General features: G+C 62.5%; 105 protein-coding genes and 3 tRNA genes (2 of these 108 running past the window's edge). 40 read left to right on the forward strand and 68 right to left on the reverse strand.

The features are described 5' to 3' along the window. Positions 1-1,235, reverse strand: the 5' portion of a protein-coding gene (nosZ, locus tag ACN9MW_RS26750; RefSeq protein WP_426164608.1) for a TAT-dependent nitrous-oxide reductase. 694 nt of this gene lie to the left of the window's left edge; 1,235 of the gene's 1,929 nt are visible here — the first part of the coding sequence; it begins with the start codon at positions 1,233-1,235; its stop codon lies beyond the left edge, outside the window. A gap of 106 nt (positions 1,236-1,341) precedes the next feature. On the opposite strand from nosZ, the gene ACN9MW_RS26755 reads away from it, so the two are divergent. Beyond that, positions 1,342-3,492, forward strand: a complete 2,151-nt coding sequence (locus ACN9MW_RS26755) for a hypothetical protein (RefSeq protein ID WP_426164610.1) — start codon at positions 1,342-1,344, stop codon at positions 3,490-3,492. 8 nt (positions 3,493-3,500) lie between these two features. On the opposite strand, the gene ACN9MW_RS26760 is transcribed toward ACN9MW_RS26755, so the two are convergent. Further along, positions 3,501-4,148 (reverse strand): glutathione S-transferase family protein, encoded by a 648-nt coding sequence (locus ACN9MW_RS26760; RefSeq protein ID WP_426164612.1) that lies wholly within the window; start codon positions 4,146-4,148, stop codon positions 3,501-3,503. Between the two features lie 114 nt (positions 4,149-4,262). Here ACN9MW_RS26760 and ACN9MW_RS26765 point away from each other — a divergent pair, with 114 nt between their 5' ends. Continuing rightward, positions 4,263-4,853 (forward strand): TetR/AcrR family transcriptional regulator, encoded by a 591-nt coding sequence (locus ACN9MW_RS26765; protein ID WP_426164614.1) that lies wholly within the window; start codon positions 4,263-4,265, stop codon positions 4,851-4,853. On the opposite strand, the gene ACN9MW_RS26770 is transcribed toward ACN9MW_RS26765, so the two are convergent. Continuing rightward, the gene (locus tag ACN9MW_RS26770) at positions 4,850-5,431 is read right to left on the reverse strand and encodes a DJ-1/PfpI family protein (protein ID WP_426164616.1); all 582 of its coding nucleotides are present in this window, start codon (positions 5,429-5,431) and stop codon (positions 4,850-4,852) included. The genes ACN9MW_RS26765 and ACN9MW_RS26770 overlap by 4 nt on opposite strands. A gap of 142 nt (positions 5,432-5,573) precedes the next feature. On the opposite strand from ACN9MW_RS26770, the gene ACN9MW_RS26775 reads away from it, so the two are divergent. Both ACN9MW_RS26775 and ACN9MW_RS26780 read left to right on the forward strand, forming a co-directional pair. Next, positions 5,574-6,509, forward strand: a complete 936-nt coding sequence (locus ACN9MW_RS26775; RefSeq protein ID WP_426164618.1) for a GlxA family transcriptional regulator — start codon at positions 5,574-5,576, stop codon at positions 6,507-6,509. Positions 6,510-6,592: 83 nt separating this feature from the next. After that, a complete protein-coding gene (locus ACN9MW_RS26780; RefSeq protein WP_426164620.1) occupies positions 6,593-7,519 on the forward strand; it encodes an alpha/beta fold hydrolase in 927 nt (308 codons plus the stop codon). A 69-nt stretch (positions 7,520-7,588) separates the two neighbouring features. On the opposite strand, the gene ACN9MW_RS26785 is transcribed toward ACN9MW_RS26780, so the two are convergent. Beyond that, positions 7,589-8,860, reverse strand: coding sequence for a hypothetical protein (locus ACN9MW_RS26785; RefSeq protein ID WP_426164622.1), 1,272 nt, complete (start codon positions 8,858-8,860; stop codon positions 7,589-7,591). Between ACN9MW_RS26785 and ACN9MW_RS26790 the strand changes: the two genes are divergently transcribed. Then, the gene (locus ACN9MW_RS26790) at positions 8,843-9,103 is read left to right on the forward strand and encodes a hypothetical protein (protein ID WP_426164624.1); all 261 of its coding nucleotides are present in this window, start codon (positions 8,843-8,845) and stop codon (positions 9,101-9,103) included. The genes ACN9MW_RS26785 and ACN9MW_RS26790 overlap by 18 nt on opposite strands. Here the strand turns inward: ACN9MW_RS26790 and ACN9MW_RS26795 are convergent. The 8 genes from ACN9MW_RS26795 to ybiB all read right to left on the reverse strand — a co-directional run bounded on the left by ACN9MW_RS26795 (position 9,085) and on the right by ybiB (position 18,225). Beyond that, entirely contained in the window at positions 9,085-10,536 is a 1,452-nt protein-coding gene (locus ACN9MW_RS26795) for a hypothetical protein (RefSeq protein ID WP_426164626.1), read from the reverse strand. The genes ACN9MW_RS26790 and ACN9MW_RS26795 overlap by 19 nt on opposite strands. Positions 10,537-10,550: 14 nt before the next feature. Then, positions 10,551-10,629 (reverse strand) — tRNA-Ile (locus ACN9MW_RS26800). 44 nt (positions 10,630-10,673) lie between these two features. Beyond that, a complete protein-coding gene (gene rpoD / locus ACN9MW_RS26805; RefSeq protein WP_426164628.1) occupies positions 10,674-12,920 on the reverse strand; it encodes an RNA polymerase sigma factor RpoD in 2,247 nt (748 codons plus the stop codon). Between the two features lie 169 nt (positions 12,921-13,089). Beyond that, positions 13,090-14,886, reverse strand: a complete 1,797-nt coding sequence (gene dnaG / locus ACN9MW_RS26810) for a DNA primase (RefSeq protein WP_426164630.1) — start codon at positions 14,884-14,886, stop codon at positions 13,090-13,092. Positions 14,887-15,035: 149 nt separating this feature from the next. Further along, the gene (locus tag ACN9MW_RS26815; RefSeq protein ID WP_426164632.1) at positions 15,036-15,485 is read right to left on the reverse strand and encodes a GatB/YqeY domain-containing protein; all 450 of its coding nucleotides are present in this window, start codon (positions 15,483-15,485) and stop codon (positions 15,036-15,038) included. 125 nt (positions 15,486-15,610) lie between these two features. Then, complete coding sequence (gene rpsU, locus ACN9MW_RS26820) at positions 15,611-15,823, reverse strand: 30S ribosomal protein S21 (RefSeq protein ID WP_005665410.1); 213 nt, start codon at positions 15,821-15,823, stop codon at positions 15,611-15,613. Positions 15,824-16,020: 197 nt separating this feature from the next. Further along, the gene (locus ACN9MW_RS26825; protein WP_426164636.1) at positions 16,021-17,229 is read right to left on the reverse strand and encodes an NAD(P)/FAD-dependent oxidoreductase; all 1,209 of its coding nucleotides are present in this window, start codon (positions 17,227-17,229) and stop codon (positions 16,021-16,023) included. Positions 17,230-17,265: 36 nt separating this feature from the next. Further along, positions 17,266-18,225 carry a DNA-binding protein YbiB gene (gene ybiB / locus ACN9MW_RS26830; RefSeq protein ID WP_426164638.1) on the reverse strand — a complete coding sequence of 320 codons (960 nt, stop codon included), beginning with the start codon at positions 18,223-18,225 and terminating at the stop codon, positions 17,266-17,268. 73 nt (positions 18,226-18,298) lie between these two features. On the opposite strand from ybiB, the gene ACN9MW_RS26835 reads away from it, so the two are divergent. Continuing rightward, positions 18,299-19,357, forward strand: a complete 1,059-nt coding sequence (locus ACN9MW_RS26835) for a 3-deoxy-7-phosphoheptulonate synthase (RefSeq protein ID WP_426164640.1) — start codon at positions 18,299-18,301, stop codon at positions 19,355-19,357. Positions 19,358-19,457: 100 nt separating this feature from the next. Here the strand turns inward: ACN9MW_RS26835 and ACN9MW_RS26840 are convergent, their stop codons facing one another. Together ACN9MW_RS26840 and ACN9MW_RS26845 are read right to left on the reverse strand one after the other, a co-directional pair. Next, the gene (locus ACN9MW_RS26840) at positions 19,458-19,913 is read right to left on the reverse strand and encodes an OsmC family protein (RefSeq protein ID WP_426164642.1); all 456 of its coding nucleotides are present in this window, start codon (positions 19,911-19,913) and stop codon (positions 19,458-19,460) included. Next, positions 19,910-20,560: a GntR family transcriptional regulator gene (locus ACN9MW_RS26845; protein ID WP_426164644.1), complete on the reverse strand. Its 651-nt coding sequence runs from the start codon at positions 20,558-20,560 to the stop codon at positions 19,910-19,912. Before ACN9MW_RS26845 ends, ACN9MW_RS26840 begins: the two co-directional genes overlap by 4 nt. An 88-nt stretch (positions 20,561-20,648) precedes the next feature. Here ACN9MW_RS26845 and tsaD point away from each other — a divergent pair, with 88 nt between their 5' ends. Further along, entirely contained in the window at positions 20,649-21,683 is a 1,035-nt protein-coding gene (gene tsaD / locus ACN9MW_RS26850) for a tRNA (adenosine(37)-N6)-threonylcarbamoyltransferase complex transferase subunit TsaD (RefSeq protein ID WP_426164646.1), read from the forward strand. On the opposite strand, the gene ACN9MW_RS26855 is transcribed toward tsaD, so the two are convergent. The 6 genes from ACN9MW_RS26855 to ACN9MW_RS26880 all read right to left on the reverse strand — a co-directional run bounded on the left by ACN9MW_RS26855 (position 21,684) and on the right by ACN9MW_RS26880 (position 26,907). Further along, the gene (locus ACN9MW_RS26855) at positions 21,684-21,851 is read right to left on the reverse strand and encodes a hypothetical protein (RefSeq protein WP_426164648.1); all 168 of its coding nucleotides are present in this window, start codon (positions 21,849-21,851) and stop codon (positions 21,684-21,686) included. It lies immediately after the preceding gene. Between the two features lie 71 nt (positions 21,852-21,922). Further along, complete coding sequence (locus tag ACN9MW_RS26860; protein WP_426164650.1) at positions 21,923-22,717, reverse strand: ABC transporter ATP-binding protein; 795 nt, start codon at positions 22,715-22,717, stop codon at positions 21,923-21,925. Position 22,718: 1 nt separating this feature from the next. Continuing rightward, entirely contained in the window at positions 22,719-23,537 is an 819-nt protein-coding gene (gene ntrB / locus ACN9MW_RS26865; protein WP_426172309.1) for a nitrate ABC transporter permease, read from the reverse strand. Positions 23,538-23,779: 242 nt separating this feature from the next. After that, complete coding sequence (locus tag ACN9MW_RS26870) at positions 23,780-25,000, reverse strand: CmpA/NrtA family ABC transporter substrate-binding protein (RefSeq protein WP_426164652.1); 1,221 nt, start codon at positions 24,998-25,000, stop codon at positions 23,780-23,782. 117 nt (positions 25,001-25,117) lie between these two features. Continuing rightward, positions 25,118-26,026, reverse strand: coding sequence for a LysR family transcriptional regulator (locus ACN9MW_RS26875; RefSeq protein ID WP_426164654.1), 909 nt, complete (start codon positions 26,024-26,026; stop codon positions 25,118-25,120). Next, on the reverse strand, positions 26,008-26,907 hold the full coding sequence (locus ACN9MW_RS26880; protein ID WP_426164656.1) for a LysR family transcriptional regulator: 900 nt from the start codon (positions 26,905-26,907) through the stop codon (positions 26,008-26,010). The genes ACN9MW_RS26875 and ACN9MW_RS26880 overlap by 19 nt, the downstream gene beginning before the upstream one ends. Positions 26,908-27,018: 111 nt before the next feature. Between ACN9MW_RS26880 and ACN9MW_RS26885 the strand changes: the two genes are divergently transcribed. Beyond that, the gene (locus tag ACN9MW_RS26885) at positions 27,019-27,873 is read left to right on the forward strand and encodes an oxidoreductase (protein ID WP_426164658.1); all 855 of its coding nucleotides are present in this window, start codon (positions 27,019-27,021) and stop codon (positions 27,871-27,873) included. Here the strand turns inward: ACN9MW_RS26885 and ACN9MW_RS26890 are convergent. From ACN9MW_RS26890 to ybaK, 7 genes are all read right to left on the reverse strand, one after another. Beyond that, complete coding sequence (locus ACN9MW_RS26890) at positions 27,870-28,709, reverse strand: ion transporter (protein ID WP_426164660.1); 840 nt, start codon at positions 28,707-28,709, stop codon at positions 27,870-27,872. The genes ACN9MW_RS26885 and ACN9MW_RS26890 overlap by 4 nt on opposite strands. Continuing rightward, complete coding sequence (locus tag ACN9MW_RS26895) at positions 28,706-29,932, reverse strand: metal-dependent hydrolase (protein WP_426164662.1); 1,227 nt, start codon at positions 29,930-29,932, stop codon at positions 28,706-28,708. Before ACN9MW_RS26895 ends, ACN9MW_RS26890 begins: the two co-directional genes overlap by 4 nt. A gap of 102 nt (positions 29,933-30,034) precedes the next feature. Beyond that, a complete protein-coding gene (locus tag ACN9MW_RS26900) occupies positions 30,035-30,325 on the reverse strand; it encodes a DUF427 domain-containing protein (RefSeq protein ID WP_057260755.1) in 291 nt (96 codons plus the stop codon). 17 nt (positions 30,326-30,342) lie between these two features. Further along, on the reverse strand, positions 30,343-31,386 hold the full coding sequence (locus ACN9MW_RS26905) for a GGDEF domain-containing protein (RefSeq protein WP_426164664.1): 1,044 nt from the start codon (positions 31,384-31,386) through the stop codon (positions 30,343-30,345). Positions 31,387-31,442: 56 nt separating this feature from the next. Further along, positions 31,443-32,093, reverse strand: a complete 651-nt coding sequence (locus tag ACN9MW_RS26910; protein WP_426164666.1) for a DsbA family oxidoreductase — start codon at positions 32,091-32,093, stop codon at positions 31,443-31,445. A gap of 6 nt (positions 32,094-32,099) precedes the next feature. Next, positions 32,100-32,723, reverse strand: coding sequence for a glycerol-3-phosphate 1-O-acyltransferase PlsY (plsY, locus tag ACN9MW_RS26915; RefSeq protein WP_426164668.1), 624 nt, complete (start codon positions 32,721-32,723; stop codon positions 32,100-32,102). An 87-nt stretch (positions 32,724-32,810) separates the two neighbouring features. Beyond that, positions 32,811-33,302: a Cys-tRNA(Pro) deacylase gene (gene ybaK / locus ACN9MW_RS26920; protein WP_426164670.1), complete on the reverse strand. Its 492-nt coding sequence runs from the start codon at positions 33,300-33,302 to the stop codon at positions 32,811-32,813. 38 nt (positions 33,303-33,340) lie between these two features. On the opposite strand from ybaK, the gene ACN9MW_RS26925 reads away from it, so the two are divergent. Then, the gene (locus ACN9MW_RS26925) at positions 33,341-34,300 is read left to right on the forward strand and encodes an endonuclease/exonuclease/phosphatase family protein (protein WP_426164672.1); all 960 of its coding nucleotides are present in this window, start codon (positions 33,341-33,343) and stop codon (positions 34,298-34,300) included. Here the strand turns inward: ACN9MW_RS26925 and ACN9MW_RS26930 are convergent. Both ACN9MW_RS26930 and ACN9MW_RS26935 read right to left on the reverse strand, forming a co-directional pair. Beyond that, positions 34,224-34,829 carry an ORF6N domain-containing protein gene (locus ACN9MW_RS26930; RefSeq protein WP_426164674.1) on the reverse strand — a complete coding sequence of 202 codons (606 nt, stop codon included), beginning with the start codon at positions 34,827-34,829 and terminating at the stop codon, positions 34,224-34,226. The genes ACN9MW_RS26925 and ACN9MW_RS26930 overlap by 77 nt on opposite strands. Continuing rightward, complete coding sequence (locus ACN9MW_RS26935) at positions 34,826-37,258, reverse strand: sensor domain-containing protein (RefSeq protein ID WP_426164676.1); 2,433 nt, start codon at positions 37,256-37,258, stop codon at positions 34,826-34,828. The genes ACN9MW_RS26930 and ACN9MW_RS26935 overlap by 4 nt, the downstream gene beginning before the upstream one ends. A gap of 201 nt (positions 37,259-37,459) precedes the next feature. On the opposite strand from ACN9MW_RS26935, the gene ACN9MW_RS26940 reads away from it, so the two are divergent. Continuing rightward, the gene (locus tag ACN9MW_RS26940; protein WP_426164678.1) at positions 37,460-38,662 is read left to right on the forward strand and encodes an efflux RND transporter periplasmic adaptor subunit; all 1,203 of its coding nucleotides are present in this window, start codon (positions 37,460-37,462) and stop codon (positions 38,660-38,662) included. An 11-nt stretch (positions 38,663-38,673) separates the two neighbouring features. Beyond that, complete coding sequence (locus ACN9MW_RS26945) at positions 38,674-41,799, forward strand: efflux RND transporter permease subunit (RefSeq protein WP_426164680.1); 3,126 nt, start codon at positions 38,674-38,676, stop codon at positions 41,797-41,799. 81 nt (positions 41,800-41,880) lie between these two features. Here ACN9MW_RS26945 and ACN9MW_RS26950 read toward each other — a convergent pair whose 3' ends face one another. The 4 genes from ACN9MW_RS26950 to ACN9MW_RS26965 all read right to left on the reverse strand — a co-directional run bounded on the left by ACN9MW_RS26950 (position 41,881) and on the right by ACN9MW_RS26965 (position 44,832). Further along, positions 41,881-42,054, reverse strand: coding sequence for a hypothetical protein (locus tag ACN9MW_RS26950; RefSeq protein ID WP_426164682.1), 174 nt, complete (start codon positions 42,052-42,054; stop codon positions 41,881-41,883). 56 nt (positions 42,055-42,110) lie between these two features. Continuing rightward, positions 42,111-43,013, reverse strand: a complete 903-nt coding sequence (gene xerD, locus ACN9MW_RS26955) for a site-specific tyrosine recombinase XerD (RefSeq protein ID WP_426164684.1) — start codon at positions 43,011-43,013, stop codon at positions 42,111-42,113. Beyond that, on the reverse strand, positions 42,989-43,513 hold the full coding sequence (locus ACN9MW_RS26960) for a methylated-DNA--[protein]-cysteine S-methyltransferase (protein ID WP_426164686.1): 525 nt from the start codon (positions 43,511-43,513) through the stop codon (positions 42,989-42,991). The genes xerD and ACN9MW_RS26960 overlap by 25 nt, the downstream gene beginning before the upstream one ends. A gap of 326 nt (positions 43,514-43,839) precedes the next feature. Continuing rightward, positions 43,840-44,832, reverse strand: coding sequence for a TRAP transporter substrate-binding protein (locus tag ACN9MW_RS26965; RefSeq protein WP_426164688.1), 993 nt, complete (start codon positions 44,830-44,832; stop codon positions 43,840-43,842). A 122-nt stretch (positions 44,833-44,954) separates the two neighbouring features. Here ACN9MW_RS26965 and ACN9MW_RS26970 point away from each other — a divergent pair, with 122 nt between their 5' ends. Further along, complete coding sequence (locus ACN9MW_RS26970) at positions 44,955-46,931, forward strand: PAS domain S-box protein (RefSeq protein ID WP_426164690.1); 1,977 nt, start codon at positions 44,955-44,957, stop codon at positions 46,929-46,931. A gap of 21 nt (positions 46,932-46,952) precedes the next feature. After that, positions 46,953-47,540 (forward strand): response regulator transcription factor, encoded by a 588-nt coding sequence (locus ACN9MW_RS26975; protein WP_426164692.1) that lies wholly within the window; start codon positions 46,953-46,955, stop codon positions 47,538-47,540. Between the two features lie 20 nt (positions 47,541-47,560). On the opposite strand, the gene queG is transcribed toward ACN9MW_RS26975, so the two are convergent. Beyond that, entirely contained in the window at positions 47,561-48,676 is a 1,116-nt protein-coding gene (gene queG / locus ACN9MW_RS26980; RefSeq protein ID WP_426172311.1) for a tRNA epoxyqueuosine(34) reductase QueG, read from the reverse strand. Positions 48,677-48,687: 11 nt separating this feature from the next. Between queG and tsaE the strand changes: the two genes are divergently transcribed. The 3 genes from tsaE to ACN9MW_RS26995 are packed head-to-tail and all read left to right on the forward strand — an operon-like array spanning position 48,688 to position 51,458. Continuing rightward, positions 48,688-49,173 carry a tRNA (adenosine(37)-N6)-threonylcarbamoyltransferase complex ATPase subunit type 1 TsaE gene (gene tsaE, locus ACN9MW_RS26985; protein ID WP_426164694.1) on the forward strand — a complete coding sequence of 162 codons (486 nt, stop codon included), beginning with the start codon at positions 48,688-48,690 and terminating at the stop codon, positions 49,171-49,173. Further along, on the forward strand, positions 49,137-50,708 hold the full coding sequence (locus ACN9MW_RS26990; RefSeq protein ID WP_426164696.1) for an N-acetylmuramoyl-L-alanine amidase: 1,572 nt from the start codon (positions 49,137-49,139) through the stop codon (positions 50,706-50,708). Before tsaE ends, ACN9MW_RS26990 begins: the two co-directional genes overlap by 37 nt. Positions 50,709-50,717: 9 nt before the next feature. Continuing rightward, positions 50,718-51,458, forward strand: coding sequence for a D-hexose-6-phosphate mutarotase (locus tag ACN9MW_RS26995; RefSeq protein WP_426164698.1), 741 nt, complete (start codon positions 50,718-50,720; stop codon positions 51,456-51,458). Here ACN9MW_RS26995 and ACN9MW_RS27000 read toward each other — a convergent pair. Together ACN9MW_RS27000 and ACN9MW_RS27005 are read right to left on the reverse strand one after the other, a co-directional pair. Next, a complete protein-coding gene (locus ACN9MW_RS27000) occupies positions 51,442-52,524 on the reverse strand; it encodes a carbonic anhydrase (RefSeq protein WP_426164700.1) in 1,083 nt (360 codons plus the stop codon). The two genes, ACN9MW_RS26995 and ACN9MW_RS27000, sit on opposite strands and share 17 nt — an antisense overlap. Positions 52,525-52,588: 64 nt before the next feature. Next, complete coding sequence (locus ACN9MW_RS27005; protein ID WP_426164702.1) at positions 52,589-53,233, reverse strand: VTT domain-containing protein; 645 nt, start codon at positions 53,231-53,233, stop codon at positions 52,589-52,591. A gap of 123 nt (positions 53,234-53,356) precedes the next feature. Here ACN9MW_RS27005 and ACN9MW_RS27010 point away from each other — a divergent pair, with 123 nt between their 5' ends. The 3 genes from ACN9MW_RS27010 to miaA all read left to right on the forward strand — a co-directional run bounded on the left by ACN9MW_RS27010 (position 53,357) and on the right by miaA (position 57,236). Next, positions 53,357-54,250 (forward strand): peptidylprolyl isomerase, encoded by an 894-nt coding sequence (locus ACN9MW_RS27010; protein WP_426172313.1) that lies wholly within the window; start codon positions 53,357-53,359, stop codon positions 54,248-54,250. Between the two features lie 88 nt (positions 54,251-54,338). Next, complete coding sequence (gene mutL / locus ACN9MW_RS27015) at positions 54,339-56,279, forward strand: DNA mismatch repair endonuclease MutL (RefSeq protein WP_426164704.1); 1,941 nt, start codon at positions 54,339-54,341, stop codon at positions 56,277-56,279. Positions 56,280-56,282: 3 nt separating this feature from the next. Continuing rightward, on the forward strand, positions 56,283-57,236 hold the full coding sequence (miaA, locus tag ACN9MW_RS27020; protein ID WP_426164706.1) for a tRNA (adenosine(37)-N6)-dimethylallyltransferase MiaA: 954 nt from the start codon (positions 56,283-56,285) through the stop codon (positions 57,234-57,236). A 10-nt stretch (positions 57,237-57,246) separates the two neighbouring features. Here miaA and ACN9MW_RS27025 read toward each other — a convergent pair whose 3' ends face one another. Genes ACN9MW_RS27025 through ACN9MW_RS27035 form a run of 3 tightly spaced genes read right to left on the reverse strand, consistent with a single transcriptional unit; the run spans position 57,247 to position 66,660 of the window. Beyond that, positions 57,247-58,584, reverse strand: a complete 1,338-nt coding sequence (locus tag ACN9MW_RS27025; RefSeq protein WP_426164708.1) for an HlyD family type I secretion periplasmic adaptor subunit — start codon at positions 58,582-58,584, stop codon at positions 57,247-57,249. Then, the gene (locus ACN9MW_RS27030; RefSeq protein WP_426164709.1) at positions 58,581-60,290 is read right to left on the reverse strand and encodes a type I secretion system permease/ATPase; all 1,710 of its coding nucleotides are present in this window, start codon (positions 60,288-60,290) and stop codon (positions 58,581-58,583) included. Before ACN9MW_RS27030 ends, ACN9MW_RS27025 begins: the two co-directional genes overlap by 4 nt. A 25-nt stretch (positions 60,291-60,315) precedes the next feature. Further along, complete coding sequence (locus ACN9MW_RS27035) at positions 60,316-66,660, reverse strand: VCBS domain-containing protein (protein WP_426164711.1); 6,345 nt, start codon at positions 66,658-66,660, stop codon at positions 60,316-60,318. A 298-nt stretch (positions 66,661-66,958) separates the two neighbouring features. Here ACN9MW_RS27035 and ACN9MW_RS27040 point away from each other — a divergent pair. Both ACN9MW_RS27040 and ACN9MW_RS27045 read left to right on the forward strand, forming a co-directional pair. Further along, positions 66,959-67,035 (forward strand) — tRNA-Met (locus tag ACN9MW_RS27040). Between the two features lie 26 nt (positions 67,036-67,061). Continuing rightward, a tRNA-Met gene (locus ACN9MW_RS27045) sits at positions 67,062-67,138 on the forward strand. A gap of 136 nt (positions 67,139-67,274) precedes the next feature. Here the strand turns inward: ACN9MW_RS27045 and ACN9MW_RS27050 are convergent. From ACN9MW_RS27050 to ACN9MW_RS27065, 4 genes are read right to left on the reverse strand one after another with little or no spacing between them, the layout of a single operon-like run. After that, positions 67,275-67,598, reverse strand: coding sequence for a thioredoxin family protein (locus ACN9MW_RS27050; RefSeq protein WP_426172315.1), 324 nt, complete (start codon positions 67,596-67,598; stop codon positions 67,275-67,277). 32 nt (positions 67,599-67,630) lie between these two features. Then, positions 67,631-69,208, reverse strand: coding sequence for an aldehyde dehydrogenase (NADP(+)) (locus ACN9MW_RS27055; RefSeq protein WP_426164713.1), 1,578 nt, complete (start codon positions 69,206-69,208; stop codon positions 67,631-67,633). 41 nt (positions 69,209-69,249) lie between these two features. Then, positions 69,250-70,068, reverse strand: a complete 819-nt coding sequence (locus tag ACN9MW_RS27060) for a ChaN family lipoprotein (RefSeq protein WP_426164715.1) — start codon at positions 70,066-70,068, stop codon at positions 69,250-69,252. 31 nt (positions 70,069-70,099) lie between these two features. Then, entirely contained in the window at positions 70,100-70,939 is an 840-nt protein-coding gene (locus ACN9MW_RS27065; RefSeq protein WP_426164717.1) for an alpha/beta fold hydrolase, read from the reverse strand. Positions 70,940-71,043: 104 nt separating this feature from the next. On the opposite strand from ACN9MW_RS27065, the gene ACN9MW_RS27070 reads away from it, so the two are divergent. Next, positions 71,044-71,592 carry a CGNR zinc finger domain-containing protein gene (locus tag ACN9MW_RS27070; RefSeq protein WP_426164719.1) on the forward strand — a complete coding sequence of 183 codons (549 nt, stop codon included), beginning with the start codon at positions 71,044-71,046 and terminating at the stop codon, positions 71,590-71,592. Here ACN9MW_RS27070 and ACN9MW_RS27075 read toward each other — a convergent pair. Further along, on the reverse strand, positions 71,589-72,488 hold the full coding sequence (locus tag ACN9MW_RS27075) for a LysR family transcriptional regulator (RefSeq protein ID WP_426164721.1): 900 nt from the start codon (positions 72,486-72,488) through the stop codon (positions 71,589-71,591). The two genes, ACN9MW_RS27070 and ACN9MW_RS27075, sit on opposite strands and share 4 nt — an antisense overlap. A gap of 101 nt (positions 72,489-72,589) precedes the next feature. Here ACN9MW_RS27075 and ACN9MW_RS27080 point away from each other — a divergent pair, with 101 nt between their 5' ends. Then, positions 72,590-73,321, forward strand: coding sequence for an SDR family NAD(P)-dependent oxidoreductase (locus ACN9MW_RS27080; RefSeq protein ID WP_426164723.1), 732 nt, complete (start codon positions 72,590-72,592; stop codon positions 73,319-73,321). 14 nt (positions 73,322-73,335) lie between these two features. Then, positions 73,336-73,545, forward strand: coding sequence for a tautomerase family protein (locus ACN9MW_RS27085; protein WP_426164725.1), 210 nt, complete (start codon positions 73,336-73,338; stop codon positions 73,543-73,545). On the opposite strand, the gene ACN9MW_RS27090 is transcribed toward ACN9MW_RS27085, so the two are convergent. The 3 genes from ACN9MW_RS27090 to ACN9MW_RS27100 form a co-directional block, all read right to left on the reverse strand. Then, positions 73,540-73,683 (reverse strand): hypothetical protein, encoded by a 144-nt coding sequence (locus ACN9MW_RS27090; RefSeq protein WP_426164727.1) that lies wholly within the window; start codon positions 73,681-73,683, stop codon positions 73,540-73,542. The genes ACN9MW_RS27085 and ACN9MW_RS27090 overlap by 6 nt on opposite strands. An 89-nt stretch (positions 73,684-73,772) precedes the next feature. After that, positions 73,773-74,318 carry a DUF1697 domain-containing protein gene (locus ACN9MW_RS27095; RefSeq protein WP_426164729.1) on the reverse strand — a complete coding sequence of 182 codons (546 nt, stop codon included), beginning with the start codon at positions 74,316-74,318 and terminating at the stop codon, positions 73,773-73,775. Between the two features lie 53 nt (positions 74,319-74,371). Next, positions 74,372-75,967, reverse strand: coding sequence for a sensor histidine kinase (locus ACN9MW_RS27100; RefSeq protein ID WP_426164731.1), 1,596 nt, complete (start codon positions 75,965-75,967; stop codon positions 74,372-74,374). Between the two features lie 120 nt (positions 75,968-76,087). On the opposite strand from ACN9MW_RS27100, the gene ACN9MW_RS27105 reads away from it, so the two are divergent. Further along, positions 76,088-76,426 (forward strand): hypothetical protein, encoded by a 339-nt coding sequence (locus ACN9MW_RS27105; RefSeq protein WP_426164733.1) that lies wholly within the window; start codon positions 76,088-76,090, stop codon positions 76,424-76,426. Continuing rightward, the gene (locus ACN9MW_RS27110; RefSeq protein WP_426164735.1) at positions 76,423-77,268 is read left to right on the forward strand and encodes an HDOD domain-containing protein; all 846 of its coding nucleotides are present in this window, start codon (positions 76,423-76,425) and stop codon (positions 77,266-77,268) included. Before ACN9MW_RS27105 ends, ACN9MW_RS27110 begins: the two co-directional genes overlap by 4 nt. A 12-nt stretch (positions 77,269-77,280) precedes the next feature. Here the strand turns inward: ACN9MW_RS27110 and ACN9MW_RS27115 are convergent, their stop codons facing one another. Together ACN9MW_RS27115 and ACN9MW_RS27120 are read right to left on the reverse strand one after the other, a co-directional pair. Beyond that, the gene (locus ACN9MW_RS27115; protein ID WP_055929479.1) at positions 77,281-77,625 is read right to left on the reverse strand and encodes a hypothetical protein; all 345 of its coding nucleotides are present in this window, start codon (positions 77,623-77,625) and stop codon (positions 77,281-77,283) included. Between the two features lie 205 nt (positions 77,626-77,830). After that, entirely contained in the window at positions 77,831-78,136 is a 306-nt protein-coding gene (locus ACN9MW_RS27120; protein WP_426164737.1) for a hypothetical protein, read from the reverse strand. Between the two features lie 94 nt (positions 78,137-78,230). On the opposite strand from ACN9MW_RS27120, the gene miaB reads away from it, so the two are divergent. From miaB to ybeY, 3 genes are read left to right on the forward strand one after another with little or no spacing between them, the layout of a single operon-like run. Beyond that, the gene (miaB, locus tag ACN9MW_RS27125; protein ID WP_426164739.1) at positions 78,231-79,565 is read left to right on the forward strand and encodes a tRNA (N6-isopentenyl adenosine(37)-C2)-methylthiotransferase MiaB; all 1,335 of its coding nucleotides are present in this window, start codon (positions 78,231-78,233) and stop codon (positions 79,563-79,565) included. Then, positions 79,562-80,629 (forward strand): PhoH family protein, encoded by a 1,068-nt coding sequence (locus ACN9MW_RS27130; protein ID WP_426164741.1) that lies wholly within the window; start codon positions 79,562-79,564, stop codon positions 80,627-80,629. Before miaB ends, ACN9MW_RS27130 begins: the two co-directional genes overlap by 4 nt. After that, entirely contained in the window at positions 80,613-81,071 is a 459-nt protein-coding gene (ybeY, locus tag ACN9MW_RS27135; RefSeq protein WP_426164743.1) for an rRNA maturation RNase YbeY, read from the forward strand. The genes ACN9MW_RS27130 and ybeY overlap by 17 nt, the downstream gene beginning before the upstream one ends. Here the strand turns inward: ybeY and ACN9MW_RS27140 are convergent. Continuing rightward, positions 81,068-81,703, reverse strand: a complete 636-nt coding sequence (locus ACN9MW_RS27140) for a LysE family translocator (RefSeq protein WP_426164745.1) — start codon at positions 81,701-81,703, stop codon at positions 81,068-81,070. The two genes, ybeY and ACN9MW_RS27140, sit on opposite strands and share 4 nt — an antisense overlap. Before the next feature lie 56 nt (positions 81,704-81,759). Between ACN9MW_RS27140 and ACN9MW_RS27145 the strand changes: the two genes are divergently transcribed. Next, positions 81,760-82,683, forward strand: a complete 924-nt coding sequence (locus tag ACN9MW_RS27145) for a LysR family transcriptional regulator (protein ID WP_426164747.1) — start codon at positions 81,760-81,762, stop codon at positions 82,681-82,683. Here the strand turns inward: ACN9MW_RS27145 and ACN9MW_RS27150 are convergent. Continuing rightward, a complete protein-coding gene (locus ACN9MW_RS27150) occupies positions 82,680-83,696 on the reverse strand; it encodes a transporter (RefSeq protein ID WP_426164749.1) in 1,017 nt (338 codons plus the stop codon). The genes ACN9MW_RS27145 and ACN9MW_RS27150 overlap by 4 nt on opposite strands. An 85-nt stretch (positions 83,697-83,781) precedes the next feature. On the opposite strand from ACN9MW_RS27150, the gene ACN9MW_RS27155 reads away from it, so the two are divergent. Together ACN9MW_RS27155 and lnt are read left to right on the forward strand one after the other, a co-directional pair. Next, the gene (locus ACN9MW_RS27155; RefSeq protein ID WP_426172317.1) at positions 83,782-84,660 is read left to right on the forward strand and encodes an HlyC/CorC family transporter; all 879 of its coding nucleotides are present in this window, start codon (positions 83,782-83,784) and stop codon (positions 84,658-84,660) included. Next, positions 84,660-86,198, forward strand: a complete 1,539-nt coding sequence (lnt, locus tag ACN9MW_RS27160; RefSeq protein WP_426164751.1) for an apolipoprotein N-acyltransferase — start codon at positions 84,660-84,662, stop codon at positions 86,196-86,198. Before ACN9MW_RS27155 ends, lnt begins: the two co-directional genes overlap by 1 nt. 21 nt (positions 86,199-86,219) lie before the next feature. Here the strand turns inward: lnt and ACN9MW_RS27165 are convergent, their stop codons facing one another. After that, positions 86,220-87,320 carry a hypothetical protein gene (locus ACN9MW_RS27165; RefSeq protein ID WP_426164753.1) on the reverse strand — a complete coding sequence of 367 codons (1,101 nt, stop codon included), beginning with the start codon at positions 87,318-87,320 and terminating at the stop codon, positions 86,220-86,222. A 173-nt stretch (positions 87,321-87,493) separates the two neighbouring features. Here ACN9MW_RS27165 and glyQ point away from each other — a divergent pair, with 173 nt between their 5' ends. Genes glyQ through ACN9MW_RS27195 form a run of 6 tightly spaced genes read left to right on the forward strand, consistent with a single transcriptional unit; the run spans position 87,494 to position 93,410 of the window. Then, on the forward strand, positions 87,494-88,390 hold the full coding sequence (glyQ, locus tag ACN9MW_RS27170; RefSeq protein ID WP_426164755.1) for a glycine--tRNA ligase subunit alpha: 897 nt from the start codon (positions 87,494-87,496) through the stop codon (positions 88,388-88,390). Between the two features lie 13 nt (positions 88,391-88,403). Beyond that, complete coding sequence (gene glyS / locus ACN9MW_RS27175) at positions 88,404-90,506, forward strand: glycine--tRNA ligase subunit beta (RefSeq protein WP_426164757.1); 2,103 nt, start codon at positions 88,404-88,406, stop codon at positions 90,504-90,506. 1 nt (position 90,507) lies between these two features. After that, positions 90,508-91,065 carry a D-glycero-beta-D-manno-heptose 1,7-bisphosphate 7-phosphatase gene (gene gmhB, locus ACN9MW_RS27180; protein WP_426164759.1) on the forward strand — a complete coding sequence of 186 codons (558 nt, stop codon included), beginning with the start codon at positions 90,508-90,510 and terminating at the stop codon, positions 91,063-91,065. 13 nt (positions 91,066-91,078) lie between these two features. Next, positions 91,079-91,819 carry a lysophospholipid acyltransferase family protein gene (locus ACN9MW_RS27185; RefSeq protein ID WP_426164761.1) on the forward strand — a complete coding sequence of 247 codons (741 nt, stop codon included), beginning with the start codon at positions 91,079-91,081 and terminating at the stop codon, positions 91,817-91,819. Continuing rightward, the gene (locus ACN9MW_RS27190) at positions 91,765-92,703 is read left to right on the forward strand and encodes a M48 family metallopeptidase (protein WP_426164763.1); all 939 of its coding nucleotides are present in this window, start codon (positions 91,765-91,767) and stop codon (positions 92,701-92,703) included. The genes ACN9MW_RS27185 and ACN9MW_RS27190 overlap by 55 nt, the downstream gene beginning before the upstream one ends. After that, on the forward strand, positions 92,703-93,410 hold the full coding sequence (locus ACN9MW_RS27195) for a phosphodiester glycosidase family protein (RefSeq protein ID WP_426164765.1): 708 nt from the start codon (positions 92,703-92,705) through the stop codon (positions 93,408-93,410). The genes ACN9MW_RS27190 and ACN9MW_RS27195 overlap by 1 nt, the downstream gene beginning before the upstream one ends. Here the strand turns inward: ACN9MW_RS27195 and ACN9MW_RS27200 are convergent. From ACN9MW_RS27200 to ACN9MW_RS27235, 8 genes are all read right to left on the reverse strand, one after another. Further along, positions 93,407-94,012, reverse strand: coding sequence for a response regulator (locus ACN9MW_RS27200; protein ID WP_426164767.1), 606 nt, complete (start codon positions 94,010-94,012; stop codon positions 93,407-93,409). The genes ACN9MW_RS27195 and ACN9MW_RS27200 overlap by 4 nt on opposite strands. Next, positions 94,009-95,124, reverse strand: a complete 1,116-nt coding sequence (locus ACN9MW_RS27205) for a sensor histidine kinase (RefSeq protein WP_426164769.1) — start codon at positions 95,122-95,124, stop codon at positions 94,009-94,011. The genes ACN9MW_RS27200 and ACN9MW_RS27205 overlap by 4 nt, the downstream gene beginning before the upstream one ends. An 11-nt stretch (positions 95,125-95,135) precedes the next feature. Beyond that, positions 95,136-96,923 carry a CIA30 family protein gene (locus ACN9MW_RS27210; RefSeq protein ID WP_426164771.1) on the reverse strand — a complete coding sequence of 596 codons (1,788 nt, stop codon included), beginning with the start codon at positions 96,921-96,923 and terminating at the stop codon, positions 95,136-95,138. A gap of 91 nt (positions 96,924-97,014) precedes the next feature. After that, positions 97,015-98,298: a lipid IV(A) 3-deoxy-D-manno-octulosonic acid transferase gene (gene waaA / locus ACN9MW_RS27215; RefSeq protein WP_426164773.1), complete on the reverse strand. Its 1,284-nt coding sequence runs from the start codon at positions 98,296-98,298 to the stop codon at positions 97,015-97,017. A 2-nt stretch (positions 98,299-98,300) separates the two neighbouring features. Beyond that, positions 98,301-99,266: a lipopolysaccharide heptosyltransferase I gene (waaC, locus tag ACN9MW_RS27220; RefSeq protein ID WP_426164775.1), complete on the reverse strand. Its 966-nt coding sequence runs from the start codon at positions 99,264-99,266 to the stop codon at positions 98,301-98,303. Next, a complete protein-coding gene (locus ACN9MW_RS27225) occupies positions 99,267-100,646 on the reverse strand; it encodes a phosphomannomutase/phosphoglucomutase (RefSeq protein WP_426164777.1) in 1,380 nt (459 codons plus the stop codon). 36 nt (positions 100,647-100,682) lie between these two features. Then, the gene (locus tag ACN9MW_RS27230; RefSeq protein ID WP_426164779.1) at positions 100,683-100,997 is read right to left on the reverse strand and encodes an H-NS family nucleoid-associated regulatory protein; all 315 of its coding nucleotides are present in this window, start codon (positions 100,995-100,997) and stop codon (positions 100,683-100,685) included. Positions 100,998-101,048: 51 nt separating this feature from the next. Further along, the gene (locus ACN9MW_RS27235) at positions 101,049-102,146 is read right to left on the reverse strand and encodes an MraY family glycosyltransferase (RefSeq protein ID WP_426164781.1); all 1,098 of its coding nucleotides are present in this window, start codon (positions 102,144-102,146) and stop codon (positions 101,049-101,051) included. 220 nt (positions 102,147-102,366) lie between these two features. Here ACN9MW_RS27235 and ACN9MW_RS27240 point away from each other — a divergent pair, with 220 nt between their 5' ends. After that, positions 102,367-103,212 carry a symmetrical bis(5'-nucleosyl)-tetraphosphatase gene (locus ACN9MW_RS27240; protein ID WP_426172318.1) on the forward strand — a complete coding sequence of 282 codons (846 nt, stop codon included), beginning with the start codon at positions 102,367-102,369 and terminating at the stop codon, positions 103,210-103,212. Here ACN9MW_RS27240 and ACN9MW_RS27245 read toward each other — a convergent pair. From ACN9MW_RS27245 to ACN9MW_RS27275, 7 genes are read right to left on the reverse strand one after another with little or no spacing between them, the layout of a single operon-like run. Beyond that, positions 103,209-103,691 (reverse strand): hypothetical protein, encoded by a 483-nt coding sequence (locus ACN9MW_RS27245; RefSeq protein ID WP_426164783.1) that lies wholly within the window; start codon positions 103,689-103,691, stop codon positions 103,209-103,211. The genes ACN9MW_RS27240 and ACN9MW_RS27245 overlap by 4 nt on opposite strands. Next, positions 103,688-104,485 carry a lysophospholipid acyltransferase family protein gene (locus ACN9MW_RS27250; protein WP_426164785.1) on the reverse strand — a complete coding sequence of 266 codons (798 nt, stop codon included), beginning with the start codon at positions 104,483-104,485 and terminating at the stop codon, positions 103,688-103,690. Before ACN9MW_RS27250 ends, ACN9MW_RS27245 begins: the two co-directional genes overlap by 4 nt. Next, complete coding sequence (locus ACN9MW_RS27255; RefSeq protein WP_426164787.1) at positions 104,466-105,770, reverse strand: dihydroorotase; 1,305 nt, start codon at positions 105,768-105,770, stop codon at positions 104,466-104,468. Before ACN9MW_RS27255 ends, ACN9MW_RS27250 begins: the two co-directional genes overlap by 20 nt. Before the next feature lie 2 nt (positions 105,771-105,772). Next, on the reverse strand, positions 105,773-106,738 hold the full coding sequence (locus ACN9MW_RS27260) for an aspartate carbamoyltransferase catalytic subunit (RefSeq protein WP_426164789.1): 966 nt from the start codon (positions 106,736-106,738) through the stop codon (positions 105,773-105,775). After that, positions 106,731-107,252, reverse strand: a complete 522-nt coding sequence (gene pyrR, locus ACN9MW_RS27265; protein WP_426164791.1) for a bifunctional pyr operon transcriptional regulator/uracil phosphoribosyltransferase PyrR — start codon at positions 107,250-107,252, stop codon at positions 106,731-106,733. The genes ACN9MW_RS27260 and pyrR overlap by 8 nt, the downstream gene beginning before the upstream one ends. Then, positions 107,239-107,577: a Holliday junction resolvase RuvX gene (ruvX, locus tag ACN9MW_RS27270; RefSeq protein ID WP_426164793.1), complete on the reverse strand. Its 339-nt coding sequence runs from the start codon at positions 107,575-107,577 to the stop codon at positions 107,239-107,241. The genes pyrR and ruvX overlap by 14 nt, the downstream gene beginning before the upstream one ends. A 52-nt stretch (positions 107,578-107,629) precedes the next feature. Continuing rightward, the gene (locus tag ACN9MW_RS27275) at positions 107,630-108,205 is read right to left on the reverse strand and encodes a YqgE/AlgH family protein (protein WP_426164795.1); all 576 of its coding nucleotides are present in this window, start codon (positions 108,203-108,205) and stop codon (positions 107,630-107,632) included. A gap of 184 nt (positions 108,206-108,389) precedes the next feature. Here ACN9MW_RS27275 and ACN9MW_RS27280 point away from each other — a divergent pair, with 184 nt between their 5' ends. Beyond that, positions 108,390-109,754 carry a cryptochrome/photolyase family protein gene (locus ACN9MW_RS27280; protein WP_426164797.1) on the forward strand — a complete coding sequence of 455 codons (1,365 nt, stop codon included), beginning with the start codon at positions 108,390-108,392 and terminating at the stop codon, positions 109,752-109,754. Between the two features lie 46 nt (positions 109,755-109,800). On the opposite strand, the gene ACN9MW_RS27285 is transcribed toward ACN9MW_RS27280, so the two are convergent. Further along, positions 109,801-112,232 carry the 3' portion of an Hpt domain-containing protein gene (locus ACN9MW_RS27285; RefSeq protein WP_426164799.1) on the reverse strand. It continues 3,703 nt past the right edge of the window, so the window shows 2,432 of its 6,135 coding nt (coding positions 3,704-6,135); its start codon lies off the right edge, out of view; the stop codon is at positions 109,801-109,803.

A 112,232-nucleotide genomic window follows, 5' to 3' on the forward strand; every position in this document is an offset into this window, starting at 1 on the left:
AGGAACAGGGTGGTGAAGGCGTTGCCCTTGCCGTCGAAGGCGGTATGCAACGGGCCCAGGCCGATTTCCGGCTCCGCCACGACTGCATCGCGTTCGGTTTTCAGTTCACCATCGAACCACTTGGCGACCAGCGCCACCTCGATCACGGTCGCAGTCGGCGACAGCTTGCCGGAGCAGACCATGTACTTGCCGTCCGGCGAAGCGTTGACGCCGTGCGGGTTTTTGCCGACCGGGACATAGCAGGTCACCGCAGTCTTCGGATCGGCATTGGCAGCCTTGCGGCCGTCAACCACAGGCACTTTCGACGAGCCGATGGTGGTGAACTTGCCGGCCTTGACCAGCGCCTCCACACGCGCCACGTCGAAGAACACGCAGGCGTCGCGTTCGGCGGCCATCATGCCCGCCTGGTCAGGTGCGTTCTCGGTGTTGTACTGGTTGGAGCAGGCGAAGCGGCCGTCGTAGGACGTCGCGGTCAGGTCCATATTGCCGTCCACGCGCACCTGCCAGCGCACCTCCATGGATTCCGCATCCACGCAGGTGAAGAGCGAACCCCACTTCGATGGATCATCCAGGTCGCGGCCATCGTTCGGGAACGGAATCGCGAATTCCGCGCCGCAGAACACGCGGGTGGTGTGGTTGATCGACTTGTCGACCGGGTCGCACTTGTCCGGGAAGATACCGTGGAAGCCTTGTACGTTAGGCAGTTCGGTGATCTTGTCGCATTCCATGGTGTCCATGCGGATGCGGGCCAGGCGCGAGTGGATCTTGTCGTTCACCCACAGGAAACGGCCATCGTAGGTGCCGTCCTTGTAGCTGCCGTGCACGTGGTGGGTATCACCGGTGGTGTATTTCAGGCTGCCGTCAGGCTTGGTGCCGATAATGGCCTTGGACTCGTTGGTGATACCCCAGCCAACCATAGGATCGATATTGAAAACAGGGATGCGGCGCAGCGTGCGCCCGGACGGAACGCCCATGATGCGCGCCTCGCCGGAATGCCCGCCGCTGGAGAACAGGTAATAGTCATCCAGCTGGCCAGGTTCCACATGCGCCTTGCTGGCGCCATGCGACTTGCCCGCTGCTGCTGCAGATGCTGTAGCAGAACCGGGCGCCCCCGCACCGTTCTCCTTGCAACCTGCCAGCACGCCAGCGCCGGCCAGGCCTAACGCAGCACTCTTACCCAGGAATCGACGACGGCTGTTCGTTTGCACGTCGTTTACCTCATTGTCGCTACCCATGTTTCAATACTCCTACTCTGTGTTATTCCAGTGCAGGACTGTACGGAGTTTGCGAATTAATTAAATTGATTCAGGTCAAGCGCTTTCAATTTGAGAGGATCTGCCCATGAAATCATTCCTGTCTTTTCTCGCAGCTTCGCTGCTTGCAGGCGCCGCAGCCGCGGCACCGCTACCCTCACTGCAAGTCAGCGACACGTCCGCGCAGGCGCAAGCCGGCGTGCCTGTCACCGTCGGCCACGTCTTCGCAAAGGGAGATGTGAAAGTGGGCGACTATTTCGCTGCAGCGTACAAGGGGGTCTCAATACCCGTGCAGGCCGACGTCAAGGCCAGGCACGCAGATGGCTCGGTACGCCACGCATTGATCAGCACCGTGCTGCCGCAACTCGCTGGCGGAGAAACCGCCAGCGTGCAGCTCTCGACGGTGCCATGGGCGGGCCCTGGCGGTGGTGCGCGCCCCGATGCCCTGCTGGCCAGCGGATTCAGCGCCTTGGTCCGGTTGAATATCGGCGGCGTGACTTACAGTGCGGATGCTGCACAGCTATTGGCCAGCAAGCCCTATACAAGCTGGTTGTCCGGCCCCCTGGTCAATGAATGGCAGGTAGCCGGACCGGTGACGGCAAACGGCGTCGCCCACCCGCATCTGGCGGTGCGCTTTGCGATCCGACACTATCCCCTGGCGGGCGCCGGCCAGTTCGGCGCAACGCGCGTCGACGTTACCGTCGAAAACAACTGGGCCTACGAACCCGATCCGAAGAATGTCACGTACGATGCAGAAATCCTGGTCAACAACCAGGCGGTGTACCAGAAGGCCGCGCTGACGCATTACCACCACGCCCGCTGGCGCAAGCTGTTCTGGGCCGGCGCCGAGCCGAAAGTGCATGTGAAGCACGACATCGCCTACCTGCTAGGCACGCGCGCCCTGCCCAATTACGACCGCACGGTGATGCCGTCGCAAACGGCGCTGGCGAAAATGAAGACCGACTGGGAGGCGGCCGACAGCGGCCCGATGGCAATGCCCTTGGTGAACAAATACATGCCATCGACCGGCGGCCGCCCTGATATCGGCTTGCAGCACGCCTGGGCCGCACTGTATATCCTCAGCATGGATGCGCGGGCCAGGCAGGTGACAAACGGGCTGGGCGACCTGGCCGGCAGTTGGCCGGTGCATTACCGCGACAGGAACACGGACCAGGTGGTGTCCATCGTCGACTATCCCTACGTACGCGACCAGCGGATCGGCTCCGACAGCTACAACCCGGTTACAAAGAAACATGAGGACATGCCGCGCTGCACCTCGACCGAGGCCGGCGCCTGCGCCACGCCCTACACGCCGGACACGGCGCACCAGCCCTCGTTTGCCTACTTGCCCTACCTGCTGACCGGCGACACTTACTATCTCGACGAGCTGCATTTCTGGGCAAACTGGAACCTGGTCACCATGAATCCGTATTACCGCTCACTGTCCAAGGGCCTGGTGAAGGGCAACCAGGTGCGCGGCCAGGCCTGGTCGCTGCGCACCCTCGGCCATGCGGCCTACATCACGCCCGACGCGCACCCGATGAAGCCCTACTTCAACCAGGTACTGCAACACAACCTGGACTTCTACAATACGACCTTCGCCGGCGGTGCGACCAACCAGCTTGGCTTCATCGACAATACCGCCACCAGTTATGCCGTGGCCTACGGCGGTCCCACAGGCCCGAACACCGGCGTGGCACCGTGGATGGACGACTTCTTCACATCGGCGGTCGGGCACCTGCACGAAATGGGATTTGCCGGTGCCGAGCCGATCCTGACGTGGAAGGCGCGCTTCCCGATCGGCCGCATGATGGCCGGCGGCTATTGCTGGGTCGACGGCGCCGTCTATGCGCTCATGGTTCGGCCAAGCGCCACCTCGGCATATTTCAGCAGTTTCGCCGAAGCCTACCAGGCCACCATGCGCAACAACGACGGTTCACCAATGGTCAACAGCACGGGTGCACGCTACCTGGACCAGCCCTGCGGCAGCCAGGCGCAGGCCGACTGGCGCACCCAGGCAGACAAGGACGCCAAGGTGTGGCGTACGCCATGGCTGGCTGGCGAGATGACCGGCTACTCGGCTTCGTCCGAAGGCTACCCGTCGAATATGCAGCCGGCGCTGGCGATGGCCGCCGCCACAGGCATTCCCGATGCACGGGAGGCGTGGAACCGCTTCGCCAGCCGCAGCGTCAAACCGAACTACAGCGAGCGGCCGCAGTTCGCCATCGTGCCGCGTTGAGCGGAAGCTCAAGCCGCTTCCTGGGCCCGGGTGTACAGCGCCACTTGGGCCGCCATCGCCTTCGCGTAGGCGGGACGCGCCATGCAACGCGCCTGGTAGGCGGCAACCGCCGGGAATTCGTCCAGCAGGCCACTGGAATCCAGCAGGCGCAATACGGTCGACATCATGATGTCGGCAACGCTGAACGTACCGGCCAGGTATTCGCAACCGGACAGCCATGCCTCCAGGTCGCCGAGGCGGCGCTTCGCCATCGCTTCCAACCCGGGCCGGCGCGCCTCGACCCACGATTCTCCCGCATGGAAGACGTCCAGTTCTGCGTACGCGCCAAAATACGGCTCGACCGAATTGAGCGCGGCATACAGCCACATTTCGGCCAGTTGCCGCTCGCGGGCGCCGGAAGGCATCAATCCCAGCTTGTCGCCCAGGTGGCGCAGGATCGCTCCGGACTCGAAGATCGACTGTTCACCATCCAGCAGCACCGGCACCTGGCCGAAAGGTTGCTGCTGGCGGTAGGTTGAAGACTTTTGCTCGTCGGGCCCGATGGTCTGCACGGAATACGGCTGGCCTGCCTCTTCCATAGCCCAGCGCACGCGCAAGTCGCGCACGTAACCCACAGCAAAATCGGGAACGGAACGCAAAGTAACCAGGGTGTACATGTTGATCTCCTTTGGGGTGGGGTTTGAACATGTGGCCAGATTACGGAGATACATAATATGTTCAAGAACATAATTTGATTCGGACGCATAATGCGAACCGAGGAGGAGAAACCCATGCCTTACACCGCTGAGCACAAGGAACGCACCCGCAGCAAGATTGTCGAATCGGCCCGCAAGCTGTTCAACCGGCACGGCTTCGAGCAGGTATCGATCGAGACCATCATGTCCGGAGCGGGCCTGACACGCGGAGGTTTCTACAACCACTTTGACAGCAAGGATGAACTGTACGCGGCAGCTGTGGCCAGCTTCGCCACCTGCAATCCCTTCCGCAAGGACGTCGCCAGGTCGCCCGCTGCCGGCCAGCTCGACATGGCGCGGCGCCTGATCAACCTTTACCTGAGCGACGAGGTACTGGAAGATATCGAAAACCACTGTCCCCTGTACGCCCTGCCGGGCGACGTGGCGCGCGCCGGGCTGTTGCCGCAGCGCGCCTACACAGACCTGATCCGCAACCTGACGCGCATTTACGAACACGCGCTGAAGGATGCCAGCGACGGAGCACAGCGCGCGCAGGCGATTGTTGCGCTTTGCGTCGGCGGCATGGTGCTGGCCCGCACCACCGACGATGCCTCGCTGCGCGCAACCCTGCGCGCGTCGGCACGCCAGCAAGCCCTGGCACTGCTGTATCCAACTCGCGCAGATTAAGGCTTGATTTCCGTCCCAAGCAATTTCAGGAACTGCGCCATCCACTGCGGATGCGCAGGCCACGCCGGCGCCGTGACGAAATTGCCGTCGGTGACCGCCTGGTCCATCTCGACCGAAACATATTCACCGCCGGCCGAACGCACTTCCGGCGCGCACGCAGGATAAGCCGAGATGCGCTTGCCCTTGATGACGTCGGCCGCAGTCAGGATCTGCGCACCGTGGCAGATCGCGGCAATCGGCTTGCCCGCCCTGGCGAATTCCTGCACTGTTTCCAGCACCCGTGGATTGAGGCGCAAGTATTCCGGCGCCCGCCCGCCAGCAATCACCAGCGCATCGTATGCCGACGCACTGGCCTCATCAAAACTCGCATTCAGCGCGAACTGGTGGCCAGGTTTTTCCGTGTAGGTCTGGTCGCCTTCGAAATCGTGGATCGCGGTCTTGATCTTCTCTCCCGCCTTCTTGCCGGGGCAGACCGCATGCACGGTATGCCCAACCATCTGCAGCGCCTGGAACGGCACCATGGTTTCATAGTCTTCCGCAAAATCGCCCGTCAAAAACAGGATCTTCTTGATTGCCATTCCGATCTCCTAGTTAAAAACTTGCATGACGAAATACGCTCACGAGGTGTAGCGCGACTGACGAGGATAACATTGCTGGCCAGCACCCGCCGCTCGTGGCGCGTATGATGGGAATACCTCCTTTCATGCCACAGGCGCTATTGTGTTGAAAATCGGCTTCCTGTTGCCGCCTGCTTTCCAGATCATGGGCCTGGCGGCGTCCTCCGCCTTCGAACTTGCCAACACCACAGCGCGCGAGCGCCTGTACGACATTGGTTTCTTCTCGGCGCTCGGCGGCCCTGTCGTCAACTCCTTTGGCGTGAGCGTGGAAACCCTGCCGCTTGCCAGGCGCCGGCTGGACACCCTGATCGTTTGCGGCCTCGTCGCCCCCTCCCCCACCGACACGCAAACGCTTGAGCGCCTGCGCTCCGCCTCCCGGATAGCCCGCCGTACCGCATCCGTCTGCACCGGCACCTTCCTGCTTGGCGAAGCGGGACTGATCGACGGCCGGCACGTGACAACGCATTGGCTGTTCGCCCGTGCACTGCAGCAGCAATTCCCCGCCGCGAAGGTCGACGCGGACCGCATCTTCATCAACGATGGTCCGATCTGGACTTCCGCCGGCATGAGCACCGGCATCGACCTTGCGCTCGGCCTGATCGAAGCCGATTACGGCGCCGAACTCTCGGCATCCGTGGCGAAAAAGCTGGTGGTCCACCATCGCCGCGCCGGTGGTCAATCCCAGCATTCGGTACTGCTGGACCTGGGCGCCAAGTCCGACCGCATCCAGCACGTGCTCGAATATGCGCGCAACAACCTCGAATCCGGGCTATCGGTACCTGAGTTGGCCGGCGTCGCCCACCTTAGCCCACGCCAATTCAGCCGCGCCTTCACGACTGAAACCGGCCAGTCCCCAGCCAAGGCGGTCGAGCAGCTACGGCTGGAAGCCGCGCGCCTGATGATCGAGCAAAGCCGCCACACCATCGAGGAAATCGCCGCAAAAACCGGCTTCATTGATACGGAACGCATGCGGCGGGCCTTCCTGCGCGTCTTCGGCCAGCCGCCGCAAACATTGCGCCGCATCGCACGCATGTCCTAAAAGGAGGGAAATACGACATTTACGTCATAAGCAGCGGAACCTATATTGGAGACATCTCGAACTCTCCACCAAGGATCACCAATATGTCCGCGCTCAAGAAATCAATCGCCGCAGCCGCAGCCGCGAGTACCCTGGCATTGACCGGTGCCGCCGCACAGGAAATCGGCTACGTAAAGATCAGCTCCGATATCACCTTGCGCCGCATGGTCGTCAAGAATCCCGCCGCCAAGGGCACTGTCCTGTTCCTGCACGGCTTCCCGGAAACGATGTTGACCTGGCGCGAGCTCGCGCAGGATCTCGGCCGCGACTATGAGGTCCACGCCTTCGACTGGCCGGGCTACGGTCATTCTTCCCGCCCCTCCGCCGACAAGTTCGGCTATGCGCCGCGCGACTATGCCCAGGTCGTAAAGTCCTATATCGACAAGGCAGGTATCGACAAATCGAAGCTCGTCATCTACGCCACCGACGTCGGCGCCCTGCCTCCGTTGCTGCTCGCGCTGGAGCAACCGGAAATCGCGAAGAAAATCATCGTCGGCGACTTTGCACCGTTCGACCGGCCGGAATACATGTCCGACCGCTTGCGCAGCCTGAAAGCGCCGCAAACCGCCGAAGCAACCCGCAACGCGATCAACCAGAACCGCGACGACATCGTCGAAAACGCCTTCCGTCGCGGCCTGGAAGCCAATGAGCAATTCAACCTGGCCGAGGACTTCAACCAAGACATGCTGGCCGGCTGGACGCAAGGCAGCATGAGCACCGGCGACGCCTTCTACCATTACTACTTGCACTTCACCCGCGACCAGCAATATTTCGAAGCCAACCTGGGACGCCTGAAGACGCCGCTCCAGGTGGTATGGGGCGAGAAAGACATCTACATCGACAAGAAGATGGGCGAGGAATTCGCCGCCAAATCAGGCAAGCCCTTCACCGTCCTGCCCAGACTTGGGCACTACCCCCACCTGCAAGCGCCACAACAAGCCGGGCGCGAAATCCGCGCAGCGTTTGATTGAGCGTCAAACTTGAGCGTCAAACTTGAGCGTAAAACTTGAGCGTGAATCGGCTGCGTCAACACTTTGCGATTACCGGCGAGCTCCCGCTGCGTTAAAGATCAACGACAGCTTGCCGCCGTTCTTTCCGCAACTACGCTTGGCCTGCTCGGGCGTCAATGTGCCGTCGACGGAAATATTTCGCGGCGAACCATCGAGCGGCAGCGTAAGGGAGACGCCATCGCTTTCGTACATGACGATCTGCGGCAGCTCCTTGCCATTCTCGTCTTCTGGATTGAAAACATCCACCTGGACCGCGTGCCCGTTCATGTTGAAGCGGCACTCGCCTGCACGCTGCTCATAAACGTAATCGAAAGCGCGCGCCCCTTTCTTGTCGATGTTGATCCGGCCCAGGCTCAAGGAATGCTCTACGCCCGCCACGGTCTGGGTGAAGCGCGTATCACCACCTATCGATCCCGAATACCAGGCCAGCTTACCGGCGGCATCCTTGGAGATAACGAACCATTGGCCCGAATTGGTATCCGCGAAGACCGGCTCACCTGGCGCCAGCTGCAATGGACTTTCTTTGCCGTTGGCAGGCGAAATGAGCGTCAATTCCGCCGCCTTGCGCTTTTCATCGCAAGGTTTGCGCAACGCCAGCACGTCCGCGCCATAGTCGCTAAGCGAACTCGTTTCGCAGAATTTGCTTGGATAGCTGCTCAGGAAAAGCTGCTTGCCCTCTGCGCTGGTCACGGCCAGCGTGGACTCGGTTTCACTGTACGCCAGCGAATAAATCGCGCCTTGCTGCGAAATGCCGGCCTCCACATGGCGTGGAGCCTTTTTGAACGGACGCATGCTCCAGGCATAACCGCCATTCGCCATCACACGCGAATTTGCATAGTCGCTGGCCAAACCGTCCTTCGCCAGTTTCGCAGGAAAAAACGAACCGGCAACCTGCAGGTTGTCGCCTACGAAGCGCGCTTTGGCACCACTCACGAAGGCCCCGGTTTTCCGGACATTCAGCTTCCCCTCGTTCAGGCGCCGGTCCAGCGCGAGCGTAAAGAAGGAGTAAAACTCGGAGGTATCATCCTCGTCCATGATATAACCAGCGACCTGCACGCCATTTGCGGACACGCCCAAGGCATGGCCATAACTATTGCGCCCCTCGATAACGAGCCGCTTCTTGCCAAGCTGCTTGCCTTGCATGTTGAACTGATACAGGTAGACGATACCCTGGTTCAGCGAGCGCGGGAGTTGCGTATTCACGTTCGCCAGCAGGTAGACAGTGTCGCCAACGATCGCGCATTGCACTGGATACAGCGAGGCGTAATCGTCCGGCACAGGAATATGCGCCTGCGCGACCAAGATATCGCGCTTCAGGTCAAGCAGCAGCAAATCGCCAGTGCTTTGCATCGACTCCGGATCAAAGCGGCCGCCTGCCAGGCAAGCGCGCGTATTGTCGGCAGCAAAGCCTACGTGATAGGGCGTGAACTTCTTGGCGTTGAATGGAAGGGATGCGGCCATGGCATTGGTGAATACAAGACCAGCCAGGGCGGCTCCAAAGAATCTGATGATATGCATGATAAGTCTTATTGGTTTGCTGGATAGCGCGCGATAGTGCGAATCAGGGTTCCCTGTTCAAACGCTTCGACGCGCACGGTTACGGTTGGCGTTACAAATCGGTTGGCTTCGACGCTCTCGTGTGAATTCTCTCCGGTGTCAGCAATTTCCAGTCGGCGGGCCTTGAGCCGCTTGCGAAGTTCGCCCGCGACCTGTTCTGGCGGCGCATCGAGAATCAAATGGTAGGCGGAACCATTACCGGTAATTCCGTACCAGAGCCTGTTTACGTTTGCACCAAATGCCCGTACCGGCTGCAAAGGCAGATAGACGTAAGCCTTGGCGCATTGGCAGATTTCATGCTCTTCAATACGCCAGGACCGGCGCCATCCGCCAAGGCAGGCAACGCTAGCGCTGCCGAAGCAGTTCAGGTAACCCTTGCTGGCGTCGAGAAACAACTCTTCGAGAGCATCCGTGGCACTGAGAATATGTTCCGAGGTAGCGATCCTTGTCAGGTCCCATTTGCCGGCAGTTGTCTTATGCCATTTGAACCGGGCATCGAACCACGGAAGGATCTGTACGATTCGGCTGCTCGTCCGCGGGCCTTGGGGAAAAGCAGGGATGGCCGGCACAGGAATCGGTTCGCCAAAATTGCCCTCAGCGTCAACCACCAACACCACCGAAGGCTCCGCTAACGAGTCCACATAGGCAAAAGCCTTGCGATCTGGAGCAATACCAGCCGGCTCCTTGATCGAAGGCCAGTCAGGCCCTTTGGGCAGAAGCGTCTTCTCAATCGGAAAGGCCTTGAGAAGGGCTCCCCCGTACTGCGAGTCTTCGTTCTCGAAAAAGCGCAAGCCAGGACCGATGGGTTCGCCGATTTCCTTGATGTAAGTACCCATATCGATATGTTCGACGACAGCCTTCTTATTGCGTTCGTAAACGAGGAAAAGCGGGCTTTGGTCATCCGAAATATTGGCATATTGATGCACTATGACTGCCGGCTGCCCAAGGCCTTGCCACAAGCGGGCCGGATCGCCCTTTTTGATGACAATCTTGCGTTTGTACAGCACGCGATCGTAACGTTCCTGATTCGAGAATATTCGCAGCCAATCCGTAGGCTCCCGATTGATATGCAAGATCGTCAGAGGCAGTTCCTGGCTCACGGACTCCACCGTTTCATCGTTTTCAAGCCACTCGGCATAGGGTCCTTCGGGCGTGCGGCCGCAGGCAGAAAGCAGGAGGCAATACGTTAGCAGGATGAGTTTGGACGGCATCGATAAGTGCATGAAAGAAAGATTACCATAATAGCAATCATTCCTGTGCACGATAGGCGACACAACAGTGTGCGATTGCCAAACCAGCTTGGCCGCTGGCCGGCCATGTCTGGCGATGACAACTTCACGCATCTCGCCTTGTTCGTCTGGCCAAGGCGATAATTCCAATAGAAAAAAGCCCCGGCGATTTCTCGTCAGGGCTTGTTTCACAGCATGAAGCGAATTGGTAGGCCCTCGCGGAGTCGAACCGCGCACCAAAGGATTATGAGTCCTCTGCTCTAACCAAGCATGAGCTAAGGGCCCTGGGAACCCGGCAGGATAGGGCCGGTGGCCCTATCCGTCAAGTCTTAGTTACCTTCCAGGAAGCTCTTCAGCTTATCGGAGCGCGATGGGTGGCGCAGCTTGCGCAGTGCCTTGGCTTCGATCTGGCGGATACGCTCGCGGGTCACGTCGAACTGTTTGCCGACCTCTTCCAGCGTGTGGTCGGTGGACATTTCGATACCGAAACGCATGCGCAGCACCTTGGCTTCGCGCGGGGTCAGCGAATCCAGCACGTCCTTCACGACACCGCGCATCGAGGCATGCAGCGCTGCGTCCGAAGGCGCCAGCGTGTTGTTGTCCTCGATGAAGTCGCCCAGGTGAGAATCGTCGTCGTCACCGATCGGCGTTTCCATCGAGATCGGCTCTTTTGCGATCTTCATGATCTTGCGGATCTTATCCTCCGGCATTTCCATCTTGATCGCCAGGGTCGCCGGATCCGGCTCGGCGCCGGTTTCCTGCAGGATCTGGCGCGAGATCCGGTTCATCTTGTTGATCGTTTCGATCATGTGCACCGGAATACGGATGGTACGCGCCTGGTCGGCGATGGAACGCGTGATCGCCTGGCGGATCCACCACGTAGCGTACGTGGAGAACTTGTAGCCGCGGCGGTATTCGAACTTGTCGACCGCCTTCATCAGGCCGATATTGCCCTCCTGGATCAGGTCCAGGAATTGCAGTCCGCGGTTGGTGTACTTCTTCGCGATCGAGATCACCAGGCGCAGGTTGGCCTCGGTCATTTCACGCTTGGCCTTGCGCGCCTTCATTTCACCGGCCGCCATCTGGCGGTTGATGTTGCGCAGGTCCGGCAGCGGCAGGACGACGCGCGCTTGCAGGTCGATCAGGCGCTGCTGCAGTTCCTTGATGGTCGGGATGTTGCGGCCCAGGATCGCGCTGTAAGCGTGGCCTGCAGCGACTTCGCCATCCACCCATTCCAGGTTGGTTTCATTGCCCGGGAAGACCTTGATGAAGTGGGCGCGCGGCATGCCGCACTTGTTCACTGCCACGTCGAGGATCTGCTTCTCGATATGGCGCACTTCATCGACCTGGCCGCGCAGGGTGTCGCACAGCTTCTCCACCACTTTGGCGGTGAAGCGGATGCCCAGCAGCTCGGCGGAAATCGACTCCTGCGCCTTCAGGTAGGCTTTCGAGTTGTAGCCATCCTTCTCGAAGGCCTTGCGCATGCGCTCGAACTGGTTGGCGATATTGTCGAATTTCTCGAGGGAGGCCTGCTTCATGGCTTCCAGCTGCTCGGCGGTGTAGCCGGCTGCCGCGCCGCCTGGGCTGGCTGCTTCTTCCTCTTCTTCTTCGTCCTCTTCTTCCTCGTCCTCTTCCTCGTCTTCCTCGTCGGAAGCGGCTGGTGCCGCGGCGGCGGCTTCGCCTTCCTCATCCACCAGGCCATCGACGATTTCGTCGATCTTGATCTCATCGATGCGGATGCGTTCGGACGTGGCGAGGATTTCGGCGATCGTCACCGGGCAGGCGGAAATCGCCTGGATCATGTCGCGCAGGCCGTCTTCGATACGCTTGGCGATTTCGATCTCGCCTTCGCGGGTCAGCAGCTCGACCGAACCCATTTCGCGCATGTACATGCGGACCGGGTCGGTGGTGCGGCCGAAGTCGGAGTCGACGGTGGACAGCGCGGCTTCCGCTGCAGCCTCGGCTTCGTCGTCGCTGGTCACAGTGGCGACATTATCGGACAGCAGCAGGGTCTCGGCATCAGGCGCGTGTTCGTACACGGCGATGCCCATGTCGTTGAAGGTGCCGATAATACCTTCGATCGCTTCCGGATCGACGATATTTTCCGGCAAGTGGTCGTTGATTTCAGCGTACGTGAGGAAGCCGCGCTCCTTGCCGAACTTGATCAGCGTCTTGAGCTTCTGGCGGCGGCGTTCGAGTTCCTCTTCCGTTGCCTCGGTGTCGGACGAGAACGCGTCCTTCAGCAATGCCTTTTCCTTGGCCTTGCGGTCCTTGGCTTTCGCCTTGTCCGCAGCCTTCATCTCGGCACGCTCAACAGCGTTCAGTGCTGCAACCTCGTCGTTTTCCGGCGTGAATTCCTTCGGCTTGCGGCCACGGCGTCCCGGCACCTTGACGGTTGGCAGCACATATCCGGAAGTATCGATGGCAGCCAGGGCGGCTGCGTCCGTTGTCTGACTAACCACCGGCGGTGCCTTGGTGACGCGAGTAGCCGGCTTATCAGCCGACTTCGTCGCAGGCTTGGCGGTCACTTTGCGAGGCTTTTCAGCCGCTTTGGTTTCAGGTTTCTTTGCTGGCACAGGCGCTTTCGGGAATAGTTAAGTCCACTACAAACCGCAACAACTACTACTGTAACTTACTGAAAACAAACGAAAAAACAGACCCGCTAAATATTGCAATATTTAGCATTTTATTATAGCACGCCACTTTACAATTACCAGACGGGAAGGTTTGCGTGCGTGCAGGCAATTACCTCGGACTTAAATCAGCTTCAGCTTCCTTCCGCAATTGATCTTGCTTGGCGGTAATTTCGCGGTAGCGTACACCAATCTCCTCAGAAGACAAACCTGCCGAAAATAGCTGGTCCAGCTCCTGTTTTAATGCATCCATCTTCAGGTGGCGCACCGTGGCCAGCAGCCACAAGCGCTCGCCTTCGATATCCGGCTCCGGCGCAGCGGCAATCTCGCCGATGAGCGCATCATAATCGCTGCCCGTTTCTTTCACCAACTGGCAGAACGCAGCGAAACTGCCCTGCTCTCCCAGCGATTGGGCCTGCACCATCAGCCAGACCAGTCGCTCGGCGGCTTCCTGGCCGAAGTGGCTGAAAGCCAGCAGCGCCTCGTCGTCCAGTTCCAGCGCTAGCGTCGGGTGCGTCAGCACCACGCGGATCAGTTTCAGTTCCAGCCCAACAGGCTGCTCGCGGCGGCTACGCGGCGGTGCAACCTTGCTGGCAGCCACCGGCTTGGCCAGCTCAAACAGCTGCTCAATCTCGCCCGGCGTGCTCTGCGTCATGGTCGCCAGGCCGCGCACGATCTGCAGGCGCAGCGAGGTCGGCGGCATGGCCTGCAACAGCGGCTTGGCGTCGAACTGGACGCGCGCCCGGCCTTCAGGCGATGTTAAATCATGCTCGCCCGCCGCCTCGCGCAGCAGGAACTGGGACAGCGGCATGGCTTCGTGTACCTGCTGTTCGAACGCTTGGGCGCCATATTCGCGGATATAGCTGTCCGGGTCGTGCTCAGCCGGAAGGAACAGGAACTTGATCGTCTTGTCATCCGACACGTGCGGCAGACAGGCTTCCAGCGCACGCCGTGCAGCGCGGCGGCCGGCCTTGTCGCCGTCGAAACTGAAGATCACGTTGTCGGTTTGACGCAACAACTTCTGGACGTGGGTCGTGGTGCAGGCGGTTCCCAGCGTCGCAACCGCCTGGGGAAAGCCCATCTGGGCCAGCGCCACCACATCCATATAGCCTTCCGTCACCAGTACATAACCCGCATCGCGGATCGCCTGGCGCGCTTCGAACAAGCCATACAGCTCCGAGCCCTTTGAAAATAAAGGCGTTTCGGGAGAATTCAAGTACTTGGGTTCGCCCTGGTCCATGATGCGGCCGCCGAAAGCGATCACCTGCCCCTTGGTATTGCGAATAGGGAACATTACCCGCTCGCGGAAACGGTCATAGCGCTTGGTGCGCTTGCCATCCTCATCCACGTTCTGGATGATCAGGCCGGCTTCCACCAGGACCGGGTTTTCGTAATCCGGGAAAACGGCTTTCAGACTGTCCCAGCCGCTAGGCGAATAGCCGAGCGCAAAGCGGGCCGCGATTTCCCCGGTCAGGCCACGGCCTTTCAGATAGCCGATCGCCTGCGGCGCCAGGCGCAGCTGGGCCCGGTAGAATTCGTTAGCCTTGGACATGGCATCGGACAGCGCCATGGATTGCTGCTGCTGGGCAGCACGCTGGGCGGGCGGGATCTTGTCATCCTGCTCAGGCACTACCATGCCGACGTTCTGGGCCAGATCCTTGACGGCATCGACGAAACCCATGCCCGAGTACTCGATCAGGAAGCCGATGGCTGTGCCATGGGCGCCGCAGCCAAAGCAATGGTAGAACTGCTTGGTCGGGCTGACGGTAAAGCTCGGAGATTTTTCGCTATGGAACGGGCACAAGCCCTGGTAATTGGCGCCGCCCTTTTTCAACTGGACGTAGCGCCCTACCACATCGACGATATCGACGCGGTTCAGCAGGTCGGCAATAAATGACTGTGGAATCACGAGGCTGAACGGTATTTGTTATAAATCAGACTATACCGCCGCGCGCGCTGGGCATTTGATCCAAATCAACACACGCGGCCCACGATATGGCTTAGCCCGTGTCACACTTGGGGTGTGACCCCAGGGTGTGACACGAACTCGGCTGTAGATTATGCGGGGGTCAGGGCCTTTTTGACCAGTGCGGACACTACGGTCATGTCGGCGCGGCCGGCCAGCTTTGGCTTGACGATGGCCATGACTTTGCCCATGTCCTGGGGACCGGCGGCGCCGGACTCGGCTACGGCTGCTTTCACTTCAGCGGCAATTTCTTCATCGGACAGGCCGGCAGGCATGTAGGCCACCAGCACGGCCAGCTCGGCCTTTTCGATGTCAGCCAGGTCGGTACGGCCGCCGGCTTCGAACTGGCTGATGGAATCCTTGCGCTGCTTGATCATCTTTTCAACGATGGCCACGGTCTGGGCGTCGTTGACTTCGATCTGTTCGTCCACTTCCTTGCGCTTGATCTCGGCCAGGATCAGGCGGATGGTGGCCAGCTTGCCGGCTTCCTTGGCGCGCATGGCGGATTTCATGTCATCAGTAATCTGGGCTTTCAGGCTCATAGCTACCTCAAAAGTGTGCGTGGAAAAAGGAAAACCCGCTGCGGCTTAGACCGGAGCGGGTTGAAACTCTGGCGTGGGCATCCGTGGCGATCAGTGCGCCTGCAAGAATGCCGACGAGAGCTGAATTAGTACAGCTTCTTAGGCAGTTGCTGGCTGCGGATGCGCTTGTAGTGACGCTTCACGGCAGCTGCCAGCTTGCGCTTGCGCTCTGCGGTTGGCTTTTCGTAGAACTCGCGTGCGCGCAGTTCGGTCAGCAGACCGGTCTTTTCGATGGTGCGCTTGAAGCGACGCATTGCGACTTCGAACGGCTCGTTTTCTTTAAGGCGGATAGTAGTCATGTAAAAATTCAAACCGTTAGGGTTCAGGAAAGACAGCGATATTAGCAGGTTTTGCTCAAAAATGGAAGAGACAATAGACGCCAAACCGGCCACTCAGGCGGTTCCGAAGGGGATATCGACGTCTTTCGCGGGCAATATTTCAGCCCAGCTAACATCATGAATCCGGCGGAAAATGCGTTGCCGGAAGTGGAATAATATCAGATCGCGAGGCCAGCGGCCACTCCGGATGCCCAGGCCCACTGGAAGTTGTAGCCGCCCAACCAACCGGTCACGTCGACTGTTTCACCAATGAAGTACAGGCCGGGCACGTTCTTGCATTCCATCGATTGCTGGGACAGTTCGCGGGTGTCGACCCCGCCGCGCGTGACCTCGGCCTTGCGGTAGCCTTCCGAGCCATTGGGGGTGATGGTCCACTGGTTGACCGCGCGGCCCAGCTTGCGCAGCGTGTCGTCCTTCATGTCGGCAATGCGCGCTTCGGGGTCCAGGCCGTGCACTTGCAGCAAGCCCTCCGCCAGGCGCGCCGGCAGCCATTGCGACAGCAGGTTGCCAAGGTGCTTCTTCAGCGTGCCCTTTCCTGCGATCAGGGTCTGGGCCAGGTCCATTTCCGGCAACAGGTTGATCGTGATCGGCGTGCCCGGCTGCCAGAACGAGGAAATCTGCAGGATGGCCGGGCCGCTCAGGCCGCGGTGAGTGAACAGCAGGTCTTCGCGGAAGCGGGCGCCGGTCGGGTTGCGGCCTTTCAGCGAGCCGGTTTCCACGTCCACTTCCAGCGAGACGCCGGCCAGCGGCACAAACGGCGCCCATTCCTCGGCGTCGAAAGTCAGCGGCACCAGGGCGGGACGCGGGTCCACCAGCTTGAGCCCAAAATGCTTGGCCACGCGATAGCCGAAGTCGGTCGCACCAATCTTCGGGATCGACAGGCCGCCGGTCGCCACCACGACAGCGCCAGCATGGATCTCGCCTTCGCCTGTCTGCAGCACGAAGCCGGCGCCATTCTGCGCCACGGCCTGCACCTTGCTCGGCATGCGCCAATGCACGCCACCATCGGCGCACTCGTTGCGCAGCATGTCGATGATCTGCTCGGCGGAGTCGTCGCAGAACAGTTGTCCTTTATGTTTTTCGTGGAAGCCGATACGGTGCTTCTTCACCATCGTCAGGAAATCATGCGGCGTGAAGCGCGACAGCGCGCTCTTGGCGAAGTGCGGATTCTCGGAGAGGAAGTTGGCAGGGCCGGCGTTAATATTGGTGAAGTTACAACGACCGCCGCCAGAGATGCGGATCTTCTCCGCCAGTTTCTCGGCGTGATCGAGCAGCACAACGCGTTTGCCACGCTTGCCGGCCGTCGCGGCGCACATCATGCCCGCCGCGCCTGCGCCGATTACCGCTACATCGTACTGATTTGCCATTTCCTGCCGCCCTGCCCTGAGACCAAACCCACCATTTTACAGGAGGGCGGCGCCGGCAGCGAGCGAACGGGCGACATCTTTGCAGTGGTCCACCTGCTGGATAATCGATTCCGGCACGGGGATTTCACCACGCAGCACGGCCTGGATCCAGGCAGCGGTCGACTCTGCGCTTTTATCCTCCGGCAGCTCGGGCAGCTTTTCGACCAGCGTCTGCTTTTCAACCAGCACGGTGCGCTCGCCGCCGTGGAACCAGTCGATCTTCTGCGCCTTGTTGGCGTTGGCGACGGTCTCGCCTTCCGTGCCGCGCATCAGGAAGGCGTGGCCCTTGTTCAGGGTGAAGAATTCGCCTAGCGACTCCAGGTATTCCGGGTGGGTGTAGGACACCAGCCGCAGTGCAGGCCCGGCAAACGGCTGCATGATCTTCACCAGCGTATGGGTCGAGTTGCGCACGCCGAGGATGCGGCGCAGCGACAGCATCCACGCCAAGCGCGGCGCCAATGCGTCGATGGTGATGAAGGCCACGCGCCCATCCTCCAGCGCCGCCTCCGCCGCTGCATGATCGGGCGAAGCATGCACGCCCAGTGCTTCGAATACTTCCGCCGTGGCGACGCGCCCAACGTCGTGCGCCACGCCATGCACCAGCACCGGGACGCCCTCGCGCGCCAGCAGCAGCGCCAGCAACGCGGTCAGGTTCGCCATCTTGCGGGCGCCGTTATAACTCGGGATCACCACAGGCGCGAATTCGCCGGCCGGCGCGCGCAGTTTTTCAAACGAGGCTTCGGACGCTTCCAGGAAGCCTTCCAGCTCCTCCACCGATTCACCCTTGATCCGCATTGACAGCAGGATGCCGCCCAGCTCAAGGTCCGATACGCGGCCATCGAGAATCGCGCCCCACAATTCGCGTGCCTGCTCGCGGTCCATGCTGCGGGCGCCCTTCGCGCCCCGGCCGATCTCCTTGATGTAGGGAGCGGCCTGGAAAGGTTGTTTAGTCGTCATTCTGCCAGTTTACGGCATTTCGGCTACACTGTTAGATCCCCCAAGAAAAAACACGTTGAAAAGCAGACTGATCATGATTGCCCAAAACCTTGAAAACATTAACGTTACCTCGTTCGCATCCATGCCTACCCCAGAGGAGCTGCATGCGAAACTGCCGCTGACCGACAAGGCTTCCGAGACCGTCACCAAGGGCCGCGCCGACCTGCGCGCCATCCTGGAGCGCAAGGACAAGCGCCTGTTCGTCGTGGTGGGCCCTTGCTCCATCCATGACCCGGTCGCGGGCCTGGACTATGCGCGCCGCCTGAAAGCGCTGCAGGAAGAAGTCAAGGACACCATGCTGCTGGTGATGCGCGTGTATTTCGAAAAGCCGCGCACCACCACGGGATGGAAGGGCTATATCAACGATCCGTATATGGACGATTCGTTCCGCGTCGACGTCGGCATGGAAAAGGCGCGCCAGTTCCTGCTGGATGTATGCGAACTCGGCCTGCCGACCGCCACCGAGGCGCTGGACCCGATCTCGCCGCAGTACCTGGGCGACCTGATCGCCTGGACCGCCATCGGCGCCCGCACCACCGAATCGCAGACCCACCGCGAAATGTCGTCGGGCCTGTCGACGCCTGTGGGCTTCAAGAACGGCACGGACGGCGACATCGGCATCGCGATCAACGCGATCCTGTCGGCGGCGAATCCGCACGCCTTCCTGGGCATCAACAGCCAGGGGAATGTGTCTGTCGTGCGCACGCGGGGCAATCCGCATGGCCACGTGGTGCTGCGCGGGGGCGACGGCCGGCCTAACTATGATTCCGTGTCGGTGGCGATTGCGGAACAATCGCTGCAGAAGGCCAAGCTGCCGGCCAATATCGTGATCGACTGCTCGCACGCCAACTCGTACAAGAAGCCGGAACTGCAGCCGCTGGTGATGACCGACGTGGTCAACCAGATCGTGCACGGCAACCAGTCGATTACCGGCGTGATGATCGAGTCGAACATTGTGGCGGGCAACCAGAAGATCCCGGCCGACCTGTCCGAGCTGAAATACGGCTGCTCGGTGACCGATGCCTGCATCGATTGGGATACCACGGTCCATATGCTGAAGGAAGCGGACCGCGAACTGCGCGCCCGCCCTTGAACCGGTAAACCGGTGTCTGACCCACAGGGTCAGACACCCCACCTGCGGCCGACGCGTTACAAGTGTCAGACCCCACGGGTCTGACACTGAATTACCGGTTTTAAAAACGCCAGCTTCCCTCTACCCGAATCTCGGACTTCACCGAGCGCGCCAGGAAGCACTCTCCATGCGCTTCGTGGTGCAGCCGCTCCAGCTCCGCATCCGTCGGCGCCTTCTCGCCCGAGAACGCAACCAACGGCTTCAGCGTCACCACGCTGATCCAGCCGTCCTCCATCTTCCCTTCCGCCGCATCGACATAGCTGTCGACCACATAGCCGTCACGCGCCGCCAGGCTAAGGAACCACAGCATATGGCAGCTCGATAGCGAAGCTACATACGCCTCCTCCGGATCCACCGCCGAAGGATCGGACAACGGCACCCGGACCACGTGCGGCGACGACGATCCCGGCACCACCGTGCCGCCGTCGAAGGTCCACTTATGCAGCCGGCTGTAACGGTTATCGGTGAACTTGGCATCGTGGCGATGCCAGGCAACTTCCGCGGTATGAATGCTCATATCAGGCTCCCAAGGGTAGAAACTGCAAGCTTTTCGGTTTCGCGCAGGTGCTGCGCCAGCATGGCGCAAGCGCCATCCGGGTCACCCGCCCGCACCAGCGCGATCAGTCGCTGGTGCTCTTCGTTCCAGCCGGGCCGGCGCGCCTCGGGCCCCAGCTGCGCCAGGTAGAAACGCTCGACCGATGCGCGCAGGCTGGCCACCATTTGCTGGCTGCGCAGTCGCCTGCCCGGCGCATAAAGCTCGTCGTGGAACGCGCGGTCAAGGCGCAGCCATTCCAGCGGTGCCGTTTCACCATCCAGTTCATGCTGGATGGCTTCCAGGCGGCGCAGGCTGCGTTCCGTATGCAAGGGCACCGCACGCCGCAGCACATCCGTCTCCAGCAGCACGCGCAGGTCGAACAGTTCATGCAGCTCGTCCGCGCCAAGCGTGGTGACATAAGCGCCGCGGTTCGGCTCGATCTGCACCAGGCCTTCCGCCTGCAGGGAATTGAGCGCTTCGCGCACGGGAATGCGGCTGGTGCCGAATTGTTCGGCCAGTTCGGCCTGGCGCAGCACGGCGCCGGGCGCCAGCTTGCCGCTGCTAATGTCGGCACGCAGGGCCGCCAGGATGGCCGGACCGCCTTGCGCACGGGGTGGAGGTGTCTTCATGCGGCAAATTGTATACACGTATACCAATCATTGCAAGCGGGCTTTCCATTACAATGACGGATTGCCCTTTACCCTTTTGTGCATTCCAATGATCGTTCTCGGCGTTGAATCCTCCTGTGACGAAACCGGCCTGGCCCTGTATGACACGCAGCGCGGCCTGCTCTCGCACGCCCTGCACTCGCAGGTGGCGATGCATGAGGAATACGGCGGCGTGGTGCCGGAACTGGCCTCGCGCGACCATATCCGCCGCGCGATTCCGCTGCTGGAACAGGCGCTGGGCAAAGCCGGCCTGCAAGCCGGCGAGATCGATGCCATCGCCTACACCCAGGGTCCCGGCCTGGCAGGCGCCCTGCTGGTCGGTTCGGCGATTGCCTGCTCGCTGGGCATGGCGCTGGATAAGCCTGTGCTGGGCGTGCACCACCTGGAAGGCCACCTGCTGTCGCCGCTGCTGGCCAGCGAGCCGCCGGAGTTCCCTTTCGTGGCGCTGCTGGTATCAGGCGGCCATACGCAGCTGATGCGCGTGGACGGCGTCGGCCAGTACGAACTGCTGGGCGAAACACTGGATGACGCGGCGGGCGAGGCCTTCGATAAATCGGCCAAGTTGCTCGGCCTGGGCTACCCTGGCGGCCCCGCCATTTCGCGCATGGCCGAATTCGGCGACCCGGAAGCCTACAAGCTGCCGCGCCCCATGCTGCACTCGAAGGATTTGATGTTCTCCTTCTCCGGCCTGAAAACAGCCGTGCTGACGGTGGTGAACAACAACGGCGGCGCTGCCAATGTCTGCGAGCAGGACAAGGCGAATATCGCGCGCGGTTTCGTGGATGCGATCGTGGATGTGCTGACAGCCAAATGCCTGTCCGCGCTGAAGCAGACGGGCCTCAAACGCCTGGTGATCGCCGGTGGCGTGGGCGCGAATGCGCAACTGCGCGCGTCGCTGAACGCGGCGGCGAGGAAGAAGCACTTCAAGGTCTACTACCCGGAACTGGAGTTCTGCACCGATAACGGCGCAATGATTGCCTTCGCCGGCGCCATGCGCCTGCAGATCAATCCGCAGGCGGCGCAGCGGGACTATTCCTTCAACGTCCGTCCACGCTGGCCGCTGGACGAACTGCGGGTCATTTGATCAGGCGAGCAGCCAGGCGCTCAGGCCCACCAGGGCCAGCAGGCCTGCTGCAATACCGGTTCGCAGGCCGGTGTGATTCATCTGCTGGCGCACCAGTTCGTGGCGGTTCGGCTTGTCTTCCCGCTTTGCTTCTTTGTTAATTTCGTGCTGCTGTACTTCGGTACTCATCAAGTGTCTCCGTTTGTATAGACCACCAATGTAGCAGCAGAGTCGCCCCGCTGCCACACTTTTGCACATTGCTATGCAGCAAAACGTTGTGCCGGGTGTCCTTGTCGTTGGTAGAGGAACTCCAGAACGCTTGTCCGATAGTCAAGATACAGCGGATCTTGCGCCAGGGATAGTCTGTCGCGCGGGCGTTCCAGCCGTACTTTGACGACGCCGCCGATGGTGGCGGCCGGGCCATTTGTCATCATGACAATGCGATCGGACAGCAGCACGGCTTCATCCACATCGTGCGTCACCATCACCACGGTGGCCCCCGTCGCGGCGACGATGCGCATCAATTCGTCTTGCAGGTGGGCGCGTGTCAGCGCATCGAGGGCGCCGAACGGTTCGTCCATCAGCAGCACCTTCGGTTCCATCGACAGTGCGCGGGCGATGCCGACGCGCTGCTTCATTCCACCTGAAATTTCATTGGGCCGCTTGCCGCCAGCGGCCGCCAGTCCCACCAGTTCCAGCGCCTGCCAGCTGCGTTCATCCAGTTGCGCGCGCGTCTCCTTGCCGCCGAACACCCGCTCCACTGCGAGGTAAATGTTCTCGAAACAAGTCAGCCAGGGCAGCAGCGAATGGTTCTGGAACACGACCGCGCGTTCCGGCCCCGGCCCGGCGATCTCGCGCCCGCTGCAAACCAGCACGCCACTGGTGGGACGGTTCAGGCCCGCGACCAGGTTGAGCAGCGTCGACTTGCCGCAGCCCGAGTGGCCGATCAGGGTAATGAACTCACCCTGCTCGACCACCAGGTTGACGTCGCTCAGCGCGTGGAACTGGCCAAAGCGCATGTCGACCTTGCTGATATCGATGAATTTCGAAGCCATCTCATTTCTCCTCATAGCTGAAAGCTTTGGCCAGCGCGACCAGCGCCAGTTCCAACGACAGGCCAACCACGCCGATCACGCCGATGGCGATCAGGATGTGCGGCACGTTCAGGTTATTCCACTCATCCCACACCCAGAAGCCGATGCCCACGCCGCCCGTCAGCATTTCGGCTGCGACGATGACCAGCCATGCCGTGCCGATGGCGAGGCGCACGCCGGTCAGCATGTAAGGCAGCACGGAAGGCAGCAGTATCCGGGTCGCCACCTTCCATTCGGACAGGTTCAGCACACGCGCCACGTTCAGGTAATCCTGCGGCACGCGCTGCACGCCGACGGCGGTGTTAACGATCATGGGCCAGATCGAACAAATGAAGATGGCCCAGATCGCGGCTGGATCGGCCGCCTTGAACACCAGCAGGCCAATCGGCAGCCAGGCCAAGGGCGATACGGGCTTCAGCAAACTGATTAAAGGGCTGAACATGCCGTACAAAAAGCTGAAGCGTCCGATCAGGAAGCCAAGCGGAATACCCACCAGCGCCGCCAGGCCGAAGCCCAGCGCGACGCGGCGCAGCGAGGCCAGGATGTTCCAGCCAATGCCCTGGTCATTCGGACCCTTGCGGTAGAACGGGTCCGAGAACAGCTTCACCGCCTCATGCCAGGTCTCCAGCGGAGTGGGAAAGCCTGCGTTGCGTACCGCCAGGATTTGCCAAGCCAGCACCAGCAGCGACAAGCCAAGCAGCGGCGGCAGTACTTTCATGACAAAGGGCCGCAGCCGCCCACCTTCCGGCGCCAGGTGCACGCCTTTCGCCGCCAGCCGCATGCGGCGCGTTGGCCTTCCCGGCACCGCGGGCGCCGGTTGCACTGATGCTCCCGCCTTCCCAGCCTGTCCTGCCGGCGCAACGTCCACCTTCATATCGATTGCCCGCCCCACGCCAGCCGCGGCCAATGCGGCTGCAGCTGCTTCCCGCGCAGCGTCCTGCGCGGTCAGTGCGCCGTGTGTGCCAGGCGTGCCCGCGCCGGCCCCGTCTATCGTTCCGTACATAGCACTCATAAGGCCTCCCTTCACGCTCTGATCTTGAACGAATCAGCATAGGCCTTGGGATTCTTGCCGTCCCAGGTCGTGCCGTCGATCATCTTTACGCTGCGCAGGGGCGACTTTGGTACGCTCACCTTCGCCATAGCCGCGCCGTCCTTGTACACATCGATCTGGTTGATTTGCGTGGCAACTGCCAGGTAATCCGGCTCCGCCTTCAGCAAGCCCCAGCGCTTCTGTTGCGTGAGGAACCACATGCCGTCGCTGAGGTATGGGAAATTCACCGCGCCGTCATTGAAGAACTTCATGTAGTTCGGATCGTCCCAGGTTTTGCCCAGGCCATTCTGGTAGCGGCCCATGATGCGCTGGCCAATCACATCGACCGTCGTGTTGACGTAGGATTTGTCGGCAATGGCTTCCGCCATCTTCACCTTGTTCGACAGGGACGCATCAATCCAGCGTCCAGCATCCAGCACCGCAGCGATGAGTGCGCGTGCAGTATTGGGATACTTCTTCACCCACTCCGCGCTGGTACCCAGCACCTTCTCCGGATGGTCACGCCAGATGTCCTGCGTTGTCGTGGCCGTGATGCCGACGCCATCCACAATCGCGCGGTGGTTCCATGGCTCGCCCACGCAAAAGCCATCCATGTTCCCGATCCGCATATTGGCGACCATCTGCGGCGGCGGCACCGTAATGACCTTGGCGTCCGTCATCGGGTTGATGCCATACGACGCCAGCCAGTAATACAGCCACATCGCATGGGTGCCGGTCGGGAACGTCTGTGCGAAGGTGTACTCGCGCTGGTCGGTGCGCATCAGCTTCGCCAACGAAGCGCCATCGACTGCGCCTTTGTCGGACAGTTTCTTCGACAGCGTGATCGCCTGGCCGTTGTGATTGAGGTTCATCAGTACGGCCATGTCCTTCTTCGGACCGCCAGCGCCCAGGTGGACGCCATACACCAGCCCATACAGCACATGGGCCGCGTCGAGTTCACCGTTCACCAGCTTGTCCCGCACGGCGGGCCAGGACGCCTCCTTGCTCAAGACGATCTTGATGCCGTACTTCTTGTCGAAGCCCAGCACAGAAGCCATCACGACCGAGGCGCAATCGGTCAATGGAATGAAGCCGACTTTGACTTCTTCTTTCTCAGGCTTGTCGGAGCCTGCAGCCCAGGCGTAATTCGATAAGGCTGTCGCAGCGCCCGCAGCAAGCAGGCGACGACGGGTAAGGCTGAACGTGCGATCCATCTCTATCCCCGGTTTGTAAATAATGGGGATATTGCAAGCGCCGTGCCACCCCGCTTTCAGGGGGAAAGGCGGTGGAAATCCAGCACTTTGTTTGTGCACCGCACCAATTTAGCGCCGTCAACGCACCGGGTGAAGCCTCGGATCGGTGCGCAGGCGTTCGGCCATCAGGTCCACGAAGCTGCGGATGCGGGTCGAGCCCTGACGGCTGTCACGGTGGATGATATGGATAGGCACCGCCGGCGTCGCGTAGTCCTGCAGCACCTCAACCAGCTCGCCTGCATCGAGCAAGGCTGCCGCCTGGTAGGACAGCAGGCGCGCGATGCCGAAGCCGCTGCGCACTGCTTCGATGGCAGAGTCGTTATTGTTCACGCCCAGGCGCGGCTTGACGCGCAGCGATTGCCTGCCGGCGCCATTCTGGAAGCGCCAGTCCGGAGGCACGCTGGAGCCGGACGAGGCGACAATGGTGTGCTGCTCCAGCTCCTGCGGCGTGCTCGGCGCGCCATGCTTCTCTATATAGGAAGGCGAAGCGATGATCATGCGCCGCACCTGCCCGACCGGAATGGCGCGCATGCTCGAATCAGGCAGCTCGCCGATGCGGATGCCGACATCGATGCCTTCTTCCAGCAAGTTGGTCACGCGGTCGACGAAGACAGTGGAAATATCCATCGCCGGATAGCGCTGCAGGTAATCGACAATGCCCGGCACCACGTAGATGCGTCCAAACAGCACCGGCGCCGTCACTGTAAGGTGGCCGCACGGCGCGGCGTTGATGCCGGCAACTGCATCGTCGGCCTCGTCGACTTCCGCGATGATCCGGCGCGCATCATCCAGGTAGCGCTGGCCGGCTTCCGTCACGCGCACATGGCGCGTGGTGCGGTCCAGCAGCCTGGCGCCCAGCCTTTCTTCCAGCGCCGCCACCGCGCGCGTAACGGCGGGCGGCGACATGCCTAGCCGGCGCGCGCCTGCCGCAAAGCCCTGCTCCTCGGCCACAGCCACGTAGACGGTCATCAGGTAAAGGCGGTCCATTTGCGTTTCACCATGAAGTCGATAAAGTGCCGCACGCGCATCGGCATGCGGCTGCGCTGCGGATAGTACATGTAAACGGCCGCATTTGCCGTCACATGGGTCGGCAGCAGGTGCACCAGCCGCCCTTCCGCCAGGTCGCGCTCCACCATGTACAGCGCCAGCTGGCCGATGCCGACCCCGGCGCGCACCGCCTCGACCTCGCCCTCCGCCGTATTGAACGTCGCCACGCAGGGCACGTCCTGGTACACCGTGCCGCCCTGCCCTTTGAGTTCCCACGGAATCACGCGGCCCGTGTTCGGCTGGCGGAAACCGGTGCAGCGATGGTGCAGCAATTCTTCCACGGTGCGCGGGGCGCCGTGGCGCTCGATATAGCCGGGCGAAGCGCAGATATGCAAAGGAATCCTGCCCAGCTGGCGCGCAACCAGGTTGCGCTCCGGCGGATTCCCCGCCCTGAAGCCGACGTCGATCTTCGCCTCGGTCAAGTCGGTGAAGTGGTCGTCGAACAGCATGTCGAAATGCGCGCTCGGATACAGCTCCTGGAATTCGCGCAGCAGCGGCGCCAGCACCACCGTGCCCAGCGAGGTAGGTGCGGCGACGCGGATCATGCCGTCAACCGCCTCGCGGCTGTTCTGAACGTGGTCCAGCGCCTCGTCCAGCAAGCGCAGGCCCGGGTTGGCCAGCTCGAACAGGCGCTGGCCTTCGTCCGTAAGACTCAGGCTGCGTGTCGTGCGATGGAACAGGCGCACGCCGAGGTATTCCTCCAGCTGGCGAATCGCCTTGCTGACCGCCTGGGCCGACAGGCCGGCATCGACCGCCGCCTGGCTGAAGCTGCCGGCATGCACGACGCCGATGAACAACGTGATGACGCGGGCCTTATCCATTCATTTACAACCAATAGTTGAAGATCAATCACCTTTACTATGGCTAGTGTAGCAGCTCTCCGAAGCCTAATATGCCCTTCACCAACTACCCACTCTTGAAGGAGCAAGATCATGGCAAACAAAGTCTGGTTCATCACTGGCGCCTCCCGCGGCTTCGGCCTGCTGATTGCCCGCGACGCACTGGCGCGCGGCGACTCCGTGGTAGCAGCCGCCCGCAACCCGCAAGCGATTGTCGACGCCCTTGGCGCGCATCCCCAGCTGCTGCCGCTGCAACTCGATGTGACAAAGGAAGCAGCCGCCGTAGTTGCCACCCAGGCCGCCATCGAGCGTTTTGGCCGCATCGACGTGCTGGTGAATAACGCCGGCTACGGCATCCTCGGCGCCGTCGAGGAGACCTCGGCGGAAGAAGTGCGCCGCAATTACGAAACGAATGTCTCCGGCCTGCTGAACGTGAGCCGCGCGGTGCTGCCGGTCATGCGCCGGCAGCGCAGCGGCCATGTGATCAATATTTCCTCGCTTGGCGGCTATCAGGCGTACTACGGCTGGGGTGTCTACGGTTCCACCAAGTTCGCAGTGGAAGGCCTGAGCGAAGCGATGGCGCAGGAACTGGCTCCGCTGGGCGTGCACGTCACCGTGGTGGAACCCGGCTTCTTCCGCACTGATTTCCTCGACGCCACCTCGCTGGTGGAGACCGCAAGCCGCATCGAGGATTACAAGGACACGGTCGGCGCCATGCGCACCTTCGCCGCCGGCGCCAACCACGCGCAGCCGGGCGATCCGGCCAGGCTGTCGCAAGCCTTGCTGAAACTGGCCGACGCCGCGCAGCCGCCGCTGCGCCTGCAACTGGGCAGCGACGCGGTCGCCCGCACCTACGCCAAGCATCGGCAGGTCGAGCAGGAGCTGGCGCAATGGAAGGAACTGGCCCTCTCGACGGACTTCGATCAGCCGGCCAGGCAAGCCGCTTAAGTCCCAGGGAGCCTGGTGCCGCAGCTCTTGCAGAAACGCGCCGACTGTTCATGGTCTCCGGCCAGGCAGGCGGCGCAAGTGCGATGCGAGCGGCGCTGCTGGCTGATTTCGGCGCTGATGATGCCGGTCGGGACCGCGAGAATGCCCCATCCGAGCAGCATCATGATGGAGGCGATGGCACGTCCCAGGTCCGTCTTCGGCACCAGGTCGCCAAAGCCCACGGTGGTCACGGCCGAAATCGCCCAGTAGACGGCAGTCGGAATGCTGGTAAAGCCGTGTGCCGGTCCTTCGACCACGTACATCACGGTCCCCAGCAAGAAGACGACCATGAACACCACCGACAGGAAGATCAGGATCTTGCGGCGGCTGGCCAGCAAGGCACGGCCCAGCATCCCATATTCCTCGATGTACAGCGTGAGCTTGAGAATACGGAACATGCGCAGCAGCCGCAGGATCCGCACGTTGAGCAGCACATGTGCGCCCGGCACGAACAGCGCCATATAACTTGGCAATACTGCCAGCAGGTCGATCATGCCGAAGAAACTGCGCGCGTAGCGCAACGGGTGCCGCACGCACAGCAGGCGGCTGGCGTATTCGATGGTGAACAGCACGGTAAAGAACCACTCTGCCGCAAACAGCCAGTCGCCGTAGTCGCGCGCCACTTCGGCGACACTGGCCAGCACCACGGTCGTCACGCTCAGCAGGATAGCGCCGATCAGCGCGAGGTCGAACGCCATGCCGGCAGGCGTATCGGACTCGAAAATTATTGCATAGAGCTTTTCGCGCCAACCGCCTTCCGGCCGGCCGAAGCGCTGGTGCGGATCGTAGGTCTTCATTGCGGGCTCCCCAGCAAATCAGCGCGCGGCATGCCCCATCCCGGCACGCTGAAAGGGCATTCCGGTTTCGCCGCCAGCATCAAAGTAGTGAAATTCCCGCGCGGCGAGGCGGAGAAGCGCAGGTCGCTGGCCTGGGCCGCATCCACCGCCGGCATGCGGGCGAAACGCAGCCAGGCAGCCAATTGGCAATCGGCTGCGGCGCGCGCGCGCAAGCCAGCCACATCGCCCTGCCATGATCCGGACACCAGCACGCCGGGTACCGTGACGGCCATCTCCTGCACCGCATCAGCCGTCAGCGCCGCCGGGCATTCGCGCGGCGGCAGCAGCGTCGGCGCTAGGCTCAAATGCCCGCGCCGCAGCTGGTAAATCTTCCCGTCCGACTCGATCGAGGTAAAGCTCCAGCACAGGGGCTGGGACGGGAAAGCGGTCAGTGCAACGTCCAGCACGCGGGACTGAGGATCCTGCAGCACCAATGCCGCCGTCACCGCCTGGCGCGCCTTGAACGAGGCCGACGCCTGGACGCCGATAAATGCCAGCACCATGCCAAGGGCCAGTAGCAGCGCACGCCGGCTTTGCATATGCATGAATCGCAGCACAGCCACCACGCCACCCAGCATGACCAGCGCAGCGAACGACGCCCAGCCCAGGTAGCCATGCAGCGTCACATACAGCAGGACCACCGGCAGCACGGAAAGCAGCACAATACGCATGCGCCGCGAAGGTGCGGCCATCGCCAGCGGCACCCCGAACGCCCCCCAGAACACCGGCTCGATGATGTAAACCATATCGCCGAAGTACCAGCTTCCGCTGAAAGGATAGAACGGATGAACCCCATAGTTGTTCATGAAGTCCATCCCCAGGTGCAGCAGGAAACCCGCGGCCAGCGCTATCAGCAGCCCACGCCGTGCATCGCGGCTCTCACGCAGCAACGCCCGCGCATTCGGCCACAAGACCCATAACAGGGCAAACAGCAGCAAAGCCTGCGGCAGCAGGTACAGCAAGGTATGCGTATGTCCGCGATGATGCAGCAGGTAGCCCAATGGCGCCGGCGCCAGCCGGGTATAAACCAGGTCGAGGTCAGGAAAATTGCTGGCAAGGGCGCAAGCCGTCAGCAGCAAGCGATGCCGCGTCCTGTGACGCCCCGGATCGGCCTCCGGCGGCAGCGAGCGCTGAACCAGCTCGCCAACGCCCAGGCCAACTACGCTATGAGTAATGTTATCCATGCTTAATGAAAGTCGGGGTCAGGTCTGGCAATCGGACACAGGCTCAGCCGCAAGCGGCTGAGCCTGTGTCCGATTGCCAGACCTGACCCCGACTTTCAACAATTAATGCTGGACTTCGACGCCGTGCCAGAAGGCGATCCGGTCCTTGATGTTGTTGGCCGCTTCTTTCGGGCTCGGGTAATACCAGGCGGCGTTGGCGTTCACTTTGCCGTCCACCACCACGTTGTAGTAGCTGGCGACACCCTTCCACGGGCACAGCGTAGTGTGCTGGCTTGGCTGGAGATAGTCCTGCTTGACCCGCGACGGCGGGAAATAGATGTTGTGCTCGACGATCTCGACTTCGCTACTATCGGCTTCCGCAATCACGGCGCCATTCCAAATTGCCTTCGGCATGCAAACTCCTGTCCTGTTCAACCTTCCACACGGTTGCGGCCCCTGGCTTTGGCGCGGAACAGCGCGGCGTCAGCCTGCTTCAGCAGCATCTCGGCATCATCAATATCCATGTGATTGAAGGAGCCGACGCCAAGGCTGGCCGTCACCGCGACCGTGCGCGCCCCGGCGCCATGCACCTGGGCCTCGATCCGCGACCGCAACGTCTCTGCGAACTTGCGCGCGCCTTCGGGCGGCGTGTTCGGCAACAGGATACACAATTCTTCGCCGCCGTAGCGTCCGGCCACATCGATCACCCGCACGTTTTCGCGCACCAGGCGGCCGATCGCGGCCAGCACTTCGTCGCCCAGCTGGTGGCCGAACTCATCGTTGACGTTCTTGAAGTGGTCGACGTCCACCATCACGGCCGACAGCGGCGTGCGGAAGCGGCGCGTGCGGGCCACTTCAAAACGCAGGCGGCTCATCAGGGAGCGGCGGTTATGCAAGCCGGTCAGCTCATCGGTGGTAGCCAGGGTCTCCAGCTCATCCTTCGAGGCTTTCAGCGCCCGTTCGCTGGCGTGCAGTTCGAACAGGGCCATGACCTGGCGCGCCAGCTTGCGCAGCATGTCGCGTTGGGAGGTCGACAGGCAGCCTGGTTTGGTGTCCATCACACACAGGGTGCCGATCGCGAAACCATCCCTGGTGGTCAGCGGCACGCTGCTGTACATGCGCATGAACGGCGCAGCGACGGTCAGCGGCATGCCGGCCGTGCGGGCATCCCGGCCCAGGTCGCCGATCTCGGTGGCCGCTTCGCCCAGCACCGCCAGCGAGCAATAGCACTGGCTGCGCGGCATGGAACCCAGCGCCAGCCCGGTGCAGGACTTGACGACGGCGCGTTCGCCATCGACCAGCGTGATGAAGGCATACGGAACGTCGCAGGCCTTGGCGGCCAGCTCTGTCAGGAAGGTGAAATCTTCGCTCGCTGGCGCATCGAGGGCGCCGTAGCGGTGCAGCGCAGCCAGGCGCTTGTGGTCGTCCGACTGCCCGGGGTACAGCGTTGTTATGATTTTTTCGGCGGCAGACATGCTCTCTCCCTTGTTACGGTACCAAGTGTAACAAGGTTGTTAGCAAGATAATAGTTTTATTTGGCAGCCACTATTTGCCGCAGGGCACGCTCAAAGGCTTCCGGCGGCTGTCCGCCGGAGATGAGATGTTTTTCATTGATGATGACGGCCGGCACCGACTGGATGCCGTTGCGGTGGTAGAAATGCTCCATATCGCGAACTTCCTGCGCGTAGCGGCCAGATGACAGCACTTGCACTGCCTCCGCCTCGTCCAGGCCGACCTTGCCCGCCAGTTGCACCAGCAGGGTGCGCGAGCTTGGATCCTGGCCGCGCGTGAAATACGCATCGAACAGGGCCTTTTTCAGCTCTTTCTGCTTGCCATGCTCACCGGCCCAATGCAGCAGCCGGTGCGCATCAAACGTGTTGTAAATCCGGCTACGCATGCCCATGGCGAAGTCGAAACCGACATCGGCGCCGCGCTGGCGGATCATTTCACGGGTCTGTTCCTGCTGGGCGGGGCTGGCGCCGTATTTCTGGCGCAGGTGCTCGGTAATGTCCTGCCCTTCCGGCACCATGTGCGGATTCAGCTCGAAGGGCTGGAAGTGGATTTGCGCCTGGACGCTTTCGCCAAGACGGCCCAGCGCCACTTCCAGGCTGTTCAGCCCGATCGCACACCAGGGACAGGAGACGTCGGAAACGAAGTCGATGCGGATCGGGGTGGTAGTCATGGTTTTCTAGGCCTTTTTCTTGGCTTTGCTGCCGATGCGGCTTTCTTTGCCAGCAATAAGGTTAGCAATATTTTTGGAATGGCGCCAAACCAGCAAACCGCTCATGGCCAGGACGGCAGCCAGTTGCGGCTCGGCGCCGAACAGCAAGCCGTAGTAGAACGGTGCGAACACGGAAGCGACCAGCGCAGCCAGCGAGGAATAGCGGAAGGCGTAAGCCACCACCAGCCAGGTCGCCAGCGTTGCCAGGCCCAGCCATACATTCAATGCCAGCAGCACGCCCAGCGCCGTCGCCACGCCCTTGCCACCGACGAACTTGAAGAATACCGGCCACAAGTGGCCAACAAACACGGCCACGGCCACCAGTGCGATGGCCTGGTCCGCCTGGTAGCCCAGGCCCAGTTGCTGCTGGAAATGGTCGACCAGGAACACGGCCAGCCAACCTTTGAAGGCATCGCCGATCAAGGTCCAGATCGCCGCGCCCTTGTTACCGCTGCGCAGCACATTGGTGGCGCCGGGGTTGCCGGAACCATAGGTGCGCGGATCGTCTAGGCCGTAGAACTTGCTCACCACCACGGCGAAGGAAATCGAGCCGATCAGGTAAGCGCCAATAATCAAAAGCAGAGTAATCATAAATCCCCAGGATTCCTTGTTTTTATATGCGGCAGCGACTATACACCATACCGTCCGGCTCGGGCGGCGCGGCCGCAGGCAATCTTATCAATCCGCCAATGCGCATTGCACCGGCCTGGCCGCCAGCACCTCGGTCAGGACCGCTGGCTTGATACCAATCAGGAAGCCACGGCGCCCGCCATTGATATAAATCGTTTCCAGGCCAAGGATGCTTTCCTCGACATAGACCGGCATTGCCTTCTTGGTGCCGAAGGGCGACGTGCCGCCCACCATGTAGCCGGAATGGCGCTGCGCCACCTCGGGCTTGCACGGCTCAACGGACTTGCAGCCGATATTGCGTGCCAGGTTCTTGGTCGACACCTTGCAGTCGCCATGCATCAGCACGATCAGCGGCTTGGCCGCCTCGTCCTGCATCACCAGGGTCTTCACCACATGGTGTTCATCGACGCCCAGCTCGCGCGAAGAGACGGAGGTACCGCCATGCTCTTCGTACTCATAAGGATGTTCGGAAAATGCGACTTTGTGCTTGCGCAGCAAGGCTGTCGCCGGGGTTTCGGAAATGTGCTCTTTTTTTGCCATGCCGTGATACGCTAGTGCCAAGAGAGGAGTTTCTCATTATGCAGCAAGAAATTCGCTTTGCCACCTTCAATGTCTGCAACCTTGCCCCGCCAGGGGCGAAACTGTACGACAACCTGCAGCCTTTGACGGAGCAGGAGTACGAGGCCAAGGCGGAATGGACCGCGCAACAGCTGGACCAGCTCGATGCCGACGTGATCGGCTTCCAGGAGATCTTCTCCCAGGCAGCGCTGCGCGACGTGCTCGCGCGCACCCGTAAGTATCGCGATGCCGTGCATGCCGGCTTCGATCCCGATCCCCACGCCTCTCGTTTGACGCCTAATGTGGCGCTGGTGTCGCGCCTGCCTTTGGCTGCCGCGCCGGAAGTCTATGCCAATTTCCCTGAAGGCGTGCCGGCCGACTCGGGCCTGCCGGAAGCGGACCGCTTCGCCCGCGCGCCCCTGCACGCACAGATCATGCTGCCCAACGAAGTGGTGGTGGACGTCATCGTGGTCCACCTGAAATCGCGGCGGCCGGATTATCGCAGCGGCGACACCTCGGAAGACCCGCTGCACCTGGCCATGGCCAGCCTGCGCTCGCTGGTGTGGCGCGGTACGGAAGCGGTGGCCCTGCGTGTCCTGTTAAGCAAAATGATGCGTGAAACGCGCCGGCCTTGCATCGTTCTGGGTGATTTCAACGACACAGCCGACGCGGTGACCACCACCATCGTGCTGGGCAACGGCGGCGGCATGATGCCCGGCGACGAGCGGCGCGGCCGCATGTATGACGCCAACCAGATCCAGCTGCGGCAAGACCATCTGCGCCATGTGGCCTATACCAGCATCCACGAAGGACACTACTCCACCATCGACCACGTGCTGGTGTCGGAAGAATTCAACCCTGCCTCGCCGCGCGCCATCGGCGAAGTGCTGGACGTCAGCTACTTCAACGACCACTTGCGCCAGGAGCGGCCCGAGGTTTCCGACCACGGCCAGGTGCTGGTGCGGCTGCGGCTGCGCTAGCCGGCCGTTCGTCAGTGACCACGAAGCCGATCGGCCGCTTGGCTGGCGCCTCGGCAGGCCGGGCCAGTTGCCTGAGTACGTCCACCATGGCCTTCAACTCAACTCGCGTTGACTCCTGGCCACGCGCCACCAGAGCGGCAAGCTCATCTAACCGCGCAGCAAGGCCATCGTGCGCGGCAACGAGTTCCCGAAGGTGAAGGAAGGCTCGCACGACATAAAGACCCATTTCGATTGCCTGTCCGGTGTTGAGCACATTGGATGCCTGGATTGACCCATGTTCAGTAAAGGCAAAAGGAAGGGTTCTCGCAAACTTCAGTCGCGCGAGGTGGTCACAGTTTGTGACCACCTCGCGTTTCTCAAGCGTAGTGAGCTGGAACATAAAATCTGGCGGGAAGCGACGGCTGTTGCGTCGTACGGCCTGATTAAGTGCTTTGGTCGGCACACCATACAGCTCGGCAAGATCCGCGTCCAGCATGACCCGCTGCCTACGTAAAACCAAAATGCGGCCGGCAATCGATTCACGCGTCATGGCGTCGTCCTTACTGCATTTTCCGCCAGTTGCCCCTGGTACTGGTCGCAGCCAAGCTCTCTCAGCAACTGAAGCTGGTCCTCAGTTTCGACGCCTTCGGCGATGACTGTCATGTCCAGGCTGCGCGCCATCGCAATGATGGTGCGAATGGCGGTGGCATCCGTGCCATTGTCCATGAAGGATTGGGCAATCTTCAGTTTGTAGATAGGGAATTCCTTCAACTGCATCAATTGCGAATAGCCAGTCCCGAAATCATCGATCGACACTCGCACACCAAGCTCCCGCAACGCACCAAGCTTCTCCGGCACGTCCGAGCCGCCACGCATGATGGTGTCTTCGGTCAGTTCCAGTTCCAGCCACTGCGGCGCCAGGCCACTGCCGCGCAACGCCTCAGCCACGCTGTCGACAAAATTCTTGTGCATGAACTGGCCAATCGCAATATTCACCGAAACCACCAGCGCCCCCCCATCTTCCAGCCATTTGCGCGCGCGGCTGCAGGCGCTGCGCAACACCCAGCCACCAATTGCCACCATGAGTCCCGACTCCTGCGCCACGTTCAGAAAATCCTGCGGCAACAGCAAGCCCTGCTCCGGATGGCGCCAGCGCAGCAGCGCCTCCATGCCAACCACTTCGCCACTGGCGATGTCGACTTCCGGCTGGTAAGCCAGTTCGAACTGGCCCTCGTCCAGTGCACGCCGCAGGCCCTTTTCCAGGCTGGCATGCACAACCACGCGTGCGTTCATTTCCTGTCCAAAGAACTGGTAGCGGTCGCGCCCGGCCTGCTTGGCGTGGTACATCGCGATATCTGCATGTTTTACCAGGCTGTCGATGTCCGCCCCGTCCGACGGGAACATGGCAATGCCGATTGAGGTCGAGACATGCAGCAGGTGCTCACCCAGCACATATTCCTGCGTGACCGCCTGCAACACCGTCTCGGCCACATGCGCCGCGCGCTCCGGCCCACCAACCTCCGCCAGCACGACCACGAATTCGTCGCCGCCATGCCGGCTCACCGTGTCGACGCTGCGCACGCATCTCAGCAAGCGGGCGGCGACCTCTTTCAGCAAGCGGTCACCCACCGCGTGGCCGAGCGTGTCGTTGATCATCTTGAAGCGGTCCAGGTCGAGGAACAGTACTGCCAGCGAACTCTTGCTGCGGCGCGCTGCCGCCAGCGCCAGATTGAGGCGGTCGAGCAGCAGCACGCGGTTTGGCAGATCGGTCAAGAAATCATGCTCTGCCAGGTGGCGCGTATATTCCTCGGTCCTTTTGCGCTCCGTGATATCGGACAGGCTGCCCATATAATTCGACACCAGACCGGCCTGGTCCCGGATCGCTGTCACACTGACCCAACACGGGAAAATCTCTCCGTTCTTGCGACGGGCCCAGGTTTCGCCCTGCCAGTGATCGCTGGCTTCGACCTGGCTCCATACCTCACGATAGAACGACTCGTCCTGCACGCCGGAGCGATACAGGCTGATCGGCTGGCCCAGCAGTTCTTCCGCCGCAAAACCGGTGGTCTGCGAATAAGCGCGGTTGCTGGCAATGATGTGGCGGCGCCGGTCCGTCAGCACGATGGCATCGCGGCTATTTTCAAACACCTGGGCCGCCAGCCGTACCGTGCGCTCGGCTTGCTTGCGGTCAGAGATGTCGCGCACAACCACATACAGCAGGTCCGACTGTCCGGGCTGCAGGGCAGTCATCAATACCTCGGCCCAGAATGCTGTGCCATCGCAATCGGTGTAGCACCATTCGAAACGGCTATTGCCATCGCTAAAGGCGACTGCTTCCCGGCTGGCCACCCCCGTTTCCGACAATTCGCCTCCTGGCTGGCGCAGCGGCGAAAAGGTATGCAAGCGGTGGCCTGCCAGGCGTGCCGCTGAGTCGCATTTGAACAGGCGCATGGCAGCGGGGTTAACCTCCACGATCATGCCGTCACGCATGATCAACACCGCATCGCTGGAACGGGCGAACATCTGGGAAAAATTTTCCCCGACTGCGCGCAGCGCCGATTCATCATCCTTGCGCTGGGTGACATCGACATCCATGCAGACAACCTGCGCCAACTCGCCGTCCTGCCAGACCGGAACCTTGGTCGAATACAACCAGAGGTCGCGTCCGGAAAATGCGCGCACATGCCAGTCGCCAAGCGGGCCCGGCTTGCCGCTGCGCCACACTTCTTCCACCATGGCGTCATGCTCATCTTGCCGTTCGGCGCGCGACATCAGTTCAGCCAGAGGCCGGCCGATCGCCTCCTGCATCGTCAGGCCGGCCAGACTCGCAAACTGCGAATTGCAGAATGTCACCTTGCCTTCGCGGTCCAGGCTGCTGATCGCGACCAGCGGCGTCTGTTCAAGCGCCCCCACCATGCGCGCTATCAAGTCGAGCGCTGCATGGACGGGAGTCAAGTCGGCAGGCGAGGGAGTGCTCATGCCACATTTTTCGCCCGCTTCGCGTTTTTTCGTTTGCGCTATGTCAAAGGTGCCTGACAAGCGCCGCTCCATCCGCACTTTTTGCATTTCAAGTCGCCGTTTATGCGCTTTATCGCATTTACATGGCCGCTGGACTTGTTAAAACCTACAGTGTCACCATCGCAATCCGCGCCAGCGGACAACTTTGATGAAGAGACAATAATGAGCCCACAACCCGTGCACCTGAAATCCCCAAAACGCTGGCGCCTTCCCGTGATCGGCCTGGTAGTACTGGGCCTGGCGGGCGGTAGCTGGACCGTTATGAAATCGCAGGCCAAGCCGGCAGAAACGCCAAAGGCAGCGGCCACCAAGGCCGAGCCTGTGCTCGAGCTGGCCAGTGCCGACGTGGCCGCCATCGATGCGCGGCCGCTCTCGGTGGGACTCCCCTTGTCGGGTTCACTGATCCCGGTCAACCAGGCCACCATCAAATCGAAAGTGTCGGGCCAGGTGCAGGAAGCCACGCTGCGCGAGGGCGTCTCAGTGCAGGAAGGGCAAGTGCTGGCCCGCCTCGACCAGGCCGACCTGAAAGCGCGCCTGGCCCAGCAGCAGGCCATGCTGGAAGAGGCGCATGCCAGGCTGAGCATGGCCCAGAAAAACGAATACAACGCGAAAGCGCTGTTGTCGCAAAAATTCATCTCGCAGACCAGCTTCGATACCACGGCCAATGCCGTCGAGCTGGCGCATGCCAACGTCAAATCGGCTTCCGCCATGGTCGACCTGGCCCGCATCGCGCTGAACGACAGCGTCATCCGCGCACCGATCAGCGGGATCATCTCCAAACGTCATGTGCAGGCGGGCGATAAGGTCGCGCCTGACATGCCCGTCTACACCATCGTCGGCCTGCAAGAGCTGACGCTGGAAGCGCAAGTGCCCACCACCGATATCCCGCGCGTGAAAATCGGCCAGGAAGTCAGCTTCCGCGTCGACGGCTTCGCCAAGCGCGAATTCAGCGGCAAGGTAGCGCGCATCAACCCGACCACGGAAACCGGTTCGCGCGCCATGCTGGTGTATATCTCGGTGCCGAACGCCGACGGCGTATTGCGCGGCGGCATGTTCGCCAAGGGGAATATCACCACCGAGCGCACCAAGGAAGCGCCGATGGTGCCGCTGGCTGCCCTGCGCGAAGAAGCGGGCAAGCAGGTGGTCTACAAGGTCGCCGATGGCATCGTCGTGGCGCAGCCGGTCAGCCTTGGCCTGCGCAGCGAGGACGTGGGCCTGGCCGAAGTGACCGCGGGCCTGGACAAGGGCGCCAACGTGATCATCTCGAAGCTGGAAGGGGTGAAGCCGGGCGCCAAGGTCAAGCTGGCTGCCCCGGCAGGCGTTCCCGCCGCCAGGCCGGCCATGCTGGCGGCGGCTAAAGGTTAAGGGGCGCCGTCATGTGGATCACTAAAATCTCGATCCGCCAGCCGGTCTTTGCCACCATGGTGATGGTGGCGCTGATGGTGCTTGGCATCTTCTCTTACAAGGGGCTCGGCGTGGAATCCATGCCGAACGTTTCCTTCCCCTTCGCCGCAATCGAGGTGGTGTATCCGGGCGCCTCGCCGGAAGCGGTGGAAAACGACATCACGCGCCCGCTCGAGGACATCGTCAACACCGTGTCCGGCGTCAAGACCATCCGCGCCAATTCGTGGGAAGGCAAGGCCGGCGTCTACGTCGAATTCGAACTGTCCACCAATATGGACAAGGCGATGCAGGACATGCGCGACAAGATTGCGCTGGTGCGTCCGAAATTCCCGCGCGAAGCGAAGGAGCCCTTCATCGCCCGGGCCGAAGGCGAGAACGACCAGCCCATCGTCAGCCTGTCGTTCAGCTCGGACAAGCGCAGCCTGCGCGACCTGTCCACCATGACCGACCAGATCCTGGCCAAGCGCTTCCAGGGTGTGCCGGGCGTGGGCCAGGTGCGCGTATTCGGCACCACCAAACGCCAGATGCTGGTCAGCCTGCGCCCGGCCGACATGCGGGCACAAGGCGTGGGCGTGGACGAAGTGATGCGCGCCATCCAGAACACCAACGCCAACCTGCCGGCCGGACGCCTGTCGGCCGACGTCACCGAAACCCTGGTGCGGGTGGAAGGCAAGCTGAAAGAAGCGGTGGAATTCAACAAGATCATCGTGGCGCGCCGCGCCAACGGCCCGGTCTACCTGGACCAGGTGGCCGACGTGATCGACGGCGAGGCGGAAGAACAGTCGATCTCGCGCGTCAACGGCAAGCCCGCCGTCTCGCTCGACATCACCAAGGTACAGGACGCCAACGTGGTCGAAGTCGGCAACGGCATCCTGAAGGTGGTGGAAAACCTGCGCAAGACCCTGCCGGAAGACATCAAGATCAAGGTTCTCGATTCGCAATCGGAGCGCGTGCAGGCACAGCTCGACAACGTCAAGCGCACCATCATCGAAGGCGCGATCCTGACCATGGTAATCGTGTTCTTTTTCCTGCACTCCTGGCGCTCGACCATCATCACCGGCCTGACGCTGCCGATCTCGGTGCTGGCCTCCTTCATCGCCATGAAGGCCTTCGGCTTCACGCTGAACTTCCTGACGCTGATGGCGCTGTCGCTGTGCATTGGCTTGCTGATCGACGACGCCATCGTGGTACGCGAGAACATCGTGCGCCACCTCGGCTTCGGCAAGCACCACCGCAAGGCGGCGGAGGACGGCACCAATGAAATCGGCATCGCCGTGATGGCGACCACCTTTGCCATTGTCGCCGTGTTCGTGCCGGTCGCCTTCATGGACGGCATCATCGGCCGCTTCTTCCTGCAGTTCGGCGTGACCGTGACGGTGGCGGTGCTGGTATCGCTCTTTGTCTCCTTCACCCTCGACCCGATGCTGTCGTCGGTATGGCATGACCCGGTCAAGGACCGCTTCAAATACCTGCCGTGGCTGGGCCGCATCATGGAGAAAGTCGAACATGGCGTGGAGAAGGTGCACAAGCTGTATGGCAAGGTGCTGGCCCTGGCGCTGAGATGGCGCAAGCTGACGCTCGCCACCGCCTTCGGCCTGTTCGCCGGCAGCCTGATGCTGGTGCCGATGATCGGCGGCGAGATGTTCCCGGAAACCGACCAGGGCCAGATTGTGCTGCAGCTCAAGGTGCCGGTCGGCTCCAGCCTGGATTACAACGACGCCAAGGTGCAGCAGGTAGAGGCGGCGCTGAAGGAGTTTCCCGAGGTCGACGCCGTCACGGCCAATGTCGGCGATCCTGCCGGCCGCCACATCTCCTTCCTGCGCATCAAGCTGACCGACGTCAAGAAAACCCACCGCCAGTCCCAGCAAAAGCTGGAAGGCGCGATCCGCAAGCGCATCGAGCGCATTCCGGGCATTACCCTGTCGGTGGGCCAGAAGCCGATCTTCATCGCCATCCTCGGCACCGACGAAGCCAAGCTGGAGCAGACCGCGCAGGCGCTGATGGCCAAGATGCGCAAGATCAAGGGCGTGGCCGACCTGGAATACAGCCAGGAAGGCGCCAACCCGTCGACGCTGATCAAGATCAATAACGAACTGGCCAGCGACCTGGGACTGAGCGTGCAGCAGATCGGCAGCGCCATGCGTCCTTTCGTCGCGGGCGACACGGCCAGCTACTGGCTGGCGGCGGACGGCCAGAACTATGAAGTCAATGTGCAGTTGCCCAAGTCCGGCCGCCAGCGCATCGCCGACCTGGCCGACCTGTCGCTCACCTCGAGCAAGACCGGCCCGGACGGCAACCCGCTGATGGTGCCGCTGCGCCAGGTGGTGGACTTTGTGCCAGGCTTCAGCCCGCAGGTGCTGAAACGCCAGGCCCTGCAGCGCCGGGTGGCCATCTACGCCGCGACCGAAGGCCGCCCCGCCGGCGACGTGGATGCCGACGTGAAGAAAGCCATGGACTCGATGACGCTGCCGGACGGCGTGCGCTTCGACGTGGCCGGCAATGCGCAGCAGATGGCCGAAACGATGAACGGCGCCATCACGGCGCTGAGCATCGCCGTGGTGTTCATTTACATCGTGCTGGCGTCGCAGTTCGGCAGCTTCCTGCAGCCGATTGCGATCATGGTATCGCTGCCGATGTCGCTGATCGGCGTGCTGGTGGCGCTGCTGGCGACCGGCTCCACGCTGAACGTGTTCTCCGTGATCGGCGTGATCATGCTGATGGGCCTGGTGACCAAGAACGCGATCCTGCTGGTGGACTTCACCAACCACGGCCAGCGCGACGGCATGAGCCAGTTCGACGCCATCATGGCGGCCGGCCAGGTGCGCCTGCGTCCCATCCTGATGACGACCCTGGCAATGATCTTCGGCATGCTGCCGATGGCGATCGGCCTCGGCGAAGGCGGGGAAACCCAGGCGCCGATGGGCCGGGCAGTGATTGGCGGCGTGATCACCTCCACCCTGCTGACACTGGTCGTGGTGCCGGTGGCCTACACCTACCTCGACAGTTTCGGCAAGCGCGCCAAGCGCTGGCTGCGCCGCGGCCACCACGACGACGCAGCAGCAGCAGCCGAACAATCCGGCGTAGCCGAAGCCGCGTAAGCAGTTTCACCTGACGCCGTGCCAAATAGCCGAGCCCGTGTCACACTTGGGGTGTGACCCCATGGTGTGACACGGGCTCGGCTACTCTGGACTTGTGGTGTCGGTCTCTTCGGTTTCGTAGCCGGCCTCGTCGGCATCCTGCTCGTCGGCTGGCCGGTTCTTGGATGCAAGTTTTTTCTGCGCTTTTTCCTCAGCCTTGCGCTTCTTTTCCAGCTCTCGCTGGCGTTTCTCGAATGCGAAATTCGTCTTTGCCATGGAAATACCTCCTGAAAGCCTACATTAGGCCGATTGGCGGCGCTGCGCAAACGAAATTATCCGCGCGGATGATGTAGCGCATGAATCTGCTTTAGACGCTCGCGGGCAACATGGGTATAGATCTGTGTGGTGGAAATGTCGGAGTGGCCTAAAAGCAACTGCACCACGCGCAGGTCGGCGCCATGGTTCAGCAGGTGCGTGGCGAAGGCGTGGCGCAGCGTGTGCGGCGACAGCGGTGCGGTAATGCCAGCCTTCAAGGCCTGCTTTTTCACCACGACCCAGAACATTTGCCGCGTCATCGGCCCGCCGCGGCCGGTGATGAAGAGCGCATCGTCCTGCTTGCCGTCGAGGATGACACCGCGCGCTTCGCGCAAGTAGCGCTCGATCCACAAGCGCGCCTGTTCGCCGAACGGCACCAGGCGCGTCTTGGCGCCCTTGCCGGTGATGCGCAGCACGCCGTCGTTCATGCTCAGCTCGAGCGTCTTCAGCGCCACCAGCTCCGACACGCGCAAGCCGCTGGCGTACATCAGTTCCAGCATGGTGCGGTCGCGGATGCCCAGCGGCGTGCGCAAGTCCGGCGCAGCCAGCAGCGCTTCCACCTGCGCTTCGCTCAGGGTATGGACGAAGCGCAGCGGCTGCTTGGCCGATGCCATGCGCAGGCAGGGATCTTCCGCGATCTGGCGCTGGCGCAGCGCCAACTGGTAGAAGCGCTTCAGGGCCGACAGGCGGCGGTTGGCCGAGCTGGCCTTGGTGTCTGCGTGGCGGGCTGCGAAATAGGCTTGCAGGTCGGCCGTGCCGGCTGCATGCAGGCTGCCGACCGAGGGCCGCGCCGTTTCCAGCCATTTGGCAAAGGCCGTCAAATCGCGCCGGTAGGCATCCAGGGAGTTTTTGGACAGCCCGTCCTCCAGCCACAGGCTGTCGCAGAACTCGTCAATCAGAGCAAGGTTGCCTGCTGCCATTGATACTCTTTATGTCCTTCGTGAGCCAGCAGCCAGCGCTTCACGCCGAGGGTGAAACCGTTCTGGTCGTCGCTGCCGGCAAAGCCGCCCAGGCTGCTGGCGCCCATCACGCGGTGGCATGGCACCAGCGGCGGGAAGGGATTGCTGCGGCAAGCCTGCCCCACCGCGCGCGCCACCGAATCAAGGTGCCTGGCCAGCTCGCCGTAGGTGCGCACCTGGCCGCGCGGGATTTCGCGCAGCGCTTGCCACACGCGGCGCTGGAACTCGCTGCCGCGCATTGCCAACGGCAGGTCGAAGGCGTAGTCGGCATCGTCGCAATAGGCCAGCAGTTGCTGCACGGCTTGTTCGGCCAGCGCATTGGTGGGCGATTTTTCCGGCGTGTCGCCGGGCAGGTAGAACATTTCCGTCACGACCGCGCCGGCCGTGCCGACACCCATGGCGCCGAACGGGAGATGGATGATGGCGCTGAAGTCCCTGCCAACATGTTGTTTTTCGGTCACGCTTACTCCAATAAAACTGTGGCAATCATGCTACACCAGCGCGCCAGGATAGGGCAAAAAAAAACGCACCCGCAGGTGCGTCTTGAATCTTTTTTGTCACCACCCCGGCCATTTAACCCCGCTTGTGGCGGCGGCCAACAGCATACTGTCAGGCAGCGTGTCTCCTCTATGATCCGCGGCCGCGCCGCTTGTTCTTCTTCTTCACTCCCCACTAAATCCTGTGCCCTTAACCATCATGGTGCAAGTCGCACCGTTCGGGGGCGTGGCCATAGTAACCGATCTTTTTCCGAATATCGTTATTTATTTTGAGCAACTTGACAGCGGACTTATTTTGCTGTTTCGCGGTTGATGGACTGGATCAGGTCCTTGCCGATGCGCTCTTCCATCTGCTTTTGCACGGGCAGCAGGGCATTGCGCCACAGGGCCTGTTCCTGCGCGCTCAGGTTGTAGATCTGGGTCTTGCCGGACTTGCGGATCGCTTCCAGCGCCATATCGTTGTCGCGCTGGGCGATGGCCTTTTCGTAGGTGGTGGCTTCCTTCATGGCGCCTTCGAGCTTGCTGCGGATATCCGACGGCAGGCCGTCCCAGAACTTCTTGTTGACGATGACGGCGTAGCCCAGGTAGCCGTGGTTGGAGATGGTCAGGTGCTTTTGCACCTCATGCATCTTTTGCGTGTACATGTTCGAGGGCGGGTTCTCGGTGCCGTCCACGACGCCGGTCTGCAGCGCCATATACGCTTCGGAGAAGGCCAGCGACTGCGGCACCGCACCGAGCGCGCGCATCTGGATGTCCAGCACCTTGGAGGACTGGATCCGCATCTTCAGGCCCTTGAAATCGGCCGGCACGCGCAGCTGGCGGTTGGCCGACATGACCTTGAAGCCATTGTCCCAGTAAGCCAGGCCGGTAATGCCCTTGGTCTCGAGCTTCTTCAGCAGCGACTTGCCGATCGGGCCCTCGGTCACGTTGTACAGCGCGGTCTTGTTGGGGAAGATGTACGGCAGGTCGAACACCTCGAATTCCTTCACGCCGAGCGGACCGAACTTGGCCAGCGACGGGGCCAGCATCTGCACAGCGCCCAGCTGCAGCGCTTCCAGTTCTTCCTTGTCTTTGTACAACTGGCTGTTCGGGTAGACCTGGACCCTGACGCGGCCGCCGGTGGCCTTCTCCGCGAGCTGCTTGAAGCGCTCCGCCGCCTGCCCCTTGGGCGTGTCCGGCGCGACGACGTGGCTGAATTTGATGACGATGGGCGCCTGAGCGAATGCTTGGGACGTGACAAGTGCGGCCGCGCCGAAGGCGGCCAGGAGGGACTTCAAATGCATAAGGTCTCCCGGCGATTTTGGTGCATTATTATTCTCACTTTATATTGTCTTCAGCGGAATGGTGGCACACAACTGTGGAAACCCACAATACAAGCAGCAACTGGATTCGCTACCCTCGGCGCATGTTGAAACGCATATCCCTGCCCTTTTCCATACGCTGGCTGCTGCCGGTAGTCCTGGTGCTGCTATTCGTCGCCATCGTGTTCTGGCTGCCGTGGCAGGCGCGCCAGCTCGAGAGCAACGAGCGACAGGAGCAATTGATCGCCGACACGCTGTGGGTCGAACAATCGATCCGCTTCCAGCTTGGCCGCCACGAAGAAAGCCTGCGCGGCCTGGCCAATGAAATCGCCGCCGGCCACCTGGCGCCGGCCGACGTGCAGCAGCGCATGGGGCGCATGCTGAAAAACGGCGCCGAGCTGAAAAGCGTGGTCCAGGTCGATTCGAAAGGGCGCATCGTCGTGGCCAGCGAAGGCACCCCGGCCAGTCCGGCCGGCGACGCCATGCTCGGTTCAGCCGCGCTGGCGGCGCAGGACCATGCGCGCCGTACGCACACTCCCGTCTACGCCGAACCGGAGCCGATTGGCGGCGACGCCGCGCCGGACGCGCTGAAAATGGACCTGCTGTTCCCGATCTACCGCGGCGACCAGTGGATCGGCAGCCTGGTAGCGACTTTCCAGCTCAGTAGCCTGCTCGACGAAATGGTGCCGTGGTGGTTCGCCCAGGATAACCAGATCTCGCTGCTCGACCGCGACGACAAGGTGCTGGCGCGCCGCAGTTCGGCCGGCCCGGGCCACGGCGTCTACACCCACAAGCGCGCCCTCGACCTGCCCGGCGCCACCATTACCCTGATGACGGACAGCGTGAAAAGCGAGCCGAAGCTGCTGCCCAACCTGCTGGTCGGCTCCGTCATCGCGCTCTCTCTTGCCCTGTTATGGAGCCTGTTCGCACTATGGGGCCACATTTCGCGCCGGCTGGCGGCAGAAGGCGAACTGCGGCAGCAAATGACTTTCCGCACCGCGATGGAAAATTCGCTGGTGACCGGCCTGCGCGCGCGCGACCTGGAAGGCCGCATCACCTATGTCAATCCCGCCTTCTGCCAGATGGTGGGCTACCCGGCGGAAGAACTGATCGGGCGTTCGCCGCCCATGCCGTATTGGGCGCCGGACGTCATGGAGGAATACCAGCACCGCCTGGCCAATGTGCTGGCCGGCTCGGTCACCCCCGAATTCGAAACCCTGTTCCAGCGCCCCGACGGCACCCGCATTCCGGTACTGGTGTTCGAAGCGCCGCTGGTGGACAAGGAAGGCCGCCACACCGGCTACATGGGTTCCATCCTCGACATCTCGGACCGCAAGCGCATGGAGGAATTGAACCGCCAGCACCAGGAAAAGCTGCAGGCCAGCGCGCGCCTGGCCACCATGGGCGAAATCGCTTCCATGCTGGCGCACGAGCTGAACCAGCCGCTGGCTGCCATTTCGAGCTACACCACGGGCGCCCTGAACATCCTTGCGCGCGGCGGCGATGCGGGCATGCTCAAGCCCGCGCTGGAGCAAGCCGGCGCGCAGGCCCAGCGCGCAGGCCAGATCATCCGCAGCGTGCACGAATTCGTGAAGAACCGCGAATCGGAGCGGCAGGACGTGGCGCTGCAATCGATGCTCGACTCCATCCTGGTGCTGATCGAACTGCAGGCGCGCCAGCACCACGTTTCGCTGCAGATCGAGATCCCGGAACTGCTGCCGCTGGTGCGCGCCGACCGCCTCCTGATCGAACAGGTGCTGCTGAACCTGACCCGCAACGGCATCGAAGCCATGGCCGACGTGCAGCCGCTGAAACGCGTGCTGCGCGTGGTGGCGGAAAACGATCCGCTGGCCGGCATGGTGGTGGTGCAGGTCATCGACAATGGCCACGGCATTCCGCAGGACGTGGCCGAGCGCCTGTTCTCGCCTTTCTTCTCGACCAAGGCGGAAGGCATGGGCATGGGCCTCAACATCTGCCGCACCGCGATCGAGTTCCACGGCGGCACATTGACCCACCGCGACAACCCGCAAGGCGGTACCATATTCACTTTCACGCTGCCGGTCGCAGGCGGCGCCCAATAGAGCAAATTCGGGAGACCCAGAATGCTACATATCGTTGACGATGAAGCCGTGGTGCGCGATGCGCTGTCGTGGCTCGCGTCCTCGCGCGGCATCGCAGCAACCACATACGAAAGCGCCGCCGCCTTCCTGGCCTTCGCGCAGGGCGGCGCCTTCGACCCCGAAGGCGACTGCGTGCTGCTCGACGTGCGCATGCCCGAGATCAGCGGCGTGGCAGCGTTCGACCAACTGGCGGCGCGCGGGCTGACGGCGCGCCTGCCCGTCATTTTCCTGACCGGCCACGGCGACGTGCCGATGGCGGTCGATACGCTCAAGCGCGGCGCCTTCGACTTCTTCGAAAAGCCTTTCAACGACAACCAGTTGATGGACCGCGTGCAGGAAGGCCTGGCGGCCTCGCGCCTGGCCAGCGGCAAGGCCGCCGTGCAGGCGCGCCTGGCCACGCTCTCCAGCCGCGAACGCGAGGTGCTGGACCTGATCCTGGCCGGCAAGATGAACAAGGTGGTGGCCGACGAGCTGGGCATCTCGATGCGCACCGTCGAAGTGCACCGCGCCCACATCTTCGACAAGATGCAGGTCAAGACCGCGGTCGAGCTGGCGGGACTGCTGAAGTGAAACAGGACGGGGCGCTGATCCTAGTGCTGGCGCAGCGCCCACTCCACGTGCTCCCGCACCATTTCCGATGGGTGGTCGCGGCGTGCCTGCAACGCGGCCAGGATGGCGGGATCACCCTTGGCGCCCATGCGCGCCGCATTGCCTAGCCCGACCGCGAGGTTGCGCAGCCAGCGTTCATGGCCGATGCGGCGGATCGGGCTGCCCTCCATGCGGCGGTTGAATTCCTCCTCGGACCACGCAAACAGCTCGATCATGCCGGCGCTGCCCAGGGCGTGGCGCTCGTCGAAATCCGGCAAGGTAGCCCGCTGGGCGAACTTGTTCCAGGGGCAGACAGTCTGGCAATCGTCGCAGCCGTAGACGCGGTTCCCCAGCAAGGGCCGCAGATCCTCCGGGATCGCGCTTTTGAGTTCGATGGTCAGGTAGGAAATGCAGCGCCGCGCGTCCAGCTTGCCAGGGCCGAGGATGGCCTGGGTCGGGCAAACGTCGATGCAGGCCGTGCACTGGCCGCAGTGCGCGCCGGTCGGCTCATCGACGGGCAAGGGCAGGTCGACCAGGATCTCGCCCATGAAGAACATGGAGCCCGCGCTGCGGTTGATCAGCAAGGTGTGCTTGCCGCGCCAGCCCAGGCCCGATTTTTCCGCCAGCGGCAGTTCCATCACCGGCGCCGAGTCGGTGAACACCCGGTAGCCGAATTCGCCGACGGCCGCACTGACCTTGTCGGCCAGCTGCTGCAGCCGCGCGCGCAACACCTTGTGGTAGTCGCGGCCGCGGGCATATACCGAAATGACGGCCTGCGTGGGATCGGACAGGCGCGCCGTTTCCCGTTCGCGCCAGCCCTCGTCGGCTGCACCGGGCAGGTAATTCATGCGCGCGGTGATCACGCGCACCGTGCCGGGCACCAGTTCCGCCGGACGGGCGCGTTTCATGCCGTGGCTTGCCATATAGTCCATATCGCCGTGCATGCCAGCATCCAGCCAGGCTTGCAGCCCCGCCTCGGCGGCTGACAGGTCGATATCGGCAATCCGCACTTCCGCGAAGCCGAGTTCCTGCCCCCATGCCTTGATGCGGCTGGCTAATTCGTCTAAATTGGCTTGGGAGAGTGGCACGGCCTTACAATGCGGGGAAATCCAAACCATCATTCTATTCGATGCAGCACTTTAAATCCCATCTCCACGACGAAGCCGGTACCGCGGCGCTAGGCGCCGCGCTGTCGCGCGCCCTGCTGCCCGGCATGGCGATCCACCTGCACGGCGACCTGGGCGCCGGCAAGACCGCCCTGACGCGCGCTCTTCTGCATGCTGCCGGCCACGTGGGGCCTGTGAAAAGCCCGACATATACCCTGTCCGAGCCTTACCGCGTGAAGGTCGACGGCAAGCTGGCCAACGTGGTGCATTTCGACCTGTACCGCATGGGCAGCCCGGAAGAATTCCTCGATGCCGGCTTCCGCGAGGAGTTCAATCGCGATAACGTTTGCATCGTCGAATGGCCGGAGAAGGCCGACGGCGTGCTGCCGCCCCCCGACCTTCACGTTTTCCTCTCTGTAGCCGGGTCCGGACGTGATGTAGAATTGCAGCCGTCTTCCGCTCTTGGTACGTCATGCCTGCAACGCCTCCAATTCGCTCCAAACCTGTAAGTCGCCGCACGGTGCTCAAGGCCGGTGGGACGCTGCTCCTGTCCGTGCTCGCCCCCATGTCTGCGCAAGCTGCGCAGATCCTGGCTGTGCGTGTGTGGCCGGCGGAGGATTACACCCGCGTCACGCTGGAAAACGACACCGACCTCAAGGTCAAGCACTTCCTGGTTCCCGATCCGGACCGGCTGGTGGTGGATATTGAAGGCCTGGTGCTGAACTCCACGCTGAAAAGCCTGGTCGCCAAGATCGAGTCGAACGACCCGTACATCAAGGAAGTGCGCGTCGGCCAGAACCGCCCGAATGTGGTGCGGCTGGTATTCGACCTGAAAGAGAAAGTCACGCCGCAGGTGTTCACGCTGGAGCCGGTCGGCACCTACAAGCATCGCCTGATCTTCGACCTCTACCCGGTCAAGGCAGTCGATCCGATCGCGGCGATGATCGAAAAGGGCGAGTGGTCGCAGGATGAGAAGGCCGCCAGCGCCAATCCGGAGCCCCCTGCCGCCGGCTCGTCCCAGCGCCCGGCGCCAGGCAGCCAGGCCGGCACAGCGGGCCAGCCCGCACTCGCCGGCCAGCCGGCTGCGTCGGGCCAGGGCAGCGCCAGCAGCAACGCCGAGGGGGCGGGCAGCCCGTCCATCGCATCTGCCCCGCCATCCGGCCAACCTGGCGCCGGCCAGCCCGGCACCGCCACGCCAGCACCAGGCACCGGCGCCAGCGCGCCCGGCCAATCGCCCGCCCTCGCCGGCCAGTCCGGCAAGCCCGTACCCGGCGAACCCGAGTCGGCACCCGCACATCACAAGCCCGGCCAGAAATCCGGCCAGGAGAAAATGGTGCGCATGCTCACCATCGCCCTCGACCCCGGCCACGGCGGCGAGGACCCAGGTGCCATGGGCGCGCGCGGCAGCCGAGAAAAGGACATCGTGCTGGCCATCGCCAAGCGCCTGAAAGACAAGATCGAAGACCACCCCAACATGCGCGTGATGCTCACGCGCGACGGCGACTACTTCGTCCCGCTCGGCAAGCGCGTGGAAAAGGCGCGCAAGGTCGACGCCGACCTGTTTGTCTCGATCCACGCCGATGCTTTCGTGAAAACCAGCGCCCGCGGCTCCTCCGTCTTCGTGCTGTCCGAAAAAGGCGCGACCTCGAGCGCCGCGCGCTGGCTGGCCGACAAGGAGAACCAGGCCGACCTGATTGGCGGCGCCAATGCCAAGGGCCACGACCCGCAACTGGCCAGCGTGCTGTTCGACCTTTCCACCACGGCCCAGATCAACGACAGCATGAAGGTCGGCAAGGCTGTGCTGGGTGAAATCGGCGGCATCAACAAGCTGCATAAAGGATCGGTCGAGCAAGCCGGCTTCGCCGTGCTGAAGGCGCCGGACATTCCATCGATCCTGATCGAAACCGCCTTCATCTCCAACCCGGAAGAGGAAGCGCGCCTGCTGGACGATGATTACCAGGACAAGATCGCGGACGCCATTGTCAAAGGCATCCGCCGCTATTTCGCCAAGAACCCGCCGCTGTCGAAGAACCGGCTCACATAGGGAAAGCACATGAACGAAGTCCGCATCTCCACACCCGAAGGCGCCGAAGCCACCATTTCCCTGTTCGGTGCGCATTTGATGTCGTGGAAGACTGCGGACGGCAAGGAGCGCCTGTTCCTGAGCCAGCGTTCAGCGCTCGACGGCAGCGCCGCCATCCGCGGCGGGGTGCCGGTCATCTTCCCGCAATTCGCCACGCGCGGCGACGGCCTGCGCCACGGCTTCGCCCGCACTTCCACCTGGCGCATCATCGAGCAGGCCAACGACTGGGCCGAACTGGCGCTGGCGCAAAGCGACTTGCCGCGCAACCACTTCCAATCCTGGCCGCGCGCCTTCGAACTGCGCCTGCGCTTCGACCTGAAAGCCAACGCGCTGCAGATCCGCTACACCGTGCGCAACACCGGCCAGCAGGAATTCAGCTGGGCCGGCGCCCTGCACACTTATTTCGCAGTAGGGGCATTCGACAAGGCCACGCTGGACGGCATGCCTTTCACCGGCGCCCTGGACGACATTCGGCCCGCAACGCCGCAGCTGCGCCTCGACACCGGCGCTGGCACGCTGCAACTGGAGCAGCAAGGTTTTTCGGAATGGGTGGTGTGGAACCCGGGCGCGCAAGGCGCGGCAGCTGCCGCCGACATGGACGACAGCGACTACCGCCGCTTCGTCTGCATCGAGCCGGCCCGAGTCGACAAGCAATTGCTGCAGGCCGGCGCCGAATGGACCGGCCTTCACACCATCAGTTTGATTCCTTGATCATGCGGCCGGAGCTGGCCTGGATCGGACGCGCATTGAACGGATACAGGCGGCTGAACAAGGCCAGCTGCGCCGGCGATGCCTGCACCGGCTCCTTCATCACCAGCCACAGCACGCCTTCGGTGCATGGCGGCGTGGTCAGCGATCCCATGAAAGTATAGTAGTCGCGGCGCTGCGGCAGCATGTCGTTCGGGTCCAGCACGATGCTCGGCGTAGCCGTATCGCCCTTTTCCAGCGGCAGGTTGTTCCATACTGTCTGGATGGTCGGCTGCGGCTTGCCGCGTTCCAGCAGCAGCGCCAGCACTGCCAGCCTGCCTTCCGGATCCTTGTGTACCAGGTGCACCACCATCTCGAAACCCTTGCCGTTGACGCGTTCCTCGGCCGGGCGATGGAAGTGGAACTGCTGCAGCTCGTAGGTGCGGCCCGCCACGCTCAGGTAGTTGCCCGGGCTGACCATCACCTGCACGGTATGGCCGTTATCGGTCACGTTGAACCCGGATGGGCGGTAATCGAAGGAGATCTGCTCCAGGTCCACCTTCATGCCGTCGCGGATATCGATCGGCGACTGGCGGCTGCCCGTCGCGCATTTCGCCCAGTCGGAGTTGATCTTGGACCAGTTGGCAGGACCTGATTCGCCTTCATACGTCCAATGGGTGCCATACACGCGCGGCGGCGGCGCCTTGGCAGCCACTTCGGCAGCGGCGGCCTTGACGGCCTTCTGCTTGCGCGCCTTTTCGGCGGCAGCCATGCGCGCGGCTTGGTTGGCACGCATTTCAGCCAAGCGCTGGGCAATCTTCTCCGACAATTCCGCTTCGGCGCGCGCTTCTTCCTCGCGCTGTGCAGCGGCGGATGCAGACGCAGTGCGATTCTTCCTTACCGGGGGAACGTACTTTGGCCCGCTGGCCGAACTGGCATCCTTTTCGACATTCGCCTTGTCAGCCGCAGCGGCTGCGGCCAGGTTCGGGCGAATACTCGGCACGCCTTTGGAAGGCGCGGTGGCGGGATCGGCGGCGCCTGCTGTCCCGATGACAAGACAACAGGCCGACAGGGCGATCAAGTTACGCATGTTAAATCCGGAGGAGAGACTGTTACTCCGGTTAACGGTTGCGCTATGGGAAAACTTGAGAGGCTTAACGCTTGAGCATGCGGCGGCCCAGTTTCCAGGCGCCGCCCAGTGCCATCGGCACCACCGCCACGCCAACGCCGAACAGCACGATGGTGCTCAGGTGGTCGCGCACGAAGGGAGTGTTGCCGAAGATATAACCCGCCACGCACAGGGACACTACCCAGGCCACGGCGCCGACGATGTTGAACAGCTGGAAGCGGGCATGGGTCATGTCCGACACGCCAGCCACGAATGGCGCGAAGGTGCGCACCACAGGCACAAAGCGCGCCAGGATGATGGTCTTGCCGCCATGCTTTTCAAAGAACTCGTGGGTGCGCCGCAAGGCATCCTTGTTGATCCAGCGGTAATCGTGGGTAAATACCCGCTGGCCGATGGCTTCGCCGATCCAGTAATTGGTGGTATTGCCCAGAATTGCGGCAGTCGCCAGCAGGAACATCAGCAATCCGAGGTTCATCTGGCCGCTGGCACAGAAGGCGCCTCCGATGAACAGCAGCGTATCGCCGGGGAAGAAAAACAGCACAACCAGACCAGTCTCGCAGAAGACGATGGCGAACAGCAGCGCATAAATATACATGCCGTACTGCGCGATCAGTTTATCCATCGCACTGTCTACGTGCACCAGCATGTCCAGCAATTGAACGAAATCCATTTATTAAATCCCAAAAGGTTGCGGCGGGAATGATACCAAACTGTCTATCTTACAGGCTAAAATTGCCCGGCATCTTAGCACCAGCTTAGAACCCCCACAAAGGAGACCTTAGTGAAGTCCATCATGCCCGCCGTCCTTGCCCTGGCCTTACCCCTGGCCGCCATGGCCGCGCCCACCAAGGAATTGCCGCCCAGGCCGACCGTCAGCGACATCGTCAAGGCATCGCCGCAAGCCGACTGGCGCCAGCTGGATCCGGCCAACACCCTGTACATGGACCTGCCAGCCGGCCGCGTCATCATCGAGCTGGCGCCGGCCTTCGCGCCCAGCCACGCTGCCAATATCCGAACCATGGCCAGGGAAGGCTACTGGGACGGACTGTGGATCTATCGCACGCAGGACAATTTCGTGGTGCAGTGGGGCGATCCGCGCGAAGACAAGCCAAAGGCGATCGGCACCGCCAAGGCCAGGCTGGAGCAGGAATTCACGGTACCGATGAAGAACGACACCCAGTTCACCCGCCTGCCGGACAAGGACGGCTATGCGCCGCAGGTAGGCCACTCCAACGGCTTCCCTTCCGCACGCGACCCGAAAACCGGCCAGGCCTGGCTGGCGCATTGCTACGGCATGGTTGGCGTGGCGCGCGGCAATGAATCCGACAGCGGCAACGGCGGCACCTTGTACACGGTAATCGGCAACTCGCCGCGCCACCTGGACCGCAACATCACCGTGGTGGGACGCATCGTCAGCGGCATGCCGCTGCTGTCCGTACTGCCGCGCGGCCCGGCGCCGATGGGCATGTTCGAGAAGGAGGAGCAGTGGGTGCCGATCAAGTCGGTCAAGCTGGCAGCCGACGTGCCGGAAGCCGAGCGCTCGAAGTTCGAAGTGATGCGCACCGAGTCGGCCAGCTTCAAGTCCGTAATCGAAGCCCAGCGCAACCGCGGTGGGCCATGGACCAAGTATGCGGCCGGCCATGTGGACCTGTGCAACGTGCCGATCCCGGTGCGCGAGGCAAAATAACTTCCTGGGGTAAGCACCCGGCATGCGACACGCTTAGCGTGTTGCGTGCCGGAGCCTGACACCACCGGCTACCGTTATAATCTTGCCCATGAATGCCCCAACTCCGCCCCGCCCGATCCGGGCCCTCCCCGACCAACTGATTTCCCAGATCGCCGCCGGCGAGGTGGTCGAGCGCCCATCGGCCGTTGTCAAGGAACTCCTGGAAAACGCCCTGGACGCCGGTTCGACCCAGATCACCGTGCGGCTGGAAGAAGGCGGCGTCAAGCGTATTTGCATTACTGATAACGGCCGCGGCATCCCGCCCGACCAGATGCCGCTGGCCCTGGCGCGCCATGCGACCTCGAAAATCGCCTCGCTGGACGACCTGGAAAACGTCGGCACCCTCGGCTTCCGCGGCGAGGCCCTGGCTTCGATCGCCTCGGTAGCCGCAGTCACCCTGACTTCCCGCACTGCCGACGGCGCCCACGCCTGGGAGCTGGAAGGCTCGCACGAAGGCATTGTGGTGCCCTCCTCCGGCGCCCCCGGCACGACGATTGACGTGCGCGACCTGTATTTCAACACCCCGGCGCGCCGCAAGTTCCTGAAATCCGAACAAACCGAATTTGGCCACTGCGCGGAAGTGGTTCGCCGCATCGCCCTGGCACGTCCCGACGTAGCGTTCACCCTTAGCCACAATGGCAAGACGGTCGACCACTGGATGGTCAGCGACATGGCCAGGCGCAGCGCGCAAATCCTGGGAAGCAATTTCGAAGAAGCACGCCTGGCCCTGGACGAAGGCTCGGGCGTACTGCGCATCCACGGCTTTGCCGGCCTGCCGACTGCTTCCAAGGGCCGCGCCGACAGCCAGTACTTCTACGTCAACGGCCGCTTCGTGCGCGACAAGCTGCTGGTACACGCCGTGCGCGCCGCTTACGAGGATGTGCTGCACGGCGACCGCTATCCGTCCTATGTGCTGGCGCTCGACCTCGACCCTGCGCTGGTCGACGTGAACGTACACCCATCCAAGATCGAAGTGCGCTTCCGCGATGGCCGCGCCGTGCACCAATTCGTGTTCCACGCCGTGCAGCGCGCGCTGGCCGCAACTTCGGCCACCTCGCACGGCAGCGTGCCTTCGCCGTTGCCGGCCGCCGACAACCTGCAGGCATCGGGTCCGGTCTGGCGCCCGCAGCAACAGACCAGCTTCGGCTCGATCCTGAATCCCGAATACCGCCCGACGTTCTCGCCATCGCCGTTCGGCGGCCCAGGCACGGGCACGGGCGGCGTGGCCCAGAGCACGGAACGCTACGGCGCCCTGTGGTCGAACGACCCGCGCGACAATTTCGTCCCTGGCGCGACTCCAGCGGACGGCGGCAACGGCTTCCGCGCCACTTCCGAGTACACGCTGCCGCAAGCGGCGCCGATCAGCGCCTCGCCGGCGCAGATGGCAGGCGAAGAATTCCCGCTCGGCTTTGCGCTGGCGCAGCTGCACGGCATCTACATCCTGGCCCAGAACAGCAAAGGCCTGGTGCTGGTCGACATGCACGCTGCGCACGAGCGCATCCTGTACGAACAGTTGAAGAACGCACTGGACGCCCAGATCGATGGCACCGAAATGTCGGTGCAGAACCTGCTGATCCCGGTCACCTTCTACGCCGACGCAGTGGAGGTGGGGACGGTCCAGGAACACGGCGACACGCTGAAGACGCTCGGCTTCGACATCGCCGTGATGTCGCCCACTACGCTGGCAGTGCGCGCCGTACCTGCCTTGCTGAAGAACGCCGACGCGCAGACCCTGGCGCGCGACGTGATCCGCGACGTGCGCGAGTATGGCGGCTCGCGCGTGCTGATCGAGCGCCGCAACGAGCTGCTCGGCACCCTCGCCTGCCACACCGCCGTGCGCGCCAACCGCATCCTGGCCGTGCCGGAAATGAACGCCCTGTTGCGCCACATGGAAGCCACCGAGCGCGCCGACCAGTGCAACCATGGCCGCCCTACGTGGGTGCAGATCGACATCAACGCGCTGGATAAACTCTTCCTGCGCGGACAGTAAGCAATGAACGAGCAGTTGAACAAGCGCCCGCTGGCGGTCGCCATCATGGGGCCGACCGCGTCCGGCAAGACCGCCGCCGCGCTGGCCATCGCGCAGCAGGTGCCGTGCGAAATCATCTCCGTCGATTCCGCGCTGGTGTATCGAGGCATGGACATCGGCACCGCCAAGCCTTCGAAGGAAGAACTGGCCGCCGTGCCGCACCACCTGGTCGACATCATCGACCCGATGGACTCCTATTCGGTGGCCCAGTTCCGTACCGACACCCTGCGCCTGGTAGCAGAGATCAGCGCACGCGGCAAGGTCCCGCTGCTGGTCGGCGGCACCATGCTGTATTACAAAGGCCTGGCCGACGGCCTGGACGACCTGCCAGGCGCCGATGCAGCCCTGCGCGCGCAGTTGGACGAGGAAGCCGCCCGCATCGGCTGGCCAGCGATGCACGCGCGCCTGGCGCAGGTCGATCCCGAAACCGCCGCCCGCCTCAAGCCCGCCGACGCCCAGCGCATCCAGCGCGCCCTGGAAATCCATGCCTTGTCAGGCAAGCCGATGTCCGAACTGCTGGCACAGCGCGAGAAAGAGGAGCTGCCCTTCGACCTAACATCGTTCGCCCTCGAACCGTCCGACCGCGCCTGGCTGCACGAACGCATTGCACGCCGCTTCGACATCATGCTCGCTTCCGGTTTCCTCGATGAAGTGAAAACCCTGCGCGCGCGCGGCGACCTGCATCTGGGCCTGCCGTCGATCCGCTGCGTCGGCTACCGCCAAGCCTGGGAATACCTGGACGGCACCATCGACTACGCGGCAATGCGCGAAACCGGCATCATCGCCACCCGCCAGCTATGCAAGCGCCAGCTGACCTGGCTGCGTGCCATGCCGGACAGGATCGTGGTCGACTGCTGCGCCGCAGACGCTGCGCAGCAACTGCAACAGCTAGTACTCGCAGCGATCAGCAAGGCGTAAGCCGATTCTGCTAGCGCTCACGTACCGCGTGGCGCAACACCTGCGTGACCGGTTCCAGAAGGTACTGCAGCGGCGTACGCTGCTCGCCTTCGATGTAGACCTCGGCCGGCATACCAGCGAGCAATTTAAGGGCGCCAGCCTTGGCCAGAGAAGATGGATCCGCCTCAATCAGCACCGAGTAATATGGCACCTCGGTGGCGCGATCGAGCAGCCGGTCGGCCGAGATATAGATCACTTTACCGTGCACCAGCCCCGTGGTGCGGTACTTGAAGGCCGTGAAGCGGATTTCGGCCGGCTGACTTAGTCCAATCCGGCTGATGTCCTCGGTCCGGATCCGCGCCTCTGTCACCAGGCGCGTGTCGTCCGGCACGATGTCGGCGATCGTCTCGCGCGGCGGAATCACAGTGCCGGGCGCCGAATACTTCAAGCCAATCACTTCGCCGTTGGCAGGCGCCGTGATGACCTGGCGCGCCGAAGCATCGGCTGATTTGCGCTGCTCCTGCTCGATCTCCGACAGCCGCGCCGTTGCCACCTTCAACTGGTCGCTGGCCTGTTGCCGATATTCTCCTTCCAGCGTGCGCACGCGCAGGTCGATGTCCACCGTGCGCTGCTCGGCGCGCGCCAGTTCAGAGCGCCGCTCCTCAAGCTTGACGCCATAATCGGCAATCCCGCCCTCAAGCTGGGTGATGCGGGTGGCCGACACGAAGCCGTCCTTGCGCAGTTTCTTGTTGTTGTCGAGATCGGCCTGCTGGAATTTCATCGACTCGCTGGCCTGCGTGATTTGCGCGCGCAGCGCCCCAATCTCCTCCGACACCTTGTCGCGCTGCGAGTGCAGCAGCCGAACCTGCCCCAGCATCGCCTCGCGCCGCACGGCGAACAGCGCTCGCTCCTTTCCGATCTGCTCCGCCAAGCGTGGATCGCCATTCGCCGCCGCCATCACGTCCGCCGGGAAAACCAGTGCCGGCGCCATCGCCTGTTCGGCATCCAGCCGAGCCAGGCTGGCACGTTCTGCCATGACGCGGTAATCCAGCCGGTTCTTGTCGGCGTCGACCGCTACATCACCCAGCACCAGCAGTGGCTCGCCTTGCCGCACGTGCTGGCCGTCGCGTACCAGCACCTGGCGTACCATACCGCCTTCCGCGTGCTGCACCGGGCGCCGGTTCAGGTCCACCTTGACATATGCCTGCGCCACCACCGCCGAAGACAAAGGGGCGAATGCCATCCAGGCCGCCACTGGAAGCAAGCCACCGATGACCACCGCCAGGCCGCAGCGCATCAAGTGGTGCGCCTCGCCAGCATGCTGCTGGAGGGAAGCGCTCCCTGTTACGGAATATGCCATACCGTTCATGATGCCCTCCCATCCGCCGTCCGCGCCATCGCCACTACCTGCGCGCCTGTCCTGCGCTGGCCAGGCTGCATGGCCTGCATGACTTCCGCCACCGTACCGAAATGCTGTGCGCGTCCGGCCTCCAGCACCAGCATTTTGTCCATATGCTGCACCAAGGTGCTGCGATGCGTGACCACGATGACCGTCACTTTTCCGCGCAGCGCCTTCAGCGCGTCGGCGAGCGCCAGTTCACCGGCGCCATCGAGGTTGGAATTGGGTTCGTCCAGCACCAGCAGCTTTGGATCGCCGTACAAGGCGCGGGCAAGGGCGATGCGTTGCCGCTGGCCCGGCGACAGCACGGCCCCCATGTCGTCGAGCGGCGTGTCGTAGCCTTGCGGCAGCGCAAGAATCAGGGCATGCACGCCGGCAAGCAGTGCCGCCTGCACCACTTTTTCGGAATCGACCGCGCCAAGGCGGGCGATATTGTCGGCCACCGTGCCTGGGAACAGTTCAACGTCCTGCGGAAGGTAGCCCAGCCACGGGCCCAGCTCTTCACGCGGCCACTGGGCCATGTCCACGTCGTCCAGCCGCACTGTTCCGGCATTCGGTTTCCAGAGGCCGGTGAGCAGGCGTGCCAGGGTCGATTTGCCGGCGCCGCTGGCGCCGATGATGGCCAGCGATTCACCCGGCTCCAGGTTAAGGGAAACGCCGGCCAGGATCGCCCGCTCGCTGTGCGCCGGGCGGAACACCAGTCCCTGCGCTTGCAGCCGCCCGGTAGGCACCGGCAGCTTCATGCGTTCCGGCCCGCGCTCGGCTGCATCCAGCAATTCGGACAGCCGCCCGAATCCCAGGCGCGCCTCCGCCAGCACGCGCCAGCTGCCCACCACTTGCTCCACCGGCGACAGAGCGCGCCCCAGCAAGGTTGTGGTGGCGACCAGGATGCCGGAAGTGCCCTCGCCGCTGATGACCAGATAGGCGCCCAGCGCCTGCATCATGACCTGCACCAGCTGCCTGGTCATGCGCGTGACGGCCGCCATCGTGACAGACTTGCGGGCAGTCGGTCCCTGCAATGCGGTAACGCTTGCGTTCAAGTCTTGCCAACGAGCGATCAGTGCATTGCCCATGCCAAGCGACTGCACTACTTCCGCGTTGCGCATCGACGACTCGAGATAGCGGGTGGCCCTGGCAGCTTCCTTCTGCAGTGCTTCGATATCGCGCCGTGTGATGCGGTCATTAACCACTGCCATGGCCAGCATCAGCAACGACGCGCCAGCTGCCGCCATGCCTAGCACCGGATGCGCCAGCCAGATGACGGCCACATAGACCACCGCCCAAGGCGTATCGAACAGTGCCAACAGGCCATGTGCCGAAAAAAGTTTGCGCAGCGTCGCCACATCCCGCAGTCCTTCGGAGGGCACGCGCTCGGTGCGATGTGCCGACTTGGCCAGCACGACTTTTGTCACGACCGGCGACAGTTGCTCAGAAATCATATTGCCCACCACACCCTGCAGGCGGCTGCGCAGATAATCGAGCACCAACATCAAGCCGAAGGCGACCGCCATGCCCAGCAACAATACCAGCAGCGTTTCCTTGCTTTGGCTGGTCAGTACACGGTCAAACACTTGGAGCATGAAGAGCGCAGGGGCCAGCATCAATAAGTTGACCACGAAAGAAAAGCCAGCAATGAAGAACAACGGGCGCCGAAGAAGTTGAAAGAGCGGTTTCATGATGGTCACCTGTTTGCTTGGCGGCTCAAGAACCGACCTTGATATCGTTCTGGTCGAACGTATCGCCTGGATTGTTGAGCGTCAGCGTTGCAAACAGGGTGCGGTTGGCGGCACCTTGTCCATCGGCGTCGAAGTATAGATTGCCCGTCACGCTATCGTAGATCACCCGAACTGATGCATCCACGGTACCCGAAGCGCCGGTACCAGCAAATGAGACAAACTCGGAAGCTGACAAGGTGCTGCCTGCCATTGTCGTGATGCCTGCCAGTGCAGAGCGCGACAATTCGATCATGTCGAAGTTCGCCCCCGTTCCAGAAGCATTGAAGTCGGTAATCAAGTCAACCGCATTGGGCGACGCATCGAAGACAAAAATGTCATTTCCGGCGCCGCCGGTCAGCAGGTCGGCGCCAGCCCCGCCGACGATACGGTCGCTGCCATCCATGCCGTTGATCACATCGTCGCCGCCGCCGCCACGCAACTGATCGTTCAAATTCGAACCGGTCAAGGTGTCCTCCTTGCCCGTGCCGATCACGCCCTCAAACCCCGAGTATTTATCCTTACCAAGACCCGCCGCGCTTGCGTCGAAGAAGGTATTGGCGCCATTGTTCACCAGCTGGAAACTGATGCCCGCAGTACCGTCAGAGAAGTCGAGCAGGTCGCTACCGCCTTTTCCGTCGAGCACATCATCGCCGGCGCTACCGCGGATGACGTCATTGTTGCTGCTGCCATTGATGATGTCGGCCTTGCTGGTGCCGATTACGCCCTCCATGTTCGAGTAGGTATCGTTGCCGAGACCGCCGGCATTGGAAGTGCCCGTCGATGCGCCCAGCGTGAAATTCAAGGCCGTGCCGCCATCGGAGAAGTCCAGCATATCCTCGCTTCCTGCGCCACCATCTAGCTTATCATTGCCGTTCCCTCCACGTAGTACGTCGTTTCCGTCTCCCCCTGATAAATCGTCGTTACCATCGCCGCCGGAAATAAAATCGTTGCCTACGGAACCAATTAATGTATCCGTTGAATTGCTGGCACCGCCAATGATGACGTCTCCAGCGTCACCGCCAGTGAGTGAATCTGGCCCGCTGCCGCCATCGATGTAAGACGCTTGATAGCTCTCCGATGATAGGTTGATCTCGTCGTGACTATTTCCATTACCTGCATCGATCGATCGGAAATTGATTGTTACCGCCCCGGTCGATGTGCGTCCAGCGCCATCGGACACTGTGTATTGGAAGCCGCCAGGTGTCGTGCCGGCTAGACTATCAAAGGTGATCATGCCGGTGTTTGTATTCAGGTTCAAGTGGTCAATTCCAACACCGAGGTCAACGTTGGTGATTGTCAATGCGTGACCATCAATATCGGTGTCATTGCCAAGCAATGCGGCGACTGAAATACTAACTGCAGTGTTAGTCGATACGAATATCGTATCCGCCATTGCGACAGGAGCGTCGTCAGTTCCTGTGATTGTGAACTTCGCCGATTGCGCGACAGTCGCCATGCCATCGAAAACGCCGTAATTGATCACCACATCTTTTGTCTGCCCAACAGCCAGCCCTTGATAGGCGGCATGAGTAGGGTCAAGCGTGAAACTATGCGATGCGGCGATATAACTGACACCAGCCGGCAGCTCGCCCAGCGGCGGCACTACCGAAAGCATTGCACCTTGATCCACATCCGAAGCGTTGGCCAGTGCATCAACCGTCACCAGCCCCCCATCTTCCATCGCCGTGGCGGTCACCTGGGCCGTCACCACCGGCGCATCATTGGTGCCGGTGACCGTGAACTTCACCGATTGCGCAACATTTGCCATGCCATCGGTCACTTCGAAGCTAATCACCACATCCTTCGTCTGGCCTTGCGCGAGACTCTGGTAAGCCGCATTGGTAGGGTCTAGCGTGAAACTGTGCGATCCAGCGATGTAGCTGACACCAGCTGGCAGCTCGGTTGGCAACGAGGTCACTGAGAGCGTCGCTCCTTGGTCCACATCCGACGCGTTGGCCAGCGCATTAACCGTCACCAGTCCCCCATCTTCCATCGCCGCGCCGGTCACCTGGGCCGTCACCACCGGCGCATCATTGGTACCGGTGACCGTGAACTTCACCGATTGCGCAGCATTCGCCATGCCATCGGTCACTTCGAAGTTGACCACCACATCCTTCGTCTGGCCTTGCGCGAGGCTCTGGTAGGCCGCATTGGTGGGATCGAGTGTGAAACTGTGCGATCCCGCGATGTAGCTGACACCAGCTGGCAGCTCGGTTGGCAACGAGGTCACTGAGAGCGTCGCTCCTTGGTCCACATCCGACGCGTTGGCCAGCGCATCAACCGTCACTAGCCCACCATCTTCCATCGCCGTGGCGGTCACCTGGGCCGTCACCACCGGCGCATCATTGGTGCCGGTGACCGTGAACTTCACCGATTGCGCAACATTCGCCATGCCATCGGTCACTTCGAAGCTGATCACCACTTCCTTCGTCTGGCCTTGCGCGAGACTCTGGTAAGCCGCATTGGTGGGATCGAGTGTGAAACTGTGCGATCCAGCGATGTAGCTGACACCAGCCGGCAGCTCGCCCAGCGGTGGCACTACCGAAAGCATTGCACCTTGATCCACATCCGAAGCGTTGGTCAACGCATCAACCGTCACCAGCCCGCCATCTTCCATCGCCGTGCCTGTCACCTGGGCCGTGACTACCGGCGCATCATTGGTGCCGGTGACCGTGAACTTCACCGATTGCGCAACATTCGCCATGCCATCGGTCACTTCGAAGCTGACCACCACATCTTTTGTCTGGCCTTGCGCGAGGCTCTGATATGCCGCGTCGGTGGGGTCGAGTGTGAAACTGTGCGATGCGGCGATATAACTGACACCAGCCGGCAGCTCGCCCAGCGGTGGCACTACCGAAAGCGTGGTCCCTTGGTCCACATCCGACGCGTTGGCCAGCGCATTAACCGTCACCAGTCCCCCATCTTCCATCGCCGTGGCGGTCACCTGGGCCGTCACCACCGGCGCATCATTGGTGCCGGTGACCGTGAACTTCACCGATTGCGCAACATTTGCCATGCCATCGGTCACTTCGAAGCTAATCACCACATCCTTCGTCTGGCCTTGCGCGAGACTCTGGTAAGCCGCATTGGTAGGGTCTAGCGTGAAACTGTGCGATCCAGCGATGTAGCTGACACCAGCTGGCAGCTCGGTTGGCAACGAGGTCACTGAGAGCGTCGCTCCTTGGTCCACATCCGACGCGTTGGCCAGCGCATTAACCGTCACCAGTCCCCCATCTTCCATCGCCGCGCCGGTCACCTGGGCCGTCACCACCGGCGCATCATTGGTACCGGTGACCGTGAACTTCACCGATTGCGCAGCATTCGCCATGCCATCGGTCACTTCGAAGTTGACCACCACATCCTTCGTCTGGCCTTGCGCGAGGCTCTGGTAGGCCGCATTGGTGGGATCGAGTGTGAAACTGTGCGATCCCGCGATGTAGCTGACACCAGCTGGCAGCTCGGTTGGCAACGAGGTCACTGAGAGCGTCGCTCCTTGGTCCACATCCGAAGCGTTGGTCAACGCATCAACCGTCACCAGCCCCCCATCTTCCATCGCCGTGCCAGTCACCTGGGCCGTCACCACCGGCGCATCATTGGTGCCGGTGACCGTGAACTTCACCGATTGCGCAACATTCGCCATGCCATCGGTCACTTCGAAGTTGACCACCACATCCTTTGTCTGGCCTTGGGCCAGACTCTGATATGCCGCGTCGGTGGGGTCGAGTGTGAAACTGTGCGATCCAGCGATGTAGCTGACACCAGCTGGCAGCTCGGTTGGCAACGAGGTCACTGAGAGCGTCGCTCCTTGGTCCACATCCGAAGCGTTGGTCAACGCATCAACCGTCACCAGCCCGCCATCTTCCATCGCCGTGCCAGTCACCTGGGCCGTCACCACCGGCGCATCATTGGTACCGGTGACCGTGAACTTCACCGATTGCGCAACATTCGCCATGCCATCGGTCACTTCGAAGTTGACCACCACATCCTTTGTCTGGCCTTGGGCCAGACTCTGATATGCCGCGTCGGTGGGGTCGAGTGTGAAACTGTGCGATCCAGCGATGTAGCTGACACCAGCTGGCAGCTCGGTTGGCAACGAGGTCACTGAGAGCGTCGCTCCTTGGTCCACATCCGACGCGTTGGCCAGCGCATCAACCGTCACCAGTCCCCCATCTTCCATCGCCGCGCCGGTCACCTGGGCCGTCACCACCGGCGCATCATTGGTACCGGTGACCGTGAACTTCACCGATTGCGCAGCATTCGCCATGCCATCGGTCACTTCGAAGTTGACCACCACATCCTTCGTCTGGCCTTGCGCGAGGCTCTGGTAGGCCGCATTGGTGGGATCGAGTGTGAAACTGTGCGATCCCGCGATGTAGCTGACACCAGCTGGCAGCTCGGTTGGCAACGAGGTCACTGAGAGCGTCGCTCCTTGGTCCACATCCGACGCGTTGGCCAGCGCATCAACCGTCACCAGCCCACCATCTTCCATCGCCGTGGCGGTCACCTGGGCCGTCACCACCGGCGCATCATTGGTACCGGTGATCGTGAACTTCACCGATTGCGCAACATTCGCCATGCCATCGGTCACTTCGAAGTTGACCACCACATCCTTTGTCTGGCCTTGGGCCAGACTCTGATATGCCGCGTCGGTGGGGTCGAGTGTGAAACTGTGCGATCCAGCGATGTAGCTGACACCAGCTGGCAGCTCGGTTGGCAACGAGGTCACTGAGAGCGTCGCTCCTTGGTCCACATCCGACGCGTTGGCCAGCGCATCAACCGTCACTAGCCCACCATCTTCCATCGCCGTGCCTGTCACCTGGGCCGTGACCACCGGGGCGTCATTCGTGCCTGTAACGATGAATTTCACCGACTCTGCGACAGTCGCCAAACCATCGGATACGCCGAAGCTGACCACCACCTCCTTTGTTTGGCCTGCAGCCAGGCTCTGATAGGCAACATGGCTGGTATCCAGCGTGAACTCGTGTTTTTCAGAGTTATAGCTGACACCTGGAGGCAGCGTATTCGGCACGGACACTATGGTCAGTGTCGTTCCATCATCTACATCCGACGAGTCGGCTAAAGCGTAAAGCGTCACTTTAGCCCCGTCTTCAGCCGCCGCACCGGTCACCGTACCAGTAACCACCGGCGCATCATTAGTGCCGGTGATCGTGATGGTTGCTCTCTGCGCGACCACCGCCCCGTGGGCATCCATGATGTTGTAGCTAACCGCGATTGTGGAATGTGCGCCAGCCGCAATATGGTTGAAGGCGGTGCCCGCCGCATCCACGCTCAGCTGGCCGTCAAGCAAACTCAATCCTGGCGGTAAGCCACTGGAGATTTGCCCATCATCGATGCAGTAGCGGACGCCGACAACCTTTAGCGTAGCTGTTTCGCCGCGATCTGCGTCACTCGCCCCAGCCAGCAGATTCACCGCGTAGCGCTCATTGCCTTCTGCAGCTTCCGATGCCAATGCCGCGCTAACGACTGGCGCATCGTTATTCCCCGTGATGGTGATTTTAATGAGTTGCGAAGTACCATCTGCACTACTCACGGTAAAGCTGTCAGTAATGCTGTCCCCAACTGCCAGCGACTGTACTTGTGTGTTGGCGTTGTTCAGCGAATAGCTCCACTTGCCATGCGCGTCGACGCTGTAATTGCCGTAGCTTGCTGTGCCGTATGCCACAGCTTGAAAGCTATCGTCGACGCCATCCAGGTCATCCGCGTGGAGAACGCCGGTGGCATTCGGAGTTCCAATATTTGCGTTGCTGACGCCTCCCGCCTCGATAACGGTTCCTTCCACGTTGCCGCTGATCAGGGACGCGCGATAATCGACGGGAGCATAATCTCCTTTAGCAGATTGAACCTCTACCACTAACTTCTCCATCATCTGCACAGTAAGCGTAGACGATCCAAAGTGGAAGATGAAATCGCTGGCCGCCCCATTCGACACTTCGCCCTGCGCGTTAATTTTCACAGTGGCGAGAAATTGAATGTAGTTTTCAAGCTCCTTGCGCACATCACAGTCGCACCACTGAGCTTGGCTCAGTTGAAGTTTTACGATGTCCACGCCAGCGCCGCCCGTATACACGTCCCTGGATCCACTCGCCATGTTCTCCACGACGTTGTATATCAACGTATCGTTCCCAACCCCGCCATTGACCTGGTCGCTACCGCTGCCGCCATCAAGAGTGTCGTTGCCAGCGCCACCGTTCAGGGAGTCGTTTCCCGTACCGCCATCGACGCAGTCGTCACCATTACCGCTATTGATGGTGTCATTCCCACAGGTCCCTTCGAGAACATCGTTTCCATTAGTTCCGGTGATGGTGGCCATAACTCTCTCCTGAATACTCCGGCGTGCCGGCAGCAATGACTATTTGTAAATATTATTACTTTTAATTCACAAAAATATCTGGAAAGGCACTCCTATTTCCTTTCCACAATTAGTATCAACATTTAACCAATGTCATCACGCTGGCGCATGAGTACGCTGTCCTCTTTCGGTTAGGACGGAAGCACCATTTGAAGGGAGCGGAAACAGGTCTTTTGTCACGTTTCCTGGGGGAACGACACCTGGCGATGAAATCAATCCTTGACAGATTGATGCCAGGCACCGATAATGTTGGCCTTGCGGTGATATAGCTCAGTTGGTTAGAGCATAGCATTCATAATGCTAGGGTCGGTGGTTCAAGTCCACCTATCACCACCAAATTAAGCTACAATGTACGACCGCGCGGTGATATAGCTCAGTTGGTTAGAGCATAGCATTCATAATGCTAGGGTCGGTGGTTCAAGTCCACCTATCACCACCAGAGATTTATCAGAAAAGCCTGAGCCGGAAACGGTTCAGGCTTTTTTGTTGTTCCGGCCCAGGTCAGAGGACGGTAAACCAGTTCGGGGTAGACAGCAGATGGAGTATCGCTGGATCCTGCGATAGTACTCGCAGGCTTAGCTGCCGGAGATCTGGTCAAAGCCCTCGCGCAACTCGTCGGCGTCTTCGGGACGCACGACGCGGGCGACTTCCTTGCCATCTTTCAGGAAGATGACCGTCGGCCACAATTTGACGCGGAAGGCGCGACCCAGCACTCGGCCGGGACCGTCTTCCACTTTGAAGTGCGGGATGTTGGCATACTCGCGATATGCCTCGGCGATGGCCGGCTGGGCGCTGCGGCAATAGCCGCACCAGTTGGTGCCGAATTCCAGCACCGCCGGCCCGGTGAGCGCATCAATGTCAGCCCGGCTGGGCTGTTCTGTCTTGTACACAGTTTCCATCATGCGACCCACCTTACCATGATCGCGCGGGCTTATGCGCCCGGCTGGATCTTGCCGTCGACCACGCGCGGTACGTTTTGCGGGTTGTCGTTGGCCAGGGTCGATGGCAGCGCCCATTCCGGCGCATCCTGGTAGCACACAGGACGCAGGAAGCGGTCGATGGCGGTGGCGCCAACCGACGTGCTGCGCGGATCGGATGTCGACGGGAACGGGCCGCCGTGCACCATGGCGTGCGCCACTTCGACACCGGTCGGGAAGCCATTGAACAGGATGCGGCCGGCCTTGCGCTCCAGGGTTGGCAGCAGGCCGGCGGCGATCTCGCGGTCGTCGGCAGTAGCGTGCACGGTGGAGGTCAACTGGCCTTCCACGTGCTCGGCGATGCGGCGCATATCGGCGGCATCGCGGCAGCGCACCAGCACCGAGCTCGGACCGAAGTTCTCATCTTCCAGCGCCGGCGTAGACAGGAAGGTGTCGACGTCGGTGCTGTACAGGTGCGGTTGCGCCGCGCAAGCGGTGCTGCCCGCGCCGCCTTGCGCCAGCAGTTCCACCTTGTCCAGCGCGGACAGTTTGCCCACGCCAGCTTCGTACGACTTATGAATGCCAGGGGTCAGCATGGTGGTCGATGGCTTGGCTTGCACCGCAGCCGCTGCCGCGGCAGCAAATTCGTTCAACTCGGGGCCTTCCAGCGCGATCAGCAGGCCAGGATTGGTGCAGAACTGGCCGGAGCCCATGGTCAGCGAATCGGCAAAACCTTGCGCAATGCGCGCGGCGCCGGCTTTCAATGCGCCCGGCAGCAGGAACACCGGGTTGATCGATGCCATTTCTGCGTACACGGGAATCGGCTCCTTGCGGGCCTGGGCGATGCGCACCAGCGCCAGGCCGCCGCCGCGCGAACCGGTGAAGCCGACGGCCTTGATGGCTGGATGCGCCACCAGATCGCCGCCGATCTGGACGTCGCCAATCACCAGCGAGAAGACGCCTTCATGCAGGCAGCAGTCGGCCACGGCTTTCTGGATCGCCTTGCCCACCAGCTCGGACGTGCCCAGGTGCGCAGGGTGCGCCTTCACGACCACCGGGCAACCGGCAGCCAGTGCCGATGCGGTATCGCCGCCGGCGACCGAGAACGCCAGCGGGAAGTTGGAGGCGCCAAACACGGCGACCGGGCCGACGCCGATCTTGCGCATGCGCAGGTCGGAGCGCGGCGGCACGCGCTCAGGCAGCGCGGAGTCCAGCGTCGCGCCCAGGAACAGGCCATCGCGCACCACTTTGGCGAACAGGCGCAGCTGGTTGACGGTGCGGCCGCGTTCACCTTCCAGGCGGGCTTGCGGCAGGCCGGATTCCTGCATTGCGCGCTCGATCAGTTGCGGGCCAATGTCGAGGATGTTCTGCGCCACCTGCTCCAGGAACTGCGCGCGCTTTTCCAGCGTGGTTTCGCGGTAGGAGTCGAAAGCTTGTGCCGCCAGGTCGCAGGCGCGCTGCAGGTCGGCCGGTGTGGCCATGCCAAATGCTGGCTCGATCTCGATATTGCGGGCCGGGTCGGTGGCCTTCATCTGGCCTGCGCTGCCTTTGACGGCGGCTTGTCCGATCAACATTTCACCTGCGATCTGCATTCTTTGCTCCTTGATGTATTGGGGTCGGCAGGGCCGGAAGTTTACTTGAATTTAGCGCAGGGGTCTGTGCGCTTTTGCGCTGCAACCTTGCGGATTTCGTCATAGCTGCCCTGCAGGCCATCGGGTTCGATGAAGCCTATGGTGCGGACGGTCAGCCTGGGTTCAATAGCATTCAGCCAACGTGGAACGCCAATGTCCTTGCGCACATGGCCGTTGCCTGCAATGAGGACGACGTCGCGCGGCTGCTGCTGGCGAATCAGCTTGGCCATCCAGATATCGCGCGCCACTTGCGCATTGACCATGCCGGGCAACATCATGTCCGACGCCATGTTGCAGTGGCCCTCCTGGATCGCCTTCTCCTGGCCGCGGCGCACGTCCGATGGCAGCGGCTCTTTCAGCTTGTAGGCTGCGACGGTGGCGGCATCAAAGCTGGAGGCAACGCCGTCGCGCACGACTTTCGATGCATCGGTGCGCGACAGGTTGACGGCGATCAGCGGCAGGTGGTTGCTCAGTGCGAGCTGGATGATGGGGTGGTAAAGCTGCCAGTCCCACCCTTTCTTGTTCATGACGCTAATCACGCACGAAGCGTCCAGGCAGCCCTTTTGCGCTTCGTCCAGCAAGCCTTGCGATTCGCGGTCGAACTGCTCCATTGCGATCGCGGGCCGCCAGCCGGCTTCCACACGCTGGCGCAAGTCTTCGAAGCGAAGCTTGTGACCCTCTTTGTTGTCGTGCACCTCGCCCAGCAAGAGCACTTGCGGGTTGGAGGCAGTCGTAGGCGCCGTGTAGGCGACGGTTTGCTTGCTGCTGCAGCCGGCCAGCGCCAGGCCGGCCAGCAACAGTGCGATCGTGTATGGCTTCATCGATGCGTGTTCGGGCTATCTTCGAAAGCGTCTAGTCTAACAGGGCATGGATGGCTTTGCCGATCACCTCGACGTGGGTCTCCAGCGCGAAATGGCCGGTATCCAGCAATTGCACGATCGCGTTCGGGTTATCGCGGCGATAAGCCTCGGCGCCCGGCGGCGTAAAGAACGGATCGTATTTGCCCCAGATCGCCAGTGTCGGCACCTGCGCTTTGCGGAAGAACGCCTGGAATACGGGGTACAGCTCGAGGTTTTTGCGATAGTCGTAGAACAGTTCGAGCTGGATATCGATATTCCCCGGGCGCGCCATCAGGGCCGAGTCCAGGGTATAGGACTCGGGAGCCACGCTGGCGGGATCGGCGACACCGTGCGTGTACTGCCATTTGGTGGCTTCGGGCGTCAGGAAGCCGCGCATCACGTTCGTATTCTCTTCGTTCGGGTCGGCCCAGTGTTTGCGCATCGGAGTCCAGCCATCGCTCAAGCCTTCCAGGTAGGCGTTGCCGTTCTGCGAAACCAGGGCCGTAATGCGTTCCGGTTTGGCTGCAGCCAGGCGCAGGCCGACCGGGGCGCCGTAGTCGAATACATACAGCGCGAATTTTTCGAGCTTGATGGCTTGCAGGAAGGCCTCCATGGTGTTGGCCAGGTTGTCGAACGTGTATGTGTACTTGCGTTCAGGCGGCACCTCGGTAAAACCGAAGCCCGGCAGGTCGGGGGCGATGACGCGATACCTGGTCGCCAGCAGCGGAATCAGGTTGCGGAACATGTGGGAACTGGTGGGAAAACCGTGCATCAGGAGGATCGCCGGCGCGTCCGGAGCACCTGCTTCGCGGTAGAAGATGTTGATGCCGTCGGCCTGGATGGTGCGGTTCATAATTAACCTCTTAAAATTAGTTTCGATGGTTACAAGAATACTCCAGCCACGTAACTTGTCAAGAGTTATTTTGGTGGTTACAATGAAATTAGGAGGACAGGAAAATGATTGAGTTCTACGGCGATCACCCGGCGCTGGACCTGATGAATACCGTTGTGCAAGGAGAAGAAACCTGGCATGACGATGCTGGTGTCATGGCCTGGCTGGCAGCTGCCGGGCAGCTCACGGCGGAAGAGGAGGCGCCCGGCAAGCCAGGCGAGCTGCTGGCTGCAGCGCGCGCGTTGCGCGAATCCGTTCGCGCGGCAGTGGCGGCGCGCAAGGCCGGGCAACGGTTCGATGCCGCGGCGCTGAATGCGGCGCTTGCGCACGCCGAACGGCACCTGGTGCTGGTGGAAGCAAGTGGGGACGGGCTGTCGCTGCAAGCCCGCTACGCGGCCCGCACGCCGCAGCAGCTACTGGCGCCCCTGGCGGAAGCCGCGGCGCAGTTGCTGGCGACAGCCGACTTCAAGCTGGTGCGCAAATGCGAGGACCACGCCTGTACGCTGTGGTTCCTGGACCGCACCAAGTCACACCGCCGCCGCTGGTGCAGCATGGCGCTCTGCGGCAACCGCAACAAGGTGGCGGCTTTCCGCCAGCGCCAGCAGGAAGGCTAGCGCACCAGGAAGTCGACAAAGCTGCGCACGCGCAGCGACAGGTGGCGCGCGTGCGGATAAATCAGGTAGAACGGCCTTGAGCAGCCGCCATGCTGCGGCAGCAATTCGACCAGCGTCCCGCTGGCCAGTTCGCGCTCCACGGCAAAGCGATAGGTCTGCGTAATGCCGCCGCCATGGACGGCCAGGGTGCCCATGCCAAGAAAGTCTTCCGCGCACACCACGGCATCGCCGCCGATCAATTCGATTTCCGAACCGTCGCGCATGAACTGCCAGGGTACCAGCCGTCCGGTACTGGGCAGCACGAACTGGATGCAATCATGTCTGGTCAGTTCTTCAAGCGACTTCGGCTTGCCGCGCCGTTTCAGGTAGGACGGCGCAGCCACCAGTACCAGCTCCGCATCTTCCATCTTGCGGGCGACCAGGGTCGAATCCTGCGGCGCACGGCCGCGCACGGCAAGATCATAGCCCTCGTCTGCGAAATCGATGTTGCGGTTGCTGATGTGGACTTCGACCTGCACTTCCGGGAATTGCAAGCGGAAGGCCGCCACGCGCTCGAGCAAGCGGTAATGCGCATAGGGCGTCGTTGCACTGATACGCAGCTTGCCGGATGGCGTGGCCTGCTGGCCCGTCACTTCACGTTCGGCCTCCACCAGTTGCGACAGCGCCTGCCGGCACTGTTCGAAGTACACCCTGCCGCCGTCGGTCAGGCGGATCTGGCGCGTGGTGCGCACGAACAGGCGCACGCCGAGGCGCTCCTCCAGGCGCGAAATGGAACGGCTCACCGCCGCCGGCGTCACGCCCGCCATCGCCGCCGCCGCGGTGAAGCTGCCCTGCTCCCCCGCCAGCACGAACAGCTCGATGCTGCCCAACTGCATATCATCGAAGTGGCGCTGCATTCATTACCCCATGTATCAAGTCAATTACCGGAAACCATATTTATCTACCAAAACGTCATAAGTATAGTGGACTCACCTCAACCAAACTCATGGAGTTCCAAATGACCAAGACAGCAATCGTGACCGGCGCTTCCAGCGGCCTGGGCTTTGCCATCGCCAAGGCCTACCTGGCGCGCGGCTACAACGTGGTCGGCAACGCCCGCACCATGGACCGCCTGCAAACGGCTGCAGCCCACCTCGGAAATCCCGCCAACTTCCTGCCGGTCGCCGGCGATATCGCCTCGCCGGCGACGGCCAGGGAACTGTTCGATAAGGCGGCTGCGCGTTTCGGCAAGGTCGACATCCTGGTGAATAACGCCGGCATCTTCATCGCCAAGCCGGCCGTCGATTACACCGAGGCCGACACCGACGCCATTGTGGCGACCAACCTGAAGGGCTTCCTGTTCCCGGCTCAGGAAGCGGTGCGACACATGGAAGCCAACGGCGGCGGCCACATCGTCAACATCACCGCCAGCCTGGGCGTGACGCCGGCCAAGGCGACCGCGCTGCTGCCCGTGCTGATCAAGGGCGGCCTGAACATGGCGACGCGCGCCCTGGCGCTCGAGGTGGCCAACAAGAACATCAAGGTGAACGCGGTAGCGCCCGGCATCATCAGCACCCCGCTGCACAGCACGGATGCCGGTACCCAGGAATTCCTGAAAGGCCTGGTGCCGACCCACAGGATGGGTACGGCCGACGACATCGCCGACGCGGTGCTTTACCTGACCGATTCGAGCTTCATCTCCGGCCATGTGCTGACCGTCGATGACGGCGCGGCAGCCGGCAACTGGTAAGCAAGGAGACTGGCATGCCCTACGTGAACATCAAGGTCACCCGCGAACAAGGCGGCCCGACCGTGGAACAGAAGAAGGAACTGATCGCCCGCACCACCAGGATGCTGCAGGAGGTGCTGGACAAAGACCCGGCCACCACCTTCGTCATCATCGACGAAGTGGAAACCGATAGCTGGGGAGTGGGATTTGAATCGGTGACCGAGCGGCGCGCCCGCCAGTCATAAGCCGCAAACGCTGTGGATATTGCTCAAGGCGACACCACCGACGATGGCGCGGCCAATGCAGCTGACTTTTTGCCAGCCATTGTCGGCCACAGCAAAGCCACCGATGACCAGGGCCACTACGACGGCGCCCAGTATCATGGCACCTCTTATCGAATCGCTAATCTTCATTGTGCATCTGACAAAATCATGGATAAGCGATTTTAGACGCTGGACGCGACAGTCGACAACTAATTATTTGCCATCGCGTGCAGTTTGCTGATGGTGCTCCAATTGCGCGAAGTGACCGCATCGCCCAGCGCCTTGCCCATCGCTGCGGCAGCGCGGCTGGTCAGCACGCCATCGGGGCACCAGATGTAGGCGGCGTGGCGGCCGAGTGCGAACGCTTCCGGCTGCCAGCTCTGCCGTGCCAGAGGTTCCAGCTTGCCGCGGTCTTCATCGGGCCTGTTGAGGACAGCCACCAGCAGCCGCGAATGGTCGCTGGCCACCTCCTGCAGGCTGTTTTCCTTGACGATCTCGGCCAACTGGGCGGCCTCGATCACGGTGACTTTGGCCGGTACGCCGAGCTTGAGCACCAGTGCTTCTTCGATGCGCGCAGCGCTGTCGGCAGCATCGGCGGCATTGCAATCAAACACGACGTTGCCGCTGTTGAGCAGCGTGCGCACGTCGCCGTAGCCCATATCGCTCAGCACCTTGCGCAGGTCGGCCATCGCAACGCGTTTTGCGCGTCCGACGTTAATTCCGCGCAACAAGGCGATCAGGCGCTGCTTATCCATGACATTCCTCCCTGCATGGCTTCAGTATGCGGCAGATGCTCCTGCGGCGGCGCTCAGCTCGCAATCGGCGCGTGCAAGGGGGCGTCCGGGTGCCTGTCCTCATTTTCATCGCCCGGCGTCACGCGCGGGATGCGGAAGACGAAACTGGCGCCCTTGCCCAGCGTGCTCGACACCGAAATGGTGCCGCCGAACTGCTTGACGACCAGGTTGAAGACGATGTTCAGGCCGAGGCCGGTGCCGCCCTGCCCGCGCCGGGTGGTGACGAAGGGGTCGAAGACCTTGTCCAGCATGTCCGGTGCAATGCCCTTGCCGTTGTCGACGACCTGCATTTCGATATGGTCGCCTTCCGGGATGACGTTGATGTCGATATTGCCGGCGCCATCGGGCTCGAAGGCGTGTTCGACGCAGTTCAGCGTGAGGTTGGTGATGACCTGCGCCAAGGCGCCGGGATAGCTGTCCAGAATGACGTCGTCGGGGCAGTTGATGGCGACCACGATGCGGGTTTTCTTCAGCTTCGGCTGCAGGCTGGACACCACTTCGCCAATGTATTCCTTCAGTTCGAAGCGGCGCCGCGCTTCGCTGACCTGGTCGACCGCAATTTGCTTGAAGCTGTGGATCAGGTGCGCTGCGCGGTAGGCATTGTTCATGATCAGGCGCGCGCTTTCACCGGCCGTATCGATGTATTTCTGGATTTCCGACTTCTTCACCTGGCCCGCCTTCATCGACTCGTCGACGGCCGTGGTGGCATCCATCAGCACCGAGGCGCTGGTCAGCGCGATGCCGACCGGCGTGTTGATTTCATGGGCCACGCCGGCCACCAGCGAACCGAGGGACGCCAGGCGCTCGGCCTGCAGCAGGGATTCCTGGGTGCGCTGCAAGTCGTCGAGCGCCTGCGCCGTTTCCTGCGCCGAACGGCGCGCCAGGTCTTCCGCTTCGCGGGTGCGCTTGATGATCGATTTAACCTTGCGCTGGATGGCGTTGAAGCCGCGGATCACGTCACCCAGTTCATCGCTGCGTTTTTCCGGCAGCTCCTCCACTTCATCGGAACCGCGCGTGGCCAGTTCGAACAAGCCGTCGCGCAGCTTCTTCAAGGGATCGAACACGATGCGCAGGGACAGCGCCAGCGCCACCACCAGGATCAGGTCCAGCGTCAGCACTTCCACCACTTTGCGGCGCACTTCGGCGGCCAGCGTGGCATCGATCTGGGCACGGGTGAAATTGACCACGACGCGGCCCACGATCACCGGTTTCAGGGCACTGCCAGCGGCGCCGGCGTCGCGGTAGGCCAGGTCGGCCACGACCGGCGCGCCCTGCACGGCAGTTTCGGATTCGATGGGGACGATGCTGCCGTCTTCCTTGCGGCGCTTGCCGGAAAACAGGCCGACCGAGGTGTCGTAGACGCGGATCGCAACCAGTTCCGGCGGCAGCATCTCGGCTGCCACGATATTGTCGACCTTGGCCTTGTCGAGGTCCCACAGGGCGGATGGCAGGCTGGTCTGCAAGCGGGTCAGCACGCCCTCGCGCAGGCGCTGGTTAGCTACTTCCAGTTCGTGACCCAGGCTGTATTGGGCGTAGGTGCCGGAAATGCCCAGCACGACGGTGACGATCACAACGAACAGTGCAGTCAGCCGGCCTTGGATACCAAACATTCACTCCCTCCCCATATTCCCCCCAATGTAAGGGAAGCGGTGTGACTTGGCAAGATTTTAAGGGTGATGCCTTCCCGGCACTGATGTAAGATCTGGCATTGATCTGTGGGAGATAAAACAATGACGGCGACATACCGCCACCTGCCCCTTGCCAAGGTCGAGCCTGGCATGGTGCTTTCTGACGAACTGCTGGACACGCACGGCCAGGTCCTCCTGCCGGCAGGCGCCGTGCTGACCGAACGCATGCTGGAGCGCCTGCAAGGCCACGGCATCGAGTCGCTGGCCGTGGTTGACGACACACCGCCCGACCCGGCGCAATCGGCTGCCGAACGCACTGCCCACCTGGCGCGCATCGAAGTGCTGTTCCGCCGCCACGATCCGGCCGATGCCGAAGACTCTGCGGCCAAGGCGCTGCGCACCCTGGTCACGGATTTCCGCGTTGGCAAGGAGGCTGCATGAGCGCACCGCTCAGTTATGACGACGTGGTGAAAAATCTGGACGACCTGCCTTCGCTGCCGGCCGTGGTGATGGAACTGCTGAACAGTGTGGACCAGGAAGAAATCGATATTGCCGTGCTGGCAAAGAAGGTCTCGCATGACCAGGCCTTGACCGCCAAGACGCTGCGTCTGGCGAATTCTTCGCTGTTCGGGCTGCAGGTCAAGGTGACCACGATCCAGCAAGCGATTACCTTCCTCGGTTTCCAGAGCACGCGCAACCTGATTACGGCGGCCGCAGTGACCGGCTGCTTCGCCGGCAAGCAGTGCCCCGGCTTTGACCACGGCATGTTCTGGCGCCATTCGATAGCGACGGCAGCTTGCGCCAAGGTGCTGGCGCGCCACGTGCGCTTCAACCAGGATTATGCTTTCACGGCGGGGCTGCTGCACGATATCGGACGCCTGGTGCTGGTGTCGACCTTCCCTGAGCGGTATGCCGAGGTGATCGCCTACCAGAAGGAACACGACTGCTATACGCTGGAGGCGGAACGCGCCGTGCTCGGCATCGACCATGTCGAAGCCGGCCTGGCGTTGGCGGAGCACTGGAATTTTTCAGACACGATGCGGCTGGCGATTGCCGGCCACCACGAACCCGGAAAGCCGGGGGCCGGCTTCCTGGCTGCCATCGTGCACGTGGCCGACGCGGTGGTGCATGCGCTCGACCTGGTGCAGAAACCGGACGACCTGGTGCCGCCCGTTTCCCCGATCGCCTGGAAAGCGCTCAACCTGGGCGAAGACACTTTCCTGCACCTGTTCCGCGAAACGGAACTGCAATATGAAGAAATTGCGCTGGTGCTGATGGCCTGATGCGCAGCGCGCTTAGTGCGCGCTGGCCTGCGGCATGCCGCCCTGGGTCGAGGCGCCGACTGGCTTGTCCTCTGGCTTCGGGCGGCCTTGCGCATCCGACAGGCGATACTTGGTGCGGCGATCGCCCATCAAGTCGCGCAGTTCGCGAATGCTCATGCCGGTCACTTCATGCATGCGAATCAGCAGGGATGCGCCGACTGGCAAGCGATGGTGGCGGATTTTACTGATGACGGGCGGTGCGACTTCCAGCATGCGCGACAGCGCAGCATCGTTCTTCAATTGCATTTTGCCGAGCAGGATGTCCAGCAGGTGGTTCGGGTTGTAGCTTTCCTGCGAAGCGAGAGCGTGGTGTGCCATGATTGATCCTCTCTTGACAGTGGAGTGTTGAGGAAAGGGCCTTGCAGTCTTGCTAATCTTCTTACTGCGCTGCGAAGCGAACCTTGTTCAACATCAAGACTTAGCGATGATTTGCCGAAAATCTTGACAACAATGCCATTTCAACACAGTCATTATTCCTGTGTCGCACGAAAGAACCATACGGAAATTGTGTTGCGCGGATATTTCAGGCTGTAACGGAAATGATGCTGCCCGGCGCCGGGGTGCCTGGCGTGCGCTGGCTTGACTGGGCATTCTGGGCCAGCAGGTCCTGCCGGGTCAGGAAATCCTGCAGCTCGGCCGATTGTGCTTGCTCCAGGGCACGAGTCTCTTCACGGCGGGTACTGATTTGCTCGGTGCTTGCGGCCTGCTGCTCGCGGATGCGTTGCTCTTCCTGCCGCAACTGGCGCTGTTCGGCCAGGCGGCGTTCGGCTGCAGCACTGTCCACCTGCTGGACATTCGGGGTGGTCGGTCCTATTCCATTGATAGCCATGACATAGCTCCCGCAGAAAATTGCTCTTTTAACTCTAGAGCTCGCGGGGCCGGTTTTCAAGGGACGATTGGCGATTTACGGTAAACTTGCGGGTATGCAGAAAAAAGTATTCATCAAAACCTTCGGCTGCCAGATGAACGAGTACGACTCGGACAAGATGGCAGACCTGCTCGGCGCGTCCGAGGGACTGGTACGCACCGAATCCCCGGAAGAAGCCGACGTTATCCTCCTCAACACCTGCTCCGTGCGCGAAAAGGCGCAGGAAAAGGTGTTTTCGGACCTGGGCACCTTCAAGAAGCTCAAGCAAGCCAAGCCTGAACTGGTGATTGGCGTGGGCGGCTGCGTCGCCTCGCAGGAGGGCGAAGCCATCGTCAAGCGCGCGCCGCTGGTGGACGTGGTGTTTGGCCCGCAAACCCTGCACCGCCTGCCGAAGATGATCGAACTGCGCCGCCACACCGGCAAGCCGCAGATCGACATCAGCTTCCCCGAAATCGAAAAGTTCGACCACCTGCCGCCGGCGCGCGTGGAAGGCGCTTTCGCCTACGTCTCGATCATGGAAGGCTGCTCCAAATACTGTTCCTACTGCGTGGTGCCCTACACCCGCGGCGAGGAAGTATCGCGCCGCTTCGAAGACGTGCTGACCGAAGTCGCCGGCCTGGCTGCCCAGGGCGTGAAGGAAGTCATGCTGCTCGGCCAGAACGTGAATGCCTTCCGCGGCGAGACCGCGGACGGCAGCGTCGCCGATTTCGCCATGCTGATCGAATACGTGGCCGAGATTCCCGGTATTGAACGCATCCGCTTCGTCACCAGTCATCCGAAGGAGTTCACGCAGCGCCTGATCGACTGCTACGCGAAAATCCCGAAACTGGCGGACCAGCTTTACCTGCCGGCCCAGCATGGCTCGGACAAGATCCTGGGCGCCATGAAGCGCGGCTACACTGCGCTGGAATACAAATCCATCATCCGCAAGGTGCGCGCGGTGCGCCCGAACGTGGTGATCTCTTCGGACTTCATCGTCGGCTTCCCCGGCGAGACCGACGAGGATTTCGAAGCGATGGTCAAGCTGGTGCAGGACGTCGACTTCGACAACAGCTTCAGCTTCATCTTCAGCAAGCGCCCCGGCACGCCGGCCGCCAACCTGGCCGACGACACCCCGGCCGAAGTCAAATCGGCCCGCCTGCAGCGCCTGCAAGCCCTGTTCGACGAGAACACCAAGCGCCACAGCGCCGCCATGGTCGGCATGACCATGCAGGTGCTGGTGGAAGGCCAGTCCAAGCGCGGCGGCAATGAAATGCAGGGCCGCGCCAGCAATACCCGCACCGTGCACTTCGACGGCGGCGCCAATGCGCAGGCACTGATTGGCCAGATGGTCAGCGTGCGCATCACCGAAAGCCTGGATTACTCCCTGCGCGGAGAAGCGATACTTTGAAAACAAAAACCCCGGTGCAACCGCACTACTTCGTCCCAGAACCCCTGGACAACACGCGCCTGGCCCATTTGTGCGGCCCGCTCGATGAAAACCTGCGCCAGATTTCAGCGGCGCTGGACGTGACCATTTTCCGCCGCGGCGAAAAATTCATTGTCAGCGGCACCAATGCCGAACGCGCAGTGGCCATCCTCGAGCGCTTCTATGAAGTCGCCGACAAGGTAGTGCCGGTGGAGGAAGTCCAGCTCGCCCTGGTCGAGCAGCGCGCCAGCGAGGCGCCGGACGACTTTGGCCCGGGCGAGGAAGAGCCTCCTTTCCACGAACCGGACATCACCAGCCCGGTGCTGAAAACGCGCCGCAACGACCTGCGCGGCCGCACGCCGCACCAGATCCGCTACCTGCGCAATATCCTCGACCACGACATCAGCTTCGGCATCGGCCCGGCCGGTACCGGCAAGACCTATCTGGCAGTGGCCTGCGCGGTCGACGCCCTGGAGCGCGACGCGGTCAAGCGCATCATCCTGACCCGCCCTGCGGTGGAAGCGGGCGAGCGCCTGGGCTTCCTTCCAGGCGACCTGGCGCAGAAAGTCGACCCGTATTTGCGCCCGCTGTACGACGCGCTGTACGACCTGCTCGGCTTCGACCGCACGCAGAAGATGTTCGAGAAACAGGTGATCGAGATCGCCCCGCTTGCCTATATGCGCGGCCGCACGCTGAACCACGCCTTCGTCATCCTGGACGAGGCGCAGAACACCACTGTCGAACAGATGAAGATGTTCCTGACCCGTATCGGCTTTGGCAGCAAGGCCGTGGTGACGGGCGACGTGACCCAGATCGACCTGCAGAAGCACCAGAAATCCGGCCTGGTCGATGCCATGCACGTGCTGCGCAATGTGCGCGGCATCGCCTTCAGCCAGTTCTCCAGCGCCGACGTGGTACGCCATCCGTTGGTGGCGCGCATTGTCGATGCCTATGAGAATGCCCAGGAAGCCAGCGCCGAGCTGGCGCCCCTGCTGCAAACCGTGAAACCCGCTGTGAAAGCTGTGCGCAATGTCCGAAAAAAATAAGCTGGCCCTGTCCGTCCAATACGCCGACCCGCGCCTGCAGGAAGAAATCACCCGCCCAATGATCCGCAAATGGGTCAAGGCGGCCCTGTTCGCACCGGCTGAACTGACCATCCGTTTCGTCGATGCGGAAGAAGGCCAGGAGCTGAACCGCGACTACCGCGGCAAGGACTACGCCACCAATGTGCTGACCTTCGCTTACAACGTAGGCGAGGAAGTGGCCGAGGACGAGCCGACGCGCGCCGACATCATCCTGTGCACCGACGTGCTGCAGCGCGAAGCGGCCGAGCAGAAGAAAACCGTGGAAGAGCACACCGCCCACCTGATCGTGCACGGCGTATTGCACGCCCAGGGCTACGACCACGAGGACGACGAAGAAGCGGCCGAGATGGAAGACATCGAAACCGAGATCGTCACCGGCCTCGGTTACGCCGACCCGTACTAGACTTCCAGCGTCAGCATCGTCACGCCGAAGGCGCAGAACACGAAAGCGCTCAGGCGCGACAGGGTGCGCGCAGCGCTCGGCCGGCTGAGCCACGCGCGCGCCTTCGCCGCAAGCCCCGCATAGATCCCGTGGATCACAACCAGCACCATGCAATAGGTGGCAATGGCCAGGGCCAGCGGTACCTGCTGTTGCGCGGCTCCCGTGGCGCCGGCCACTTGCGGCAGGACAGACAGGAAGAACAGCAGCGACTTCGGGTTGCTCGTCTGGAGCAAAACACCGCGCAGCAGGCGCTTGCGGCAGCCGTCGGCCTCTTGCGCCTGGCCCGCTGCGGCGCCTTGTCCAATGGGTGCTGGCACGCGGCCCCAGGCCTTGCAGGCGAGGTAGAAGAGGTAGCTGACGCCGCAATACTTCAGCAGCAGGAACGAGGCTGGCGAGGAACGAATCAGCAGCCCAATTCCGGCCGAAGACAAGCCGGCCATGACGGCAGCGCCGATGGCCAGGCCCAGCACTCCATGCATGGCCGCGCGCCAGCCAGTCGCGATGGCATTGTCCAGCGTCATCAACACCCCTGGCCCCGGGCTCGACACGGTGAAGACCACCATGACCGCAAACATCCAATAAGTATTGTTCATGTGCGCAGTGTGCCGCTGGCCCGACAGGCATTCAAACGAGATCTTGGTATGATGTGTTGAGTATTCCTCAACACTATCTTGCCGAGCAATCGATGACCGTCCGTCCGCCCCTCCATGCACTCCATGTTTTCTGCATCGTCGTGCGGGAAGGCGGGTTCCGCCAGGCGGCACAAGCCCTGCACCTGACGCCGAGCGCCGTCAGCCGCCAGGTACAGGCGCTCGAAGGACACCTCAGGCAAATACTGTTCGAGCGTACGGCCGGCAATGCGGCCGCACTAACCGCCGCCGGCCGGCAGTTGCATGAACAGGCCGCCGGCAAGATGGCGGAAATCGTCGGCATGCTCGAACCCGGCGGCAACCCGGGAAACCAGGCCTCGATCCTGGTCGACACCAGCGTGACGCTGGCCATGCACTGGCTGATTCCGCAACTGACGGGCTTCCGCCAGCAATATCCGCACATCCGCATTGATGTGCGCACCGCGGACGGCGACATCAATCCTTCCGCGCCGGTCGATGTTTTCCTGCGCCGGGATGGGGCGGAATTGCGCGGGATACCTTCACAGGTGTTCATGCGCGAGCACTGCGTATTGGTGTCGAGTCCATCCTTCGCAGCAGGCCTGAGCTCGCGCGAGCCGGACAACATGTACTGGCTGGCCACGGCGCCGCGCATCGGCATGCGCTCGCGGCCCGACCTGTGGCCATTATGGAGCCAGGCGCATGGCATGGATGCCAGGACGCTGGCACCGGCCATTGAATTTGACAACACGGTGCTGGCTATCCAGGCTGCCGTGCAAGGGCTCGGCGTGCTGGTAGTGCCGGAGGCCTTTGTCGCGGCAATGCTCGAAAACGGTACGCTTCAGCGCCTCCTGCCGGCCGCTATCGAAAGCGGCACTTATTCGTTTGCCGTGGGCCGCCAGCGCGCGTCGCCTCGCGTGGACCTGTTCACGCAGTGGCTGAAGGAGCGCGGAAACGCCGCCTAATCGTTACGCTGGCGGAACAGCCAGGCCCCCGCCACCACGGTAAACAGCACCACGATGCCGGCGATGATCCAGAAGCCGGCCTTGTCGTCGGCCAGCGGTACGCCGCCGACATTCATACCCAGCAGGCCGGCAATGATATTGATCGGCAGCGCCAGCACCGTCACGATGGTCAACACATAAAGGCTGCGGTTATTGGCCTCGTTGACCAGGGCCGCAATCTCTTCCTGCAGCAGCTTGATGCGCTCCTGCAGCGCCGCCATGTCGTTCAGCACTACCGCAAATTCCTCGGTCGATTCGCGCAGTTCCTGCCGATCCGCCTCGCTGGCCCACGACGGCGGCCGTTGCAACAGGCGGAACAAGGCCGCCGGCTCTGGCGCCAGCAGCCGTTGCAGCCGCACCAGCACCCGCCGCAGGGCGCCCAGGTCGGCGCGCTTGAATTTCAGCTTGCCCGACAGGAGGTTGTCTTCGATCCGATCCACCTTGCCGGTAGCGTCGCGCACGATGCGGGTCAGCACGTCCGCCTGGTCGCGCAACAGGTGGGTCAGCAGCACTACGCTGGAGACCAGGTTTTCGCCGCCGCGCACGGCCTGCCGCAGCCTTTCGACTGCCTGCAATGGCTTGCGCCGGGCGCTGACCACCAGCCGCCGGTCAACACTCAGGCAGACGCTGGAAATATCCGATGGCTCGAAACTGAAGTCGCGCAGCACGTCGTTGACCACGGCCACCAGGGTATCGTCGGCCTGCTCGATGCGGGTCGAGCGCGCGCCCTCTTCATGCAGGCTGTCGTAATATTCATTGGCCAGCACGGCATGTTCGCGCATCCATTTTTCGCTGGCGGTGTTGGCAAGGTTGAAATGCAGCCAGATGAACTCCCCTGCCGGGGCGCCTGTATCACGCAGCCATTGTTCGGCCTCGGATGCCTCGATCGGCACCGGCTGCGGGCCGCGCCCGAACAGGTAACCGCATACGAGGCCGCACTGGTCGGATCCATAGGTGACTGCACTGATCTGCATGAGTTTCCAATCTGATAATTTCGGCCGGGACTCGGCCGTTTAGTGTATGCTATAGCACTTCGGAACAACGGCTTTAATGCCAATTATGCAAGAGCACTCTAGTAGCGTCAGGAATGACGCTAAACCACACCGGTCGCTGTTCGAGCGACTCACCGCCCTGATTTCCCCTGAGCCCGAGAGCCGCTCGGAGCTGCTTGAAGTCCTGCACGACGCCCATGAACGCAACCTGATCGACGCCGACGCGCTGTCGATGATCGAAGGCGTGTTCCAGGTGTCGGACCTGTCGGCGCGCGACATCATGATCCCGCGCTCGCAGATGGACGTCATCGACATCACCAAACCGATCGAGGAATGGCTCCCGCTGGTGCTGGAAACGGCCCACTCGCGCTTCCCTGCCATCGAAGGTGAACGCGACAAGGTGGTCGGCATCCTGCTGGCGAAGGATCTGCTGCGCTATTACGCGGAAGAATCGTTCGACGTGCGCGACATGCTGCGCCCTGCGATCTTCATCCCGGAATCGAAACGCCTGAACGTGCTGCTGCGCGACTTCCGCGCCAACCATAACCATATGGCCATCGTGGTCGATGAGTACTCCGGCGTGGCCGGCCTGATCACCATCGAGGACGTGCTGGAGCAGATCGTCGGCGATATCGAAGACGAATACGATTTCGATGAAGAAGAAGACAATATCCTATCCATCAAGGAAGGCAAGATCGGCCCGCGCTGGCGCATCAAGGCGCTGACCGAGCTGGAACAGTTCAATGAAGAGCTGGATGCCGACTTGGCCGACGAGGATGTCGACACTATCGGAGGCCTGGTGGCCAAGCACCTGGGCCGCATGCCGCACAAGGGCGATACCTTCGACATCGCCAACCTGCGCTTTGAAGTGCTGCGCGCCGATGCGCGCCAGGTCCATGTGCTGACGGTTGAAAAACTGCCGGCATCCGTGGACGAGCAGGACTGATGCGCTGGCGTAAGACCAAGGCAGGCGAACCGCCTGCCGCGCCCCGCTCTACCCGTAGCCGCATGCTGATCGCCGCCATCTCCGGCGCGGCGGGCGTGTTCGCGTTCGCGCCGTTCGGCTGGTGGCCGCTACAGATCCTTTCGCTGGCAATGCTGGCCTACCAGGCCTTGCGCGCGGATGGCGTGCGTGCCTGCGCCCTGGTCGGCTGGGCCTTCGGCTTTGGCTGGTGCCTGGCGGGATTCCATTGGTTGTACATCGCGATCCACAATTTCGGCGGCATGCCGGCGCCGCTGGCCGCCATTTCGATCGCCCTGCTGGCGGCGGCAATGGCCTTGTATGCCTCGGGCGCCCTGGCCGCTACCGCCTGGCTGCGCAAGCGCTGGCCGCTGCCGCTGCCTGCCGCCACGCTTCTTGTGTTGCCGGCTTGCTGGGCTCTGTTCGAATTCCTGCGCGGCTGGCTTTTCACCGGTTTTCCCTGGGTGACGGCGGGCTATGCACACAATACTTCGCCGCTGGCAGGCTATGCCCCGGTGCTGGGCGTGTACGGCATCAGCTGGCTGGCCGCCATCACCGCTGGCGCCCTGCCGCTGCTGATGCATCCGTTCCGCTACAAGGCGATTACGCTGGTAGCGGCGATCTGGATCGGCGGCTTTGCGCTGGGCCGGGTCGAATGGACGACCCCTTCCGGCAATCCCCTGTCGGTGCGCCTGGTTCAGGGCAATGTCCCGCTGGTGAATAAATTCGACATCAAGCATCTCGGCGACATCCTGCGCATGTACCAGCAAGTGGTAACTGCGGCTCCCGCCGACCTGATCGCAATTCCGGAAACGGGCGTGCCGCTGTTCGCCTCTCAACTGCCGCCTGGCTATCTAGATTCCTACGGCCAGTTCGCGCGCCGCACCGGCAGCCATATCGTGCTGGGCATGCCGATGACCAATGGCATGGAATATTCGAACAGCGTGCTCGGCCTGCCGCCTTCGCTCTCCAGCAGCACTTATCGCTACGACAAGCACCACTTGGTGCCGTTCGGTGAATTCATCCCGACTGGCTTCCGCTGGTTCACCAACCTGATGCAGATCCCGCTCGGTGACCAGACACGCGGCGCTGTGATCCAGGCCCCGTTCCCGGTGAAGGACCAGAAAGTGCTGCCGAATATCTGCTACGAAAACGTGTTCGGAGAAGAGATCGCGGAACAGATTTCGCTGACCGGCGCCACGGTGATGCTGAACGTATCCGAGCTGGCATGGTACGGGGAATCGATTGCGATTCCGCAGCACTTGCAGATGTCGCAGATGCGTGCGCTGGAAACCGGCCGGCCGATGCTGAGCGCCACCAATAGCGGCGCCACGGTCGTGATCTCTCCACGCGGCGAAGTGATGCACGCGTTGCCTTATCGCCAGCCGGGCGTATTGAGCGCAACGGTACAAGGCATGTCGGGCGACACGCCTTACATCAAGCTGCAGAACAAGCTGTTCTTTGTCCTTGCCGCCCTGGCTTTGGCCGGTGCCTGGCTCTGGGCGCGATCCGTTAAACGCTAGCGGAGTGGAGCGCAAAACCGATCAGTGTTTTGCGCTCTCAATGACATCTTCGATACTTTTTGCTTCCAGCACCGCCATGATTTGACGCTCCAGGTCCTCGACGGTGCCTGCGGCGATCACTTGCTGCACATGCTCGTCCAATGGACCAAAACGCAGCCCAAGTTGGGACAGGACGATCTGGCGCAACATGCGCAGCTTCCCCTCCCGTAGTCCTTCCTCGCGTCCTTCTTCGCGTCCTTCTTCGCGTCCTTCCAGCCGTCCTTCCAGCCGTCCTTCCAGCCGTCCTTCCAGCCGTCCTTCCATCCGTCCTTCCATCCGTCCTTCCATCCGACCTTCCAACCGGCCTTCCAACCGGCCTTCCTGGCGGCCTTTGATCTTGGCACGCTTTTCAACGCGATGTTCATACGCACTCATGTAAGGCATGGCACTCCTCCCAAACAAGTCCTCCAACCTGGCATCCAGCTGTTGCTGCAATCCCCAAGGCAAGCGCATCATGCGATCGATTAACTCATGAACATCGAGAACTTTTTCCTTAGGCCAACCACAAGCATGAATTCCTGTTAGCAGACAGCCTTTGACACGCATGCGGTCCTCTAGTTCCCTGCGAGTGCGAAGGGTCGCCACATGCGCCGAAACCAGCCACGCGAAAACGTTGTCGCTCAACAGTAGTTCCGCGATCCGGTCCTCAAAGTCGATTAACTTGATCGTTTCGAATCCGAAACTCAATTGCGTGCGCCCGGAAATCATCTCCAAGCCCTCCGGACGCCAAGTTGGGCTGAGATCGCCAAGGATAGCGATACTACGCACCGGCAGGCGGAAGCGTTCATACAGGCGGTAGTAGCAGATAAACATGCGCTCCGCAAAATCAGCCTGGCTGGCGGTCTGGACTTCGATATGCCACAAGCAACTGGAACTGTCCGGTTCAGTAACGCGCATCAGCTTGTCCAGTCGACGCAGCCCAAATGCCCCATCGCGCACGCATTGGCCAAGCTCCTGCTCCAGGCTCTCGGGTGCAACTTGCCTTTCCCGCGTTTCAAGCAGGAAAAGTTCCGCAAAATCAGCCAGATAGCGCTCAGGGGCATGCTTCCACGGGGAATCAAAGTCGGCATTTGGACTATCCATGCTGCTTGGAGGCGGCTACGGGCTAGAGGTTCACGCGGCACCGCCAAGGTTTGATATTGATCAAAGGACCAGCCAGCCGGGCAAAACTCTACAGGTTCGCCGCAAAAACCGCTAAAATGAGCCGTTTTAGCGAACCGATAACGCTCGCGCCCAGGGCGCCACCAACGACCACGATGCTGACATTTCAACAAATTATCCTGACCCTGCAAACCTACTGGGACAAGCAGGGCTGCGCATTGCTCCAGCCGTACGACATGGAAGTCGGCGCGGGCACCTTCCACACCGGCACTTTCCTGCGCGCCATCGGCCCTGAGCCTTGGCGTGCCGCCTACGTCCAGCCATCGCGCCGCCCGAAAGACGGCCGCTACGGCGAAAACCCGAACCGCCTGCAGCACTACTACCAGTACCAGGTGGTCCTGAAGCCGGCGCCGGAAAACATCCTGGACCTGTACCTGGGCTCCCTGGAAGCGCTGGGCCTGGACCTGAAACAGAACGACGTACGCTTCGTGGAAGACGACTGGGAAAGCCCCACCCTGGGCGCCTGGGGCCTGGGCTGGGAAGTCTGGCTGAACGGCATGGAAGTGACCCAGTTCACCTACTTCCAGCAAGTGGGCGGCCTCGATTGCAAGCCGGTGCTGGGCGAGATCACCTACGGCGTTGAGCGCCTGGCCATGTACCTGCAGGGCGTGGAAAACGTCTACGACCTGGTGTGGACCGAGTGGGAAGAAGGCGGTGTGAAGAAGCAGCTGAAGTACGGCGACGTGTTCCACCAGAACGAAGTGGAGCAGTCCACCTACAATTTCGAGCACGCCAACACCGAGCTGCTGTTCGCGCAATTCGCCAACCACGAATCGGAAGCGAAGCGCCTGATCGAGCTGCAACTGACCCTGCCGGCCTACGAGCAGATCATGAAAGCCTCGCACAGCTTCAACATGCTGGACGCCCGCGGCGCCATCTCCGTGACCGAGCGCGCCGCCTACATCGGCCGCGTGCGCAACCTGTCGCGCATGGTGGCCCAGGCCTACTACGAGTCCCGCGAACGCCTCGGCTTCCCGATGGTCGCCAAATAAACGAATACCGAACATGAATCAGACCCTGCTCATCGAACTGCTGACCGAAGAACTGCCGCCGAAGGCCCTGTCCAAGCTGGGCGCCGCTTTCGCCTCCGGCATCGTCAACGGCCTGAAATCGCGCGACTTCCTGGAAGAAGACAGCGTCGCCACCACTTACGCCACGCCGCGCCGCCTGGCGGTGTCGATCACCAAAGTACGCGCCACCTCGCCGGACAAGCAGGTACGCGAAAAGATCCTGCCAGTCGCCATCGCATTGGACGCCGACGGCAACCCGACCGCGCCGCTGACCAAGAAGCTGGCAGCCATGGGCCTGGCCCACATCGCCGTCGCCGACATGGAACGTGCCCAGGACGGCAAGGCCGAAAGCTTCTTCTACACTAAGCTGGCAGCCGGCTCCGCCCTGCAAGCGGGCGCGCAAGCAGCGCTGGAAGAAACCATCGCCAAGCTGCCGATTCCTAAGGTGATGAGCTACCAGCGTCCAGACGGCGAGACCGTGCAGTTCGTGCGCCCGGCCCACGCGCTGGTCGCCCTGCATGGCGCCACCGTACTGCCACTGACCCTGCTGGGCCTGACCGCAGCCAACAAGACCGAAGGCCACCGTTTCCTGACCGCACCGGGCAAGCGTGAAGTGACCATCGCGGACGCCGAGTCCTACGCAGCCACCCTGGCTGAGGCGGGCAAAGTCGTTGCAGGCTTCGATGCGCGCAAAGAGGCGATCCGTACCGCCCTGCTGCAAAAGGCAGGCGCCGACCAGGTCCTGATGCCGGAAGCGCTACTGGAAGAAGTGTCGTCCCTGGTCGAATGGCCGGTCGTGTATGAATGCCACTTCGAGGAAGAATTCCTGGCCGTGCCGCAGGAATGCCTGATCCTCACCATGCAGACGAATCAGAAATACTTCGCCCTGACCGATGCCAACGGCAAGCTGCGCTCGCGCTTCCTGATCGTGTCGAACATTGCGACCGACACGCCGGCCGCCATCATCGGCGGCAACGAGCGTGTCGTGCGCCCGCGCCTGTCCGACGCCAAGTTCTTCTTCGAGCAGGACAAGAAGAAGTCGCTGGAATCGCGCCTGCCGCTGCTGAAGAACGTGGTGTACCACAACAAGCTGGGCACCCAGGCCGAGCGCTCCGAGCGCGTCACCTCGCTGGCCGCCGCCATCGCCGGCCGCTTGGGCGGCGACAAGGCGCTCGCAGAACGCGCCGCACGCCTGTCCAAGGCCGACCTGCTGACCGACATGGTGGGCGAATTCCCTGAGCTGCAAGGCATCATGGGTACCTACTACGCGCGCCACGACGGCGAACACGAAGAAGTCGCCCTGGCCGCTTCCGAGCACTACCAGCCGCGCTTCGCCGGCGACAACCTGCCGTCTACCGCCACCGGCACCGCCGTGGCACTGGCCGACAAGGTCGAAACCCTGGTCGGCATCTGGGCCATCGGCCTGCAGCCGACCGGCGACAAGGACCCATTTGCGCTGCGCCGCCACGCCTTGGGCGTGCTGCGCATGCTGGTGGAAAAGCGCCTGCCGCTGTCCGTCTCGGCGCTGCTGGGCGACGCGGCCGCGCAGTTCGTGGCCGTGCCGAATTTCAAGGACCCGACCGCCGAAGTCACCGCGTTCATGATGGACCGCCTGCGCGGCATGCTGCGCGAGCGCGGCTTCAGCGTAAACGAGATCGAAGCAGTCGTGGCGCAGAACCCGGACCGCCTGGACGACATCGTGCAGCGCCTGGAGGCCGTGCAAGCCTTCGCCGCCCTGCCGGAGTCGGTCTCGCTGGCCGGCGCCAACAAGCGCATCACCAACATCCTGAAGAAGAACGAGGAAGCGCTGGCGCAAGCCGGCACGGTGCGCGCGGACCTGCTGCAAGATGCCGCCGAAAAGGCTCTGCACGCAGCCATGGGCCGCGTGGCGCCGGAAGTCGACACCGCATGGGCCAAGGGCGACTTCAGCGCCACGCTCAAGACATTGGCGCAACTGAAGGAAGAAGTCGACGCCTTCTTCAACGACGTGATGGTGATGGCAGAGGATATCGCGCTGCGCAACAACCGACTGGCGCTGCTGTCTTCCCTGCACGGCATGATGAACCGCGTGGCCGACATTTCCAAGCTGGCAGCCTGATATGCCTCAGACCCAGCCGACCAAGCTGATCATCCTGGACCGGGATGGCGTGATCAACCACGATTCGCCCGACTTCATCAAGTCGCCGGACGAGTGGATCCCCATCCCCGGCTCGCTGGAAGCCATCGCCCGCCTGAACCAGGCGGGCTACCGCGTGGTGATCGCGTCGAACCAGTCGGGCATCGCCCGCCAGTACTTCGACATCAACACCCTGAACGCGATCCACCAGAAGATGCACCGCCTGGCGCAGCAGGTGGGCGCCGATATCGACGCCATCTTCTTCTGCCCGCACGCGGCAGCCGACAACTGCGACTGCCGCAAGCCAAAGCCTGGCATGTTCACGGAAATCTCGAAGCGCTTCGAGATCAGCCTGAAAGGCGTGCCGACCGTCGGCGATTCGCTGCGTGACCTGCAGGCAGGCTTCATCAGCGGCTGCGTGCCGTTCCTGGTATTGACGGGCAAGGGCGAGAAGACTCATGCTACTGGTGGACTGCCGCCCGGCACGCAAGTCTTCCCCGACCTCGCTGCCACTGTAGACCACATCCTTAAGTCCGATTAATTGGAGACTGTCGTTGCGTAATTTCGTTCTGTTCCTGCGTTCCGCCCTGTTCATGGTTCTGATGGCAATTGCCACCGTCATCTGGTCCGGAGTCTGCATGCTGGCGGCGCCGCTGCCATACAACAAACGCTATTTCGTGACGTCGCGCTGGAACGTCTTCATCGTCTGGTGCGCCAAATGGATCTGCGGCATCAACTACCAGTTCAAGGGCTACGAGAACTTCCCGGATGCCCCGGCGATCATCCTGTCCAAGCACCAGTCGGCATGGGAGACCATCTTCCTGCTGGCGAACCTGCCGCGCCCGCTGGTGTTTGTATTTAAAAAAGAAATCCTGTACATCCCCTTCTTCGGCTGGGGCATTGCGCTGCTGCGCATGATCCCGATCGACCGCAAGCAAGGCAAGAATGCATTCAAATCCGTTGTTGCGCACGGCAAGCGTCGACTCAAGGACGGCCAATGGATTATCATGTTCCCGGAAGGGACTCGCATTCCGGTCGGCCAGCAAGGCAAGTACAAGAGCGGCGGCACGCGCCTGGCAGTGGAAACCGGTGCGGTGGTGGTGCCGATCGCGCTGAACTCCGGCGAGTGCTGGCCAAAGAATTCCTTTATCAAGAAACCGGGCACCGTTACGGTGTCGGTGGGCAAACCGATTTCGTCGGAAGGTAAAACTCCCGACGAATTGATGGAGCAGGTGGAACAGTGGATCGAATCAGAAATGCGCGTCATTTCGCCCCACGCCTACAGCGCTGGCTAGCCGAAAAGGCCGAAGCGCAACAGGAGGCGCCGCCGCCAGCGGCCGCGCCTTCTTCCCCGTTTCCCGTTCCCGCTCCCGCGGCAGTGAACCTGCTGCGTCCCCCGGTGCAACTGCGCCGCCCTGAACCGACCAACCCGCCACTGTCCGGCGACCAGGACAAGCGACAACTTCTTGTCGGCGAATACATTCTCGAATACGTGCTGAAGCGCTCCACGCGCCGTTCGATCGGCTTTACGGTCGACGATACCGGCCTGTACGTGACGGCGCCCAAGCGCTGCTCGCTGGCCGACATCGACAACGCCATCCGCGCCAAGCAGCACTGGATACTGTCCAAGCTTGACGAACGCCGCCAGCGCCGCGCCGCACGCCTGGAAAAGCCGCCCATCGTGTGGGATGACGGCGCGAAGCTGCCCTACCTGGGCGAAGAGATCACGCTGCGCCTGTACCAGGCGCCGCGCAATCGGACCGAATTCGATCCGGTGGCGAGGGAGCTGTCGATGGGACTGGTGCAGGGCGCCACCGAGCAGCTGCTCAAGGAACGCGTCAAGAACTGGTACAAGGCGCAGGCGGAAGGCCTGTTCCAGCAACGGCTGGACCTGTATGCGGCGCGGCTGGGCGTGCAGTATGCCGGGTTTTCGCTGTCCTCGGCCGACACGCGCTGGGGCTCCTGCACCGCGCAGCGCACGATCCGCCTGAACTGGAAGCTGATGCACTTCTCGCTGCCGCTGGTGGATTATGTGGTGGCGCACGAGCTGGCGCATATCCTCGAGATGAACCACAGCCCGCGCTTCTGGGCCAATGTCGGCCGCATCTATCCCCAGTACGAGGAAGCCAAGCAGCTGCTGCGCAAGCGCGCTGCGGAATTGCCTCCCCTGTTCACCTAGTGCGCGTTCCCCCTGCCCTCCTGCTGCTTGCATCACTGGCCGCATGCGGCACGATGCGCGCCGGCGAGCCGCATTTTACGGTCATCACGGCCGATCCGCTGCGCGAACGCCTGCAACTGTTCCTGAACGATGAGCAGGGCCGTCCCTACAAGCGGCTGGAGAGAGTCGCTGCAGCGTTGGACGGGCGCGGCCAGCATCTCTCGTTCGGCATGAATGCGGGCATGTACCATGCGGACTACTCGCCGGTTGGCTTGTTCGTTGCGGACGGTGTCGAACTGTCGCCGCTGAACCTGTCGCCAGGCAAAGGCAACTTTTTCTTGCGCCCAAACGGCGTGTTCCTGGTCAGCGACGCCGGCGCCCAAGTGGTCGAATCTTCGGCCTACCCGGCGCTTGCCGGCAAAGCGCGCCTGGCAACGCAGTCAGGCCCGATGCTGCTGACCAATGGCGTGGTCAATCCACTGTTCGATCCGGATTCGCGTTCGCGCCACGTGCGCAACGGCGTGTGCGCCCTGGACGGCAAAGCCGTCTTTGTCATTAGCGAAGAGCGGGTCAATTTCTACCAGTTCGCCAGGTATTTCCGCGATGTGTTGAAGTGCCGGGACGCCCTCTACCTGGACGGCTCGGTCTCATCGCTTTACTGGCCGGCCCTGGGCCGCAACGACCACCGTGCCGACCTGGGACCAATGATCGGCGTGATTGCGGACTAGAGCCAGCCCGCTTCGCGCGCCAGGCGGAAGGCTTCCACGCGGTTGCCTGCGTTGAGCTTGCTGATCGCTTCCGACAGGTAGTTGCGCACCGTCCCTTCCGACAGGCTTAGCTGCTTTGCGATCTCCGCGCCACTGCGGCCTTCACCGGCGAGCCGCAGCACCTGCCGTTCGCGTTCGCTCAACGGGTCTTCGCTTCCACTCCAGCTCTCCAGCGCCAGCTCCGGCGCGATGGCGCGCCCGCCGGCATGCACGCTGCGGATGGCGGAGGCCAGGGAATCGGATGGAGCATCTTTCAGCAGGTAGCCGCGCACGCCGGCCGCCATGGCGCGTCGCAGGTAGCCTGAGCGGGCAAAGGTGGTGACGATCACCACGCGCGTTGCGACACCGCGCTCGGCCAGCACGGCAGCGAGCTCGAGGCCAGTCATCAGCGGCATTTCGATATCGGTCAGCACGATGTCGGGGCGCAGTTCTTCACAGAGCAGCAATGCCTCCTGCCCGTTGCGCGCCTGGCCGACCACATCAAGGTCGGGTTCCAGTTTCAGTAGCGCAGCCAGCGCCCCCAGCACCATCGACTGGTCTTCGGCGATCAGTACGCGGATCATGCGACAGCTCCCATCGGTAAATGTAATTCCAGCGCCAGGCCGCCGGCGGCGTCGCTGGCGTGCAGTGACAGGCGCCCGCCCGCTGCCATGACACGCTCGCGCATGCCGCGCAGGCCATTGCCGCGTGCCAGCGCCCCGCGGTCAAGCGGCGCGCTGCCATCATCGCTGATGTGGCAAACAACCTGCCCGCCGTCCTGCCTTACGCTCACCAGGCAGCGCGTCGCCCTGGCGTGGCGCAGGATGTTGGTGACGGCCTCGCGCAGCGACAGCGCAAGCACGTTCTCCACCGTTGCAGGCATGGGGAAAGGCTGCACATTTGCGTCAAGTTCCACGCCGGCCGCGGCGAGCGCGGCGCGCGCCTGCGCCAGCTCTTGTGCGAAGCCGCTCTGGCGATAGCCGGTCACTGCGCTACGCACTTCGGCCAGGGCATGGCGCGCGGTGGTTTCGATATCCTTGATTTCCTTCGCCGTCGCCGCCGTGTCGCGTTCCAGCAAGCGTCCCGCCAGTTCAGCCTTGATGGCGATCAGCGACAGCGTATGTCCCAGCAAGTCATGCAGGTCGCGCGAGATGCGTTCTCGTTCTGCGATGCGGGCAAGATGCTCGACTTCTTCCTGCTTGCGCAGCAGTTGCTGGCTCGAGCGGCGCACCCGCGCATCCATCACGCTGGCGATGCCGACTGGCGCGCCGACCGCCAATGCCGGCAGCAGGAAAGGCAGCGGCAACTCCAGCGTCAGCGCAAGCAGCGTCGCGGCAATCAGGGTGATCCCGATTCCCAGGTAAGCGTGGCGCGGCTGCTCCAACGCAGCGCACATCGAGCAGGCAAAGATGAAATAGGTGCAGGCGCCAAAATTGAACGGCGCCCAGGCAACGCCCAGCGCGATGGTCGCCAGGAGCAGGGGCACCACGCGCAGGTTGCGCAGCCAGAAGCTGGCAAGGTACATCGGCACGAACGCCAGGATCGACAGCACCAGCAAGCCAAGTTCCAGCAGCGAGGGTTTGATGTAGAAGTACTTCCAGAGGAAGAAATTCAGCGACAGCAGCCACAGGTAAGGCGCCTTGCCCAGGTGCGGAGGCAACCAGGGACCTTGCAGCCAACGCCTTGCCTGGATCATGCCTGCTCCCTTTACTGGTTAGTCAAACGCACGTCGGCGATCTGGAACTGGTAGTCGCCGATCTTGGGGCCGGCATTGAACATGATGAGCGTGATCGCACCGGTATCGACCCCGGCGAAACTGGCCATCGGCATGGCAACTTCCCGCCATTCTGCACCGGCTGCAAACGGCTGATAGACCGGGATGCGCGCGCTGCCATGCATGATCCCCACCTGGTAGCCCTGGCCGTCGCCTTTGACGCGGAAGCGCAGGGTCTTGGCGGCGCTCAGGTTCGCCGCCTGGAACGGCTGGCTGCCCGGCACGAAAGCGATGCCGGCCCACGGGAAGGCAAAGCCCTGCTGCACGCTTGCCTTCACTTGGACCGCGTTCTCGCCCGCGTACTCCAGGCTCACCGTCGATTTGCCGCCCAGGAAAGCGTCGTTGGAAGGCACCCATCCGGTGCCGAACGGGCTGGCCAGCTTTTCCTTGCTGAACAGGCTGATCATGCCGTCTGCCGGCAGCACCAGCGGCGCGCCCTTGGGCGTATTCAGTTCCCTGGCCACCAGGTCCTGCTGCGCCTTGCGGCGTGCCGATACGGTCGCGCCATCCTTCCAGACTTCGACAATATTGCGAGTGGCCTTGATGTCCCGGCTTGGATCGCCTTCGACCAGCACCAGGTCGGCCTTGGCGCCTTTGGCAATGACACCCCGGTCGGCCAGGCGGAATGACTTGGCCGGTACCGACGTGGCGGCGCGCAAGGCTTCCAGCGGTGTCAGTCCGGCACCGGTCAGCGAGAGCAGTTCGTGGTGCAGGCTGGCGCCGGCCTGGGTCCCGCCGTTGCCGGCGTCCGTGCCCGCCAGGACCGGCACGCCGGCGGTGCGCAACGCGGCCACCACCGACCTGGCCGCGTTCATGCGCTGTGCCATTTCCTTTTTCCCGTACGGGGAATTCAGCGGCGCAATCTGGTCGCTCGTCAGCAGGGCCATCATCTGCTTGTCTTCCAGCACGTCCGTCTCCTTCAGGCCTGCTACGCTTTCCAGCACGCTGAAGGTCGGAATGACGAAGGCCTTGCGATCATGCGCCAGCTTGACGAAGGACTTGAGGTCCTGCTCTGTCATCGACTCGCCGTTGAACAGGTGCACCAGGCCATCGGCGCCCTCTTCCAGCGCGGTACGCGCATCCTCCGGATTGGAAATATGCACCAAGGCCAGCTTGCCGCGCCGATGGGCGGCCACGATCAGCGCCTTCACGGTGGCGCGGTCCAGGCTCGGCACCGGATGTCCGGGCCAGCCAGGTTCCATCACGATCTTGATGAAGTGCGAACCTTCCGCAATGCGGGCATCGACCCAGGGCTGCGCCTCTTCCGCCTTGGTCAGGGTAGGAATCGGCATGCCGTATTCGGTGCCATGGCCGCCCGGCACGGTGGCCAGCACGCCGGCCGAGATGATATCCGGACGATCCTTGTTCTCGCCGCGCGCCATGCGGCCGTTCATTTCCTGCAGCAGCGGCACGGCGGTGAACATATCCAGTTCGCTGGTCACGCCAAATACCAGCGGCAATTCTAGGTGCTGGAAGCTGTGGGTATGGGAATCGATCAAGCCCGGCATCAGCGTGCGGCCGGCGCCATCGACCACTTTCGCGCCGGCGGGCGTCTTGCCCTTGAAGTCGGCGCTGGCGATCTTGCCGCCTTCCAGCAGCACGCTGCGCCTGGCATGCATTTCCTGCCCGTCGAAAACGCGGACGTCCTTGATCAGGGTAGTTTCGGCTGCCATGGCAGGCAGGGCGCCGGCCAGGCTGGCGGCTACTAACAGTTTCAGCATTGCGGTTCTCCTTGTGGTCAGGTGAACCCAGTATCCGGTTTGCGCCCGCTGCGCACCAGAACGGAATGCCACGACTTGGTCATGACATTTGTCACTTCAAATCGGGAAGCAATGCAATCGTGCGTGCCGTGGCGCCGCGGTGGGTATTGGCAAAGGTCTGCGCATGCGCGCCCATGGCGCCGCGCGCTGCGCTATCGGCCAGCAGGCGCGCAGCCTGGTGCATCAGGCCGTCGCTGTTCGGCACGCGCACCGCGCCGCCCTGCTGCAGGCAGTCTTCGGTGGCTTGCGCAAAATTGAAAGTGTGCTCGCCGACGATGATCGGCTTGCCCAGTGCGGCCGGTTCAATCAGGTTCTGGCCGCCCAGCGGTTGCAGGCTGCCGCCGATGAAAGCCAGGTCGCAGGCCGAGTAGTAGGCAAACATCTCGCCCATCGAATCGCCCAGCACCACCTCGGTGGCCGGGTCGACCCTGGCGCCCGGCGCCGCCAGCGCTGAACGGCGCTGCAGCGACAGGCCGCGTTCCGTCACCATTGCCGCGACTTCGTCGAAGCGCTGCGGATGGCGGGGCACAATCAGCAGCAGCACATCCTGCGGCAGCGATGCGCGCGCAGCCTGGAAGGCATCGAGGATCAGGCCTTCTTCGCCTTCGCGCGTGCTGGCGCACAGGAATACCGGGCGCACACCGAACTGCTGGCGCAACTGCGCGCCGGTTGCCAGCGCGGCTTGCGGGATCACGACGTCGAACTTGATGCTGCCGGTCACGCTCACTTTGCTGGCGCCCAGCGCGCGGATGCGCAGGGCATCGGCCTCGGTCTGGGCCGCCACCAGCGTGATGCCTTGTGCCGCATCGCGGATCACCTTGCCGAAGCGTTGCGCCTTGCCCAGCGACCGCTCGCTCAGGCGCGCGTTGGCCAGGACCACCGGCACCTTGTCGCGCTGGCATTGCACGATCAGGTTCGGCCATACCTCGGTCTCCATCAGGATGCAGACACGCGGTTCGAAATGACGAATGAAGCGCGCCACCAGCAGCGGCATGTCGTAGGGCAGGTAGGATTGCACCACGCGTGCACCATGCTTGCCGAACAGGCTCTTGCCGGTCGCGCGGCCGGTAGGGGTCATGCAGGTCAGCACGATGCGGGCCTGCGGGTATTTCTTCAACAGCGCATCGACCAGCGGTTCGGCAGCGCGCGTCTCGCCCACCGAAACTGCATGCACCCAGATGGTGGCCGGTTCATCGTTGGCGGCGCGCGCGCCATACATGCCAAGCCGCTCGCCCCAGTGCTGGCGGTAGCCCGGCTCCTTGCGGCCGCGCCACCACAGGCGGCCCAGCACCAGCGGCAAAGCCAGCCACCACATGAACGTATAAAAGTTCCGCATGCTCAGAGCAGGCTCCTGGCCGCGGCCAGCACTTCCGCCACGCCCGGCGGCGAACCCTTGTCGCCGAGGTTGATGATGCGCGGCGACCAGTTGCCTTCGGTCTTCCAGCGCGGCGAGTCGGCATAGATTTCCACCACGGGACGCGAGAAAGCCGCCGCGATATGGGTCAGGCCCGTATCCACGCCGACCGCCAGCGCGGCGCGGCGCGCCAGCATGACGGCATCGGCCATCGACAGCTTCGGCAGCACCCGGGCATGCGGGATGCCGGCAGCCAGCGTTTCCGCTTCCGCCTTTTCCTTGTCCGAGCCCCACGGCAACAGCACGGGCATCGGCGCCAGCGCCTTGCCCAGCTCGATCCAGTTGGCAGGCGCCCATTTCTTGGCGTCGCGCGCCGTGCCGTGGAAGAACACGGCATAGGGCGCCTCCCCCATCCACTGCGGGCGCGCTTCGCTGGCCGGTACTTCAGGCAAGCCGAAATCGGCCGGATAATCCACCTTGAAGCCCAGCGCAGCGCCCACTACCAGGCGGCCGCGCGCCACCGCATGCGTGCGCGGGTCGAGCGGAATGCTCTTGCTGTGGAAGATGCGGGATATGCCTTCATAGCCCGAGCCTTCGCTGCCATTGGCCAAGCCGACCTTGTTCTTGCCGCGCGCGGCGCCCATGATGATGCCGGTCTTCAGCAAGCCCTGGGTGTCGAACACATAGTCATACTGCACTTCGCGCAGCTTGCGGAAGAAGGCCCCGATCTCGGCGCGCGTTTCCTTCTTGCCCAGGCTCTTGCGCCAGCGGCGCAGGCCCCACGGCAGGATATTGCGCACCATCGGGTTCAGGCGCACCAGGCTGACATAGCCCTCCTCCACCACCCAGTCGATGTTCGCATCCGGGAAATGGCGCTTGATGTCGGCCACGATCGGCATATTGTGCAGCACGTCCCCCAGCGACGAGACGCGCACGAGCAGGATATTCATTTAGAACGGCAGTTTCGCATCCGGCTTGGCAGCCAGGATCACATCGCGGAACTGGCCCTGGATGCGCGCCAGCGCCGCTGGCGATTCCGCCTCGAAGCGCATCACGATCACCGGAGTGGTGTTCGAGGAACGCGCCAGGCCAAAGCCATCGGCATATTCCACGCGCAGGCCGTCGATATCGATGACACGCTCATTGCCGGGGAATTTCGCCTCGGCCGCCAGCTTGGCCATCAGCGCGTAATTTTCGCCCTCGTCCAGCTGCAGCTGCAGTTCCGGCGTGCTGTCCGACTTGGGCAAGGCGTTCAGCAGCGCCGAAGGATCGGCGTGGCGGGTCAGGATCTCCAGCATGCGCGCGCCGGCGTACAGGCCATCGTCGAAACCGTACCAGCGGTCCTTGAAGAACACGTGGCCGCTCATTTCGCCGCCCAGCGGGGCGCCGGTTTCCTTCAGCCTGGCCTTCACCAGCGAATGGCCGGTCTTGCACATCAGCGGCTTGCCGCCTGCCTGTTCGATGTACGCGGCCAGGTGGCGCGTGCATTTCACGTCGTACAGGATCTGCTCGCCCGGGTGTCGGGACAGGACGTCTTGCGCGAACAGCATCAGCTGACGGTCAGGATAGATGACCTGGCCATCCTTGGTCACGATGCCGAGGCGGTCGCCGTCGCCGTCGAAGGCCAGGCCGATCTCGGCGTCGGTTTCCCGCAGCGCCCTGACCAGGTCCTGCAGGTTTTCCGGGTGCGCCGGGTCCGGGTGGTGGTTCGGGAAAGTGCCGTCCACTTCGCAGAACAATTCGACCACTTCGCAGCCCATGCCGCGATACAGGTCGCCCGCGAAGGCACCGGCCACGCCGTTGCCGCAATCGACGGCAATCTTGATCGGGCGCGCAATCTTCACGTCGCCGATGATGCGCTGCAAATATTGCGCGCGAATGTCGCAGGTGCCGTACTTGCCGGCGGCAGCCGCTGGCTGCAGGCCGGCTTCAATGGCGTGGTACAGGGCGGTGATGGCATCGCCATGGATCGCCTCGCCCTTCAGCACCATCTTGAAGCCGTTATAGTCCGGCGGGTTATGGCTGCCGGTCACCATGATGCCGGAACGGGTGTCGAGCACGTGAGTGCCGAAGTACACCATCGGCGTTGCCACCACGCCCAGGTCGATCACGTCGACACCGGCTGCCTGCAGGCCCTGCGCCAGTGCAGCGATCAGCCCCGGGCCGGACAGGCGGCCGTCGCGGCCGATCACCACGCTGCGCTCTCCCTTCGCGGCGGCAGCCAGGCCGAAGGCATGCCCAACAGAGCGCGCCACGCCTTCGTCCAGCGTCTTGCCAATGATGCCGCGGATATCGTAAGCCTTGAAAATCGATTTAGAGAGAGCAACCATAGAAAAGAGAAAACAAATAGTAGAAATTGAATCGGCTCAGATGCGCAGCTGGTCGATCGACTTGCCGCCATCGACCCATTCCTTGACCCATTTCGGCTGGCGGCCGCGGCCGGTCCACTGCTCGGCAGCATTGGCAGGATTGCGATAGCGCGCTTCCACCTTGCCGCCCTTGTTGCGGGTGCCCGGGAAGCCAGCCAGCAATTCCTTCAGCGGCACGCCGGCTTGCTGCGCGATGGCGAATATCTGCTCGCGCGCCTTTTGCTTATCCATGCCTTCGCGCTGCTTTAATTCGCGCTTAATCTGCTCTTGCAGGTTGCGCAATTCAGGGGACGACAAATTCGACAGGTCCATCTTCCTATCCTTTATCAGATTTCGATGTCTGGGAATATACACGAAATCGGCTTAACGGATTTTCTTATGTCGGATCATCCAGCGCGGCGCTTTAAATCTGACAATACGTGCATATAGCCAGACATAACTCGCAATAAATAGCAGGCAGAACAGCATCAGCACCCAGGTATAGGCCCAGAATACCGTGGCGGGAATCACCGCCATCAGCGAAAACATCCACAAATATGGCGAGGTCATCGAATTGCGGCGCACCAGCGCGCGCGCATCCTTGCGGCCCACCGCCCATTGCACCACGCGCCGGAATATCAGGCTATGCAGGTGAATACCGTCCGGCATGGCCGGCGAAGTCCCGCGGATAAAGAAGCGGCGATAAACGCTGAACAGTGTTTCAAAGGTCGGATAAATTAACAGCAATACAGCATACCAAGTAGAAACTTGTGGATTGCGCATTACCAGCAACAGGGCCAATTCGCCCAGCATGAAGCCAATAAAATAGGCGCCGCCGTCGCCCAGGAATATCAGCCCGACCGGGTAATTCCAGATCAGGAAACCGGCAGTGGCGCCTGCCACCATCAGGGCCGCCACCAGCACGAACATATCGTTGACTTGAAGAGCAACATAGCCAAGCGACAGCAGCATGCAAATCGTCACCACGCTGGCCAGGCCATTGAAACCATCGATGATGTTGACGGCGTTGGCAATGCCGGCAACGGCCAGCACCGTGAGCGGCAGCGTAAACCACAGGTACGGCAGCGGCGTGGTGGAGAACATCCAGTCGATGCGGTCGATCCGGGCATCCATCAGGAAATAAGCCAGCAAGGCAGCAAACATGGTCAGCAGCAGGCGCCGGCGCGCGCTGACCTTGCCGGTATAGTCTTCGACAATGCCGCCGAGGAAGGCAAATAGGGCACACATGATCAGTGACAGCATCCAGCTGGTCATGACCGGCACGCGCCACACGGAAACGCAGGCGCTCAGTGCCACCGCCAGGAAAATCGACAGGCCGCCGATGCGGGCCACATGATGGGCATGCACTTTTTGCACGCCGCCGAAATCAGTGTCCAACGCAGGTCCATGCAAGCGCACTTCCTTGATGACCCACAGGGTCAAGAGTGCGGACGTGAAAAAGCTCACGAGGAAGGAAAACATTTGTTCTTATCAGTATAGTGAGCCAGCCGCCATTTACGCAGCGCGGCAAGAAAGATTGCTTGCGCGCTAAGCGGCGATTGTACCGTATGCACAGGGCGGGACGGGAAATTCTAGCCGATACCGTTGCGCCCAAGGTATTTCCTTACCAATTGATACCATTTGCCAAGCCGCCCGGCGCAGCGCGCCGCCGGATGCGCTGATCATGCGTTATCCTATTGCCATGAAAACTTATGTAGTGGGCGACCTGCAGGGTTGCCACGGCGAGACAGTCACCCTGGTCGAAAAGATCCTGGACACCGAGCATGCCGCCGGAAATGAACCGCCAGCGATCCTCTTTTGCGGCGACTTGATCAACCGCGGCCCCGACTCGCTGTCCACCCTGCGCTATGTGCAGGCCCTGAGCCAGGGCAGCGACGGCCGCATCGACGCCGTGCTGGGCAACCATGACCTGCACCTGCTGGCCGTGGCCAACGGCATTCGCCCGGAGTCGAGTTCCGACACCATCGAGCATATCCTGGCGGCGGCCGACCGCGACCCGCTGCTGCACTGGCTGCGCCTGCGCCCGATGGCCATCATGCGCCGCGGCCACCTGCTGGTGCATGGCGGCGTGCTGCCGCAATGGACGGCGCAGCAGGCCATGGCGCTGGCCGGCGAGGTGGAAGCAGCCCTGCGCGGCGACGAATGGGTCGGCTTCCTGCGCGAAATGTACGGCAACCAGCCCGATCGCTGGGACGATGCGCTGACCGGAGCCGCGCGCTTGCGCTGCATCGTCAATGCCCTGACCCGCATGCGCTTTTGCAGCGCCGAAGGCGTGATGGATTTCAAGATGAAGGAATCGGCGCATGCCGATCCATCGTCCGGTCTGATGCCGTGGTTCGAGGTGCCGGGCCGCCGCACCAGCGATACCACCGTGGTGTTCGGGCATTGGTCGGCGCTGGGCCTGCGCATCATGCCGCGCCTGATTGCACTTGACAGCGGATGCGTGTGGGGCGGCAAGCTGTCGGCCGTCTGCCTGGACGACCGCAGCCTGCTGCAGGTGGATTGCCCGGAGTACCGGACGGTTTAGTGCTTCGACGTCCCGTCAGGCGGCGCCGAAGCCTGCGCCTGGGACTGGCCGTCGGCCTTGGCCGGTTCGCCGCCGCCTTCCGTGGCGGCGGGCGCCTCGCCTTCAGCCGGCGCTGCGGCGGCAGGCGCGAAAGTGGCCGCCATCAATTCCTTGTAGGCTTCCGATTTGCGCAGCGGTTCCAGGTTGGCGCTGCCCTTGATCGCCTCTTCATCGGTAAAACCGTTGACGATCGCCGTCTCCAGCGACGCCATGGCCGCGTTCTTGCGGCCCAGCTGCGCCTGGGCCTGGGACAGAAGGAACCAGGACTCGGCTTCCTTGGGCGCCTTGAGCGTGGCCGCGTAAGCCTTGTCGGCCGCAATGCCATAGTTCTTCTGCGCCAGGCTTTCCGTGGCCTGCGTGCGCAGGGTCTTGGCGTTGGTGAAGGTGTCGCCGCAGGCCGCCAACAGCAGGCAGGCTGCCAGCACGCTGATCCTGGTCATGCTGATTGCTCCTGTAAAGTTTCGGCCTCGGGCACGATGCCCAGGGCCGCACCGATGGCAGCGTGGCTCGCGGCCGCCAGTTCGCGGCGATGGGCGCCCTCGCCCGGCATCGCTTCCAGCACCGCGAGGCGCGCGCGCACCGGCTTGCCATCGAGGATATTCACCACGCTTTGCACGAAAGTCATGTCGCCGATGAAGTCCACCGACGGATGCGTCTGGCCCGCTGCATCGACGTAGGACAAGGCGAACGGCTGCACCAGCACCTTGCCGTCCACCGCCGCCTCAAACAGGTTGGCATGAAAAGGCAGCAGCGTGCCTTGCGCGGCGGTCGTCCCTTCCGGGAAAAAGGCCACGCGCTGGCCATCCTGCAGCGCATGCACCAGGCCCTTGAAGATGTTGCGCAGTTCGCGCTTGTTGCCGCGTGCGATAAACACCGTGCCCGCCTGCGCCACCAGCCAGCCGGCCATGGGCCAGTCGCGGATTTCCGCCTTGGCCACGAAGCGGCATGGATACAGCGCATTGATGACGAAGATGTCCAGCCACGAAATGTGGTTGCAGACGATCATGCCCTGCTCCAGCGGCGCCGCGCTGCCTGGCGCCATCTGCACGCTGACGTTGCAGATGGCCAGCAGCTGGCGCGACCAGCGCCGGACATGGCCGTTGCGCTTTGCCGTCCCGATGAAGGGGAAGATGAAAGCGCAAGTGGCCATGCCCGCCAGCAGGTGCACCGCCATGCGCCCGATGCGCAGCACCAGGCGCCAATCGAGATTGCGTTTAGCTGGCTGCGCGCTCATACGCCACTTGGCCCGCAACGATGGTCGCCTGCACCTGTCCCGCCAGCTCATAGCCGAGGAACGGGGTGTGCTTGCCCTGGCTGGCCAGCGCGCTGCCGGTGACGGTCCAGCGCGCGGCCGGGTCGAACACCACCACGTCGGCCACGCTGCCCACGCCAAGCTGGCCGGCCTGCGCCAGGCCAGCTACGCGTGCCGCATCACAGGTGACGCGCGCCACGGCGCGCGACAGCGCATCGTCCTTGCCTTGCAGCCCCGCATAATCGTCGGCCCACTTGATGGCCAGGGACAGCAGCAGTTCCAGGCCAGTAGCTCCCGGCGAAGCTTCGCCGAACGGCAGCAGCTTTTCGTCGTCGTCGCACGGCGTGTGGTCCGAGCACATCGCATCGATGGTGCCGTCCAGCAGGCCGGCGCGGATCGCCTCGCGGTCGCGCTGGGTGCGGAATGGCGGATCCATGCGCGCATTGGAATCAAAGAAGTTGATGTCGGTGTCGGTCAGGTGCACATGGTGTGCGCCGACGTCGCAGGTGATCGGCAAGCCTTCGGCCTTGGCGGCGCGCACCAGCTCCAGGCCGGCTGCCGACGACATGCGGCACAGGTGGACCTTGGCGCCGGTCGAGCGCATCAGCTCGAAGATGGTGTGCAGGGCGATGGTCTCGGCCATCACCGGCACGCCGGACAGGCCCAGGCGCGAAGCCAGCGGGCCGCTGTTTGCCACGCCGCCGCGGCCGATCCAGGCGTCCTGCGGGCGCAGCCAGATGGTGAAGCCGAAGGTGGCTGCATACTGCATGCAGCGCTGCAGCACGGTGGTGTCCTTGATCGGGGTTTCGGCCTGCGAAAAGCCGATGCAGCCGGCGCCGGTCAGCTCCACCAGCTCGGTCAGGGCCTCGCCTTTCAGGCCATGGGTCAGCGCGCCCAGCGGATGCACGTGGGCCTGGTTCAGGCCGCGCGCGCGGTGCTTCAGCATTTCCACCAGGCCCGGCTCGTCGAGTACCGGGTCGGTGTCGGGCGGGCACACCAGGGAAGTCACGCCGCCCTGCACTGCCGCCTGCATTTCAGATTTCAGCGTAGCCTTGTATTCGAAGCCCGGCTCGCGCAGGCGCGCGGACAGGTCGACCAGGCCCGGCGCCACGACCTTGCCGGCGGCGTCGATGGTGCGGCCGGCCTGGAAGCCGGCCGGCGCGCTGCCGATGGCGGCAACCTTGCCGTCCACGATGTACAGGTCTTGCTTGGAATCGATCTTGTTGGCCGGATCGATCAGTCGGCCGTTTTGGATAAGTACGTTCATTTTTATGCTTGCGTGCCTGCCAGGATGCTCATTACCGCCATGCGGACTGCGATACCGAAGGTGACCTGCGACAGGATCACCGCTTGCGGGCCGTCGGCCACGGCGGAGTCGATCTCCACGCCGCGGTTCATCGGGCCCGGGTGCATCACGATGGCGTCGGGCTTGGCCAGCGCCAAGCGCTCCGGCGTCAGGCCGTAGGCGCGGAAGTACTCGCCGGCGGACGGCAGCAGCGCCCCGCTCATGCGTTCGTTCTGCAGGCGCAGCATGATGATCACGTCGACGTCCTTCAAGCCTTCATCCATGTTGGTGAAGGTACGCACGCCCAGCTGCTCCAGGCCGCCCGGCAGCAGCGTGTGCGGGCCGATGGCGCGGATTTCCGGCACGCCCAGCGTGGTCAGGGCGTGGATGTCGGAACGGGCCACGCGGCTGTGCAGGATGTCGCCCACGATCGCCACGCGCAGGTTGGTGAAGTCCTTCTTGTAGTGGCGGATGGTGTACATGTCCAGCAGGCCCTGCGTGGGGTGCGCGTGGCGGCCGTCGCCCGCGTTCACCACGTGCACGTGGTTCTGCTTCGTATCCTGCAGGTGCTTGGCGATCAGGTAGGGCGCGCCGGACTGCGAGTGGCGCACCACGAACATGTCGGCGTGCATGGCCGACAGGTTGTCGATGGTGTCCAGCAGAGACTCGCCCTTGCTGGCGGAGGACGCCGCGATGTTCAGGTTGATCACGTCGGCCGACAGGCGCTTGGCCGCGATCTCGAAGGTGGTGCGGGTACGGGTGGAATTCTCGAAGAACAGGTTGAAAACGCTTTTGCCGCGCATCAGCGGGACCTTCTTCACTTCGCGGTCCGACACGGACACGAAAGAGGAGGCGGTATCGAGGATCTGGTTGATGATGGCCTTCGGCAGGCCCTCGGTCGTCAGCAGGTGCTGAAGCTCGCCGTGTTTGTTGAGTTGCGGATTAAGCATGGTTCTGTTCAAGAGTCAGGGAAAACTTTCCGTCGCCGGTTTGCTGCAGGCGCAGCGCCTGGCCCGGCGCGCAGCGCGTGTGCGCCGCCACGAAATCGGCAGCCACCGGCAATTGGCGTTCGCCGCGGTCCACCAGCGAGGCGAGCATGATGCGCGCCGGGCGGCCGTAGTCGAACAATTCGTTGATGGCGGCACGGGTGGTGCGGCCGGTGTAGAGCACGTCGTCCACCAGCACGATGGTGGCGCCGTTGACGTCAAAACCGATGTGGGTCGGTTTCACTTCGGCCGGCAGGCCCTTCTTCGCGTAATCGTCGCGGTAGAAGGACACATCCAGCACGCCCAGGCGCGCCGCCAGGCCCAGGTCCTTGGCCAGGCGCTCGGCGATCCAGGCGCCGCCGGAGTGGATGCCGACGATGGCGGGATCATTGGCGCCGGCGATACCGGCCTTCACCTGCTCGAGCAGGCTGGCGTACAGCGCTTCGGCGTCAAGCTGTTGGGGATCAGTGTGGGACATATTCGTCAAAGTATTGTTGGAGGATGATGGCAGCGGCACGGTCGTCGATGATCTCGCCGCGCTTGGCGGCAATCATCGCGGACGAGTAGCGCTCGTCGACCAGCACCACGGGAAGGTTGAAGCGGCCGTTCAGCTGATTGGCGAACTTGCGGCAGCGCGCCGTCATGTCGTGCTCTGCCCCGTCCGGGTGGAAAGGCAGGCCGACAACCAGCCTGGTCGGCCCCCATTTGTCGATCAGGGCCTTGATCTCGGCGAAGCGAGCATCGTTGACGGTGGATTGAATGACGGCCAGGGGGGTGGCCTGGCCGATCATTGTGTTTCCCATTGCGACACCAACGCGTTTGATGCCGAAGTCGAAGCCTAAAACAGTTTCCGGACTATGCATGACCCGCTTCAGAGTTGAGCATCAGGGGGTCGAAGCCCAGCAGCTTGATGGCGGCCTGGTAGCGGTCCTCGATCGGCACATCGAACAGGATGCGCGGGTCGGCGGCCACCGTCAGCCAGCCGTTGCGGGCCAGCTCGTCTTCCAGCTGGCCGGGGCTCCAGCCCGCGTAGCCGATCGACACCATCATGCGTTCCGGTCCCTGGCCGCGGGCCACGGCTTCCAGCACGTCGATGGAGGTGGTGAAGGCGACGTCGTTGGTCACCGTCAGCGAAGACGAATAGTGCGCGCCCGGGGTATGCAGCACGAAACCGCGGTCGTCCTGCACCGGGCCGCCGAACATGATCGGCTCCGACTCCAGGTGGCGCTCGGCGGCGGACGACACTTCCAGGTCGATCCGGTCGAACAGCACTTCCATGGTCATGTCGGTAGGTTTGTTGATCACGACGCCCAGCACGCCGTTCTCATTGTGTTCGCATACATACACGACCGTGCCGCCAAAGATCGGGTCTTGCATGGATGGCATGGCAATCAGGAAATGATTCGCCAGGTTGAGCGCAGGGGCAGTCATAGGCGCCTTTAGCTCCTTCAGTTCACTAGTTTCCGGTAACAATCCCGGCACAGGCATGCTTCTGGTCAATTTGACTTTTTTCATGATTGCTCTCTATGCAGGACTGTTAAGAGTTCTTTACTGTAATATCCGCGCTGCAACTGCCGGATATACCCACAGTTTACTATGAATTGCTGATCCAGCCATGAAAAACGCCCTTGTCTGGTTGCGCCGGGACCTTCGCCTGTTCGATCATGCCGCAATGCATCACGCTCTGGCCTCTGCAGGGACAGTGTACTTGGCCTTTATTTTCGACCGCGCCATCCTGGATCGGCTCCCCGCTGCCGACCGGCGGGTCGAGTTTATCCACGATACGCTGGCGGCCCTTGCTGCTGAGCTGGAAGCGGCTGGCGGGCACCTGATCGTGCGGCATGGCCTTGCCGAAACAGCAATTCCCGCGCTGGCTGCCGAGCTCGATGCGGATGCCGTTTTCGCCAACCATGACTATGAGCCGGCCGCCATTGCCCGCGACGACGCCGTGGCCCGCAGCCTGCGCGCTGCCGGCCGTGAACTGCGCACCTTCAAGGACCAGGTGGTGTTCGAGCGCGACGAAGTGCTGACCCAGGCCGGCCAGCCGTTTTCCGTGTTTACGCCCTACAAGAACGCCTGGCTGCGCAAGCTGGAAGCGGATCCCTCGGTACTGGTGCCGTACACCGTGGAGCCGGGCCGCTTCGCACCGGGCGGCAGCACGCTGCCGGCGCTGGCCGATCTTGGTTTCGAGCGCACCAACCTGCATGAACTGGGCATCGGCGACGGCCCGCAGCTGTTCGACGAGTTCCTGGGCCGGATCGCCGGCTACGGCGTGGCGCGCGACTACCCGGCCATCAAGGGGCCGTCCTACCTGTCGATGCACCTGCGCTTTGGCACCGTGTCGATCCGCCACCTGGTGCGCACCGTGATGACCCTGTCGGCGCGCGGCGCGGCAGGCGAAGGCGGCGCGGTGTGGCTGTCGGAACTGATCTGGCGCGAGTTCTACATGCAGATCCTGTACCACCATCCGCACGTGGTGGATGGCGCCTTCAAGCCGGCCTACGACAGGATCGAATGGGAAACCGGGCCGCAGGCCGACCAACTGTTCGCGGCCTGGTGCGAAGGCCGCACCGGCTATCCACTGGTGGATGCGGCCATGCTGCAGCTAAACCGGACCGGCTATATGCACAACCGCCTGCGCATGGTGACGGCCTCTTTCCTGTGCAAGGATCTGGGGATCGACTGGCGCCGCGGCGAAGCCTACTTCGCGCTGCATCTGAATGATTTCGACCTGGCGGCCAACAACGGCGGCTGGCAATGGGCGTCGTCGTCGGGCTGCGATGCGCAGCCCTACTTCAGGATTTTCAATCCGGTCACGCAGTCGCAGAAGTTCGATCCGGAGGGGAAATTCATCAAGCGCTACCTGCCGCAGCTAGCCGGTTTGCCGGCCAAGGAGATCCACCTGCCGCGCAATCCGGTCGTCGACCACGACCAGGCGCGCCAGCGCACGCTCGAGCGCTACGAAGTCGTCAAGAAATAAAAAGGGCAGGCGCTGTGGCCTGCCCTTTGGTCCGCTGCTGCGCGCCTCAAGCCCGTTGAGGCAGCAGGCCGGCGATGGCGCCGAGCAGGATATCTTCCTGGAACGGCTTGCCGAAGTAGGCATTCACGCCCAGTTGCAGCGCGTAGTTGCGGTGCTTGTCCGCCGAACGCGAGGTGATCATGATGATCGGGATCTCCTTGGTGCGTTCGTCGCCGCGCACGTTGCGGGTCAGGTCGAAGCCGTCCATGCGCGGCATTTCGATGTCGACCAGCATCAGTTCCGGCAAGCGGTCCTGCAACTGTTCCAGCGCATCCACGCCGTCTTTTGCCAGCATGACGTGGTAGCCTTCGCGCTCCAGCAGGCGCTGGGTCACCTTGCGCACGGTGAGCGAATCGTCCACCACCATGACGGTGCCATGCGCGCGGGTCGGTTCCACCGGTTCGGCGCTGCCGCCGGCCGGCGCCGGCGCCGGAGTCGCGGCAGTGCGCGGCGCCAGTTCCGGATGCTGCGCCACGTGCAGCTGCAGCGCCACCGGATTCAGGATCAGCACGATCTCGCCCGAACCGAGCACGGTTGCGCCGGCGATGCCGGGCATGCGCGACAGCTGCGGGCCGATGTTCTTGATCACCACCTCGCGGTTGCCGAGGATCTCATCGACGTGCAGCGCGACACGGTCGGTACCGTTACGCAGCATCATCACCGGCGAAGAGCGTTGCAGCAGCGGACGCGCTTCCCCATCGCCCAGCAAGGTTGCCAGATAGCGCAGCGGCACGTGCTGGCCATGGTGCACCACGGCGCCCTTGGCGGTAGCTTCGGCCAGTGCCCCTTCCTTCAGTTGCAGCACCTGCTCCACCATCAGCGCCGGCACCGCGTGGGTGCGGCCGCCGGCGGAGATCAGCACCACCTGGGTCACGGCCAGCGTCAGCGGCAGGCGGATCGTGAAGCGGGTGCCCTTGCCTGGCTCGGTGAAGGTTTCCACGCGGCCGCCCAGGGCTTGCGCCTCGGACAGCACGATGTCCATGCCCACGCCGCGGCCGGCCAGTTCGGTCAGCGTATCGGCAGTGGAGAAGCCCGGCTGGAAGATCAGGTTGGACGCTTCGGCATCGCTGACCACCTGGTCGTCGGCCAGCAGGCCGACGCTGCGCGCCTTGGCGCGGATGCGTTCCAGGTCCAGGCCGGCGCCGTCGTCGCTGAACTCCAGCACCACTTCGTTACCCTGCTGGCTGACCTGCACCAGCAGCTCGCCGGTCTCGCCCTTGCCGTGTTCAACGCGGCGTTCGCGCGGCTCGATGCCGTGCACGATGGCGTTACGCAGCAAGTGTTCGAACGGCGCGGCCATGCGTTCCAGAACGCTGCGGTCCATTTCCACGCCGCCGCCGCGGATGTCCAGGTTGACGCGCTTGTCGGTTTCTTTCGCGCCCTGGCGGGCCACGCGGAACAGACGCTCGGACACGCTGTTGAACGGCACCATGCGCACGCGCATCAGGTCTCGCTGCAGGTCACGCGTCATGCGCGCTTGCTGCGTCAAGTCGCCGGTGGCGCCGTCGATGGAACGGATCAGGCCTTCGTGGAAGGAGGCCACGTCGTTCACCGATTCGGCCATCATGCGGGTCAGTTCCTGCAGGCGGGTGAAGCGGTCGAACTCCAGCGGATCGAATTCGCGCTCGCCGGCAATCGACATGCGCGAAGCGATCTGCGACTCGGCTTGCATTTCGACTTCGCGCAGCTGGCGGCGCAGGCGATTCAAGTTTTCCTGGAAGTCCGATACCGAGGTACGCAGCGAGGTCACTTCGTTTTCCAGGCGCGAACGGGTGATCGACACTTCACCGGCCTGGTTCACCAGGCGGTCGAGGATGTCTGCACGCACACGCACCAGCGGCGAGGCCTTGGCGCCTTCCGCTTCGTCGCCGCCGCGTGCCGCCGTGCCAGGCGCTGCCGCCAGGCGCGCAGCCAGGGCGCTGAGCGAAGGCTGGGCTGCGCCTTGCGCTGCCGGCGCGCGGGCATCGGCGGCCGGTGCTGCGGCTGCCGCTTGCGCGGCGGCCATGGCAGCTGCATAGGCTTCCGGATTTTGCAGTTGTTCGAACAGCAGCAGCGCGTGGTCGTAGTGCGCCATCAGCTCGTCGAACGAGTGCTGGGAGGCGCTACCTGCGTGCACCATGTTTTCAATGTGCGTTTCGATTTCGTGCGCGTGCTGGCCAAGGCGCATCGCGCCGGCCATGCGGGCGCTGCCCTTCACGGTGTGCAGCACGCGCTGCAGGCTGTGGGCGTGGCTGAAATCGGTCGGCTTGGCGTGCCAGGCGCGCAGCGATTCGCCGATCTGCGGCAGCAGGTCGGTGCCTTCTTCCAGGAACACAGGCAGCAGGTCCGGGTCCAGTTCGTCGTGGATGTCGGACGGGCTGGCGCCCAGCAGGTGCGGGGTTTCCGGCAGTTCGACCACCTGCACTTCGCTTGCAGCGGCGTGGTCCAGGTCGACCGCAT

The organism is Pseudoduganella sp. R-34, from assembly GCF_049904655.1.
GTDB lineage: Bacteria > Pseudomonadota > Gammaproteobacteria > Burkholderiales > Burkholderiaceae_D > Rugamonas.

Bases quoted from the DNA above. Each gene is read 5' to 3' on its own strand.
- ACN9MW_RS26755 (WP_426164610.1), top strand. From the start codon at position 1,342: ATGAAATCATTCCTGTCTTTTCTCGCAGCTTCGCTGCTTGCAGGCGCC.
- ACN9MW_RS26760 (WP_426164612.1), bottom strand. From the start codon at position 4,148: ATGTACACCCTGGTTACTTTGCGTTCCGTTCCCGATTTTGCTGTGGGT.
- ACN9MW_RS26765 (WP_426164614.1), top strand. From the start codon at position 4,263: ATGCCTTACACCGCTGAGCACAAGGAACGCACCCGCAGCAAGATTGTC.
- ACN9MW_RS26770 (WP_426164616.1), bottom strand. From the start codon at position 5,431: ATGGCAATCAAGAAGATCCTGTTTTTGACGGGCGATTTTGCGGAAGAC.
- ACN9MW_RS26780 (WP_426164620.1), top strand. From the start codon at position 6,593: ATGTCCGCGCTCAAGAAATCAATCGCCGCAGCCGCAGCCGCGAGTACC.
- ACN9MW_RS26790 (WP_426164624.1), top strand. From the start codon at position 8,843: ATGCGCCTGCGCGACCAAGATATCGCGCTTCAGGTCAAGCAGCAGCAA.
- ACN9MW_RS26815 (WP_426164632.1), bottom strand. From the start codon at position 15,485: ATGAGCCTGAAAGCCCAGATTACTGATGACATGAAATCCGCCATGCGC.
- rpsU (WP_005665410.1), bottom strand. From the start codon at position 15,823: ATGACTACTATCCGCCTTAAAGAAAACGAGCCGTTCGAAGTCGCAATG.
- ACN9MW_RS26825 (WP_426164636.1), bottom strand. From the start codon at position 17,229: ATGGCAAATCAGTACGATGTAGCGGTAATCGGCGCAGGCGCGGCGGGC.
- ybiB (WP_426164638.1), bottom strand. From the start codon at position 18,225: ATGACGACTAAACAACCTTTCCAGGCCGCTCCCTACATCAAGGAGATC.
- ACN9MW_RS26835 (WP_426164640.1), top strand. From the start codon at position 18,299: ATGATTGCCCAAAACCTTGAAAACATTAACGTTACCTCGTTCGCATCC.
- ACN9MW_RS26840 (WP_426164642.1), bottom strand. From the start codon at position 19,913: ATGAGCATTCATACCGCGGAAGTTGCCTGGCATCGCCACGATGCCAAG.
- ACN9MW_RS26845 (WP_426164644.1), bottom strand. From the start codon at position 20,560: ATGAAGACACCTCCACCCCGTGCGCAAGGCGGTCCGGCCATCCTGGCG.
- tsaD (WP_426164646.1), top strand. From the start codon at position 20,649: ATGATCGTTCTCGGCGTTGAATCCTCCTGTGACGAAACCGGCCTGGCC.
- ACN9MW_RS26855 (WP_426164648.1), bottom strand. From the start codon at position 21,851: ATGAGTACCGAAGTACAGCAGCACGAAATTAACAAAGAAGCAAAGCGG.
- ACN9MW_RS26860 (WP_426164650.1), bottom strand. From the start codon at position 22,717: ATGGCTTCGAAATTCATCGATATCAGCAAGGTCGACATGCGCTTTGGC.
- ntrB (WP_426172309.1), bottom strand. From the start codon at position 23,537: ATGCGGCTGGCGGCGAAAGGCGTGCACCTGGCGCCGGAAGGTGGGCGG.
- ACN9MW_RS26870 (WP_426164652.1), bottom strand. From the start codon at position 25,000: ATGGATCGCACGTTCAGCCTTACCCGTCGTCGCCTGCTTGCTGCGGGC.
- ACN9MW_RS26875 (WP_426164654.1), bottom strand. From the start codon at position 26,026: ATGGACCGCCTTTACCTGATGACCGTCTACGTGGCTGTGGCCGAGGAG.
- ACN9MW_RS26880 (WP_426164656.1), bottom strand. From the start codon at position 26,907: ATGGATAAGGCCCGCGTCATCACGTTGTTCATCGGCGTCGTGCATGCC.
- ACN9MW_RS26885 (WP_426164658.1), top strand. From the start codon at position 27,019: ATGGCAAACAAAGTCTGGTTCATCACTGGCGCCTCCCGCGGCTTCGGC.
- ACN9MW_RS26890 (WP_426164660.1), bottom strand. From the start codon at position 28,709: ATGAAGACCTACGATCCGCACCAGCGCTTCGGCCGGCCGGAAGGCGGT.
- ACN9MW_RS26895 (WP_426164662.1), bottom strand. From the start codon at position 29,932: ATGGATAACATTACTCATAGCGTAGTTGGCCTGGGCGTTGGCGAGCTG.
- ACN9MW_RS26900 (WP_057260755.1), bottom strand. From the start codon at position 30,325: ATGCCGAAGGCAATTTGGAATGGCGCCGTGATTGCGGAAGCCGATAGT.
- ACN9MW_RS26905 (WP_426164664.1), bottom strand. From the start codon at position 31,386: ATGTCTGCCGCCGAAAAAATCATAACAACGCTGTACCCCGGGCAGTCG.
- ACN9MW_RS26910 (WP_426164666.1), bottom strand. From the start codon at position 32,093: ATGACTACCACCCCGATCCGCATCGACTTCGTTTCCGACGTCTCCTGT.
- plsY (WP_426164668.1), bottom strand. From the start codon at position 32,723: ATGATTACTCTGCTTTTGATTATTGGCGCTTACCTGATCGGCTCGATT.
- ybaK (WP_426164670.1), bottom strand. From the start codon at position 33,302: ATGGCAAAAAAAGAGCACATTTCCGAAACCCCGGCGACAGCCTTGCTG.
- ACN9MW_RS26925 (WP_426164672.1), top strand. From the start codon at position 33,341: ATGCAGCAAGAAATTCGCTTTGCCACCTTCAATGTCTGCAACCTTGCC.
- ACN9MW_RS26930 (WP_426164674.1), bottom strand. From the start codon at position 34,829: ATGACGCGTGAATCGATTGCCGGCCGCATTTTGGTTTTACGTAGGCAG.
- ACN9MW_RS26935 (WP_426164676.1), bottom strand. From the start codon at position 37,258: ATGAGCACTCCCTCGCCTGCCGACTTGACTCCCGTCCATGCAGCGCTC.
- ACN9MW_RS26940 (WP_426164678.1), top strand. From the start codon at position 37,460: ATGAGCCCACAACCCGTGCACCTGAAATCCCCAAAACGCTGGCGCCTT.
- ACN9MW_RS26945 (WP_426164680.1), top strand. From the start codon at position 38,674: ATGTGGATCACTAAAATCTCGATCCGCCAGCCGGTCTTTGCCACCATG.
- ACN9MW_RS26950 (WP_426164682.1), bottom strand. From the start codon at position 42,054: ATGGCAAAGACGAATTTCGCATTCGAGAAACGCCAGCGAGAGCTGGAA.
- xerD (WP_426164684.1), bottom strand. From the start codon at position 43,013: ATGGCAGCAGGCAACCTTGCTCTGATTGACGAGTTCTGCGACAGCCTG.
- ACN9MW_RS26965 (WP_426164688.1), bottom strand. From the start codon at position 44,832: ATGCATTTGAAGTCCCTCCTGGCCGCCTTCGGCGCGGCCGCACTTGTC.
- ACN9MW_RS26970 (WP_426164690.1), top strand. From the start codon at position 44,955: ATGTTGAAACGCATATCCCTGCCCTTTTCCATACGCTGGCTGCTGCCG.
- ACN9MW_RS26975 (WP_426164692.1), top strand. From the start codon at position 46,953: ATGCTACATATCGTTGACGATGAAGCCGTGGTGCGCGATGCGCTGTCG.
- queG (WP_426172311.1), bottom strand. From the start codon at position 48,676: ATGGTTTGGATTTCCCCGCATTGTAAGGCCGTGCCACTCTCCCAAGCC.
- tsaE (WP_426164694.1), top strand. From the start codon at position 48,688: ATGCAGCACTTTAAATCCCATCTCCACGACGAAGCCGGTACCGCGGCG.
- ACN9MW_RS26990 (WP_426164696.1), top strand. From the start codon at position 49,137: ATGCCTGCAACGCCTCCAATTCGCTCCAAACCTGTAAGTCGCCGCACG.
- ACN9MW_RS26995 (WP_426164698.1), top strand. From the start codon at position 50,718: ATGAACGAAGTCCGCATCTCCACACCCGAAGGCGCCGAAGCCACCATT.
- ACN9MW_RS27000 (WP_426164700.1), bottom strand. From the start codon at position 52,524: ATGCGTAACTTGATCGCCCTGTCGGCCTGTTGTCTTGTCATCGGGACA.
- ACN9MW_RS27005 (WP_426164702.1), bottom strand. From the start codon at position 53,233: ATGGATTTCGTTCAATTGCTGGACATGCTGGTGCACGTAGACAGTGCG.
- ACN9MW_RS27010 (WP_426172313.1), top strand. From the start codon at position 53,357: ATGCCCGCCGTCCTTGCCCTGGCCTTACCCCTGGCCGCCATGGCCGCG.
- mutL (WP_426164704.1), top strand. From the start codon at position 54,339: ATGAATGCCCCAACTCCGCCCCGCCCGATCCGGGCCCTCCCCGACCAA.
- miaA (WP_426164706.1), top strand. From the start codon at position 56,283: ATGAACGAGCAGTTGAACAAGCGCCCGCTGGCGGTCGCCATCATGGGG.
- ACN9MW_RS27025 (WP_426164708.1), bottom strand. From the start codon at position 58,584: ATGAACGGTATGGCATATTCCGTAACAGGGAGCGCTTCCCTCCAGCAG.
- ACN9MW_RS27030 (WP_426164709.1), bottom strand. From the start codon at position 60,290: ATGAAACCGCTCTTTCAACTTCTTCGGCGCCCGTTGTTCTTCATTGCT.
- ACN9MW_RS27035 (WP_426164711.1), bottom strand. From the start codon at position 66,660: ATGGCCACCATCACCGGAACTAATGGAAACGATGTTCTCGAAGGGACC.
- ACN9MW_RS27050 (WP_426172315.1), bottom strand. From the start codon at position 67,598: ATGGAAACTGTGTACAAGACAGAACAGCCCAGCCGGGCTGACATTGAT.
- ACN9MW_RS27055 (WP_426164713.1), bottom strand. From the start codon at position 69,208: ATGCAGATCGCAGGTGAAATGTTGATCGGACAAGCCGCCGTCAAAGGC.
- ACN9MW_RS27060 (WP_426164715.1), bottom strand. From the start codon at position 70,068: ATGAAGCCATACACGATCGCACTGTTGCTGGCCGGCCTGGCGCTGGCC.
- ACN9MW_RS27065 (WP_426164717.1), bottom strand. From the start codon at position 70,939: ATGAACCGCACCATCCAGGCCGACGGCATCAACATCTTCTACCGCGAA.
- ACN9MW_RS27070 (WP_426164719.1), top strand. From the start codon at position 71,044: ATGATTGAGTTCTACGGCGATCACCCGGCGCTGGACCTGATGAATACC.
- ACN9MW_RS27075 (WP_426164721.1), bottom strand. From the start codon at position 72,488: ATGCAGCGCCACTTCGATGATATGCAGTTGGGCAGCATCGAGCTGTTC.
- ACN9MW_RS27080 (WP_426164723.1), top strand. From the start codon at position 72,590: ATGACCAAGACAGCAATCGTGACCGGCGCTTCCAGCGGCCTGGGCTTT.
- ACN9MW_RS27085 (WP_426164725.1), top strand. From the start codon at position 73,336: ATGCCCTACGTGAACATCAAGGTCACCCGCGAACAAGGCGGCCCGACC.
- ACN9MW_RS27090 (WP_426164727.1), bottom strand. From the start codon at position 73,683: ATGATACTGGGCGCCGTCGTAGTGGCCCTGGTCATCGGTGGCTTTGCT.
- ACN9MW_RS27095 (WP_426164729.1), bottom strand. From the start codon at position 74,318: ATGGATAAGCAGCGCCTGATCGCCTTGTTGCGCGGAATTAACGTCGGA.
- ACN9MW_RS27100 (WP_426164731.1), bottom strand. From the start codon at position 75,967: ATGTTTGGTATCCAAGGCCGGCTGACTGCACTGTTCGTTGTGATCGTC.
- ACN9MW_RS27105 (WP_426164733.1), top strand. From the start codon at position 76,088: ATGACGGCGACATACCGCCACCTGCCCCTTGCCAAGGTCGAGCCTGGC.
- ACN9MW_RS27110 (WP_426164735.1), top strand. From the start codon at position 76,423: ATGAGCGCACCGCTCAGTTATGACGACGTGGTGAAAAATCTGGACGAC.
- ACN9MW_RS27115 (WP_055929479.1), bottom strand. From the start codon at position 77,625: ATGGCACACCACGCTCTCGCTTCGCAGGAAAGCTACAACCCGAACCAC.
- ACN9MW_RS27120 (WP_426164737.1), bottom strand. From the start codon at position 78,136: ATGGCTATCAATGGAATAGGACCGACCACCCCGAATGTCCAGCAGGTG.
- miaB (WP_426164739.1), top strand. From the start codon at position 78,231: ATGCAGAAAAAAGTATTCATCAAAACCTTCGGCTGCCAGATGAACGAG.
- ybeY (WP_426164743.1), top strand. From the start codon at position 80,613: ATGTCCGAAAAAAATAAGCTGGCCCTGTCCGTCCAATACGCCGACCCG.
- ACN9MW_RS27140 (WP_426164745.1), bottom strand. From the start codon at position 81,703: ATGAACAATACTTATTGGATGTTTGCGGTCATGGTGGTCTTCACCGTG.
- ACN9MW_RS27150 (WP_426164749.1), bottom strand. From the start codon at position 83,696: ATGCAGATCAGTGCAGTCACCTATGGATCCGACCAGTGCGGCCTCGTA.
- ACN9MW_RS27155 (WP_426172317.1), top strand. From the start codon at position 83,782: ATGCAAGAGCACTCTAGTAGCGTCAGGAATGACGCTAAACCACACCGG.
- lnt (WP_426164751.1), top strand. From the start codon at position 84,660: ATGCGCTGGCGTAAGACCAAGGCAGGCGAACCGCCTGCCGCGCCCCGC.
- ACN9MW_RS27165 (WP_426164753.1), bottom strand. From the start codon at position 87,320: ATGGATAGTCCAAATGCCGACTTTGATTCCCCGTGGAAGCATGCCCCT.
- glyQ (WP_426164755.1), top strand. From the start codon at position 87,494: ATGCTGACATTTCAACAAATTATCCTGACCCTGCAAACCTACTGGGAC.
- glyS (WP_426164757.1), top strand. From the start codon at position 88,404: ATGAATCAGACCCTGCTCATCGAACTGCTGACCGAAGAACTGCCGCCG.
- gmhB (WP_426164759.1), top strand. From the start codon at position 90,508: ATGCCTCAGACCCAGCCGACCAAGCTGATCATCCTGGACCGGGATGGC.
- ACN9MW_RS27200 (WP_426164767.1), bottom strand. From the start codon at position 94,012: ATGATCCGCGTACTGATCGCCGAAGACCAGTCGATGGTGCTGGGGGCG.
- ACN9MW_RS27205 (WP_426164769.1), bottom strand. From the start codon at position 95,124: ATGATCCAGGCAAGGCGTTGGCTGCAAGGTCCCTGGTTGCCTCCGCAC.
- ACN9MW_RS27210 (WP_426164771.1), bottom strand. From the start codon at position 96,923: ATGCTGAAACTGTTAGTAGCCGCCAGCCTGGCCGGCGCCCTGCCTGCC.
- waaA (WP_426164773.1), bottom strand. From the start codon at position 98,298: ATGCGGAACTTTTATACGTTCATGTGGTGGCTGGCTTTGCCGCTGGTG.
- waaC (WP_426164775.1), bottom strand. From the start codon at position 99,266: ATGAATATCCTGCTCGTGCGCGTCTCGTCGCTGGGGGACGTGCTGCAC.
- ACN9MW_RS27225 (WP_426164777.1), bottom strand. From the start codon at position 100,646: ATGGTTGCTCTCTCTAAATCGATTTTCAAGGCTTACGATATCCGCGGC.
- ACN9MW_RS27230 (WP_426164779.1), bottom strand. From the start codon at position 100,997: ATGGACCTGTCGAATTTGTCGTCCCCTGAATTGCGCAACCTGCAAGAG.
- ACN9MW_RS27235 (WP_426164781.1), bottom strand. From the start codon at position 102,146: ATGTTTTCCTTCCTCGTGAGCTTTTTCACGTCCGCACTCTTGACCCTG.
- ACN9MW_RS27240 (WP_426172318.1), top strand. From the start codon at position 102,367: ATGAAAACTTATGTAGTGGGCGACCTGCAGGGTTGCCACGGCGAGACA.
- ACN9MW_RS27245 (WP_426164783.1), bottom strand. From the start codon at position 103,691: ATGACCAGGATCAGCGTGCTGGCAGCCTGCCTGCTGTTGGCGGCCTGC.
- ACN9MW_RS27250 (WP_426164785.1), bottom strand. From the start codon at position 104,485: ATGAGCGCGCAGCCAGCTAAACGCAATCTCGATTGGCGCCTGGTGCTG.
- ACN9MW_RS27255 (WP_426164787.1), bottom strand. From the start codon at position 105,770: ATGAACGTACTTATCCAAAACGGCCGACTGATCGATCCGGCCAACAAG.
- ACN9MW_RS27260 (WP_426164789.1), bottom strand. From the start codon at position 106,738: ATGCTTAATCCGCAACTCAACAAACACGGCGAGCTTCAGCACCTGCTG.
- pyrR (WP_426164791.1), bottom strand. From the start codon at position 107,252: ATGTCCCACACTGATCCCCAACAGCTTGACGCCGAAGCGCTGTACGCC.
- ruvX (WP_426164793.1), bottom strand. From the start codon at position 107,577: ATGGGAAACACAATGATCGGCCAGGCCACCCCCCTGGCCGTCATTCAA.
- ACN9MW_RS27275 (WP_426164795.1), bottom strand. From the start codon at position 108,205: ATGACTGCCCCTGCGCTCAACCTGGCGAATCATTTCCTGATTGCCATG.
- ACN9MW_RS27280 (WP_426164797.1), top strand. From the start codon at position 108,390: ATGAAAAACGCCCTTGTCTGGTTGCGCCGGGACCTTCGCCTGTTCGAT.